The 115,343-nt window shown below is 73.7% G+C and carries 71 protein-coding genes and 1 riboswitch (2 of these 72 running past the window's edge); of the genes, 39 read left to right on the forward strand and 32 right to left on the reverse strand.

The window, feature by feature from the left end; translation table 11 throughout:
* The 5 genes from ACFZCD_RS01850 to ACFZCD_RS01870 form a co-directional block, all read left to right on the forward strand.
* Positions 1–279: the end of a glycosyltransferase family 2 protein gene (locus tag ACFZCD_RS01850; RefSeq protein WP_391827918.1), read on the forward strand. Its footprint begins 1,461 nt before the window's first position; the window shows 279 of its 1,740 coding nt (coding positions 1,462–1,740); its start codon lies beyond the left edge, outside the window; the stop codon is at positions 277–279.
* Between the two features lie 80 nt (positions 280–359).
* Positions 360–1,031, forward strand: a complete 672-nt coding sequence (locus ACFZCD_RS01855; RefSeq protein ID WP_391826806.1) for an NADPH-dependent FMN reductase — start codon at positions 360–362, stop codon at positions 1,029–1,031.
* Positions 1,032–1,241: 210 nt separating this feature from the next.
* Entirely contained in the window at positions 1,242–1,904 is a 663-nt protein-coding gene (locus ACFZCD_RS01860; RefSeq protein WP_391826808.1) for a DUF4360 domain-containing protein, read from the forward strand.
* 95 nt (positions 1,905–1,999) lie between these two features.
* Positions 2,000–3,259: a cytochrome P450 gene (locus tag ACFZCD_RS01865; RefSeq protein WP_391826810.1), complete on the forward strand. Its 1,260-nt coding sequence runs from the start codon at positions 2,000–2,002 to the stop codon at positions 3,257–3,259.
* Between the two features lie 139 nt (positions 3,260–3,398).
* Entirely contained in the window at positions 3,399–4,682 is a 1,284-nt protein-coding gene (locus ACFZCD_RS01870; protein WP_391826812.1) for a hypothetical protein, read from the forward strand.
* Between the two features lie 30 nt (positions 4,683–4,712).
* Here the strand turns inward: ACFZCD_RS01870 and ACFZCD_RS01875 are convergent, their stop codons facing one another.
* From ACFZCD_RS01875 to ACFZCD_RS01885, 3 genes are all read right to left on the reverse strand, one after another.
* Positions 4,713–5,858 carry an amidohydrolase family protein gene (locus tag ACFZCD_RS01875; protein WP_391826814.1) on the reverse strand — a complete coding sequence of 382 codons (1,146 nt, stop codon included), beginning with the start codon at positions 5,856–5,858 and terminating at the stop codon, positions 4,713–4,715.
* 30 nt (positions 5,859–5,888) lie between these two features.
* Positions 5,889–7,292, reverse strand: coding sequence for a glutamine synthetase family protein (locus ACFZCD_RS01880; RefSeq protein WP_391826816.1), 1,404 nt, complete (start codon positions 7,290–7,292; stop codon positions 5,889–5,891).
* A 248-nt stretch (positions 7,293–7,540) separates the two neighbouring features.
* A complete protein-coding gene (locus ACFZCD_RS01885; RefSeq protein WP_391826817.1) occupies positions 7,541–7,696 on the reverse strand; it encodes a DUF5670 family protein in 156 nt (51 codons plus the stop codon).
* Between the two features lie 293 nt (positions 7,697–7,989).
* Between ACFZCD_RS01885 and ctaD the strand changes: the two genes are divergently transcribed.
* Both ctaD and ACFZCD_RS01895 read left to right on the forward strand, forming a co-directional pair.
* Positions 7,990–9,690, forward strand: a complete 1,701-nt coding sequence (ctaD, locus tag ACFZCD_RS01890; protein WP_391826819.1) for a cytochrome c oxidase subunit I — start codon at positions 7,990–7,992, stop codon at positions 9,688–9,690.
* Positions 9,687–10,079 (forward strand): cytochrome c oxidase subunit 4, encoded by a 393-nt coding sequence (locus tag ACFZCD_RS01895; protein WP_391826820.1) that lies wholly within the window; start codon positions 9,687–9,689, stop codon positions 10,077–10,079. Before ctaD ends, ACFZCD_RS01895 begins: the two co-directional genes overlap by 4 nt.
* Positions 10,080–10,092: 13 nt before the next feature.
* Here ACFZCD_RS01895 and ACFZCD_RS01900 read toward each other — a convergent pair whose 3' ends face one another.
* Positions 10,093–11,766 (reverse strand): cytochrome bc complex cytochrome b subunit, encoded by a 1,674-nt coding sequence (locus ACFZCD_RS01900; protein ID WP_391826822.1) that lies wholly within the window; start codon positions 11,764–11,766, stop codon positions 10,093–10,095.
* A 123-nt stretch (positions 11,767–11,889) separates the two neighbouring features.
* Positions 11,890–12,156 carry a hypothetical protein gene (locus ACFZCD_RS01905; RefSeq protein WP_391826824.1) on the reverse strand — a complete coding sequence of 89 codons (267 nt, stop codon included), beginning with the start codon at positions 12,154–12,156 and terminating at the stop codon, positions 11,890–11,892.
* A 106-nt stretch (positions 12,157–12,262) separates the two neighbouring features.
* On the opposite strand from ACFZCD_RS01905, the gene ACFZCD_RS01910 reads away from it, so the two are divergent.
* On the forward strand, positions 12,263–13,036 hold the full coding sequence (locus ACFZCD_RS01910; RefSeq protein WP_391826826.1) for a TetR/AcrR family transcriptional regulator: 774 nt from the start codon (positions 12,263–12,265) through the stop codon (positions 13,034–13,036).
* A gap of 107 nt (positions 13,037–13,143) precedes the next feature.
* On the opposite strand, the gene metE is transcribed toward ACFZCD_RS01910, so the two are convergent.
* Positions 13,144–15,468, reverse strand: a complete 2,325-nt coding sequence (gene metE / locus ACFZCD_RS01915) for a 5-methyltetrahydropteroyltriglutamate--homocysteine S-methyltransferase (protein ID WP_391826828.1) — start codon at positions 15,466–15,468, stop codon at positions 13,144–13,146.
* 175 nt (positions 15,469–15,643) lie between these two features.
* Positions 15,644–15,854, reverse strand: a riboswitch (cobalamin riboswitch).
* Positions 15,855–15,939: 85 nt separating this feature from the next.
* Positions 15,940–16,353, reverse strand: coding sequence for a hypothetical protein (locus tag ACFZCD_RS01920; RefSeq protein ID WP_391826830.1), 414 nt, complete (start codon positions 16,351–16,353; stop codon positions 15,940–15,942).
* A 196-nt stretch (positions 16,354–16,549) separates the two neighbouring features.
* On the opposite strand from ACFZCD_RS01920, the gene ACFZCD_RS01925 reads away from it, so the two are divergent.
* The 5 genes from ACFZCD_RS01925 (at position 16,550) to ACFZCD_RS01945 (ending at position 19,688) form a co-directional block, all read left to right on the forward strand.
* Positions 16,550–16,906: a hypothetical protein gene (locus ACFZCD_RS01925; RefSeq protein WP_391826832.1), complete on the forward strand. Its 357-nt coding sequence runs from the start codon at positions 16,550–16,552 to the stop codon at positions 16,904–16,906.
* Positions 16,907–17,004: 98 nt separating this feature from the next.
* Positions 17,005–17,310 (forward strand): hypothetical protein, encoded by a 306-nt coding sequence (locus ACFZCD_RS01930; protein WP_391826834.1) that lies wholly within the window; start codon positions 17,005–17,007, stop codon positions 17,308–17,310.
* 202 nt (positions 17,311–17,512) lie between these two features.
* Positions 17,513–17,731 carry a hypothetical protein gene (locus ACFZCD_RS01935; protein WP_391826836.1) on the forward strand — a complete coding sequence of 73 codons (219 nt, stop codon included), beginning with the start codon at positions 17,513–17,515 and terminating at the stop codon, positions 17,729–17,731.
* Positions 17,732–17,934: 203 nt separating this feature from the next.
* Complete coding sequence (locus ACFZCD_RS01940) at positions 17,935–19,206, forward strand: sulfite oxidase (protein ID WP_391826838.1); 1,272 nt, start codon at positions 17,935–17,937, stop codon at positions 19,204–19,206.
* Positions 19,207–19,256: 50 nt separating this feature from the next.
* Positions 19,257–19,688 (forward strand): protein-tyrosine phosphatase family protein, encoded by a 432-nt coding sequence (locus ACFZCD_RS01945; RefSeq protein ID WP_391826840.1) that lies wholly within the window; start codon positions 19,257–19,259, stop codon positions 19,686–19,688.
* Between the two features lie 35 nt (positions 19,689–19,723).
* On the opposite strand, the gene ACFZCD_RS01950 is transcribed toward ACFZCD_RS01945, so the two are convergent.
* Entirely contained in the window at positions 19,724–20,524 is an 801-nt protein-coding gene (locus tag ACFZCD_RS01950) for a LysR substrate-binding domain-containing protein (protein ID WP_391826842.1), read from the reverse strand.
* 58 nt (positions 20,525–20,582) lie between these two features.
* Here ACFZCD_RS01950 and ACFZCD_RS01955 point away from each other — a divergent pair, with 58 nt between their 5' ends.
* A complete protein-coding gene (locus tag ACFZCD_RS01955) occupies positions 20,583–20,975 on the forward strand; it encodes a DUF5997 family protein (RefSeq protein WP_391826844.1) in 393 nt (130 codons plus the stop codon).
* Between the two features lie 158 nt (positions 20,976–21,133).
* Positions 21,134–21,412, forward strand: coding sequence for a DUF1540 domain-containing protein (locus ACFZCD_RS01960; RefSeq protein WP_391827920.1), 279 nt, complete (start codon positions 21,134–21,136; stop codon positions 21,410–21,412).
* Positions 21,413–21,425: 13 nt separating this feature from the next.
* Here the strand turns inward: ACFZCD_RS01960 and ACFZCD_RS01965 are convergent, their stop codons facing one another.
* The 3 genes from ACFZCD_RS01965 to ACFZCD_RS01975 all read right to left on the reverse strand — a co-directional run bounded on the left by ACFZCD_RS01965 (position 21,426) and on the right by ACFZCD_RS01975 (position 24,362).
* On the reverse strand, positions 21,426–21,842 hold the full coding sequence (locus tag ACFZCD_RS01965; RefSeq protein WP_391826846.1) for a peptidoglycan-binding protein: 417 nt from the start codon (positions 21,840–21,842) through the stop codon (positions 21,426–21,428).
* Positions 21,843–21,952: 110 nt separating this feature from the next.
* Positions 21,953–23,110, reverse strand: a complete 1,158-nt coding sequence (locus ACFZCD_RS01970) for a PP2C family protein-serine/threonine phosphatase (RefSeq protein WP_391826848.1) — start codon at positions 23,108–23,110, stop codon at positions 21,953–21,955.
* Positions 23,111–23,225: 115 nt separating this feature from the next.
* Positions 23,226–24,362, reverse strand: coding sequence for a polyprenyl synthetase family protein (locus ACFZCD_RS01975; protein ID WP_391826850.1), 1,137 nt, complete (start codon positions 24,360–24,362; stop codon positions 23,226–23,228).
* A gap of 175 nt (positions 24,363–24,537) precedes the next feature.
* On the opposite strand from ACFZCD_RS01975, the gene ACFZCD_RS01980 reads away from it, so the two are divergent.
* Positions 24,538–24,930, forward strand: coding sequence for a hypothetical protein (locus tag ACFZCD_RS01980; RefSeq protein ID WP_391826852.1), 393 nt, complete (start codon positions 24,538–24,540; stop codon positions 24,928–24,930).
* A gap of 15 nt (positions 24,931–24,945) precedes the next feature.
* Here the strand turns inward: ACFZCD_RS01980 and ACFZCD_RS01985 are convergent, their stop codons facing one another.
* The gene (locus tag ACFZCD_RS01985; protein ID WP_391826854.1) at positions 24,946–25,602 is read right to left on the reverse strand and encodes a dienelactone hydrolase family protein; all 657 of its coding nucleotides are present in this window, start codon (positions 25,600–25,602) and stop codon (positions 24,946–24,948) included.
* 259 nt (positions 25,603–25,861) lie between these two features.
* Entirely contained in the window at positions 25,862–26,482 is a 621-nt protein-coding gene (locus ACFZCD_RS01990; RefSeq protein ID WP_391826856.1) for a TetR/AcrR family transcriptional regulator, read from the reverse strand.
* A 132-nt stretch (positions 26,483–26,614) separates the two neighbouring features.
* On the opposite strand from ACFZCD_RS01990, the gene ACFZCD_RS01995 reads away from it, so the two are divergent.
* Positions 26,615–27,652: an aldo/keto reductase gene (locus ACFZCD_RS01995; RefSeq protein ID WP_391826858.1), complete on the forward strand. Its 1,038-nt coding sequence runs from the start codon at positions 26,615–26,617 to the stop codon at positions 27,650–27,652.
* Positions 27,653–27,704: 52 nt separating this feature from the next.
* Here ACFZCD_RS01995 and ACFZCD_RS02000 read toward each other — a convergent pair whose 3' ends face one another.
* From ACFZCD_RS02000 to ACFZCD_RS02015, 4 genes are all read right to left on the reverse strand, one after another.
* Positions 27,705–28,193 carry a glutathione peroxidase gene (locus ACFZCD_RS02000; RefSeq protein ID WP_391826860.1) on the reverse strand — a complete coding sequence of 163 codons (489 nt, stop codon included), beginning with the start codon at positions 28,191–28,193 and terminating at the stop codon, positions 27,705–27,707.
* Positions 28,194–28,312: 119 nt separating this feature from the next.
* Positions 28,313–28,765 (reverse strand): hypothetical protein, encoded by a 453-nt coding sequence (locus tag ACFZCD_RS02005; RefSeq protein ID WP_391826862.1) that lies wholly within the window; start codon positions 28,763–28,765, stop codon positions 28,313–28,315.
* A gap of 138 nt (positions 28,766–28,903) precedes the next feature.
* Positions 28,904–30,556: an SDR family oxidoreductase gene (locus ACFZCD_RS02010; RefSeq protein WP_391826864.1), complete on the reverse strand. Its 1,653-nt coding sequence runs from the start codon at positions 30,554–30,556 to the stop codon at positions 28,904–28,906.
* Positions 30,557–30,636: 80 nt separating this feature from the next.
* Positions 30,637–31,518 carry an SMI1/KNR4 family protein gene (locus ACFZCD_RS02015; RefSeq protein WP_391826866.1) on the reverse strand — a complete coding sequence of 294 codons (882 nt, stop codon included), beginning with the start codon at positions 31,516–31,518 and terminating at the stop codon, positions 30,637–30,639.
* Between the two features lie 356 nt (positions 31,519–31,874).
* On the opposite strand from ACFZCD_RS02015, the gene ACFZCD_RS02020 reads away from it, so the two are divergent.
* From ACFZCD_RS02020 to ACFZCD_RS02030, 3 genes are all read left to right on the forward strand, one after another.
* The gene (locus tag ACFZCD_RS02020; protein ID WP_391826868.1) at positions 31,875–32,561 is read left to right on the forward strand and encodes a transglycosylase SLT domain-containing protein; all 687 of its coding nucleotides are present in this window, start codon (positions 31,875–31,877) and stop codon (positions 32,559–32,561) included.
* Between the two features lie 215 nt (positions 32,562–32,776).
* Complete coding sequence (locus ACFZCD_RS02025; RefSeq protein ID WP_391826870.1) at positions 32,777–33,472, forward strand: sulfotransferase family protein; 696 nt, start codon at positions 32,777–32,779, stop codon at positions 33,470–33,472.
* A gap of 129 nt (positions 33,473–33,601) precedes the next feature.
* Positions 33,602–34,699, forward strand: coding sequence for a mechanosensitive ion channel family protein (locus ACFZCD_RS02030; protein WP_391826872.1), 1,098 nt, complete (start codon positions 33,602–33,604; stop codon positions 34,697–34,699).
* 6 nt (positions 34,700–34,705) lie between these two features.
* Here the strand turns inward: ACFZCD_RS02030 and ACFZCD_RS02035 are convergent, their stop codons facing one another.
* Both ACFZCD_RS02035 and ACFZCD_RS02040 read right to left on the reverse strand, forming a co-directional pair.
* Positions 34,706–35,629: a carbohydrate kinase family protein gene (locus ACFZCD_RS02035; RefSeq protein WP_391826874.1), complete on the reverse strand. Its 924-nt coding sequence runs from the start codon at positions 35,627–35,629 to the stop codon at positions 34,706–34,708.
* Complete coding sequence (locus ACFZCD_RS02040) at positions 35,626–36,582, reverse strand: pseudouridine-5'-phosphate glycosidase (protein WP_391826875.1); 957 nt, start codon at positions 36,580–36,582, stop codon at positions 35,626–35,628. Before ACFZCD_RS02040 ends, ACFZCD_RS02035 begins: the two co-directional genes overlap by 4 nt.
* 216 nt (positions 36,583–36,798) lie before the next feature.
* Between ACFZCD_RS02040 and ACFZCD_RS02045 the strand changes: the two genes are divergently transcribed.
* Complete coding sequence (locus ACFZCD_RS02045; RefSeq protein ID WP_391826877.1) at positions 36,799–38,181, forward strand: hypothetical protein; 1,383 nt, start codon at positions 36,799–36,801, stop codon at positions 38,179–38,181.
* 101 nt (positions 38,182–38,282) lie between these two features.
* Positions 38,283–39,260, forward strand: a complete 978-nt coding sequence (locus ACFZCD_RS02050; protein WP_391826879.1) for an asparaginase — start codon at positions 38,283–38,285, stop codon at positions 39,258–39,260.
* Positions 39,261–39,360: 100 nt separating this feature from the next.
* Here ACFZCD_RS02050 and ACFZCD_RS02055 read toward each other — a convergent pair whose 3' ends face one another.
* Both ACFZCD_RS02055 and ACFZCD_RS02060 read right to left on the reverse strand, forming a co-directional pair.
* Entirely contained in the window at positions 39,361–39,519 is a 159-nt protein-coding gene (locus ACFZCD_RS02055) for a hypothetical protein (protein WP_391826881.1), read from the reverse strand.
* Positions 39,520–39,543: 24 nt separating this feature from the next.
* Positions 39,544–40,416, reverse strand: coding sequence for an alpha/beta fold hydrolase (locus ACFZCD_RS02060; protein ID WP_391826883.1), 873 nt, complete (start codon positions 40,414–40,416; stop codon positions 39,544–39,546).
* A 292-nt stretch (positions 40,417–40,708) separates the two neighbouring features.
* Between ACFZCD_RS02060 and ACFZCD_RS02065 the strand changes: the two genes are divergently transcribed.
* Positions 40,709–41,506 carry a DUF1963 domain-containing protein gene (locus tag ACFZCD_RS02065; protein ID WP_391826885.1) on the forward strand — a complete coding sequence of 266 codons (798 nt, stop codon included), beginning with the start codon at positions 40,709–40,711 and terminating at the stop codon, positions 41,504–41,506.
* On the opposite strand, the gene ACFZCD_RS02070 is transcribed toward ACFZCD_RS02065, so the two are convergent.
* Positions 41,472–42,092 (reverse strand): NUDIX domain-containing protein, encoded by a 621-nt coding sequence (locus ACFZCD_RS02070; protein WP_391826887.1) that lies wholly within the window; start codon positions 42,090–42,092, stop codon positions 41,472–41,474. The genes ACFZCD_RS02065 and ACFZCD_RS02070 overlap by 35 nt on opposite strands.
* Positions 42,093–42,376: 284 nt before the next feature.
* Here ACFZCD_RS02070 and ACFZCD_RS02075 point away from each other — a divergent pair, with 284 nt between their 5' ends.
* Together ACFZCD_RS02075 and ACFZCD_RS02080 are read left to right on the forward strand one after the other, a co-directional pair.
* Entirely contained in the window at positions 42,377–43,225 is an 849-nt protein-coding gene (locus ACFZCD_RS02075) for a hypothetical protein (protein WP_391826889.1), read from the forward strand.
* Between the two features lie 173 nt (positions 43,226–43,398).
* Positions 43,399–43,848 carry a DUF523 domain-containing protein gene (locus ACFZCD_RS02080; protein WP_391826891.1) on the forward strand — a complete coding sequence of 150 codons (450 nt, stop codon included), beginning with the start codon at positions 43,399–43,401 and terminating at the stop codon, positions 43,846–43,848.
* Between the two features lie 141 nt (positions 43,849–43,989).
* Here ACFZCD_RS02080 and ACFZCD_RS02085 read toward each other — a convergent pair whose 3' ends face one another.
* Both ACFZCD_RS02085 and ACFZCD_RS02090 read right to left on the reverse strand, forming a co-directional pair.
* Positions 43,990–46,911, reverse strand: coding sequence for a M48 family metallopeptidase (locus ACFZCD_RS02085; RefSeq protein ID WP_391826893.1), 2,922 nt, complete (start codon positions 46,909–46,911; stop codon positions 43,990–43,992).
* Between the two features lie 5 nt (positions 46,912–46,916).
* A complete protein-coding gene (locus ACFZCD_RS02090; RefSeq protein WP_391826895.1) occupies positions 46,917–47,543 on the reverse strand; it encodes a hypothetical protein in 627 nt (208 codons plus the stop codon).
* A gap of 355 nt (positions 47,544–47,898) precedes the next feature.
* Here ACFZCD_RS02090 and ACFZCD_RS02095 point away from each other — a divergent pair, with 355 nt between their 5' ends.
* Positions 47,899–48,201 carry a hypothetical protein gene (locus ACFZCD_RS02095; protein WP_391826897.1) on the forward strand — a complete coding sequence of 101 codons (303 nt, stop codon included), beginning with the start codon at positions 47,899–47,901 and terminating at the stop codon, positions 48,199–48,201.
* A 71-nt stretch (positions 48,202–48,272) separates the two neighbouring features.
* On the opposite strand, the gene ACFZCD_RS02100 is transcribed toward ACFZCD_RS02095, so the two are convergent.
* The 7 genes from ACFZCD_RS02100 to ACFZCD_RS02130 all read right to left on the reverse strand — a co-directional run bounded on the left by ACFZCD_RS02100 (position 48,273) and on the right by ACFZCD_RS02130 (position 56,052).
* Positions 48,273–48,848, reverse strand: a complete 576-nt coding sequence (locus tag ACFZCD_RS02100) for an HAD family acid phosphatase (protein WP_391826899.1) — start codon at positions 48,846–48,848, stop codon at positions 48,273–48,275.
* Positions 48,849–48,980: 132 nt separating this feature from the next.
* A complete protein-coding gene (locus ACFZCD_RS02105) occupies positions 48,981–50,183 on the reverse strand; it encodes a serine hydrolase domain-containing protein (RefSeq protein ID WP_391826901.1) in 1,203 nt (400 codons plus the stop codon).
* A gap of 227 nt (positions 50,184–50,410) precedes the next feature.
* Positions 50,411–51,334 (reverse strand): DMT family transporter, encoded by a 924-nt coding sequence (locus tag ACFZCD_RS02110; RefSeq protein WP_391826903.1) that lies wholly within the window; start codon positions 51,332–51,334, stop codon positions 50,411–50,413.
* Between the two features lie 365 nt (positions 51,335–51,699).
* Positions 51,700–52,560 (reverse strand): geranyl diphosphate 2-C-methyltransferase, encoded by an 861-nt coding sequence (locus tag ACFZCD_RS02115; protein ID WP_391826905.1) that lies wholly within the window; start codon positions 52,558–52,560, stop codon positions 51,700–51,702.
* A 103-nt stretch (positions 52,561–52,663) separates the two neighbouring features.
* A complete protein-coding gene (locus ACFZCD_RS02120) occupies positions 52,664–53,902 on the reverse strand; it encodes a family 2 encapsulin nanocompartment cargo protein terpene cyclase (RefSeq protein ID WP_391826907.1) in 1,239 nt (412 codons plus the stop codon).
* A gap of 181 nt (positions 53,903–54,083) precedes the next feature.
* Positions 54,084–54,923, reverse strand: a complete 840-nt coding sequence (locus ACFZCD_RS02125; protein WP_391826909.1) for a LuxR C-terminal-related transcriptional regulator — start codon at positions 54,921–54,923, stop codon at positions 54,084–54,086.
* A 100-nt stretch (positions 54,924–55,023) separates the two neighbouring features.
* A complete protein-coding gene (locus ACFZCD_RS02130; protein WP_391826911.1) occupies positions 55,024–56,052 on the reverse strand; it encodes a PP2C family protein-serine/threonine phosphatase in 1,029 nt (342 codons plus the stop codon).
* Between the two features lie 362 nt (positions 56,053–56,414).
* On the opposite strand from ACFZCD_RS02130, the gene ACFZCD_RS02135 reads away from it, so the two are divergent.
* From ACFZCD_RS02135 to ACFZCD_RS02160, 6 genes are all read left to right on the forward strand, one after another.
* The gene (locus ACFZCD_RS02135) at positions 56,415–57,542 is read left to right on the forward strand and encodes an AI-2E family transporter (protein ID WP_391826913.1); all 1,128 of its coding nucleotides are present in this window, start codon (positions 56,415–56,417) and stop codon (positions 57,540–57,542) included.
* 403 nt (positions 57,543–57,945) lie between these two features.
* Positions 57,946–59,511 carry a prenyltransferase/squalene oxidase repeat-containing protein gene (locus ACFZCD_RS02140; RefSeq protein ID WP_391826915.1) on the forward strand — a complete coding sequence of 522 codons (1,566 nt, stop codon included), beginning with the start codon at positions 57,946–57,948 and terminating at the stop codon, positions 59,509–59,511.
* Positions 59,512–59,718: 207 nt separating this feature from the next.
* Positions 59,719–60,720, forward strand: coding sequence for a terpene synthase family protein (locus ACFZCD_RS02145; RefSeq protein WP_391826917.1), 1,002 nt, complete (start codon positions 59,719–59,721; stop codon positions 60,718–60,720).
* Between the two features lie 326 nt (positions 60,721–61,046).
* The gene (locus tag ACFZCD_RS02150; RefSeq protein WP_391826918.1) at positions 61,047–61,703 is read left to right on the forward strand and encodes a hypothetical protein; all 657 of its coding nucleotides are present in this window, start codon (positions 61,047–61,049) and stop codon (positions 61,701–61,703) included.
* A 739-nt stretch (positions 61,704–62,442) separates the two neighbouring features.
* Positions 62,443–62,604, forward strand: coding sequence for a hypothetical protein (locus ACFZCD_RS02155; protein ID WP_391826920.1), 162 nt, complete (start codon positions 62,443–62,445; stop codon positions 62,602–62,604).
* A gap of 307 nt (positions 62,605–62,911) precedes the next feature.
* A complete protein-coding gene (locus tag ACFZCD_RS02160; protein ID WP_391826922.1) occupies positions 62,912–66,271 on the forward strand; it encodes an NACHT domain-containing protein in 3,360 nt (1,119 codons plus the stop codon).
* Between the two features lie 85 nt (positions 66,272–66,356).
* Here the strand turns inward: ACFZCD_RS02160 and ACFZCD_RS02165 are convergent, their stop codons facing one another.
* Positions 66,357–70,073 (reverse strand): BTAD domain-containing putative transcriptional regulator, encoded by a 3,717-nt coding sequence (locus ACFZCD_RS02165; protein WP_391826924.1) that lies wholly within the window; start codon positions 70,071–70,073, stop codon positions 66,357–66,359.
* 282 nt (positions 70,074–70,355) lie between these two features.
* On the opposite strand from ACFZCD_RS02165, the gene fabD (ACFZCD_RS02170) reads away from it, so the two are divergent.
* The 7 genes from fabD (ACFZCD_RS02170) to fabD (ACFZCD_RS02200) all read left to right on the forward strand — a co-directional run.
* Positions 70,356–72,020, forward strand: coding sequence for an ACP S-malonyltransferase (gene fabD / locus ACFZCD_RS02170; protein ID WP_391826926.1), 1,665 nt, complete (start codon positions 70,356–70,358; stop codon positions 72,018–72,020).
* Between the two features lie 87 nt (positions 72,021–72,107).
* Positions 72,108–72,398, forward strand: coding sequence for an acyl carrier protein (locus ACFZCD_RS02175; RefSeq protein ID WP_391826928.1), 291 nt, complete (start codon positions 72,108–72,110; stop codon positions 72,396–72,398).
* A gap of 4 nt (positions 72,399–72,402) precedes the next feature.
* A complete protein-coding gene (gene asnB, locus ACFZCD_RS02180; RefSeq protein WP_391826930.1) occupies positions 72,403–74,373 on the forward strand; it encodes an asparagine synthase (glutamine-hydrolyzing) in 1,971 nt (656 codons plus the stop codon).
* A gap of 15 nt (positions 74,374–74,388) precedes the next feature.
* On the forward strand, positions 74,389–84,240 hold the full coding sequence (locus ACFZCD_RS02185; RefSeq protein ID WP_391826932.1) for an SDR family NAD(P)-dependent oxidoreductase: 9,852 nt from the start codon (positions 74,389–74,391) through the stop codon (positions 84,238–84,240).
* Between the two features lie 119 nt (positions 84,241–84,359).
* The gene (locus ACFZCD_RS02190; RefSeq protein WP_391826934.1) at positions 84,360–108,821 is read left to right on the forward strand and encodes an SDR family NAD(P)-dependent oxidoreductase; all 24,462 of its coding nucleotides are present in this window, start codon (positions 84,360–84,362) and stop codon (positions 108,819–108,821) included.
* Positions 108,818–114,847 (forward strand): SDR family NAD(P)-dependent oxidoreductase, encoded by a 6,030-nt coding sequence (locus ACFZCD_RS02195; RefSeq protein WP_391826936.1) that lies wholly within the window; start codon positions 108,818–108,820, stop codon positions 114,845–114,847. Before ACFZCD_RS02190 ends, ACFZCD_RS02195 begins: the two co-directional genes overlap by 4 nt.
* A gap of 1 nt (position 114,848) precedes the next feature.
* A protein-coding gene (gene fabD / locus ACFZCD_RS02200; protein WP_391826938.1) for an ACP S-malonyltransferase crosses the window boundary here: on the forward strand, positions 114,849–115,343 show its 5' end (the start). The gene runs 1,833 nt beyond the window's last position; the window shows 495 of its 2,328 coding nt (coding positions 1–495); the start codon lies at positions 114,849–114,851; the stop codon falls past the right edge of the window.

Consider the following 115,343-nt stretch of genomic DNA (forward strand, 5'->3'; position numbering starts at 1 on the left):
GTCACCCCGAAGGGCGCGTCGGCGTCCGGGGACTGCGCCGCGACGTTCCGCACGCACCTGTGGTGGGCGGGCGTCTTCGGGCTGTGCCTGGTGACGTCGGCGGTGCTGGGCCACTCCTCGGCGGCGATGCGCGCGTGGGCCGCCATGGCGCTGCTCACCGCCCTGGGGCCGGTCGGGGTGTGGCTGGCGGGCCGGGTGAGGGAGAGCCGGCCGAGCGGACGGGGCACCGGCACCGGCCCGGCCGTCTCCCGCCCCCGCCCCCGGCACAGCACCGCCTGACCCCGCACCGCCGCGCCCCGCACCGCCCTCCGCCGCACCGCCCCGGTCACCAAGCCGCACCCGACAAGGAGACGAGGACCATGAGCACCGAGACCGCATCCGGCTCGCCCGGCCCCCTGCGCGTGCTCGTCCTCGGCGCCTCCCTGCGCACCGATTCGCTCAACGCGCGGCTGGCCTCGCTGGTGGCCCGCCTGGTCCGGGACGAGGCGGGCGCGGAGGCCGACCACGCTCACATGCGCGAGTTCCCCATGCCCCTCTACGACGGGGACGCCGAGGCCGCCGAGGGCCTGCCGCCCGGGGCGCTCGCCCTGCGCGACCGCCTGGCCGCCTGCGACGCGCTGATCATCTCCTCGCCCGAGTACAACGCCTCGGTGCCCGGCGTCCTGAAGAACGCCGTCGACTGGGTCTCGCGCGTCCGCCCCCAGCCGTTCAAGGACAAGCACGCCCTCCTGGTCTCCGCGTCGCCCTCCATGATCGGCGGCAACCGCGGGCTGTGGGCCCTGCGCGTCCCGCTCGAACACCTGGGCACGCGCGTGTACCCCGACATGTTCAGCCTCGCCCGAGCCCACGAAGGGTTCACCGCCGGCGGCGACCTCGCCGACCGCGCGCTCCACGAGCGGCTGGTGGAGGCGGTGACCTCGTTCCTGCGGCTGGCCGAGGCGGACACGCGCTACGTCTGCCTGCGCCGCCGCTGGTACGAGTTCCTCGGCGACTGCACGGACGCCCCGGTCACCCTGCGCGCCCAGGACTGACGGGGCCGCCCCCCCCGCCCGCCGCGGCCGGCCCGCGCGCGTCCGGAATCCCTTTCCCCGGATATCGCCGCTCTTGACTTCTCCGCCGCCCTGTGGAATTGATTCCCCACCCGGACCCGGCCTTTCACATTTCCCGAACTCCTCAGGTTCCCCAGATTTCCCGGATTCCCCGGGAAACCCCCGGATTCCTCGGTCACCCATAGGAGAGCCATGTCCAGATCCAGAGCGCTCGTGCTCTGCGGCACGGCGATAGCGGCGCTGTGCGGCCCCGTGCTGCCCGCCCACGCAGCGGCCCCCGCGATCGCCGTGCCACCCGACAAAATCGTGATCGAGGTCGCCACCGTCAACGGCTCCGGGTGCCCCGCCGGATCCGCCGCGGTCGCCGTCTCGCTCGACAACACGGCCTTCACCGTGACGTACAGCCAGTACCTCGCCCAGGTGGGGCTGGGCACGAAGCCGACGGACTTCCGCAAGAACTGCCAGCTGAATCTGATCGTCCATGTGCCCCACGGATTCACCTATGCCATCGCGAGCGTCGACTACCGCGGATACGGCCATCTCGAACCCGGTGCCACCGGCGAGCAGAAAGCCTCGTACTACTTCCAGGGACAGTCCGAGACCACCATCAAGTCCCACCAGTTCGCGGGCGCGCTCAACGACAACTGGCAGGCGACCGACACCACCGAGATCGCGCAGCGCGTCTGGGCTCCCTGCGGGGAACAGCGCAACTTCAACATCAACACCGAGCTGTCCGTCGCTGCCGGCACCTCCGACCCCACGAAGACCACCAGCTTCATGGCCATGGACTCCACCGACACGGCGATCAACACCCTCTACCACCTGGCCTGGAAGGAGTGCCCCCCGAAGCGGTAGCCGCCGGGGGTTGTGGGAACCGCACAGGTACCCCACCTCAGCACTGGTGCCGGCCCCGCTGTCCCGAAACGGATGGGACGGACGAGGATGAACGGGTGCCCGACACCCTCGACCCCGCGGACCCCGCCTTCGCACGCGACCCCTACCCGTACTACGCACGTCTGCGTGCGACGGGGCCCGCCGCGCGGGTGACCCTGGCCAACGGCACGGACGCCTGGCTCGTCACCGGCCACCGGCAGGCCCGGGAGGTCCTGGCCGACCCGCGCTTCTCCAACGTGCCCCCGCCCGCCGCGGGCCGCCCCAAGCCCGACTCCCCGGCACAGCAGGCCCGCGGCTGCCTCGCCCGCCACATGCTCAACACCGACGCGCCCGACCACACCCGGCTGCGGCGGCTGACCACCGCCGCCTTCACCCCGCGCCGCGTCGATGCCCTGCGCCCCCGCATCGAGCGGCTCACGGCGGACCTGGCGGCGGACGTGGCGGACCGGCTGGCCCGCGGGGAGACGGTCGACCTCGTCGACGCCTTCGCCTTCCCGCTGCCGGTCCTCGTCATCGGCGAAGTGCTCGGCGTGCCCACCGCCGACCGGGCCGACCTGCGCACCTGGACGTACCGGGTCGGATCGCCCGCCGACGCCCTGCCCGCCGGCGCCGTCGACCGGGCGTGGACCAGCCTCCACGCCTACTTCACCGCCCTCATCGCGGACAAGCGGCGATCCCCCGGGGACGACCTCTTCAGCACCCTCGTCCACGACGAGGCCGACGGCGGTCTGGACGACGGCGAGCTGCTGGCGATGGCCTTCCTCCTGCTCTTCGCGGGCTACGAGACGACCATGAACCTGCTCGCCTCCGCGTCGCTCCTCCTGCTCACCCATCCCCGGGAGCTGGCCGCGGCCCGGCAGGGCGGCCCGGCGGGCTGGGCCGCCGTGACCGAGGAGACCCTGCGGCACGCGAGTCCCCTGGAGGGGACGACGTGGCGGCGCACGACGGAGGAGGTCCACCTGGGCGGCGGCGTGGTCGTGCCGGCCGGTGCCTCGGTCCTCGTGGTCCTCGCCGCCGCCAACCGGGACCCCGCGGCCTTCCCGGAACCGGACGCGTTCCGGCCCGGCCGCTACGCGCCCGGCTCCGGCGAACGGGCGGCGCCCCACGCGGCCTTCGGGCACGGCCCGCACTTCTGCCTCGGCTCCCGGCTCGCCCGGCTCGAAGCGGAGACGGCCCTGCCGGCGCTCTTCGGCGAGGACCGCGGGACCCCCGCCTTCGCCCTCGCCGCCGACCCCGCCGAGCTGCCCTACCGCCCCGGCCTCCTGGTCCGCGGCCCGAGGCACCTCCCGGTGGTCCGCGCCACCCCAGCAGGCTGATTCCCGGGGCCCGTTGACGCCCCCGAGGCCGGCTGCGGACCTGCCGGCGGGGTGGCCGGAGCGACGTTCTTCCCCTGGCCGTACTCCAGGGCTCTACAGTGGCCTGTGCCTTTGTGTGCTGCCAGGGAGGAAGTGCGTAGTGGTCGACACGGTCCGGGGATGTGTGCTGTTACTGGACGGTACGCCTGACCGGCGACGAGGCGTCCTGCCGAATCCGACCGCGCACGCCGCCGCGGGCGCCCACCCGCGCCGCTTCCTCGCCGCGGACGCCGTGGACGTGGTGCAACTGCCCGCCGTGGAAGGCCCGCAGAGCGCCCTGGCGTACCTGCAGCACGCCGCGGCGGTGCCCGGCCCGCTCCTGGTCTGGGTCACGGGACGGCTGATGGTCCCGGCCCGCCGCGGCGCGGAGCTGCACCTGGCCCTGCCCGGCAGCACCCCGGCCACCGTCCGCTACACCGGACTGCCCTGGGCGTGGCTGCTGCGCACCCTGCAGGCCCACGCGGGACCGGTGCTGCTGCTGGCCGACCTGGAGGCCGACGAGGCCGCCCGGCCGCACGTCATCAGCGGGGCCGCCTCCGGTGAACTCGCGCAGGGAGTCCCCCTCTTCGGCGTCGTCAACCCCGTCCCGCCGGTGCCCGCGCGCGAGGCGGGCCCGTACACGCGGGCGCTCCTCGACGCCCTGCAGACCGGTGACCCGCACGCCGGGCCCGTGCTCGACGTGCCCACGCTGCACCAACGCGCCCTCCTCGCCGCGGGAGCGGGCCCCGGCACCGTGCCCCTGCAGTGGGGAACGCCCGGCCCGGTCCTGGCCAACGTCGCCGCAGCGGCCCGGCAGCGCCCCCGGCCGGAACCGTGGGGGACGCCCGGCCAGGTGCCGCCGCAGCCGGCGCCCGTCGCCGCCCCGGCGCCCCACCCGGACCCCGGACCCGCCCCCGCCTCCCGGCCCGCTCCCGTTGCCGCCCCGGCCCCGGCACAGGAGGACCTGCTGCCGGTCATCCTGGCCGCCGCCCACGCCGGGCGGCACAACGAGGCCGCGGCCATGGCCGCCGCGGGGGAGCAGCAGGCCCTGCGCCGGCACGGACCGGACAGCTCCGAGGCGGGGCTGTGGGTCGAGGTGCGCGCGGACCTCGCCCGCATGGCCGGCGACCACGCCCGCGCCGCCGGGCTGTGGATGACGGCCGCGGGCCGCCGCCTGGACCGCAGCGGACCCGCCGACGCGGAGGCCCTGGAAGCGGTGAAGCGCGCGCACTACTGCTGGCAGCACAGCGGCGGCGAGGCGCTCGGTCTCGCCCCCGTCCTTCTCGCCCTGTGGGAGCGGATTCCCGGCGGCGAGGAGGCGGCCGGGCACGTCCGCGCGTACCTGCAGGGAGCGGACGGACCGGAGGGGATGCAGGAGGAGGTCCCGCCCACGGCGGTCCACTGACGCTCCGTCAGGCCGTCCGGGCCGGGCGGATCATCCGGAACCCTCCGCCGGCGGCAGCCCGTACAGCCGCCGTGCGTTCCCCGACCCGATCAGCCCGGCGATCCGGGGCGCGTCGGCGGCGGCCCAGGCGCCTTCGCCGACCCACGCCTCCGTCAGCCGGCCGAGGGCCTGCGTGAAGAGCCGGCTGCCGGCCACGTACAGCTCCGGCAGCCCGTAGGCGTCGGTGGAGAACAGGACCTTCCCGAACGGCGCCAGCTCCAGCACCTCGGCGAGGACGGCCGCGGCCCGCGCCCCGGTGTACGACAGCGTCAGCCCCACGTCGGCGTAGACGTGCGGGAACACGTGGGCCAGGTAGGCCGCGTTGCGGTGGTACGGGTAGGCGTGCAGCAGGACCAGCGGGCAGCCCGTCGGGCGCACGGCCTTGACGAAGTCGGTGAGCAGGGCCGGATCGCTGCGGTGCAGGCGCAGGTCCGGGTCGCCGAATCCGGTGTGGATCTGCAGCGGCAGGGCGGTGCCGGCGGCCGTCCACAGCAGGTGGCGCAGGAGCACGGGGTCGTCGACGCGGAGGCCCGCGTCCCGTCCGGCCAGCAGCCGGTCCGCGGCGGCACCGAGCTCCCCCGGGCCCGGCGGGGCGGGGTCGAAGCCGAGGCCGTGGCGGTAGGCGGCCACCGACTTGAAGCCCAGCGCGGTACGGGCGGCTGCGTGCACGGCCTCCTGCAGACCGTCGAGGAACTCCCGGCTCGTGCCCGCCCGCTCCGCCGTCCGCTCGGCGACGGTCTCCAGCCGTACGATCTCGTGGGCGCGCGCGTCGCCCGCCGCGGCCAGCTCGCCGGGCGTGGTGATGTCGTCGGCCAGGCCGGTGTCGACCACGTAGTCGGTGATGCCGGTGGCGCGCAGCAGCCGCCGGGTGGCCTCCTCGGCACCGAGCTCGGCGCGGCGGGCCAGGTAGTCGGCGGGCGGGCAGTGGGCGGGGAGCCCGAGCAGCGGCGGGCACCAGCGGCGCACGGCGAAGCCCAGCTGGCTGTCGAAGAACGTGGTGCCCTCGGCCGCCGGGGCGTCGGACTCCGTCAGGTAGGACAGGAACCGGGCCTCGGTCAGGGGGCCGCGTGCCACGCCGTGGCAGTGGTGGTCCACCAGGCCGCCCCCGGGCGGTTCCGGTCCCGTCCCGTTCGCCATGGCCGCTGCCCCTCCCTGCCGGTGATGCCGTCAGTACTGGTCCCGGAGGCCCGAGACGAGCGCCTCCGGGGTGTGGTGCTCCGTGCGCGCGTGCTCGCCTTCGCGGACGGCGAGGAACGCCTCGTAGAGGGGCTCGCCGAGCGCGTCCCGCAGCAGCGCGGAGCCGCGGAAGTGCTCCAGCGCCTCGGGCAGGCTCGACGGCAGGCGGGGCACCGCGGCGCGGGTGACCGCCGGGTCGCCGCTGACGGGAGCGGGCAGGGTGAGGTCCTGCTCGATGCCGTTCAGCCCCGCGGCGATGACCGCGCCCGCGGTCAGGTACGGATTGGCCGTCGCGTCGATGCACTTGAGCTCGGCGTTGGCGCTGCCCGCCTCCCGTGCCGGGCCGGGGATGAAGCGCAGCGCTGCCTCCCGGTTCTCGGGGCCCCAGCAGTGGAAGGCGCCGGCCCACCGGGACGGGGCGAGCCGGAGGTAGCCGGCGGGGTGCGGGGCGGTGATCGCCACCAGCGCGGGGAGCTCCTGGAGGATGCCCGCGAGGAACGCCTCGCCGGGCCGCGTCATGCCGGACGGCCCGTCGCCGCCGCGGCACAGGTTGCTGCCGTTGCGCCAGAGGCTGAGGTGGAGGTGCGCGCCATTGCCCACGGCCCCGGGCTCGACCACGGGCGCGAACGTCGCGTGCAGGCCGTGGCGCACCGAGACGGCACGGATGGTCTCCCGCACGAGCACGGCGTGGTCGGCGGCGGTGACCGGACCGGCCGGGGCGGTGGACACCTCGAACTGGCCGGGCGAGTACTCCGGGTGGATCTGCAGCACGTCGATGCCCTGGTCGGCGAGCGCCTGCAGGACGTCGCGCACGTAGTCGGACAGGCCGACGATCCGCGTCATGCCGTAGGCGGGGCCGGGACCGGCGTAGCGCGGCGCGCGGCCCGCCGCGGCCCCGCCCTCCTCCGCGTCCGGCTTCCCGCCGGCGGGCGGCGCGGCGTGGGTGACGACCCATTCGGTCTCGTGCCCCATGCGCAGTTCGAGGCCGGCCTGCGCGGCCCGCTCGGCCATGCGCCGGGCGAACCCGCGCTGACAGGCCGCGTACGGCGTGCCGTCCTGTTCGTAACGGTCGGCCGGGGCCCACGCCCAGCCCGGCTGCGCGGCGAGGACGGTCAGCCGGTCCAGGTCGGGGAAGAGGCGCAGGTCTCCGTCGGGGCCGCCGATGTGGCGGCTGGTGACGGCGGAGTCGTCGCTCAGGTACACGTCGAAGACCGGTGACATGCCGACGCCCCACTGCACCGCATGAGCGAGCCGGGCAGTGGGGACGGCCTTGACACGTGCGATGCCCGAGTTGTCGACCCAGGTCATGGCGACGCCGTGGATGTCCATCGCGGCGAGCCGCGCTGCTTCCTGACGCGCGGCCGAGACCGCGGCTTCGTGCGGTGGTGCGTCCACGCTCGCTCCCGGGGGTGCTGGTGCCTCGCCACTCTTATGGGCCATTACACCGTACGAGGGTGAGCCCGGTGGCGTAACGCCGTACCCCTGGCCCGATAAGGCCGTTGTGCGTGCGTGTTGTGCGCGGGGCCGGGCTGCGGCGGCAGAGGTGAAACGTCTCTGCCGCCGCTGCGTTTCCGGCGCGCTTCCCACCCTCCTCCGTCGTGCGTACGGGACGGCGGAGGCCCCGCGTCATCGGCGCCGGCCAGTTACCAGCGATACCAGCGGCCTCCGCCGGAGCGGACGAGGAATCCGAGGAGCCAGAGGACCAGTACGACGATTGCGATCCACCAGAGGAACTTCAGGGCGAAACCGGCGCCGAAGAGGATCAGCGCGAGAAGAAGGACGATGAGCAGTGGAACCATGGGGTTCACCTCCTTAACCACCGTCTGCCCGCGAACGGGCCGAGCATTACCAGTGTGCTCCCGGCCGCCCGGGCGCGCGCTCTCGATCGCCCCCCGGAGCCGGCCGTTCGCGCACCGCGATCAGGCCGTAGTGCGAGGTCAGCGGCTTCGGCGGCGCCGTCCGAATGGCCCATCCCTGGTTTGCGCGGCGACGGCCACGGCTACACACGAGGCGCCCGCCGCAACGGGACGCCGGGCCCGGGAAGGGCCGCACCTGGCGCAGGTCACACGGGCACGGGGCCCACGGAGGGGCGATGCCGCAGCTGGAGCAGGAGAGCCCGGAGAGCCGGGAGAGGACCGCCGGGGCCGAGGAGACCGGCGACGGCCGCCCGGTCCGGCTGGGCAGCCGCATGCTGACGTACGTCACCACCACCGATCACAAAGTGATCGGGAACATGTACCTGGTGACCGCCTTCTGCTTCTTCCTCGGCGGAGGGCTCATGGCCATGGTCATGCGGGCGGAACTCGCCCGGCCGGGCCTGCAGATCGTCAGCACCGCGCAGTACAACCAGCTGGTCACCATGCACGGCACCGTCATGATGCTGCTGTTCGCGACGCCCATGTTCGCCGGCTTCGCCAACGCCGTGATGCCGCTGCAGATCGGCTCCCCGGACGTGGCCTTCCCCCGGCTCAACGCGATGACGTACTGGCTGTTCCTCCTCGGCGGGCTGATCGTCGTCTCCGGCTTCGTCGTCCCCGGCGGCGCCGCGCCCTTCGGCTGGTTCGCCTACGCCCCGCTCAACAGCGCCGTCTACTCACCCGGCGCCGGCGGCGACCTGTGGGCGATGGGCCTGGTCGTCGCGGGACTCAGCACGACCCTGGGGTCGGTGAACTTCATCGCCACCATCGTCTGCCTGCGCGCCCCGGGCATGACGATGTTCCGGATGCCGGTCTTCACCTGGAACATCCTCTTCACCTCCATCCTGGCGCTGCTGGCCTTCCCCGTCCTCACCGCCGCCCTGCTGGCCCTGGAGGCGGACCGGAAGTTCGGCGCGCACGTCTTCGACGCGGCCAACGGCGGCGCCGTCCTGTGGCAGCACCTGTTCTGGTTCTTCGGCCACCCCGAGGTCTACATCGTCGCCCTGCCGTTCTTCGGAGTGATCACCGAGATCATCCCGGTCTTCAGCCGCAAACCGCTCTTCGGCTACGCCGGGATGGTGGGCGCCACCATCGCCATCACCATGCTGTCGGCCTCCGTGTGGGCGCACCACATGTTCGCGACCGGAGCCGTCCTGCTGCCCTTCTTCTCCCTGATGTCCTTCCTGATCGCCGTCCCCACGGGAGTGAAGTTCTTCAACTGGATCGGCACGATGTGGCGCGGCAGCCTCTCCTTCGAGACGCCCATGCTGTGGGCGGCCGGCTTCCTCGTCACCTTCCTGCTCGGCGGCCTCAGCGGGGTCCTCATCGCCTCGCCGCCGCTCGACTTCCACGTCACCGACACGTACTTCATCGTCGCGCACCTGCACTACGTCCTCTTCGGCACCGTCGTCTTCGCCATGTTCGGCGGCTTCTACTTCTGGTGGCCCAAGTGGACGGGCCGGATGCTCGACGAGCGGCTGGGGAGGATCCACTTCTTCACGCTCTTCGCCGGCTTCCAGATCACCTTCCTGGTGCAGCACTGGCTCGGCGAGTCGGGCATGCCCCGGCGCTACGCCGACTACCTCGCCGCCGACGGGTTCACCGTGATGAACACCGTCTCGTCCGTCGGCGCGTTCCTGCTCGGCATCTCGACCCTGCCGTTCCTGTACAACGTGTGGCGCACCGCCCGCCACGCGCCGAAGGTGGCCGTCGACGACCCGTGGGGCTACGGCCGCTCCCTGGAATGGGCCACCAGCTGCCCCCCGCCGCGCCACAACTTCCACGCCCTGCCGCGGGTGCGGTCCGATTCCCCCGCCTTCGACCTGCACCATCCCGAAGCCCTGGAGGGGGCGGAGACGAGGAGCATTGCCCGATGAAGACCGAAGCCGTCCTCTTCGCCGGCGTGGCCGCCTTCTTCCTCGTCACCGGAGCCGTCTACGTCTGGCTCTCCGGCCGCGAGCCCGCGGGCACCGCGGCGCTGACGGTCTCCTTCGTCATGGCGTCGCTGATGTCGTTCTTCTTCACCATGAACTACCGCCGCCGGGGCCCCCGGCCGGAGGACGACGGGAAGGCCGGCATCGCCGACCGCTCGGGCCCCCTGGACTTCTTCCCGCCGCGCAGCGCTTACCCGCCCCTGACCGCGCTGGGCGCCGCCCTCTCCGCCCTCGGCATCGTCTACGGGCTGTGGCTGTTCATCATCGGCTTCGGCGTCCTGGCCGCCGGTGCGGGCGGCATGGCCTTCCAGTACGTCCGGCGCGACGGCTGACGCGCCGGGCCCGTCACGTGGCGCGCCGGGCCGGTTCGCTCCGCCCGGCGGCGGCCCCGGGCTCCTCCGGCTCGGCCGGGGCGGCCGTCCGCTCCTCGATCGCCTGCCGCTGCTCGGGCGTCACCGGGATCTCGACGCGGTCGCGGTAGTACCAGGTGCCCAGGGCCAGCCGCAGCCGCTGCCGGCGCGGCAGCTCGCCCCCGGGCGCCGCCGGCGGCAGCGGCACCTCACGCACCATCAGGCGGTAGCTGTGCCCGGGGGACAGCGCCTCGTGGCCCTCGCCCAGCCCGCCCTGGACGTCCTGCTGCACGTTCCCGCTCTCGTGGCCCTCGGCCAGCAGCTTGCGGTCGTGCGCCTGCAGGGCCAGGCAGAGCCGCTTGGTGACCCAGAACGCCAGCACCGGTCCGGCGACGACCGCCACGCGGAAGATCCACGTCAGCGTGTTGACGGAGACGCGGAAGGAGTACGCGATCACGTCGTTGCCGCCGGCCGCCAGCAGGACGGCGTAGAAGACGATGCCCGCCACGCCCAGGGCCGTCCGGACGGCCTGGTTGCGGGGACGGTCGGCCAGGTGGTGCTCGCTGCGGTCCGCGGCGATCCACTTCTCCAGGAAGGGATACAGGTACAGGGCCGTGAACAGGGCGCCCGGCAGCACGATCGTGGGAATCAGCACGTTCCACATGAAGGTGTGCCCCCACAGCACGGTCTCCCACGGGGGCATCACGCGCAGGGCGCCCTCCAGGAACCCCACGTACCAGTCGGGCTGGGCGTCCGTCGCCACCTGGTCGGTGCGGTAGGGCCCGTAGGCCCAGACGGGGTTGACCTGGGCGAGCCCCCCGAGCGCGGTCAGCAGGCCGAACAGCATCAGGAACAGGCCCGTGGACTTCGTGATGAAATGCGGGAACATGGGCTGCCCGACGGCGTTGCGGTTGGTCCGGCCCCGCTCCGCCCAGTGCGTGTGCTTGAGGTAGACCACCAGCATCAGGTGGACGGTGATCAGCGCGATCAGCACGCCGGGCACGAACAGCACGTGCACGACGTACAGCCGGGGAATGATCACGTGGCCGGGGAACGGCCCGCGCCAGATGAACGAGCTCAGGTACGTCCCCACGACGGGAATCGACATCACGATCGTGTTCGCCGTCCGCATGCCCGTCCCGGACAGCAGGTCGTCGGGCAGCGAATAGCCGGCGAACCCTTCGAGGAGCGCCAGGACGAACAGCGTCAGTCCCACGATCCAGTTGACCTCGCGCGGCCTGCGGAAGGCGCCGGTGAAGAACACCCGCAGCATGTGGACCGCGATCGCCGCGACGAAGATGAGCGCGGCCCAGTGGTGCACCTGCCGGATGAGCAGGCCGCCCCGCACCTCGAAGCTCAGGTCCAGCGTCGACAGGTACGCCTGGGACATCCGCAGGCCCCGCAGCGGTGCGTACGGCCCGCCGTACACGCTCTGCGTCATGCCCGGATCGAAGAAGAGCGTGAGGTAGGAGCCCGTGAGCACGAGGACGACGAAGCTGTAGAGGGCGAGCTCTCCCAGCAGGAACGACCAGTGGTCGGGGAACGCCTTGCGCAGCAGGGCCTTCGCCCCCTCGGCGGCCGGCAGCCGCCGGTCAAGCGCCACGAAGCCCGTCAGGGCAGCCGCCCGGACCCTCGCCTTGGCCCTCTCCTTCCGTCTCCGGAACAGCATGCGCGCCACACTCCCTGTCGGCTCGGGCACCCGCTTCCTCGCGCGGGACCGCGGCTGATGGGTAACCGGCGCGCCCGGAGCTCAACCGCATGATCGCCGGGCGTTAGCCAGAACGCATGAGTGTCACGCGGCGCTGCGGGCGTCGTGCCGCGCCTTCTCGCGGGCCAGCGCCTTCTTGCGGCCGGTGTCGAGGACGGCCAGCACGGCGTACGCGACGACGGACGCCCCGGCCGCGACGACGTAGCACCAGGGGGAGGGGAGGTAGTTCGCGGCCCTGAGCACCGTGCCCCCGTCGTCGCTGACGAGCCGGTAGACGACGGCCAGCGGGCCCTCCCAGAGGCCCACGACGAACACCACGATGGACAGGAGCCGGTACCAGCTCTCGTGCACGATGCACCTTCCGTTCGGAGATCTGTTGCTTGATACGACCGTATCAAGGGGTGGGGGTGGTATATCGGGTTTCGTCACGCATTTTTCCGCGAGGTAGACTGCACTCGTGCGTGATGAAATTCAGGCGGGGTGCCATGTCTGCGGAGCACCGATCGCCGCAGCCGTCCGGGGCCGTCCCCCCGTCTACTGCTCGCGCGGCTGCCAGGCCAAGGCCTACCGGCGGCGGGCCGTGGCGCGCAGCCGTGCGGCGGCGGCCCCGCCCGCGGCCGACGGGCCCGTCGCCCGCGCCGGGGGCGGATCGCGGAAGCGGCAGATCGCGGAGGCCGTGTGGCGGATCGCCGCGGAGCGGGGGCTGGAAGCCGCCAGCATGCGGGAGGTCGCGGCCGCGGCCGGAGTCTCCCTGCGCGTGGTCCAGTACCACTTCGGGAGCAAGCACGGCCTCCTCGTCGAGGCGCTGCACCTGCTGCACGAGGAGAACGAGCGGCGGGCCCGGGCCCGGATGGCCGCGCTCGACGACCCGTCGGACCTGCGGGCCGTGCTGGGCGCCGTCCTCAACGAGTTCCTGCCGCTGGACGAGCAGCGCCGCAGCGCGCTGCGCGTCTTCGTCGCGTACTACGTGCGAAGCCTGAACGACCCCGCGCTGGCCGAGGTCTTCCTGCACGGAGCCCAGCCCGTGGAGCAGCTCGTCGCCGGCCTGATCCGGCAGGCGTGCGCGGCGGCCGGCGGGCCGGCGCCCGGCACCGACCCCGAGCGGGAGGCCGACCTGCTGGTGTCGGGGGTGACGGGGCTGGGCATGGACGTGCTCCACGGCCGGCGCACCCTCGCCGACGTGCGGGTGACGCTGGACTACCACCTCGACCGGATCCTGCCCGTGCGCTGACCGCACGACGGGAGGGGGCGGGCGCCGGACCGCACCGGCGCCCGCCCCCTCCCGTGGGTTCTCAGGAAATCAGGAAGCAGGGAATCAGGCCGTCATCGGAAGCCCCGTCAGGAAGCGCCTCCGGGCAGCTCCGCCCGCACTTCCCGCGCCGCCGCGACCAGGTTCTCCAGCGAGGCCCGCACCTCGGGCCAGCCGCGGGTCTTCAGGCCGCAGTCGGGGTTGACCCACAGGCGCTCGGCGGGGATCGCCTCCAGGCCCTTGCGGAGCAGCGCCGCGACCTCGCCGGCGCCGGGAACGCGCGGCGAGTGGATGTCGTAGACGCCGGGCCCGGCCTCGCGCGGGTAGCCCGCCACGGCCAGTTCGGCGGCGACCTGCATGTGCGAGCGGGCGGCCTCCAGGCTGATGACGTCGGCGTCGAGGTCGTCGATGGCCCGGAGGATGTCGCCGAACTCCGCGTAGCACATGTGCGTGTGGATCTGGGTGTCCGGCCGGACGCCGGCGGTGGTGAGGCGGAACGCCTCGGTCGCCCACGCCAGGTACTCCGCGCGGCCGGCGGCGCGCAGCGGCAGCGTCTCGCGCAGGGCGGGCTCGTCCACCTGGATCACCGCCGTCCCCGCGGCCTCCAGGTCCTGCACCTCGTCGCGCAGGGCCAGGGCGACCTGGCGGGCGGTGTCGGCGAGCGGCTGGTCGTCGCGGACGAACGACCACGCGAGCATGGTGACCGGGCCCGTCAGCATGCCCTTGACCGGCTTACCCGTCACCGACCGGGCGTAGCCGGTCCAGCGGACCGTCATCGGCTCGGGGCGGGAGATGTCGCCGGCGAGGACCGGCGGGCGGACGTAGCGCGTGCCGTACGACTGGACCCAGCCGTGCTGCGTGGCCAGATAGCCCGTCAGCTGCTCGGCGAAGTACTGCACCATGTCGTTGCGCTCGGGCTCGCCGTGCACGAGGACGTCGATGCCGGCCTTCTCCTGGAAGGCCACGACCTCGCGGATCTCGGCCTTGATGCGCTCCTCGTACGCCTCGGTGCCGATCCGCCCCGCGCGCAGGTCGGCGCGGGCGGTGCGCAGCTCCGTCGTCTGCGGGAACGAGCCGATGGTGGTGACCGGCAGCAGCGGCAGGCCCAGGTGGGCCCGCTGGGCGGCCGCCCGCCGGGCGTACGGCTGCGAGCGGCGGCCGTCGGCGCCGGTGACGGCGGCGGTGCGGGCGCGCACCGCCGGGTCGCGGGTGATGGCCGAGCCGGCCCGCGAGGCCAGGTCGGCGCGGTTGGCGGCCAGGGCGGCCGCGATGGTGTCGGTGCCCCGCGCCAGGCCGCGGGCCAGCGTGACGACCTCGGCGGTCTTCTGGCGGGCGAACGCGAGCCAGCGGGCGATCTGCGGGTCGATGTCCCGCTCGGCCGCCGCGTCCAGCGGGACGTGCAGCAGGGAGCAGGACGAGGAGACGTCGACGCGGCCGGCGAGGCCGAGCAGGGTGCCGAGGGTGGACAGCGACTTCTCGAAGTCGTTGATCCACACGTTGCGGCCGTTGACCACGCCGGCGACGAGCCGCTTGCCGGGCAGCCCCCCGGCGGCCGCCAGGTCGTCCAGGTTGGCGGCGGCCGGGCCGGTGAAGTCGAGGGCGAGGCCCTCGACGGGGGCCTTGGCGAGCACGGGGAGCGCCTCGCCCAGCCGGTCGAAGTAGGACGCGACCAGCAGCTTCGGCCGGTCGGCGAGACCGCCCAGCTCGCGGTAGGCGCGGGCGGCGGCGTTCAGTTCGGCCGGGGAGCGGTCCTGCACCAGGGCGGGCTCGTCCAGCTGCACCCAGGCGGCGCCCGCGGCCCGCAGGTCGGCGAGGACCTCGGCGTACACCGGCAGCAGCCGGTCGAGGAGGGTGAGCGGCTCGAAGCCCGGATCGACGCCGGGCGCGGGCTTGGCCAGCAGCAGGTACGTGACGGGGCCGACCAGGACCGGACGCCCCGTCAGACCGAGGGCGAGGGCCTCCTTCAGCTCCGCGACCTGCTTGGCGGGGTCGGCGGTGAAGACCGTGCCGGGACCGAGTTCGGGGACCAGGTAGTGGTAGTTGGTGTCGAACCACTTGGTCATCTCCAGCGGCGCGACATCCTGTGTGCCACGGGCCATGGCGAAGTAGCCGTCGAGGGCACCGGCTTCGACGGCCGCGCGGTGCCGTGCGGGGATCGCACCGACCATCACACTGGTGTCCAGGACGTGGTCGTAGAGCGAGAAGTCGCCCGTGGGCACTTCCCGGATCCCGGCCTCTGCGAGCTGCTGCCAGTTGGTGCGGCGCAGCGCGGCGGCCGTGTCGCGCAGGGCACCGGCCGTGACGCGGCCCTTCCAGTACCCCTCGATCGCCTTCTTCAGTTCACGGTCCCGGCCCTGCCGGGGGTAGCCGTGGACGGTGGCCTGTGCTGCCGCGGCTGCGGACTTGCTGGTCACGGAACTCTCCTTCGCGAGTGTGCGTGCGTCCATGACCCCGGGACGGACGGAAGGCGCGAAGGGACGCCGGACCGGACGGGACACCACAGGGACGCGCAACGCGTGTGCGCCGCCGCCCGTGCCCGCCTGATGCGCGCCGACCCGCCCTCGAGGTCACCGGGATCTCCGTGCGCTCGGCAGCGCACGGGCAGTCGGCAGGTCTTCGGACTCGCGGGCACGCCACATGGCACCTACTGGCCGTCGCTTCCCGGACCCGGACGGGTCCAGTGCGTATGACGGCGGTCGTTCCCGCTCACCGCTGCGGGGCAGTCCCGGATTCCCACCGGGTTCCCTCTTGCGACGCGCCTGCCTGGCGAGCAGGGCGAACCGGCTGCACCGTCACTCTAGGACGCCGGGCACCGCCACGGACAGACCGGTTCGGATACCGGACTGTGGCGTGGGACACGGTGGACGTGCGCGAAGGAGCGTGCCTCAGGAGGCGGTTCGCGTCCCCAGCCGCAGCCGCAGTTCCATCTCGTGCTCGCCCGACACATGGCCGCGGTGCTCGGCGGCGAAGGCCCGTTCCAGCTCCTCCTTGACCTGGCGGACGGGATCGGCGGCGCCGAAGAGGTCGGCCGTGACCGTCCCCGAGAGGGGGACCCCGCCCGGCTGCTCCCCGCCGCCCTGCCGCGTCCGGGTGTCGACGGTCATGCACCAGATCATGGGGCCCGCGCCCGGGGCGCCCGGGCTGGTCTCGCTGCGCGGCGGCCCGGCTTCGGGGAACGCGGCCTCCAGAACGCCGAAGACGGCGCCCGCGTCCTGATGGCCGCAGTCCGTCAGATGCACGCTGACGTGGTCCGCACTCTCCCGGGCGTCCGTCACCTGCTCCTCCTTCATCGCCGTCATGGCCGTGCTCGGGGGCTGCCGCCGTGCGCGGGGAGGCCCTGCTCCGACCGTACGGCGCGCCCGGGTCCTCTGCCGCGGGCTGTGCGACCATACGGGCCAGGTGCCCCGATCTTGCGCGGAGATGCGCCACCGGCTCCGGCGCCCTCACCCGAACGGTGGAATGCGCCCAAAGTAATTGACTGATTACGCTTGGTGCGTGACCCTGTGGAGCCCCGCGCCGCCGCCGCCGCAGTCCGCGATGCGGACTGCGATCGCCGTGCTGGTCTCCGTCCTGCTGCTGTTCTCCGGAGGGACCGGCACGGTGTTCGCCCTGGGCACGGGGCCGGAAGAGAGCCCCGTGTCCGTGGAGTTCGCCACCGCCGACGACTGCGTCGCGGACACCCGGCCGCCCCGCATCCAGGCCTTTCCCGCCCGGCGCACCTGCGTTCCTTCCCCTCAGGACTCCGCGGGCTCAGGGTCCCCGCCGATTCCTCCCCGCCGGCTGTCGCCGCCGGCGGCCGAAGGCCCCGCCGCCGCTGCGGGCCACGCGCACAACGACGTCCTGCGCTGCTGAGAGGACCCGCGCCCGTTCCGCCCCGTACGGGACGGGCCGTCACATCCGGCACGCCCGGAACTTCCTCACACCAGCAGGCACGAGAGCAGAGAGACGTCATGCCCCTCGATCCCGCGCGTGTCCTGAGCGCCTACCTGCGCGCCCAGGCCTACCGCGCCCACGACCCCGAGCACGCCCCCGCCGGAGGAGAGCCCTCCCCGGCCGCCGCCCCGAAGCCGCCCGAGGCGCCGGGCTCTCCGGACTCGCTGCGCACCGTGCGCCCCGCGAGCCCCGCCGGGGAGGAACCGCCCGCCGCTCCCGGCCCCGGCGCCGTCGTCACGGAAGCCGGGCCGGCCGCGCCCCGCGGTGCGCCGCACCGGCCCGGACTGTTCACCCGGCTGCTGCTGTACGTACGGCAGGGGTAGCGGCCGCCGTCGCGCGTCGTCCACGGTGAAGCTGCCCGTCCCCCGGTGAAGGGGACGGGCAGTGGCGCGTCTGCCGCTCCGCCTGCCGGATCGCCTTTCAGGTGAAGCCGGTCCCCTTTCAGGTGAAGGGGGAAGGCCGGTGGGTCCGGGGGCTCCCGGCGCCGGGAAGGGGATGGCCGTCGACGCTGACGAGGGAGAACCCATGCCGACCGACGAAGTCGCGCGATTCCTGGAGGCCCTGAGCCCGGCCCACCGCGAGGAGGTCCGGCAGAAGCCGCGCGAGGAGCAGGAGAAACTGGCCGCCGCCTGGGAGGCCGAGCTCCGGCAGGACACCGACCTCGACACGCTGAGCGAGCTGTCGCCCGCCGCCGCCGAGAGCGAGGCGGCCAGACGGGTCGTCGAGGGCACCGGCGGCGACTGAACCCCTGCTGCGCTCCCCGGCGGTGTCGTTCCCGGGGCGATCCGTCACGGCTGCCAGGGTGCAGCCGTACCGCGGCCCGGCTCGGGTCGCACCCGCCCCCGGCAGCCCCGTGTTGCGGCCGGAATGTGGTGGGGACAGTGCGGTTCCGGGTGGCCTAGCGTGTGGAGGGAGCCTGCGGCCTGCTCTTCGGGGAGGAGTCGGGGATGGGGACCGTCCAGCGTGGAACCGGCGTGTCCGAGCACGCCTACGACCGTGACAGGCTGCGGCAGTTCCTGTCCGGCGAAGCGGCGGGGGAGGGGCTCTCGCGCCGCGGCGTGCTGCGGCTGCTGAGCGCTGCGGCAGGGCTCACCGTGGCCGGGCCCGGCACCGGTACCGCCGCGGCCGCGGCCGCGGAGAAGCCGGGCATCATCAAGCCCCTGCCCGCCGCCCTGCTGACGGTGCGCGGCACCAACGCCGAGACGAACTGGGCGGCCCTGCGGGGCACCGGTTACCACACCCCGGTCGACCGGTTCTTCGTCCGCAACCACACGGCGACCCCCGTCCTCGACCCGGCGCACTGGCGCCTCACGGTGTGGGGCAGCGGGCTCCGCGGCGGGTCCGTGGAGTTCTCCTACGACGACCTGCGGTCCCTGCCCGCCGTGACGTCGAGCGTCTGCCTGGAGTGCGCGGGCAACGGCCGCAGCTACTTCGCCACCCAGCAGGGCGAGCACGTCACCGGTACCCCCTGGACGATGGGCGCGGTCGGCGCGGCACGCTGGCGGGGCGCGCGCCTGTCGGACGTCCTGCGGGCGGCGGGGATGTCGCGGCGGGCGGTGGACGTGATGCCGCGCGGCCTCGACCCGGCGTTCACCGACGGCGGGACGGACTACGGGCGGGTGCGCCGTCCGATGCCCGTGGCCAAGGCCCTCGACGACGTCCTCCTCGCCTACGAGATGAACGGCCTCCCGCTCCTTCCCGACCACGGCCGCCCGGTGCGGCTGGTGGCGCCGTCCTGGGTCGGCGTCGCGTCCGTCAAGTGGGTCGGGGACATCGAGGTGTCCGACCGCCCGCTGTTCTCCCCGTGGAACACCGTCTTCTACCGCCTCTTCGGCCCCGCCTTCCCGCGCGGCGGCAGTGCTCCCCTGGCCCGCCAGCCCGTGCGCAGCGCCTTCGAGCTGGCCCCCGGAGCGGTGCTCCCCGCGGGGCGGGGGCACCGGCTGACGGGCCGGTCGTGGTCCGGGCGAGGGGGAATACGCCGGGTGGAAGTCAGCACGGACGGCGGTGCGTCCTGGCGGGACGCCCGCCTGCACGACGCCCCGCGGCCGGCCGGCTGGGTGCGCTGGAGCACCCGCTGGCAGCCGCAGGAGCCCGGCCCCGCGCACCTCCTGGCCCGGGCGACGGACACGGCCGGGCACACCCAGCCCGCCGTCTCCGCCTTCAACGAGCAGGGCTTCTTCTTCGACGCGGTGGTCCGCCACCCGGTCCGCGTCGTCTGACTTCCGTGCATCACCCGCTGTCTGACGCCCCGGCAGCTACGGTGGAACGCATGACCGAAACGTGGCAGGCCGGCGCCGCCGGGGTCCTGCGGCTGCCTTCCGGGCTCCTCGTCAGAGGCCGCGGCCTGCGGCACCCGGTTCCCGCGGGTCCGGAGCCCGGCTTCGCCGTGTACCTGCTCGCGAAGCAGCCTCCCGAGGTGCCCTGGGAGGCCAGGTGGCTGCGCTGGCCCGACTTCCGGCTGCCCCACGACGCCGCCGAGGCCCGCGCCGTCCTCGGCGAGGCCCGGGTGCGGGCCGCCTCCGAGCGCGTCGAGATCGCGTGCGGCGGCGGCCGGGGCCGGACCGGCACGGCCCTGGCCTGCCTGGCCGTCCTGGACGGAGTCCCCGCCGACCGGGCCGTCGCCTTCGTGCGCCGGCACTACGACCGCCACGCCGTGGAGACCCCCTGGCAGAAACGCTACGTCCGCCGCTTCACGGCTTGACGCGGCCGCGTGACCTCCGTCATGGCCCCGTCACGCTACGAGCGGCGGCGGGGCTTGCCCCGCTGGGCGCCCTTCGTGCCGCCGGAGCCGCCCCGCGTGCCCTTGCCGGCCGCCTTGCCGGCCGCGGGCTTGCGCTGCGCGCCGCCCGCACCGGGACGCTTCCCCTTGGGCTGCGCCTTGGCCTGACCCTTGGACTGCGCCTTGGGGGACTGGGCCTGGGCCTGACTGCGGCCCCGCGAGCTGTTGACCGTCCGCCCGCGGACGATCCCGATGAAGTCCTCGACCATGTCGGTGGTCTTGTCCTCGGGCCACGACAGGGCGACCCGCGACTGAGGAGCGTCCGTGAGCGGCCGGTACGTGAGGTCCTTGCGGTGGTGCAGGCGGGCCAGCGACTGCGGGACGACGAGGACGCCCACACCCGCCGCCACGAGCTCGATCGCGTCCGCCGTCGTGGCGGGCCGCTCGATCGCGGGCCGCCCCGGCAGCTGCTCCCAGCCGACGACGTCGTCGAGGGGATGCAGCACGATGTCGTCGGCGAGGTCCGCCGAGGAGACCTCCTCGACCGCCGCCACGACGTGGTCCTTCGGGACCACGACCACCGTCGTCTCCGTGTACAGGGGGATCGCGCTGAGATCCGCCCGGTCGACGGGCATCCGTACGAAACCGGCGTCCGCACCGCCGCCCCGCAGCACGTCGCACGCTTCGGCGGCGGAGACCGCCACGAGGTGCAGAGGAATGCCGGGCAGCCGCTCGTTCCAGATTCGCACCCATTTGGCGGGTGTCACTCCCGGGACATAGGCGAGCCGGAACGAAGGGGAAACTTCCGAGCCTGTCACCCCGCCAGGCTACCGGCCGTGGTCGAGGTAGCGCACATGCTCGAATACCCTTGACCCCATGACGTCGCACAAGACCACCCAGACCATGAAGCCCGCGACCGCGGCGAAGAAGCTGGGTGTGTACCTCCAGGCCACCCCCGCCGAGTTCCAGGAGGGGGTCGTCACGCGCAACGAGCTGAACGCGCTGCAGGCCGATCCGCCCGAGTGGCTGCAGGAGCTGCGACGCAACGGCCCCCACCCCCGGCCGGTGGTCGCCGCGAAGCTGGGCGTCTCCATCGCCGGTCTCGCCCGGGGCGGCATCACGGACCCGCTCACCACGGAGCAGATCGACGCGCTGAAGAAGGACATGCCCGAGTGGCTGCAGCGCGAGCGCGCCACCCAGGCCGAGGTCCGGAAGGAAGCGGCGCGCATCAAGGAGAAGCAGACGCAGCAGGAGAAGAACGAGAAGTAGCCGGGCCGCCGCGAGCGGGCGCGGCGCGGCACCCGGCCATCAGGCTTCCGGGTGAACACGCGGGGCCGCCGGTGTCACCGCCCGGCGCCCGAGGAAGGCGTCGGGGGACGGACAACCGGGCCGGCCGGGACGTGACGCCGAGGAGAAGCGCCGTGGAAATGCCTCAGGTGAGCGTATGTCAGGTGGACGAGTGCGCTTACAACCAGGACAGCGCCTGCCACGCACTCGCCATCACCGTGGGCGACTCCACTCACGCCCACTGCGACACCTACTTCGTCTTCCCCTCGAAGGGCGGCGACTCCTCCGCCGTCGGCAAGGTCGGGGCCTGCAAGATGGCCGGGTGCCTGCACAACGTGGGGCTCGAGTGCCAGGCCCCCGGCATCACGGTCGCCGCCCTGGGAGCCGCGGCGGACTGCCTGACGTACACGGCGAGGTAGCTGCCCGCCGCGCTCAGCCGTTGCGGAGGCGGAACCACGTGTTCTGGCCGATGATGCCGTCGTCGTGGAGCCCCTTCGCCCGCTGGAAATTGAGCGTGGCCTGGAAGGTGCCGTTGCCGAAGACGCCGTCCACCCCGCCGGGGCCCACGCTGAAGCCGCGGAAGATCAGCAGGCTCTGGGCCTCCCTGACGGCGTCCCCGGTGTCGTTGAAGGACACCGTTCTCGGGGTCTCGTGAGTGTCCCAGCCGCAGAACACCGTGCCCAGCTGGTCCGGCTGGCACACGCCGGGCACCCGGGCCGTGTCCGCAGCCGCGGCCGGAGCCGCGGCCGGAGCCGCGGCCACGGCGCCCGGCGCGAGCCCGAGGGCGCCGGCGGTGAGTGCGGCCGCGGCCAGCAGGGTCCCGGCCGTCTTCATCCGGAAAGGCTTCACGGGAGTGTCCTTCCTGTTGCCGAATCTCTCTTCGGGCTATATGTCACTCCTACGGCGTACGCGCTGTATATACGGGCATAGGTGGATTCACCCGGACGGCGCAGCGGCGGTCAGGCGCCCTCGGTGCCTTCGGGACCCCCGGGGCTCCCGGGACCCTCGGGACTTTCGGGGTCCTCGCCGCGGGTGATCGCGAGCAGGACCAGGTCGTCGCTGATCCGCCCGCCGGTGTGGCGCCGCACGTCGGCGAGGAGGGCGTCGAGCAGGGCGTCCGGCCCGGGGAACTCGTGCCCGGTCAGCCTCGCGCCGGGGTCGTAGAAGACTCCGGCGCGGTCCCGTGCCTCGGTGAGGCCGTCGGTGTACAGCAGGAGCGTCGTCCCCGGTGGGAAGGGCACCGTGTCGGTCCGGTCCCCGCCCGCGCCCAGTTCCGCCAGGCCCAGGGGGAGGGCCGGTTCGGAGGGCTCCGCGTAGTGCACGTGCCCGCCCCGCAGCAGCAGGGGCGCCGGATGGCCGCGGTTGAGCAGCCGCAGCTCGTCGCCGGCGCGCGGGATGTCGGCCAGCACACCGGTGACGAACCCCTCGGTCCGCGCCACCCCCGTGCGCCGCGCCGCCTCCCGCCGCACCCCCCGTTCCAGCCGGGCCGCGACCGCGGTGATCGCCGGCTCCTCCTCGGCGGCTTCCCGGAACACCCCCACCGCGACGTCCACCGCCTTGACCGCGTCCATCCCCTTGCCCCGGACGTCGCCGACCAGGCAGCGCACGCCGTACGGGGTGTCCTGCACGCCGTAGAGGTCACCGCCGATCTGCGCGTCCTGCACGGCCGCCTGGTAGCGCACGGCGATCCGCAGGGGCCCGATCGACGCCGGCGGCTGCGGCAGCACCGCGCGCTGCACGGCGAGGGCGATCCGGCGCGCGGACTGCAGCCGTACGTCGCTGTAGTGCATGAGGCGGTTGACCACGATGGCGAAGGCCGAGACCGTCGCGACGGTCGCGAGCTCGCTCCGCCCGCCGGAATCCCCGAGGTAGCCGAAGTGGAGGAGCAGCGCCGTGTCGGCCGCGCAGGCGCCGACGCCCGCCAGGACCGTCGCCCGCAGGGACAGCAGGGCGGCCGCCGCCATCGGCGCGGCCGTGTAGAAGGCCTCCGCACTGAAGTGCGGAGGAGTGTTGTAGTCGAGGGCGGCGCCGCCGGCGAGCAGGAGCAGGGGCAGCAGCTGCAGGTGGCGCAGGAACCAGCGCTTGACAGTGGTGCGCCCCGTGCCCGGTGCCCTCACGTGCCCGCTCCCGCTCTTCCGTGCCGTACGACACGCTCCAGCATCCTCGGGGCGGATGGTGCCTGCCAGTCATGGGGCGCCCGCGGGGTACGGAGGCGGGCGCCGCACGGGGTGCTCACCGCATGCGCTGCACGTTCCACAGGGGCAGCCCCTCGAAGAAGGACACGGCCTCCTCGCGCCAGCGGGGCCGCCAGGCGGAGGCTTCGGCGGCGGCGTCCTCGGCGTAGCGGCGCATGGCGGAGCTGAGTTCCTCGTCGGCGCCGTGGTCCCGGGCGATGCGGCGGATGCGGTCGATCGTCGCGGCCGTGCAGTGGGGGTCGCCCAGTGCCGACTCCACGACCGTGCGCTCCGCCGCGCCGGCGCGGGCCAGGACGGCGCGGACGGCGTAGCTGCGGCGCCCGGAGCGGATGTCGGAGCCCGGGGACTTCCCGGTGGTGTCCTCGTCGCCGAAGAGGTCGAGGTAGTCGTCGCGCATCTGCCCGCTGATGCCGGCCAGTGTCGCGTAGCGGCGCAGCCGTGCGTCGTGGCCGGCCGGCTGCTCGCCCGCGGCGATCAGTCCCAGCCGCAAGGGGGCGAGGATGGAGTAGCGGGTGGACTTGTACTCGCAGACGGTGTGCAGCAGTTCTTCGGACGGGAGGGCTTCGAAGTCCCGTTCCAGATCGATGATCTGGCCGGTGACCGTCTCCGCGCCCGCGTTCAGCTGCACCTCCAGCAGGGCCTGCTTGAGCTCGGCGGGCACGTCCGCCTCCAGCAGGATCCGCATCGACAGGAAGGCGGCGAGGTCTCCCGCCAGCACGGCGAGGCCCAGTGCGGTCTGCGGGCCTTCCGGGAACTCCCGGCGGTAGGCGTAGTACGTGGACGGGCCGCCGCGGCGTACGGGGGCGTCGTCGATGATGTCGTCGTGGATCAGCCCGTGCGTCTGCAGCAGTTCGATGCTCAGGGCGGCTTCCTCCAGGCCGGGCGGTTTTTCGTCGGTCACCAGCCGGGCCGCCTCGTAGAGGAGTGCGACGCGCAGGCGCTTGCCGCCGCGCAGGGAGAGGTCCCGCAGGAGATCCAGGCAGCGGGGGGTGAAGCGGCTGGGCTGCGGGGTGTCGAGGTTCTTCCCGAGGGAGTCGAAGTAGGCCTCGAAGCGGGTGTCGAAGCGGTGCCGGTATCCGGTGATCCGTTCGCGCGCGGCCGCGGCGGTCGCGTTGCCCGGCTGGTTCGTGCTGCCAGGGTGGTTCGTGCTGCCAGGCCGGTTCGTGTTGCTCATGGGGACCACCCTTCCAGCAGGCCGGGAAGGGCGCGTGAGGGGGCGGGGCGGTGTGCGGCGAGCGCCGTGGTGCGCACCGGAGTTCGACGAGCACCAACACTACACCTTGTCACCGCATGAACACCCTACGTAGCATTGTGGAATCAGTGGTTCCGGGACGTCCGAGGGGGTCACGATGAAACGTCTCGCCGGGCTCGCGTGCGCGGCTGCCGCCGTCCTTGCCTGCGGAGTGGCGACCGCCGCCGCGCACAGTGATCACGAGGAGGCCCAGGGGTTCGCCTCCACTCCCCGCTTGGCGCCGCAGGAGGCCCGTCACGCCGCGAAGATGGGAGGCTTCCTGCACGTGTTCGGTGAGCCGGTCGAAGTCCGGCCCGGGGCGAACGCCCCAGCCGTGGCGGTCTGTCCGGTCGGGCACGTGCCGGTCGGCGGCGGCGGGGAGACCTCCGCGCACCGCATCTACTTCACCGACTCCTTCGCCCAGGGCCCGCAATGGGTGACGCGCGGCACGAACACCAGCGACGGCAGCGAGTCGATGAGGGCGTTCGTGGTGTGCGCCGCCCGGGGATGAGGCCGACCGGCGGGCTTATTCCGCTCCGGGCCGGGCCGGCCGGAGGAACCAGCGGCATGCCACGTCGGCGACTTCTTCGAGCGTGCCCGGTTCTTCGAACAGGTGCGTGGCGGACGGTACGACGTGGATCTCGTGGGGCGCCTGCAGCCGGGCGGCGGCCTCGCGGTTCATCCGCAGCACTTCGTGGTCCTCGCCGCCCACGATGAGCAGGACGGGTGCCCGGACGCGGCCGAGGGCGTCGCCGGCCAGGTCGGGGCGGCCGCCGCGGGAGACCACCGAGCGCACCTGGTCCGGCTGTTGCGCTGCCGCTGTCAGCGCTGCCGCCGCACCCGTGCTGGCTCCGAACAGGTGCACCGGCAGTGCGGCGGTGGCCGGATTCCCGCCGAGCCAGTCGATCGCCGCCGTCAGCCGGCCGCTCAGCAGGGCGATGTCGAAGCGGTGCCCGGCCGTGAACGCGTCCACCTGCTCCTCCTGCTCGGTCAGGAGGTCCATCAGCAAGGTGGCCAGGCCGGCGTGCTGGAGCGCGGTGGCGACCGCGCGATTGCGCGGGCTCAGCCGGGAGCTGCCGCTGCCGTGGGCGAAGAGCACCACGGCCCGGGCGGCCCCGGGAACGACGAGGTCACCGGAGAGGGCCGCTCCGTCGGCGGGAATCCGCACTGCTTCGGAGGTCATCGCCACCATCCCCTCTCGCGCCCCCCCGTGGTGCGTCTCGTGGTCCTTTGCGTGCCTGCGGGTCCGCCTCCGCTCGTACGGGGCCGGTCGTACGGGTCCGCTCGTACGGGGCCGGCTGGGCGTCTCTCTCCAGCCTCTCTCCGCCCGGCCGTCACGACCACACGACCTGCCGGGCGCCCGCGGTGAGCGGGCGGTGCCGGGCGGGCTGCCGGGCTCCCGGGCTGCCGGACATCCGGGCTACCGGGCTTCCGGGCTTTCGTCACGGTGCGGTGCAGACGAAGGCCCCGGCCCGTGCCGCTGCGGCCGCGGCTGCGGCGGCACGGTCGGCCGCAGCCTCGTCGAGCGGTTCGGCGGTGGTCAGCAGGCGGTAGTAGAGGGGAGCGGAGACGGCGCGGACGACCTCCCGGGTATCGGTCCCCTCGGGCAGTTCGCCCCGCTCGACGGCCTGCCGGGCGCAGGGCTCCCATTCGGTGACGCGCGTGTCGTAGAAGCGGTGCAGGGCGGAGGCCGCCTGGTCGTCGGAGGCCGCGGCGGCGATCACGGCTTTGAACAGCGCGCCCTGGCGGGGATCGGCCAGGGTGCGCTGGACGAGGCGGGCGTTGGCGCGCAGGTCTCCCAGGAGCGTGCCCGTCTCGGTGCGCGGGAGCGACTGCTCGGCCATGTCCGCGAGCAGGTCGGCGACGAGGCCGGCCGGCGTTCCCCACCGGCGGTAGACGGTCGTCCTGCCGACTTCCGCGCGGCGGGCCACGTCGGCGAGGTCGAGCCGGTCGAGCCCGCCCTCGGCCAGTGCGTCCCCGGCGGCGCGCAGCACGGCGGCCCGCACGCGTGCCGTGCGGCCGCCCGGGCGCACGGTGCCCGGGTCCGCGCTCCTGGATGCCATAACGGGACTCCTATTCCATTAGGGAGGTGCTCACTGGTAGGGTGAAACCATATTAACGGGATGGAAGTCCCGATAGTGCTGTCGTTCCGCGGCCGGCGGCCGCAGGACGGCACGAGGGGAAGGGGAACCGCTGTGGAATTCCGGCGACTGGGCGACTCGGGGCTGATGGTCCCGGCACTGAGCTTCGGCGCAGGCACCTTCGGGGGGCGCGGAGAGCTCTTCAGCGCCTGGGGCACCACCGACGCCGCGGAAGCGCGCCGTCTCGTCGACATCTGCCTCGAGGCCGGCCTCAACATGTTCGACACGGCCGACGTCTACTCCGGCGGCGCGTCGGAGGAGGTGCTCGGCGCCGCCGTGAAGGGCCGCCGCGACCAGGTGATCATCTCGACCAAGGCCGGACTGCCGCTGGGCGAAGGCCCGGCGGACGCCGGGACCTCCCGCTCACGCCTCGTCAAGGCCGTCGACGACGCCCTGCGCCGCCTCGGCACCGACTACATCGACCTCTTCCAGCTCCACGCCTTCGACGCGGGGACGCCCGTACAGGAAGTCCTCTCCACGCTCGACGACCTCGTACGGGCCGGGAAGCTCCGCTACACCGGCGTCTCCAACTTCGCCGGCTGGCAGCTGATGAAGTCGCTCGACGCCGCCGACCGGCACGGCTACCCGCGCTACGTCGCGCACCAGGTCTACTACTCCCTCATAGGCCGCGACTACGAGTGGGACCTCATGCCCCTCGCCCTCGACCAGGGCGTCGGCGCGGTCGTCTGGAGCCCCCTGGGCTGGGGCCGGCTGACCGGCAGGATCCGCCGGGGCCAACCCCTCCCGGCCGACAGCCGCCTGCACACCACCGCGGACTTCGCGCCTCCCGTGGAGGACGAGCTCCTGTTCCGCGTGGTCGACGCGCTCGACGAGATAGCCGGCGAAACCGGCAGGACCGTGCCCCAGGTCGCCCTCAACTGGCTGCTGCAGCGGCCGACCGTCTCCTCGGTCATCATCGGCGCCCGCAACGAGACACAACTGCGGCAGAACCTCGGCGCGGTGGGCTGGAACCTGACCGCCGACCAGGTGGCACGCCTCGACGCCGCCGGCGCAAGGACCGCCCCCTACCCCCACTTCCCCTACGAGCGCCAGGAAGCCTTCGCCCGCCTCAACCCCCACCCCCTGCGCTAGCAGCCCGCCGCTCCCTCGCCGCCCGGCCGTCCGGGCGGCGAGGGCCCGGCCGTCAGGCGGGCAGCACCGCTTCGACGGCCGAGACGACCTCGGGGGCGTCGGGCTCGGTCCGCGGACCGAAGCGGGCGACGACTTCACCGTCGGGGGCAATGAGGAACTTCTCGAAGTTCCAGCGAATGTCGCCGGTGTGCCCCTCGGCGTCCGGCGTTCCCACGAGGCGGGCGTACAGGGGGTGCCGCCCCTCGCCGTTGACCCCCGTCTTCTCGGTCAGGGGGAAGGTCACGCCGTAGGTGGCCGAGCAGAAGGAGGCGATCTCCTCGGCGCTGCCGGGCTCCTGGCCCATGAACTGGTTGCACGGCACGCCCAGCACCGTGAACCCGCGCGGCGCGTAGGTCGCGTGCAGCTTCTCCAGCGCCGCGTACTGCGGGGTCAGGCCGCACTTCGAGGCGACGTTGACGATCAGGACGGCCTTGCCGCGGTACTGGGCGAGATCCGCGGGGCCGCCCTGGAGGGCGCCGATCTCCACTTCGTGGACGGACATGTGGGGCTCCTTGGCATCTGCACGATCAGGTCGACTCATCCGCGCGCCAGTATGCCCCCAGCCGGCCCTCCGGTTGACGGGGGTGCCCGGTCATGTGACGGGGAGGGCCGGCTGCGGGGTCATTCGCCGCAGGTGACGTCGTACAGCTTCATCGGCATGCCGCCCTTCAGGCCCACGTACGCCGTGAAGTGCTTGTCCTGGCCGGTCTTCGGGCGTGTGGTGACAGGGGCCCAGCCCATGCCTGACGGCTCGGTCGTGACCTTGCCGACGGTGATGCTCTTCGGGGTGCCGCCGGCGCAAGTCAGCGCGTCGTAGCCCTTGGTCGCCGCGGCCTTCTTCCGGAGTTCCGCGGAGACGCTGTGCGTCCGGTCGTACGGGGTCGGGCCGTGGCGGCCGTAGAACTTCGTCAGGAAGCCGTGGACCTGCGCCGCCGTGTACTGCTTCGGCGGCTTCGGCCGGACCGCGGCGGCGGGGGCGGCCGGGGCCGTCGCGGCGGCGCCCGTGGCGCTCAGTGCGAGGGCCAGGGCGCAGCCGGTGGCGATGCCGGCGAAACGCGAACGGTAGGTGGACATGGGAGTGGATCGACCTCCTCTTGCCGATTTGCCCCTATGAGACATGGAGAGACCCCTGAAAGTGGTGATACGGCTCGGACGAACGGTGGTGCGGGACCGTCGCGCGCGCCCCCGGCCCCCACGGGCTCCCGCCCCCGGTCACGTCCTCCGTTCCGCCCCGCCCCCGCCGGCCCGCCCCGCGATGTTGCGCGCCATGCCGCCGAAGACGAGGGCGTGGAAGGGCGCCACGCTCCACCAGTAGGCGTGCCCCGCCAGGCCGTGCGGCCGGAACAGGGCGCGCTGGCGGTAGACGGCACGCGACGGTCCGTCGGAGGTGACCATCAGTTCCAGCCAGGCGCGCCCGGGCAGGCGCATCTCGGCGCGCAGCCGCAGCAGGCGGCCGCGTTCGATCTCCTCGACGCGCCAGAAGTCGAGGGAGTCGCCGATGCGCAGCGAGTGCGGGTCCCGGCGGCCGCGGCGCAGCCCGACCCCGCCGGCCAGCCGGTCGAGGAGCCCGCGCACGGACCACGCCAGCGGGAACGAGTACCAGCCGTTCTCGCCCCCGATGCCCTCGACGACCCGCCACAGGTCCTCGGCCGGTGCCTCCACCCGCAGTTCGCGCCGGTCCTCGTAGAGGCTGCCGCCGGACCACCCCGGATCCGACGGCAAGGGGTCGCTCGGGGCGCCGGGCAGCGAGGCGGAGGACCAGCGGGTGGCCACGTCGGCGTCCCGCACGCGCTTGAGGGCCAGGCGGACCGCCTCGTCGAAGCCCAGCAGCCCCTCGGGCGGGTCGGGGGCGTAGCGCGCGAAGTCGTGCTCGCGGCAGACGACCTCGTGCCGCAGCGACTCGACCAGCGGCCGGGCGATGCCGCCGGGGACCGGCGTCACCAGGCCGACCCAGAGGCTCGACAGCGCGGGCGTGAGCACCGGCACCGGAAGGATGAGGCGCCGCGGGAGCTGCTCGACGGCCGCGTAGCGGTCCATCATCTGCCGGTACGTCAGGACTTCGGGGCCGCCGATGTCGAAGCCGCGGTTCAGCTCCTCCGGCAGCCGGGCCGCGGCCAGCAGGCAGCGCAGCACGTCGCGGACGGCGATCGGCTGGATGCGGGTGTGCACCCAGCGCGGGGTGACCATCACGGGGAGCCGTTCGGTGAGGTGGCGCAGCATCTCGAAGGACGCCGAACCCGAGCCGATGATCACCGCTGCGCGCAGGTGCGCCGTGGGGACGCCGCTGTTGAGCAGGATGCGGCCGACCTCGGCGCGCGAGCGCAGGTGGGGCGAGAGGTCGCGCTCGGGCACCTGCCGGGGCGCGAGCCCGCCGAGGTAGACGATCCGGCGGACCCCGGCCTCCTTCGCCGTCCGGGCGACCGCGAGCGCGGCCCGCCGGTCCGTCTCCTCGAAGTCCGCGCCGGTGCCGAGGGCGTGCACGAGGTAGTAGACGACGTGCACGCCCTCGAACGCCGGGGGGAGGGTGTCCGGGCGGGTGACGTCCGCCTTGACGGTCTCGATCCGGTCGGCCCACGGCTGGTCCCGCAGCCGCCGCGGGTCACGGACCAGGCACCGCACCCGGTACCCGGCGCCGAGCAGCACGGGAACGAGCCGCCCGCCGATGTAGCCCGTCGCGCCGACGACGAGGACGAGCGAGGGCGCTTCGGCGCCGCCGGTGGCGGCCTTGGTGGCGGTGGCGGCGGCGGTGTCGGGGCCCGCGTCGGTGCCGGTGCCGGTCTCGGCGGCGCTGTCAGTGCCGGTGTCGCGGGGCCGGTCGCGGCCGGCGCCGGGGCCGGGCGGGTGCGCGCTGGTGTCCTTGGGCATGGGCACCACGTTTCCGCACCTTTCCCCGCGTCGCGGTGCCGGTGGCGGCGCGCCGGGCCGGGCTGGTCCTTTTGGCCGCATCACCGCCGGGGGCCGGGGTCCTCCGGAAGCTCCCACACGGACTCCCCGGCGATGGTGCGGACGGCGAGTACGGCACAGCCCGTGCGGGCGACCGCGTCCAGGACGGCGGCACGGGCCCGCGCGCTGTCCGCGGGCGGGAAGGCCACGCGGAGCCGGTGCCCATAGGCCGTCTCGTAGGTGAGGTGCCAGTCCGTGTCCGTCGTGGCGAAGTGGTCCTGGCAGCTGCCGTCGTACGGGGAGCGGAACGTGCCGCGGGAGACGGTGGGGGCGAGGGCCTCGCGCAGGACGGCCAGCCGGTGATCGTAGGGCGGCTCGCCGGGGCCGAGGGTCACGTACACGTGGTCGCGCGGTATCGCCGCGTCGAACCAGGGGGACAGGCCGCTGTCGCGGGTCAGGATGCCGGAGGAGAGGCTCCCGTCGGCCCAGCCCGCCAGGAAACCGGCCGCGGTCGTCCCGAAGCGTTCGTAGTCGTCATCCCGGGACCAGATCACCACCGGCCACGTGCCGGGGTCGTCGCCCTCCGTGAGCCAGCACAGGTGGTGGCCCGCGTCGGTCACCGCCCAGGCGAGCAGGCCGCCGGGCTCCGGGAACAGCGGATACGGGTAGCCGCCGGGGTTCGTCTCCCGCAGGGGCCCGTAGTCCTCCAGCAGGTCCGCGGTGAGGGGGACGGGGTTGTCGTCGCCGAACGGCGTCATCAGGCAGACGGTGTCGCAGAACGTGCCGCGTCCGTAGGCGGTGACCAGCGCCTTGAAGTCGGCCGGCAGCCGCCGCACCCCGAGCTGCGCCTCGGCGGCGGTCCAGTCGCCGTGAGCGTCGACGGGCGCGGACGGGGGCGGTACGAGCCGCAGGAGGCCGGCGGGCAGGCCATGAGAGGAGATCACGCCCGCGAAGCCTACGGGCGCGCCGGGGCGGAAGACCGGGCGCCCCGGGCCGGTGACGCTGCGCACGAATCCGCTCGCACCGGGTGATGCACGGCCCCGCTCCGTGTGAGGCCGCCCATGAGGCCCGGATCACTTACGAATGCCTTTAGTGGGAACGCCGGCGCCAATACGGCGGGAAAGCTCTTCTTTTCCGCCGCGCCGATGAAAGGGCGTAGTAGGTCACAGTGCTTGTCACGGTTTTCGGCCGCCGCTAACAATTACGGGGTCGCTGGGCGCCGTCGACCGAGAAACGGCGCTTCGTTATTGCGCCGATTCAGGGCCAGGCGACATCCGCGATTGGAAGGTTCAGCTCAGACATGCGCTCCACCGTCTCCGCTTATACCCGTCTGCCCAAGATCCACAAGTTCTCCGTCGCCGGCATTGCCGCGACCGGTGCCGCCGTCGTCGCGGTCGCCGTCGCCCCGCACGCCTTCGCCGCCGACAGCGGTTCCGCTCACACCGCTGCCGCCTCGGTGAAGCCGGTGGCCTGGAACGCCAAGGCCTTCGGTGAGACGCAGCAGGACGCGCTGGACCAGCACACCACCGCTGCTGTGGCCGCGGCGAAGGCTGATGCCGGTAAGGCGAAGGCGGACAAGGAGCGGGCCGAGAAGCAGGCCGCCAACCGTTCCACCGAGCGCAAGGCCCTGGAGGCCAAGCCCGCCGCCCCGGCGAAGAAGTCCTACGGCAACAACGTCGACGGCTGGATCAGCGAGGCGATGGACATTCTCCGCGCCAAGGGCATCCCGGCCTCCTACGACGGCATCAAGCGCAATGTGATGCGTGAGTCGACCGGTAACCCGCGTGCCATCAACGACTGGGACATCAACGCCGTCAACGGTGTGCCGTCGAAGGGTCTGCTGCAGATGATCGACCCGACGTTCAAGGCGTACCACGTCGAGGGCACGTCCTGGGACATCTACGACCCGGTCGCCAACATCACCGCCGCCTGTAACTACGCGGCCGACAAGTACGGCTCCATGGACAACGTGAACTCCGCGTACTGATCCGCAGCAGCCGGAAGATCAAACACCGCGAGGGCGGTGGCACCCCTGACCAAGGGGCGCCACCGCCCTTTGCCGTTCCCGCCCCCGTCCCGCCCCGCCCTGTCTTATCCCGTTCCGTGCCGGCGACGCGGTGACCGGTTTCCCGTCCCCGGTCCCCGGCGATCAGGCATCGTGGGGGCTCCGTGCGTCCTTCCGCTGCGCCAGGAGGCCGACCCGTGACAGCCGACCGCCCCGCCCCGCCGGCCCTGCGGGCCCCGCCGCCGCGCCACCCGCGCCCCTCCCGCCCAGCCCGCCCCAAGGTCTTCGGCATCGGCCTGTCGCGCACCGGCACGCTCTCCCTGACCGAAGCCCTGCACACCCTGGGCCACGACGTCGCCCACTACCCGGCCGATCCCGCCACCTACGCGACGCTGCTGGCCGGAACCGCGCGGTTTCCCCTCCTCGACCGGTACGACGGGATCACCGACATCACCGTCGTGCCGTACTACCAGGACCTCGATCTGCTGTGGCCGGGCGCCAAGTTCGTGCTCACCGTCCGCGAGGAGGAGGGCTGGCTGCGCTCCTGCGAGGAGCACTGGAAGCGCCCCGTCGCGAGCAAGGCCGGTCACGGGCCGCACTATCCGGACCTCCAGCGCTTCCTGCGGTCCGCGGTGTACGGCTGTCACGCGTTCTGCCGGGAGCGGTTCCGCGGTGTGGCGCGGCGGCACGTCGCCGGGGTGCTCCGTCACTTCGCCGGCCGGGACGACGACCTGCTCGTCCTCGACGTCGCCGCGGGCGAGGGATACGAACGGCTGGCCCCGTTCCTCGGCGCCCCCGTTCCCGCGGAACCCTTTCCCCGCCGCAACGGTGCCGCAGGCACCCGGGCGTGCGGGGGCGAAACGGGCGTGGTGCAGGATGACTTCGCGCGTTGATCCACTTCTGTGGTCCGCGCGATCACGATCCCTCGGGACAGACAGGTACAAGGTGACGAAACATTACTCCCGGCTTCCGGCAGCCCACGACGCCGTCGCTCCGTTTCCCGCCCCGGCAGGGGGAGACCGGTGAACCGTGACCTCACCCTGCACGACGTCATCGTCGCCGGCATCGCGCTGGCCGCGGGCCTGGCCGTCGCGCTCCTGCTGCGGGTGCTCCTGCGCTGGCTCGGCAAGCAGGCCGCCCGGACCGCGTGGGAGGGCGACGACATCATCGTCGACGTGCTGCGCACCGTCGCCCCGTGGGCCGCGGTGGCGGGCGGCGTGGCGTCCGCGGCGGCGGCCCTCCCGCTGACCGGCCAGGTCGGACACGTCATCGACCAGGCGCTCATCGCCTTCGTCATGGTGACCGCGACGTTCACCGCGGCGCGGGTGCTCAGCGGCCTGGTGCGGTCCGTGGCACAGTCCAGGTCCGGCGTCGCCGCCTCGGCCACGATATTCGTCAACATCACCCGCATCGCGATCCTGGCGATGGGCTTCCTCATCATCCTGGAGACCCTCGGCATATCCATCGCACCGCTGCTCACCGCCCTCGGCGTGGGCGGTCTCGCGATCGCCCTGGCGCTGAAGGACACGCTGGCCAACCTCTTCGCGGGCGTGCACATCCTCGTCTCGAAGACCGTCCAGCCCGGTGACTACATACGGCTCAGCAGCGGCGAGGAAGGCTACGTCCGCGACATCAACTGGCGCATCACGGTGGTCGAGCAGCTCAACAACAACCTCGTCATCATCCCGAACGCCAAGCTCGCCGGCACGAACATGACCAACTTCAGCCGGCCCGAGCAGAAGCTGTCGGTCACGGTGCAGGTGGGCGTCGCCTACGACAGCGACCTGGAGCACGTCGAGCGGGTCACCAACGAGGTCGTCGAGAGCGTGATGCAGGACATCGCCGGCGCCGTGCCCGACCACGAGCCCGCCGTCCGCTTCCACACGTTCGGCGACTCCCGGATCGGCTTCACGGTGATCCTCGGGGTCGGCGAGTACAGCGACAAGTACCGCATCAAGCACGAGTTCGTGAAGAGGCTGCACCGGCGGTACCGCGAGGAGGGGATCCGTATCCCCGCCCCGGCGCGCACCGTCTCCCTCCAGCCGGGCGCGGAAGTGGTGATCCCGCACCCGCGCGAGTCCTTCGACGCCGTGCAGGACCGTCTGGGCTCCAAGGGCTGAGAGCCCTCACCCGGCCGGGTGTTCGGGCCGGTCCACCGGTCGGGCCCCGACGTGGGCGACCGCCGCGGCGCCCGCCCGGCAGCCCTGCCGCGCGGCCGCCGCAGGGTCGTGGCCTGCCAGACGGGCGGCCAGAAACGCCCCGGTGAAGGCGTCGCCCGCGCCCGTCGTGTCCACAGCGGTGGCGGGCTCTGCCGGAACCCGGGCGGTGATCGCGCCGGACGCGGCCACCAGGGCGCCCCGCGGGCCCTGGGTGGAGACCACGAGCGGAAAGTGCCGGCTCAGTTCGGCCGCCGCGTCGGCCGGCCCGGGCAGACCGGTGAGGAGAGCGGCCTCGTCGTGGCTGGGGAGGAGGACGTCCGCTCCGGCGACGGCGTCGAGGAACCGGCCGGCTCCCCAGCCGGCGATGAAGCCCGCCGAGGCCGGGTCGACGCTCACCGGCACGGAGCGGGCGCGGGCCGCCTCCATCGCCAGCAGCGCGGCCCTCCGGCTCGTCCCGCCGAAGAAGAGGTAGCCGGAGAGGTGCAGGTGCCCGGCTCCGGCGAGCAGGCCGTCACTCCAGTCGGCGGCCGACAGGCGCAGCACGGCTCCGCTGTCGGTGAGGAACGTCCGCTCGCCGTCCGCCCCGACCAGGCACACCACCGTGCCGGTCGGGGCCTCGGCGTCGACGACCAGGTGCGGCCGGACACCGGCGGAGCGGAGCGCACGCTCGTGCAGGTCCGCCGCCTCCGCGCCCACCCGGGCCAGGAGGCGCACGTCCCGCACGCCGGAGCGGGCGGCCCAGCAGGCCACGTTGGCGCCCGCGCCGCCCGGGAGGGTGGCGATACGGGCCTCCGTGTCGGTCGCCGGCGCGAGCGGCGTGCGGTGGCGTGCGACCACGTCGGTCACCACGTCACCGACCACGAGCAGCGCCCCGCCCCGGACGGCGGTCACGAGGCGTACGCCACGGCGATCTCGGCCGCCAGCCGCACATTGCCCCGCACCGCGGCCACATTGGCCTCCAGGGAGGCACCACCGGTGCGGCGGACGAGGTAGTCGAGGAGGAAGGGGGTGACCGCCTGGCCGGTGACGCCGTCCCGGGCGCACGCCGCCAGCGCCTCGGCCAGCACCCGGTCGTGCAGGGCCGGGTCCAGTTGCCGCGCCGCGGGCACGGGGTTCGCGACGATCAGGGCCGAGGGCGGGCCGCCCAGTGCGTCCTGGGCGCGCAGCACGCCGGCCACTTCCGCCGCGGACCCGGCCGTCCAGTCCACCGGTTCGCCGGAACTGCTCAGGTAGAAGCCCGGAAACTCCGCCGTCCGGTACCCCAGCACGCCGATGCCCAGTGTCTCCAGGCGCTGCAGGGTCGCCGGCACGTCCAGCACCGACTTCACGCCCGCGCAGACCACCGCGATCCGCACCTTCGCCAGCAGATGCAGGTCCGCCGACTCGTCCTGGGTCTGCGCCCACTCGCGGTGGACGCCGCCCAGGCCGCCCGTGGCGAAGACGCGGATCCCGGCCCGTGCCGCCAGGAAGGCGGTCGCGGACACCGTCGTCGCCCCGCAGGCCCCCGCCGCCACCGCCGGGGCCAGGTCCCGGTGTCCCAGCTTGCGCATGCCGTCCTCACCCGCCACCCGCGCCAACTGGGCCTTGTCCAGCCCGACGCGGGGCCGCCCGTCCAGCACCGCGACGGTCGCGGGGACGGCGCCGCCGGCCCGTACGAGCTCCTCCAGCTCCTCCGCCACCTCCAGGTTCCGCGGCCGGGGCAGCCCGTGCGCGATGATCGTCGACTCGAGGGCGACCACCGGCCGGCCGTGGTCCAGCGCCTCCCGCACCTCGTCCGACACGACCGGCAGCCGCCGACCGCCCGGCGCCTCCGGCACCGCTGCCGCCTCTGCCCCTTCAGACACCTCTGGCATCGCAGGTCCCTCCCGTCGCGCCGAGCACGGCGCTGCTCACTGGATCCCTGACGCCAGAGCAGTTCCCCGCCCCACGACGCCGCAAGCGCGTCAACTGCCGTATCCGGGACGGAGGCCGCACCTCCCCGTTGACCGGGCGCGGTCAAAGCGGCTTGGCTTCCCCTGACCTTTTCGCGTTCGGTTTCGTGATCCTCCCAGGAGGGAACCATGCGCTGTCTCGCACGGGCCGCCATGCTGGTCGCTGCGCTGGGCACCTGCGCAGCCGTCACCGCGCCGGTGGCGACCGGCGCCGGGCACCAGCGGCCGCGTACGGAACGGGTGAGCGTGGCCGCCGACGGCACGCAGGGCAACAGCGACTCGTACACCGCCGGCATCAGCGCCGACGGCCGGTACGCGACCTTCAGATCCATGGCCACCAATCTGACACCCAGGGTCGGCGGCGGCCTCGGCCTCTTCATCAAGGACTTACGGACCGGCGCCGTCGAGCAGGCGAACGTGGCGAGCGACGGCACGCCGGCCGACGACTCGTCCTTCGACATCGCGCTGAGCGCCGACGGACGGTACGCCGTCTTCGACTCGCGGGCCGGCAACCTGTCGCCGGACAAGACCCCCGGGGAAACCGACCTCTTCGTCCGCGACCGCAGGACGGGGCGGACGGAACTCCTCCTGGAGAACAAGCAGCATCAAGCGGGCACGTCGTTCGAGCCGTCCGTCAGTGCCGACGGCCGGTACGTCGCCTTCACCTCCTTCCGCACCGATCTCGTGCCCGGCCCGAGCAAGGACCCGGTGGCGGTGTACGTACGGGACCGCTGGAAGGGCACCACGAAGCGGGTGAGCGTCCGCTCGGACGGCAGCCAGGCCGGCACCCGCTCGGCGCTGCCGGTCATCAGCGCCGACGGCAGCAAGGTCGGGTTCCTGTCCCTGGGCGGCCTGGGGGAGGGGGAGCCCGGCATCGGTGACTCCGGTCCGGGGCTGGCCCGTCCCCGGCTGAACACCTTCTACGTCCACGACCTGCGCACCGGCCGGACCGAACTCGCCTCCCGGGACCGCGACGGCAGCAACTCGGGCGCGTCCGACATCGGCTTCAGCCCGGACGGGCACTACGCGCTCTTCTCGACCCGCAGCCCCGGCGTCGTACCGGGCAAGACCACGCAGACCACCGACATCTACGCCCGGGACCTGAAGACCGGTGTCACCCGGCGCCTGAGCCTCGCCCACGACGGGTCCGAGGCCCAGGGCGACTCCCGCGGGCCCGTCATGAGCGCCGACAACCGGAAGGTGTTCTTCACTTCCACTGCCCCCAACCTGATCCCCGGAGGGAGCGGAGGGAGCGGCGGAAGCGGGGGAACGAGTGGAACCGGCGGAAGCACCGGAAGCCGCAGCCGTACGGCCGTCTACGCGCGGGACCTGCTGACCGGCGCCGTGCAACGGCTCGACGTCGCGGACGACGGGACCCCCGCCGACGGCGATTCGAGCGGGGTCGCCGTCGACCGGTCGGGCCGCACGGCCGTCTTCACCAGCGCGGCAGACAACCTCGTCCCCGGTGATACGAACAAGGCGGACGACGTGTTCCTGCGCCGCGTGCGGTGACCTGACCGGGAGCCGGAACCGCACACGGCAGGGCAGCGCGGGGCTCGTGGCGCGTAACCTGACGCCCTGTACGGCGAGGACGTCAGACGTCAGGGGGAAACGTGAGTATCGCGCTGTTCGCGCTCGGAGGCACGATATCGGTGTCGGGCCGCGCCGGGGGAGCACGGCTGACCGGTGCCGAGATCACCGCTGCCGTGCCCGGGCTCGACGGGCTCGGCATGCCGCTGGACGTACGGGACGTCCACGCCGTGCCGAGCGGCAGCCTGACCTTCGCGCAGGTGCTCGGCGTGGTCGAGGCCGCCTCCCACGCCGTCGCGGAGGGCGCTGCCGGTGTCGTCGTCACGCAGGGCACCGACACGCTGGAGGAGACCGCCTTCCTGGCCGATCTCGTGTGGCCGCACGAGGCGCCGTTCGTCCTGACGGGCGCGATGCGGCAGCCGGGCATGGCCGGGGCCGACGGACCGGCCAACGTGCTCGCGGCCGCGCGCGTCGCCGCCTCGCGCGCGGCGCGCGGGCTCGGCGCACTGGTCGTCATCAACGACGAGGTGCACGCGGCGCGCTGGGTCCGCAAGTCCCACAGCACGAGCACGGCGGCCTTCGTGTCGCCGAATGCCGGCCCGGCGGGTCGTGTCATCGAGGGCGAGGTGCGGGTGCTGGCCCCGCCGCCGCGCCGCACCGTCCTGCCGTCCGGCGCCGTCCCGGCCCGGCTCGACGCCGCCCGTGTCGCCCTGCACTGCGTCACGCTCGACGACGACGGCGACCGGCTCGCGGGGCTGGACGAGACGCACCAGGGGCTGGTGGTCGCGGGTTTCGGGGCCGGGCACGTCCCCGCTTCCCTCGCGCCCGTGCTGGGCGCGCTGGCCGAGCGCATCCCCGTCGTGCTGACCTCCCGCACGGGCAGCGGTCCGGTGCTGCGGCACACCTACAGCGCACCCGGCTCGGAGACCGACCTGCAAAGGCGCGGCCTGATCAACGGCGGGCTGCTCGACCCGTACAAGGCCAGAGTCCTGCTGCGGCTGCTGCTGGCGGCGGGAGCCGGCCACGACGAGGTCGCCGCGGCGTTCGCCGAACACGGCTAGCCGCGCGCATCTGTGCCGTCCCCGGTGCGGGGCGTCAGCCCGCCCTCGAGAACGTAGAAGCACTCGTCGTGTCCCTCGCACACGTACGACTTGACACGGATCACCCCGGCACCGAGGCCCGCGAAGGCGTACGGATGAACGGCCGGTCGCGGAGGGCGACGTCGTCCGCCGGTCCGGCGGCGCGCAGGATCACGTCGAGGGCCCGGCTCGGAGAAGCGGTGCAGAGACCGCTGGCCCACGCCGCGTTGGCCTCGACCACCGCACGGCCACGTCACCAACGCGGTCACGCCGTAAGGAACTTCAGGATGCGGGCGTTCACCTCCTCCGGCGCCTCCAGGAGGGGGAAGTGCCCGACGCCCTCCAGGAGGATGCCGTCGGAGCCCTCGGGGAGGACGGCGATGATGTCGGCCAAGGTCTCCGCGTCGACGACCGGGTCTTCGCTGCCGTGTACGTAGAAGGTCGGCTGGGTGGGCAGACCGGCCAGGACCTTGCCCATTTCCCACTGGTCGGTGCCGAAGGTGGCGGGGTGGAAGTTGTCCCGGTAGAGCCCCAGGCCCGAGCGCAGGTTGGCGCTCTCGCGCAGGGCGTCCTTGCCCGCCCTGCGGTCCTCGGTGGAGTCGAAGCCGGGGACGGAGCCGCTCCAGTGCTGCCACAGCCAGTCCAGGTAGGCGAAGTCGTCGACCGGAACGATCTGGTCGGCGATGGCCATCTGGAAGAAGTAGAAGTGGCTGTTCTTATGGATCTGCACCGGGTCCGTGGCCTTGCGGTCGTAGAACCGCACCGGTGGGACGGCGGACACCACGGCCTTCGACCAACGCTCGGGCGCGTGCGCTGCCGCGCCCCATGCCACGAAGCCACCCCAGTCGTGGCCTATGAGGACCGCGTTCTCATCGCCGCCCAGCGCTTCGTGCAGGGCGTTGGCGTCGTCGATCAGGTCGGCGATGCGCATGCTGCCGGACGGCGGTACCTGCGTGGGGGCGAAGCCGCGCAGCGCGGGTGCCACGGCCCGGTAGCCCGCGTCGGCAAGACGGGGCATCAGGTGCCGCCACATGTGCGGCGCCTCCGGAAAACCGTGCAGCAGCAGGGCCAGTGGCCCCTCGCCCTCTTCGGTGTACGCGAAGTCGATCCCGTTGGCGGTGATGCGCTTGAAGTCCATGTTCGTTGCTCCTTGTTGGCGTTCCGGAGGAGATGATGTGGTGCTCGGCGGCCTTGCCTGCCGACCGTCTGTAACGATCGTTCTATCCAAAACCTAGCATGATCTAGAGCGATCGCTCTAGTTGTTTGGGTGGGGGTGAGCTGCGGGTGAAGGTCAAGGGCAGCCACGAGGCGGCGAGCAGTGCCAGGGCGATGCCGGTGATCCGCCCGGAGAGCCCACGGTCGTTCAGGCGGCCCGCCACGAACCCCAAGCGTTTCGGCTGGCGTGGGACTCGTGGTGCGAAGATCCCGGCATGCAATTCGATGATCCCGCCGGCATGCACCGAGTGTGCGCAGAACGGCTCGGCGAGAAGGCCGGCCGGCAGTTCGCGGCGATGGCCCGCCTCGGCTTCCGGCTGACCCAACCGACGGATGACGCCCCGGCCGCCGGTCGGTCCCGGCTCGGTGGCACCGCCCTGCTCGAACCGGGCACCCCTTGGCCCGAACTCGACGGCGTCCCACTGTCCCTGCACGCCGTACTCGACACCGATGCCCTCGCCGCCCGGCTCGGCGACGAACTGCCGACGCGGCCGGGCCTGCTCAACTTCTTCTACCTCGATCCGGACGTGCCGTACGACGAATACCGCAAGCTCGACGCGTCGAGGCCCGAGGCCTGCCGTGTGCTTCCCGCAGATGCCGCCCGGGCCATCGAGGCAGTCGCCCCCGAGCCGGCGCGGAGCTATCCGGCCCGACCCGTCCACGCGGCTGAGGCGATCATGCTCCCGGACTGCTGGGACGTCCACGACGGTGACATCGAGTTCGACACGGACGAGCACTGGGGCGCGCCGTCGCTCATCCTCAGCAAGATGAGCGACCTCGACGGGAACACCGCCGGCAGCCACTGCGCCTTCGGCTGGCCCGACACCTCCTACGGGTCCGGGGTCTCCTGCCGTGACGCCGACGGCCCCGCCGTCCATCTGCTCCAGCTCGCGGAGGACGAGGACCTCGGATGGGGCTGGGGCGACGCCGGAACGATGTACTTCACGATCCCCGCGAAGGCATTCGCGGCGGGGGACTTCAGCAAGGCCGAGGCGCACGGGCGCTGCTGCTGAGCCCGTAGTCGACCGGAGGCGCCACCTGCTGTGGCGAGTGCTCCGCCCCGGTGAGCCCTCGCCGCAGCGCCGCAGCGCCAAGGTGCCTTCGGTCGGTAGCGCAGCTGTTGCCGGCTTCCGGACCGTACTGCCGCCCACCCGGCTCCGATGTCTCGGGCGTCGTAGCACGGCGACGCAGGGGACAGGCACGGCCCGGCCTGCGCCGCGCGGAACACGTTGCCTTGCGGATCCTGCATGAGCCACCAGTGCCCCGCAGGCCTCTTGTTGATCTCGCGGATGCGGTGTCGCCCCCAGGCCTTCCAACCGGACCACCAGCTCTTCGAGGCCACCGGGCTCGCTGTGGATGTCCAGGCGCAGACGGGTCTTGCCCCGACTTGCCGGGCCCGTTCCGGATGCACCAGCGGTGTCCACTCCTCGACGGTGAGCATGCGCCAGGCATCGTGTTCGTCGGAGAGCTCCACCTCGGCCGTGCTCGGCCGGTTTCCTCGTAGGTCTCGCGTACAGCCGTCTGCCACAGGTCCTCGCCTTCGTCGTGGCCGCCACCAGGCGGCTGCCACTGGTCGCTCCAAGAGGTGTGCAGCAGCATTTCCCGCACGCCCGGTCCGGACCCCGCCGCCCGGCATCGGTGCCAGGACACACATCGGGCCTTCCCGCTGGTCAACCTGTGTTTGGATACCGGAGCCTGCCTTTGTGAGGGGAACGTTGACACGTACGACGCCGCCGCGCCCGCTGGACGTGGCCACGCAGCTTCCGGAGCTGGCCGGCCTGGCCAGGACAGCCACTCGCCTGCATCCACGGCGCGGTGCGCCCACTGTCCATGACAGTTCGGTGGGCGGGCCGCTGCTGTGGCCGGTGGGGGAGCCCTGGCCGATGTACGAGCCGGTGCTCGGGCTCCTCGGGCCGTTGACCACGCCGGCGGACATCCGCACGCTGCGGGAGACGTTCAGACAAGCGGAGTCACGGCCGAGGAGCCCCGGTGAGGACCTGCTGACCGAGCAGGAGACGGAAGACGTCAACCGGATCAGAGCCGGGTACGCGCCGGAGCTCCTGCCGGAGGGGCCGCTGCCGCTGATTCCGCTCGTGCAGCTCTACGCCCGGGACGTCCCCGGCCTTCCGTGCCCTGAGGGGACGGACATGCTTCAAGTGTTGTGGACCCCGTTCGACGAGATCGAAGGGTGCTCCGGCGCCGTGCAACTGCGGTGGCGTTTGTCCTCGGAGGTGCGGGAGGTGCTGGCCGCGCCGCCCGAGCCCGCCTATGTCGACATGAGTGACCACGTACCGACGCCCTGTGTGCTGCATCCGGAACAGGTACGGGAGTTCCCGCCGGTGCACCTTCTCACGGAGGAGCAGGCACATCGCCTGGACGCCTGGACGAAGGAGCGCCCGGCTGCCTACCAGCAGGTCGATTACGAGGGAGACCTGTCCGTCGCTCCCGGCTGGAAGCTGGGCGGCTGGCCTGCACACTTCACCTACCGCAAGCCGGCAGGCTCCAAAGAGCTCCAGTGCGGCGAATGCGGCGGCCCCGTGGACGCGCTGCTGACCGTCGACAGCGCCGAGTGGGACGGAAGGAGCCGCAGCTGGTGTCCGGTCGAGGACGTGGACGGAGATCCGTGCCCCACCAAAACACCCACCGTCGTGACGGTCGGGCGCGGCTTCGCCCTGCAGATTTACACGTGCGTCAGCACGTCGTCCCACCTGCCGCGGACAATCATGCATTAGCGCAGGGGCGGGGGAAGGGGTGGAACCGTCGCCGGTCCGGCGCACCCGCCCGGTGGCGGTTCGAGGCCGCGCAGAGCCTCCGGACTGCTGTGCCGGACGCTCAGCGGTCACCTAACCTGTCGCGCTCGCGCCCCGCCGAAGGCGGGTCCAGGAACTCCAGCTAGCCTGACGGGATGGGAACGATCCTGGTCAGCGCATGTCTGCGCGGAGTGCCGTGCCGTTTCGACGGGCGGCACAAGGCGGCGTCGGAGGTTGACGAGGCACTGGACGGCCACGACGTCGTGTCGTTCTGCCCGGAGGTAGCGGGCGGACTCGCGACCCCACGGCGGCCCGCGGAACTCGTGGGCGGCGACGGGCACGACGTCCTCGACGGGACCGCGCGGGTCGTCGAGGACACCGGGCGTGACGTGACAGCGGAGTTCATGGACGGAGCGCGGCGCGCACTCGCCGCGGCGGAGCACGCGGGCTGCACGGAGGCGTTGTTGATGCCGCGCAGCCCGTCGTGCGGGAGTGGCGCAGTGTACGACGGGTCCTTCACCGGGGAACTGGTGCCGGGCGACGGGGTGACGGCGGCACTGCTCAGGCGGCACGGGATCGCGGTACGGCCCGCGCCCGGGACGTGACGGCGGCAGCCCGGGTAGCGGCGCGGCATCCGGCTGCCCGAGATCAACCCGTTGAGCTGTGGCCCCGCTGGCCGTCGAGCTGTGTCACCAGGGCCCCGGAGGGACCCGCGCGGGCGGGCCCTCCCGACCGCACCCCGCGCCCTACCGGCCGTCGCCGCGCCGCACTTCGGTGATCCGGGAGGCGACCGCCGCGACCGCGCCGCCCGCCCGGCTGAATTCGTTCATGGACGCGATGAAGAGTTTGCCTTCCTCCTGGTCCAGGCCCTGACGGCAGTCGCGGCCGGCTCGGTCCGCCCAGGTGATGAACGACTGCCAGGACGCCTGGGCGCCGGGGTCGGGGACCGGGAAGTAGCGGCCGGCGTCCTGGGCGATCCGTCCGATGCCGTCGCACAGCGGGCGGAAGACGGACGGATCGATGTCCCCGTGTCCTTTGCGGGCGGCATCCATCAGGCTCGCGCTGAGCCGCCCGGTGGCGGTGGAGAACCGCTGGGCCAGCTCCCATCCGCCGTGCCCCCACCAGGCGTCGACCTGCAGCTGCTTGATCCGGGCGGACACGGCCGTGCGACCGGCGGCCGGCACCACGCGCGACACGTCGGCCGTGGCCTGCTGCCCCGGCGAGCCCTGCTCCCGGGCCGCTGCCGCGGTCGCCGCCACCGCCACGGCACACACCACCGCGACGCAGATGCGGCGGCCGGCGAGCCCGCCCCGTACGGGCCCGGGCGGCGGCTCGGAGGCCGGCCCTCGCGCCGGAGCGCCTCCCGCCTCCCGGCTCGCTCCGGCCCTCCTCGCCTCACGGAACCGCCGCACCCTCCCGGCCGCCGACACGGCCGCGGCCGCCATGACGGCGGCGAACGCGGCGAGCACGAGGACGTAGCCCAGGAACATCCGCGTGAGCGTCCAGGCCGGGTCCGGACGCCAATGGCAGGTCGTCGCCATCGTGTTGAGGGACGGCAAGCACCCGTCCGTGGCAGCGAGGACGAAGCGGCCAGCGAGCCCGCCCAGGGCCACGGTCTCGGCGGCGATCAGCGCGACGAGCAGCCGGAAGCGGGTGGCCGGAACGCTCGCGGCGACGGCGGCCGCCGCGGACACCGCCACCAGGGCCACCAGCGACCACACCTCGTCGATCAGGGCGAAGAGGCCCCCGCGCTGCCCGGGCGGCGGCTGCCACGTGTGCATGTACGCCATCACGGCAGCGACGGCGGCCCAGCACGCCGGCACGCCCAGCAGCACGACGGGAAGCAAGCGCCGCAGCGGTGGCAACTGCGGTGGCAACTCCCGCCCCGGGGCCGCCGCCTCACCTGCGGCCAGCCCCAGGGCGTCGCGCGCCCAGCGCGGCGGCATGCCGGCTGGGCGGAGCGTCCAGGCCAGGAGCGGTAGCGCCCACAGCGCCACGACCGCGGACAGGACGAGCGGCCGGTCCAGGCCGCTCAGCACCGGCCACACGCGGGCGATCGCGGTCTGCATGGCCGGATGGTCCGAGGGCGAGGCGGCGAAATCCTCCGCCAGCACCTGGCGCAGCCCGGCGGTGTCGTACGGCCACCCGCTCACCATCAGGACGCCGTGGGCCTGCCACCACACGAACCACGACGACAGCACCAGCCCCGCGGCCGCCAGGCCCAGCAGCATGGCGGGCCGGATCGTGCGCCCCGGCCACGCCCTCACCCACAACTGGGCGCTCTGCGCGGTCCACCAGGCGAACGCCGCCCCGGCGCACAGGACCAGCACCAGGACCTCCGGGTTGGCCGGAAACCACACCAGCAGCGCCGCCCGGTTCATGATCAGCTCACCGGCCGCCGCGCCCGCTCCCAGCCACAGCCCCGCCCGCACCCCGGAGGGCACCCGGCGCCCGGTGAGCACGGCGTGGGCCACGGCCCGCCACAGCGCGATCCCGGCCACACCCGTGGCCAGCCCCGCCGCGGCCACGGCCACCGCCCGGTGGGACCAGTAGCCGCCCGCGCCGGACGAGCCGGGACCGCTCCACGCCTGGGCGTCGATCAGCAGGGCCGCGACCCCGGTCAGGAACATCGGCAGCGCCTGCACGCCGAACAGCGCCGCCGGATCGTCCAGCGCCTCCCGGCGCAGGTCCCACCGCGGGTGGGTGCGCCACAGCTCGGCGAAGGCGCCCCACACCCGCCGGAGCGTGCCCCCGGCCGGGCCCGCCGCCGCGACCGCCCAGCCCCGGGGGTCCGCGCCCCAGCGCACCGCGGCCAGATCGGCGTAGAGCTCCCGGCTGCGCAGCACGTCCGACCGGGCGAGGTGGACCAGCACGATCATGATGAGGGGCAGCAGCAGGCCGCGCGTCACGAAGGGCGCCTCACCGCGCCAGAACGGCGACCGCACGGCGGCGGGGAGCGCGACGAGGTACCACGTGACGTACGGCAGGATCACCAGGGCGACGAACACCCGCCACACGGCGACGGTCGCGTAGGTGAGCGTGACGTCGCCGTTGCGGATGTGGGCGAACTCGTGCAGGAGCACCGCCCTGAAGCCCTCGGGATCGGTGGTCCGGCGGACGAGCAGACCGCCGTGCAGGCGCACGGTCGGGCGCCGGTTGCTGCCGAACACCACCGCACCGGTGGACGCGGCCGCGGGGTCGACGACGATGCGCGGGATCCGCGTCAGACCGGCCACCGCCGCGAGTTCCGCCACCCTGCGCCCGATCCCGCCGTCGTGGTCGATCGTCTCCAGCGGGACGGTCCGGCCGCGCCGCGCCTTCCACGCGGGCAGGCACCGGAACAGCACGACGGCCACCGCCACCACCAGCACCGGCCAGACGAGATTCAGCCACCACGGCGCCGCGGGCTCGTAGCGGTCCACGCAGGCCTGGTAGGCATCGTGGTGCGCGGCCCGCACGGCGGTGGCATGGTCGCCGCCCTCGTTGGGGTCCCCTCCGGCGGCGAGCAGGCACGCGTAGCCGGGCTTGACGGAGAGCCGGTCGGCGGCGAACTGCATCATCGAACCGCTGCTCACCAGCAGCAGCACCAGCAGCAGGACGAAGCGCACCGTCGTGCCCGCGCCCAGCGCCCGCTCGTCGACCCGCGGCGGAGCCGCAGGGACGGCCACGGCCATCACCGGGCCCGGGCCGCAGCGCCACCGCCATCGTGGCCGTCCGGGCCGGTCGGATCATCCGGGCCGCCTGGATCGCCAGGGCCACCAGGGCCACCAGGGCCGCCCGGTTCGCCCGTACCGCTCTCCGGCGCGGCCAGTGCGAGCCTGGCCACCACGGCGTCGGCGATGAGCAGCGCGCGCTCTTCGCCCAGCCCCCGCTGCACGGCCGTCTCGATCACCCGCCGGTGTACTTCGGTGAGCTGATCACGTGTCAGCTCCGGGAGGGGCACGGCGGCGGGCGGCCTGCGGAGGACCTTGCGCAGGACGGCCCTCGCCCCCTGGGCCGCGCCTTCCACGGCGGCGCCCCCGATCCGCCGCGCGGCCTCGTCGAGCGCCAGCCACACCACGGGAGTCACCAGTGCCGCGACTTCGCCCAGCCCGAACCCCAGTGGCTCGCGCCGCCCGTTCCGGCGCCCCAGCCGGCGCAGTGCCGCCTCGTCGTCGAGCCCGGCCAGCCCGTCCACGAGCAGCAGCTCTTCCGGTGCGACCAGGGCCACGACGTCGCGGACCACGTCGGACACTCTGGTCCCGCCCGCCACGTGCGTCGCGTCACCGCCGCTGTCGGGTTCGGCCGCCTCAGGGCTCATGGGATCCCCCGGTCCGTCGTTTTTCACAATTTTCACGATGGTGTGGTGCTGCACGATGCGGGCTGCACGGTGTGGTGCTGCGAAGGGCAACCATCGTGACGGGAGCAACCCGCTGAGGCAACACTCGCGCGGCCGCTACGGCGAGCCGGTCATGGCGGCCGCCGGCGCCGGACCGGCGCCCGGGGCTTCCCGGCCAATTCCGCTTCCGGGCCTACCGGGTGTCCGGTCGGCTGAGTAGCGTCGCGTGGTGCAGTGAGCGGTTACACCATGGAGCACACCAACGATTGGGGGGCACATGAACATCCGCAACCGTGTCGCGGCAGTCAGCGTATCCCTCGCCCTTGCAGGTGGAGGAATGGTGGGCCTCGCGGCGCCCGCCTCCGCATCCGGCGCCACCACGGCCTCCGCTTCCGCCTCCGCCTCCGTCTCCGCCCTCTCCTGCGAGACATGGCGGTACGAGCGGGGCACCAGGGGCCACGGTGCGTCGATCACGTGCTACGGCAGCTCGTTCACCGGTTACGCCGTCTGTCATCAGCCCGACGGCCACAAGTACATCCGCTTCGGCAACCGCGCCCGCTCGGGCGGCACTTCGTACGCGTGGTGCGGGCTCAACGGCGAGGTCGTGGACGCGGGGGCGTTCCCCGGCTTCCCCGGCTGATCGCTTCCCACCGTCTTCCGCCGTCGAAGGGCGGGGTGCCGTGCGGCCGTCGCCGCACGGCACCCTCGGGTTCAGGAGAGCCGGCCGCCGTAGTCGGGCAGCTTGAAGCCCTTCTCGTAGTAGCCGCCCTCGAAGTCCGTCGGCCGGTTGCCGATGTTGGCGGTGATCGTGTAACCGTCCTCGGTGAGCTCTTCCCGGCAGCGCGCCTTGCCCTCGTCCTTGCTCTCGCCGTGCTCACGCGTGCACACGGCGTCCACCGGGTAGCCGGCGTCCTTCATTTGCTTCCGGGCGGACGACGAGGACGTGCGGGCAGTGACGAACAGGACCGACATGTGGTGCTCGTGCGCCCACTCGGCCACCTCGAGCACCGGCTGGTTGGCCCGTCCCGGGTGGTAGTGCGTCTCCAGCGCGGTGTTGTCGATGTCCAGGACGACGGCCGGCTTCCCGCCGTGCCGGGCGGAGCGGTCGCGGAGCCACGGGATCGCGGGGCCGACGGCTTCCCGCACGTCGGCCTGCCACATCCGGTAGCCGGGCAGGCCCCCTCCGGAGGCGGCCTCGGCCGAGGCGGCCGTGGTCAGCAGCGTGACGGGCAGCGCGACTGCCGTCAGCGTGGCGAGGGCGGCTGTGCGGAACGTTCCGAGGGACATCGGCCTGTGCCTTCCGGGGATCTGGGTGATCAACCTGCTGACCGGAAGATCAGCAGCTCGGAAGGACGCCCGGGCGAAGGGAAGATGTCGCCCGGATGAACGGTGTGACGCCCGGTGCGGCGCCGCGACCGGCTACTTCGCGCACAGGGCGGTGCCGAACGCCTTCGCCGCCGCCTCATCGGCCTTCTCCGGCATGGTGAGGCTGGTATTGACGGCCAGGGTGATCTGCCGCTTGCCATCGGCCGACGTGAAGCTGAAGGTGCCGTAGCCGGGAACGCTGCCGGTGTGGCCCCACACCGGCTTCTCGCCGGGGCAGTAGGCGGCCCTGCTCTCCAGGCCCAGGCCGTACGACCGCTCCGGCCCGCGGTCCGTCGCGCCGAACGCCTGCATCTCCGCCCACAGGTGGGACGGCAGCAGCTTGCCGCCGGAGAGAGCACGGTAGAAGCGGTTGAGGTCGGCGGTGGTGGAGACGATGTTGCCGGGACCCCAGAACGCCGTGGGGCTGAAGTCCGTGAAGTCCGCCGGCGCGGTCTCGCCGGGCAGCCGCTCGTAACCGTTGAGGTGCCGGCCCGTCAGACGCGGGGAGGTGGGGACGGAGGTCCCGGTGAGGTGGAGCGGGCGCACGATGCGGCCGTCGATCTCGCGGTCGAGCGTGCGGCCGGTGGTCTTCTCGATCAGCATCGCGAGGACGACGTAGTTGGTGTTGGAGTACGCCCACTTGCCGGGCTGGCCGGGGTTGAACTGGCGGGGCTCCTTCAGGGCGAGTTCGACCAGCTCGCGCGGGGTGTACCGGGAGTGCTGGAGCTTGCGTATCGGGTCGTCGCCGCGCCGCAGCACGTCGGTGTAGTTCGGCAGCCCGCTGGTGTGGCCGAGCAACTGGCGTACGGTGACGGGCTTGCCGTCGTCGCCGTCGGGGACGAGGCCGGGCAGGTGGCGCCCGATGGGATCGTCCAGGCCGATCCGCCCCTCGCCGACCAGCTGCAGCACGACCGTGGCGACGAAGGACTTGGTCACGCTCCCGGCCCGGAACCGGTCCCCGGGCTTCGCCTGCCGCCCGTCCTGGAGGTCGGCGGCACCGCTGCTCACCCGCCAGACGCGGTCGCCCTCCCGCACCTCGGCGATCGCGCCGGGCGCGCCTGCGGCGACAATGCCGTCCAGATCCCGCTGCAGCGCGGCGCCCTTGCCGGCCGCGCGAGCGGCGTCCTGGTCCGCGCCCCGGGTGCCGGCGGGCGCACCGGCCGGTGCGGCGGTAGTCGCGGCGGCGGCCGGGACCGCGGCGGGCACGAGGGCGGCCGCGGCAAGGAGGGCGGAGGCGGCTGCGGTTCGGCGGCGCATGAGGGGGTTCCTCTCGTGGTGCGTTGGTGTGTCTTCACCGTAGGGTTTCCGCCCCCTGTTCCTGATCATGAACAGGGATGATCAAGGAAGCCCTGCCCCCTACGGGTACCCCGGCGCCGGATCCGGGTCCGTCCCTCCGGGGTGGGGGGCGAGCAAGCCGCCCGGCTCGTACGCCATGCACAACCGCTGGGATTGCGCCGACGCACCGGCCCTCGCCCCCCTCGGTCTCAGCTCCTGGGCCGGGTGAGACGGGATTCGGCCACGGCGAGGCCGGCGACGGCGGCCAGGAGCAGGAGCGTGCCCGCGACGGTCGCGGCCGTGAGGTGTTCACCGAGCAGTGCCACGGCCAGGATCGCCGCGCTCACCGGCTCGATCAGCATGACCACGGCCGCCGTCGCCGCGCGGACGGCCGCGACGCCGGCGAAGTACAGCGGGTAGGCGAGCGCTGTCGTGACGGCGGCGACGTAGGCCATCAGCAACAGGACGCGGCCCGGGTGGGCGGTGTGCGGCAGCAGCCCTTCCGCCCCGGCGAGCGGCAGCAGCACCGCCGCACCGATGCCGAAGGACCACATCGTCAGGCTGTAGGCGTCCTCACCCCCGCCACGGCGCCCCGTCCAGCGGGCCAGGAGCGTGGCCACCGCGTACCCGGCCGCGGACAGCAGCGCCAGCCCCGCCCCCAGGGGGTCGGCCGAGCCGGTCCGGTCCCCCAGGACGAGGACGGCCAGGCCGGCCAGGGCCCCGCACACCGCGAGGACGCCGCCGCGTCCGATCCGCTCGTCGAGCAGCAACCGGCCGCCCACGGCGGTGAACACCGGCCCCGCCCCCAGCGTGACGATGGTGCCCACGGCCAGCCCCGTCTGCTGAACGGCCCCGAAATAGGCCGTCTGGAAGACGGCAAGGCCGATCCCCGTGCCACCCAGCAGAAGCAGCCGCTGCCCCCGCAGCGGTCGCCGCGGTACGCGGGGAGAGGGCGTGGTGCGGGAGGGCAGCAGCGCGCGGGCGGCGAGCAGCAGCGCCAGGCCGCTGACGTAGCGCCAGAAGGAAACCGCCATCGGCCCCAGGTCGCTGGACCGGTAGACGATGTCCACCGCGGCCCCGGTCGTCCCCCAGGTGACACCGGCGACGGCGAGGAAGACGAGCCCGCGCGCCACGGACGACGGCTTGGACGACGATCCTGACGACGACTCTGACGACGGTTCCAGGGAAGCGGCGGAAGAGCCGGCAGGCTCAAGGGACTTTTCGGATACGGAACGTGACACAGTGCGTTCTCCACACGGAGCAGATGGTCATGGCCTCCTGTGTGCGGGCACGACCGGGCAGCGCGCGGGCCCTCAAGACCTCACGCGCGCTGGTCACTCATGGCGGCCCGCCTCAGACGGCAGGAGGCGCAAGCACTGTCGAACGCATGACAGGCACCCTACCCGGGGCCGGTCGCCCGGCGGAGGGCGGGACGGCAGCAAGCCGCAGCCGGCCCCGGCTGCGGCTTGCAAGGTTGTTCCTGGTGTCCTGCCGCGGGTCAGACCCGGTCGGCGGCGATGAGCAGGTACTGGAAGCTGCCGTCCTTGTACGCGGTCAGGAAGGCCTTCTCGATGCCGGTGGCCAGCGGCGACTGGGCGCGCAGCTCCCAGTAGGGGATCGTGGCCTCGGTGAGGTCCACCACGGCGGCCGGGACGAGGCGGTTCTTCGCCATCTCCTTGAAGTAGCTGCTGCGCGGGTGGATGTCACAGATGTAGTGGGCGTTGATCTCGCTGACAGCCCGGGACGGCAGGCCGTAGCTGTCGTTGTAGCAGCCGGTGATGGTCACGTACCGGCCGCCGTGCCTCAGCATCCGTGCGTACTCGGGGAACAGCTGGGAGAGGTCCACGTACATGGTGCTCTCGTTGTTCCAGATGGCCCGGAAGCGGCCCGTCTCGAAGCCGGTGTCCAGCATGTTCCTGAGGTGGAAGCGCACCTTGTCGGCCACGCCGCGCTTCTCGGCCTGCTCGTTGGCGAACGCCACCTGCGTCTCGGAGATGGAGACGCCGTCGACGTGGCAGCCGAACCGCTGGTTCGCGACGAGGCTGCCGCCGCCCCGCCCCGATCCGGAGTCGAGCAGCCGGTCGTCGGGGGTGATGGGCCCGAGGTGGTTCAGCAGCAGGTCCGCCTGGGCGCACTCCAGGCGGTGCAGTTCGGCGGTGATCCGCTCGTCGCGGGTCTCCTCGGGCCCCTCCAGCACCGACCAGTCGGCGTCACCGATCCCGTAGTGGTGGTGGTAGATGCCGTCAACCTCCCCGAGGCGGAGGTTGACGGGGTTCTTCTCGTGGTTCCAGTACTCGGCGACGGATCGCTGGTAAGCACTGGCGAGGACCGAGGCGGGGGCGGTCTCCTGAATCGTCACAGGGTCTCCTCTTTCGATAGCGGGTAAGCCGGGCAAACGAAGGGATCGGGCTCGGGCGAGGTCAGCTTCCGGCGCGGTCAGGCTCCGGCGCGGCGGGGCGCGTTCACGGGGCCGTGGCGCCGTGGTAGCGGGGGCTCGTGGCGTGCCACTCCTTGCTGCCGCCCATCCACGCCCACAGCCCGGTCAGGTAGCGCCGCAGGGCGGGGGAGCCGGCCGCGCTCAGGGCGGCGCACTCGGCCTCCACCGTGTGCATCAGCTCGTCGTGGATGACCGCCGCACGGTTGACGGCCTCCTGCAGCGAGCAGTTGTCCTCGGCGGCGATGAGGTTGGGCAGGTTGGTGTCCGTGGGATCTTCCTTGCTCATCGAATACAGGTCGTTGAGCAGGACGTTCGCCATGCCGGCGTACAGATAGGTGCGGCGCACGCGCGCGTCGGCGAACTCGGCCGCGGGGAGCTCGTAGCCGCCGACCGGGTCGATCAGGACCATGCACGGGTAGAAGGCGTTCTCGTACCGGTGGAGCAGGTACTCCCACACGGCTGGCCGGCGCCCGGAACTGCGCCACTCCGCTTCCTGGTTGTAGCCCACGAACATCACGGCCAGCTCGTGGCGCAGCCGCGCCACCTGCGTGGGGCTGGCGATCAGCGCCAGGTGGTCGAGGCAGGAGCGGAAGGCGCGCAGGACGGGTTCCTTGCGGACGAGATCCTCGAACTGCGCCAGGTAGCGGCCCGGGAGCCGGACGGGGTCGACCACGGCATGGGCCATGGCCAGGCGCGAGCCGATCAGCTCGGGGGAGGTGTCCTCGCCCTCGTCGACCCAGTGGTCGTCGACCGCCCACTCGGCCAGCCCGCACCGGGCGGCGGTCAGGAGGCGCTCCGGGTCGTCGGTGTCGGGGTGGGCGAGCATGAACAGCCGCCCGAAGTTGTGCGACCGCAGCCGTTCGAGACGGCCCTGGAAGATCCCCGTCTCCTCGGCCCACTCGACCAGCCGGTTGTTCACCTCTTCGCCGAGGGCCGGGTCGTCGCGCTCGGCGTCCGGGCAGTAGAGCGGCGGCACGCGCACGGAAGCGCCCGGAGCACTTCCGGAGGCCGCGTCCCCGGCCCGCTCGGAGGCCGGCTCGGCGGAGGCCGCAGGGGCGGGGGCGGCCGGCGCCGCGACGCTCGCCGCCGGTGCGGCAGCGGTACGGAAGAGACGAGCCGCCGACGTGCCCAGCCCCGAGGGCCCGGCGAGGAGACCGCGCAGCGCGTCCCCCACGGCGGGGGCAGGGCCGCCGGAAGGGCCGTCCGGGCGGGAGGCGCTGCGTGCGCCCGCACCGGGCAGAGAAACGCCGTTCAGCTGGGCCATCCGCGGTCCCCTTCGCTACGCATACGGGCTACAACCAGCAGCGTGTGGGCCCGCGGGCGTCAGAACAGCGGAAACGGCGCCATGTTCATCCGTACGTAGTTGAGTACGTTTATACGGTCGAGCTGCGGCGTAGATACGACGGAAGAGCGCAGATCGGTAGATCGGCCAGATCGGCGGATCGTCAGAGCCAGCCGCGCCGCGCCGCCTGGACCCCAGCCTGGAAGCGGGTGGTGGCGCCCAGTCCGGTCAGCAGGGCCGAGACGCGGCGCACGACGGTGCGGCGGCCCACGCCCAGGTGCCTGGCGATCGCGTCGTCGGTGGCACCGGCGGCCATGAGCGTGAGGATCTCCCGGTCCCGGGCGTCGAGCTGCGTGCCGATCCCCGCTGCCGACACGGGGACGGCCAGCTTCCACAGGGTCTCGAAGACGTTGGCCAGCGCCTCGAACAGGCCGGAAGGGCGGATCAGGAGGGAGACGACCCCGGGGCGGTCCCCGGGGCGGTCCCCGGCGGCGTGGGTGACCACGGCCAGGTCATCGTCGCCGATGGCCAGTTTCATCGGCGGATCGTCCAGGCTCCGCGCCTGTTCCCCGGCCTTGATCATGCGTGTCATGTTGGGCCACGCGACGGGGTCTTCGAACGCGGAGCCGTGGTAGATGGTGCGGTACACGACGCCGGCGGCCATGCGTTCGCGCTGCAGCACTTCTTGTTCGAGGTAGTGGCCGGACGTCCCCGAGTACGGCGGCACGTCGATGACCCGGACCTGACGGCGCGCGGCCTGCTGGAGCTGCCGGCTGACCGCCAGGATGCGCTCGGGGTCCTCGACGACCTCCAGCGCACCGTAGTGACCGGCGTCGCCCCGCCCGGCGGAACGGTAGAGCCGCTCCAGCTCCGCACCCGTCCGGTGCAGGGCCGTCCGCAGGGCGGCATCGCGCCGCAGAAGTCTCTCGACGGACTGCGCGGGCGGTAACGCCTCCCAGGACTCCTCCCCGCCCCAGGCGGCCGGGTCCAGCACGTCGTGCACGGCACTCCCTCCCCCCACTGAACCGCATTCTGAACCGCATTCCGAACGGAATTCCGAACCGCATTCGTGAACCGGATCGTAGCCCCGGGTCCTGCCCGCCTCACTTGCCGGGCGTGTGCAAGCGCACGGCGAGTGCGGCGATGTCGTCGTCGAGCCCTTCGGTGCTGTAGCGCAGCAGGTCGCGGTGCAGCGCGTCGAGCAGCTCGCGGGGCCGCTTCGGGGACTGCCGCTGCATCCACTCGACCAGGGGGAAGAACACGCCCTCCCGGTTGCGGGCCTCGGTGACGCCGTCGGTGTAGAGCAGCAGGTGGTCACCGGGGGCGAAGTCGAAGGTGTCGGTGCTGTAGCAGTCGCCGAACAGTTCCGCGAGGTTGAGCAGCGGCGAGGGAGCGGAGGGCTCCAGGACGCGGAGCCCTTCCCCGCCGAGGAGCAGCGGCGGGGGGTGGCCGCAGCTGAGGATCCGGAGATGGCCGCCTTCGCGCGGGATCTCGACGAGGAGGGCGGTGACGAACCGCTCCATCAGGTCCTCGAAGGAGAACGCGGCGAGGTACCGGGAGCTGCTGGCCTCCAGGCGGCGCGCGATGCTGCGCAGATCCGGTTCGTCGTAGGCCGCCTCGCGGAAGGAGTTGACCACCGCTGCCGCCGATCCCACCGCCGGCAGTCCCTTGCCCCGGACGTCCCCGATGACCAGCCGGAGCCCGAACCGCGTGTCGGCCACCTCGTAGAAGTCGCCACCGATGCGGGCCTCGGCCGCGGCCGCGAGGTACAGCGATTCGATCTCGACGCCCCCGAAACGGCGCGGCATGGGGCTCAGGACCACCTGCTGCGCCGCGTCGGCGACGAGCCGGACCTGGAAGAGCGTGCGCTCCCGCTGGAGCCGGACGTGGCTTCCGTACGCGGCGGCGACGGTGACCGCGACGATCCCCGCCGCGGTGTACCCCGTCCCCAGGTCGGGGAAGACGATGCCGAGGCCGATCATGAGGAACAGGCAGACCGTGCCCAGGAGGACCGTCGGGAGCACGGGCCACATGGAGGCGGCGAGGGCGGGCGCGGCGGGCAGGAGACGGCTGAAGGCCATGCTCCTGGGCGTGGTGTACGCCAGGCTTGCGATGACAACGGTGAGGATCACCGGGGACAGCGGAGTAAGCGGCCACCGGCCGTGACGACGACGGAGCCCCAGCCGGCCAGGCTTGATCACACTGCACAGTGTATCTACACAAAGTAGACATAGCGCCCCGTGTGGGCCTCGACCGCTGGGCCGTCCGGGGGAGGGGCGCGCGTGCGCGGCCGCGCGCCGCTGCGGTTCGCCGTGACGCCTGCCATAACGCTCGCCGTGACTCCCGCCGTGACGGCCGGGGGCGGAGCCGGCTGCCGTTCGCTCGTCCCAGTAGGTGGACTTGCCGGTCGTACGGTACGGACGCCGCGGCCGCGGGGTATCCACAGACCGAATCCCCGTCCGGCGTCCGGGCCGGCCCGCGGGGCGGCGGAAGGGTGTGCGTACTGGCCGGAAACGGTCCCCCAGATGGCAGCGAGGCGTCCGGCGGTGCCGGGGACGGCCCGCGGTGGCCGCGCGGGGAGCGCGGCATCCGGATCAGGCCGTCGCGCTCCTGGTTCACCGCCGGGTTCAGCGTCGGACTGGGGCTGACGCTGGCCTACACGGTGCTGGAGACGCTGCTGCGGATCAGCAGTGTCCTCACGCTGCTGCTGCTCGCCCTGTTCGTGGCCGTCAGCCTGGAGCCGGTGGTGGCGTGGCTGGCGCGGCGCCGCCTGGGCCGGGGCCGGGCGGTGGTCGTCGTGGTCCTCGGCATGCTGGCGGTGCTGGCGGGATTCCTCGCCCTGGTCATTCCGCCCGTCTCCGCGGAGATCTCCGCGCTCGTCGACGCCGTGCCGAAGTGGCTTGAACAGCTGCACGACCACCACTCCGCCCTCGGCCGCCTGGAGGACCGCTTCCACCTGATCGCCAAGGCCCGCCGGCAACTCGGCGGGGGCAGCGGTTCCGCGGTGCTCGGAGGGCTGCTCGGCGTCGGACACGCCGTCCTCGACGCCGTCTACGGCACCGTGCTGGTGGTCGTCGTGACCGTCTACCTCATGGTGGGCATGGAGCAGCTGAAGGGCTTCGCCTACCGCTTCGTACCGCTCAGCCGCCGGACGGCCGTGATCGACCTGACCGAGATCATCCTGGCCCGGGTGGGTCGGTACATGCTGGGGAACGTGGTCACGTCGGCCATCGCCGGCCTGGCGACGTTCCTGTGGTGCGTGGGCCTGGACGTGCCGTACGCGGCCGCGCTCGGCGTCTTCGTCGGCCTGATGGACATGGTCCCCGTGGTCGGCTCCACCATCGGCGGCGTGGTGGTCAGCCTGGTCGCGCTGTCGGTGTCCTTCCCCATCGCCCTCGCCACCGCGGCCTTCTACATCGGCTTCAGGCTGGCCGAGGACTACCTGATCATGCCGAAGGCCATGCGGTACGCCGTCGACGTGCACCCCATCGTCACGGTCGTCGCCGTGGTGATCGGCGGCGCCCTGCTCGGCGTGGTCGGCGCGCTCATCGCCATTCCCGTCGCGGTCGCCCTGGGCATCGTGCTCGACGAGTCCGTGTTCCCCCGGATCGACATGGTGTGACGACGACGGCGACGGTGACGACGGCGGAGGCGACGGCGGCGGTACGACGAGGAGCCTGACTTCACGGGGGTCGCGCATCCCGCGCCAAACGGGCGTGCCGGAGGTCGTCGACCGTACACTCCCGCGCATTCGTCATATATGCGCCGCGGCCTCCCCGCGCCTCCCCCCGGGAGCTTGTCAACGCCGCTGTCCGGGAGTGAAGTGAAAGGCCTCGGCCGGGAATCCAAGGGGCCGGTCGGCCCGGGGTTCCGCCGTTCGATCTCCGGTGCTTCCGGTCCGCGGGGTGCTGTACCCGCATACCGGTCGTTGTGTGGCCCGCCCGGCGGCCGTGGTGTCGTGCCACCGGAGCGGTGTCCTTCCTGTTCGCGGGCACGAAGGTACGTTCGTACACACGGAGGCAAGGGTGACAGCTCGTGTTCTGCGTGATCCGCCGCTGCCGGTCGTGGCCGGCGAATGCCGCCGCAAGCTGACGCGGTATCTGGCCTCACGGGTCGATGCCCGCGGGGCCTTCACCGACCGGTGCGGCAGCAGGCCGCTGGAGTCGGCGCTCTTCCTGGCCCTGCTGCGCAGGGCGGCCCCGGACCCGGAGCGTGCCGGGGCGCGCACCCGGGTGACCGGCTACCTGAGGCGGTCCTCGGCGGGGGAGGACTGGCAGGCGCTGCTCGCCCGCGCGGCGCTGGGAGAGGCCGGGGAGCCGGACCGGTTACGCGCGGCGTCCTACCTGAGCGGCTTCGACCACTTCACCGGCGCCCGCAAGAAGGCGCTGCTCGCCACGGTGTTCGCCGTCTGCGGGCTGCTCCCCTACGACCGGTGCCCGCCCGTGCCGGCCCCGCCGGACCCCGGTGAGACCGCGACCTGGACCCGGCTCGTCCTCCTCGCCGTACGGGTGCTGCACGGCCACGGAACCGGGCTGCCCGCCTCCGCCACGGCCGGGGACGCCGCCGAACTGGTGGAACTCCTGCGCCGGGGCAGCGTCCGTGAGGTCTGGGAGGGCAATCTCCTGGCGCACCTGCTCGCCCTCCACGCCGTGCACGCCGTGGAACCGGCCTCGCCCGTGCTCTCCCCGGGCATCGCCGTACTGGCGGCGCGGCAGAACCCGGACGGCGGGATCCCGTTTGTGGAGAGCCACGACCTCTTCCTCACCGCCAAGGCCGGCCTCGCCCTCCTCCAGGCCGGCGGCCGGAGCCGCCTGACCCTGCGCATCGGCGACTACATCGCCTCCGGGCAGGACCCCGAGGGAGGCTGGCCCTACGCCTCGCGCGTCCGGCAGCCCGACGTCGACAGCATCGCCGTCTGCGTGCAGTTCCTGCGCGCCCTCGACCCCGCCCGTTACCGCGTCCCGACCGGGCGTGCCGAGCGGCTCCTCCGTTCCCTCGCCGCCCCCGGCGGGGGGCTGCCGACCTACCGGCCGGGGGCGCCGGCCGAGGCGGAGATGACCGCGGCGGGCCTGATCGCGCTGGCCCCCGGATACCCGCAGCCCGACCCGGTCCTGCACGACGCGGCGGTCTTCCTGCTCGACCAGCAGTCTCCCGACGGCACCTGGCCCCGGAGCTGGACGATGAGCGAGTCCAGCGTCATCGGGCGTGCGGTGCACGCGCTGACATGCTTGCCGCACTCCGTCGCACAAGGTCTGGCGAAACGTATCGGCGACGCCCTCGGGCACGCGGCCGCCCGGCTGCGGGACACCTGCAACCCGGACGGCGGCTGGGCCCAGCGCGCGGGTGGTGAGAGCGATCCCGTCAGCACCGCCCACGCCGTCGCCGCGGCGCAGCGCATGCACGACGTCGACCTGGCGGAGGCAGGTATCCGCTGGCTCGTCGGAGCCCAGCAGCCGGACGGCGGCTTCCACGGGCCGGCCGACCAGGTGGGCCCGCGCCCGATCCCGTACGACTTCCCGTCACTCGCCGGCATCCACGCCCTCATGGCCCTCACGACCCGGCGCTACGCCGGTGCGCCGGCCGGGAACTGAGGGCGGCTCATGCCCGCTCCGAACGACAGCTCTGTCCCGACGGTCCCCATGGTCCTGACGAACCCCATGGTCCCGACGGTCCCGACGACGAGAGGCAGGACGACGCCCATGCAGGTGAAAACGGGCATCCCGCAGAGGAAGAGGGACGAGCAGCGGGGCCCCGGGCCGGGGGGTGCCGTTCCGGCGCCCCGGATGCCCTCGCCCCAGATGCCCTTTCCGCCCGCCGCCCCGAACCCCGGTGCCCCCCGGGCCGACGCCGCCGTGCGGTCCTGGCTCGCCCGCTTCGCCATCTGCCAGTCCCCGGCCTCCCAGCAGAATCTGCGCCGGGCCAGGATCACCGACACCACCGCCCTGGCCTACCCCGACGCCGCCCCGGCGGACCTCGTCCGGCTCACCCAGTGGCTGTACTGGACGTTCATCATGGACGACGACTTCGACGACGGCCCGGACGGCCGGGACCCCGCCCGGTGCGAAGGGGCGCTCGCCTCGCTGGTGCGCGTCCTGGACGGCGACCCCGGCCGGACGCCGGCCACCCGTGCCTTCGCGGACATCTGGCAGCGCATGTCGGCGGGCAGGTCACGGGGCTGGAACAAGGAGTTCCGCAGGGACACCGAGGACTGGTTCTGGACGTACTACGAGGACACCGTCGACCGCGCCACGGACCGGTACCCCTCCCTCGACGCATACTGCTACCGGCGCGCGCGGGGCGTGGGCGCCCACATGTTCCTCACCCTCGCCGAACTCGGCGCGGGCCTGGACCTGCCCGAAACGCTGCGCCACCTGCCCGGCCTCCAGGACCTCAAGCGGGCCGCCGCGGAGTACACCGGGCTCAACAACGACCTGTGGTCGGTGGCCAAGGACCGTTCTGTGGGGGTTTTCCACAACGCGGTGGTGCTCGTGGAACGCCACGAAGGGCTGTCCCCCGAGGCCGCCGCGGACCGCGTCGCGGGCATGCTGGACCGCTGCGCGGACCAGATGCTCACCGCTGCCCGGGAGCTTCCCGCCCAGCTCGACGCGGCCGGCATCGCCGGTCCGGCGCGCGCCGGCGTCCTCGCCTGCGCCGCCGCCTACCGGAAGTTCGTCCGGGGCTGCTTCGACTACTACTACCGTGCCGACCGCTACACCCGGCCCGAACCACCCCGCCAGGGCGCCCTCACGCCGGTCCACGACCTCTTCGTATCCGTACCGGAAGCGAACGGGCCGGGGTGACGACGGCACCGGGGGCCCGCTCCGGCTGCCGCCCGTCGCACCGTCAGCCCGCCGCACTGTCTCCCGCCGCAGTGTCTCCCGCCGCGCGCAAGGCGCGGTGGGCGGTGGCGCGGAGCGGTACGCCCTCTGGAACGTGGGTCGGCACGACCCCAGCCGCGGTAGGAGCGTGCCAGGGAACACGCATGTGCGCCCCCTGATGCGCCCGCGCATGCGCTCCCGCGCTTCTGCGGGGTACGCCCCAGCGGTTGCCTCCCCGGATCCCGCCCGGTGCAATCACAGCGACGGAACGCTCCACGCCGACCACCGCGAGAGGTGTGAGTCACCACGTGATCCACATGACCGAGACGCTGGCCGTGCACACCATCGAGGGCTTCCTCACCCACGACGAGACCTCCCACGTCATCAAGGCACTGGACGAGTACCTCGACACGACGGGCTGGAGTCCCGCACGCCCCAGTGACGGCATGACACCGCCCGGCGAAGTGCAAGACATCCTCAACGACGCCGTCGAACGGGCCCTGCCGGCCATCCGGCGGGTCTTCCCCTCCATCGCCGGGGTCACGCCGTGGGACTACCACGACCTCAAGCCCGGAGACGAGATAGCACCGCACCTGCACGGCGTGGACGATCCCCACGCGCGGCCGCAGCGGGTCGCGCGGGTGGCCTTCCACCTCCAGGAGGCGGAGCGCGGCGGGGAGTTCTTCATCGACACCTCCTCGTCCGAAGCCCTGTGGACCGACCGCACCGCCGAACCCGGCAGCGGCTTCCTGCCGGGTACCCGGTTGGCTCGCGAGATCTCGCACCATGCCCCGCCCGAGGCCCTGGCCGCTCTACGACGAATCCCCCGGACCCGCTGGACGAGCGCGCCGCCCGCCGGGACCGCCATCGTCTACGGCGCGCAGCTCGTACACGGCGTACAGCCGGTGGTCGAGGGGCGGCTGCGCAAGCTCATCACCAACCTTCTGGACGCTCCGCCCCGCTAGGGACGACGTCAGTCGAACACACGGTTCAGTCGGCCTGGGCGAGTGGCCATCCGGCCGAGAACAAGCTGGAAGCCATCGGCGGTCCCGCGCTGTGCACGCTGCGTCCGGAACTCGTGGAGTTCCAGACCAAGAGAGGCATCGACATCCGGTGAGATCGAGCGCACCGTGAACCCCCTCAAGGGCTTCGTGCTGCAGCGACACGCTTCGGCAAGCGGGCCCATAGCCCGGATCACCCACCACGTGTCCAACCCCGTCACCCCGCCCCTCGGACGGGCCCTAGCGGCCCGGACGTGACCCTGCGGGTCTGCCGCGTCGAGGCACCACCGCGGCGGGCCCGTGACCCCACCGAACACCTATGGAGATCGACAGGTTGACCAGCACTGTCCTCCCCGGCCGCCGTCCGCTGAGCGCCGAGGAGATCATGCGATGGCCGTTCCGCCAGGACACCCTCGTGCCCGACCTTCACCCGTCCTCGGGCATGGGCAACAGCTCGGCCAAGCTGAACGAGGACACGGTCCGCGCGATCCGGTCGGCCGACCGCAGCCGGCGCGCACCTGACCACCTTGGGCCACGCCTTCGGCATCTCCGAGCGGGCCACCCGCCACGTCGTGGACGGCACGAGCTGGCGGCACGTCCAGTAGTGGCCAACGTGCACAAGGCCAAAGTCACGGCCTGGAATCGGCCCTGCGGGACTACCCCAACGGGGGACTGACCCACCGGAAAGCCCAGGTACGCCACAATGCGCAGACGGTCTCGGAGCGCGCGGGCGGCGGCCGCCGGGGATGCAATCCGCGACTACGTGGCCGAGCGGTTCGGACTTGCCGCCCAGCAGGCCCAGGCCCTGGAACTGGGTGCGTGGCAGCCGGCGGCGGAGTGCCCGGAGGTCGTCTCCGGCACCTGACGCCCGCCGGCCGCCGTCACCGCCGGTCGGCCGGCTCCTAGTCCCGGTCGAGGACATGAATGAACACCCAGGCGATGACGGCGCGGGCGGCACCCGAGCAGAACCCCGAGACGGCGGCGAGGACGACGGCGAGGGGACGGCGGTCGTGGTCGGTCATGGTGGGGCTCCTGGAGAAGTGGTGGGGCGCCCCGGGTCCGGGGCACAACTCGACCATCTCCCTGCGCCGCGGCGCGGGGAACGGGTTGGATGTTGTCGGGGAGACAACACCGGGTTGTCCCGGGACAAAGGCAGGGGAGGTGGGCCTGTCGTGCCCGATGCACCGGAAGGGCGCCGCGCCGGGCGTCCGTGGGGTCCGCTGCGGGGGGCCAGCCGAGAGGCGAACGAGGTCGCCGAGGCCCTGCGCACATGGCTGGACGAGGCCGGCATCAGCGTGGGAGGCCTCCACGCCCGTCTGAGCCCCGAGCACTTTCCCGACCACGCCGTCCCGGTCCGGCGCAAGCTGTACGACCTCTGTGCGGGGAAGGGGCTGACCTGGCCCTTCGTCGAGGCGGTCGCCGACGTCTGCACCCCGGGCGACGCAGACGCCCAGCAGCGCAAGCTGGCGGACGTCAGGGAGCTGTGGGAGGCGGCCCGCGACAACCCCACGCCCTGGGACGAACCCGGGCCGGCCCACCGGGAGCTCGTGGCGGCCAAGGACCGGATCATCGCCGCCTACGAGCGGATCGACCGTCTCCAGCAGGCACGGGCGGACAGCGAGTTCGCCCGGATGCGGACCAACCAGCTGGTCATGGTGCTGCTGACGATGCTGGGGCGGCTGCAGGCGACGATCAGCGACCTCCGGCAGGACCGCAACCGGCTGCTCGCCGAGCGCACGCCCGACCCCCGCGCCCTCACCGTCGTGGAAGGCCACCTGCGGGAGGCCGAGGACCAGCGAGAGGGCACCGAGGAAGCCGTCCGGCGCGCAGAACGGGAGCGCGACGAAGCCTTGCGGCTGGCCGACGGTGCCCAGCGGCTGGTCCAGCGGCTCCAGGAGGAGGTCGGCGCGCTGCGGAGGCGGTACGGCGGCCTGGAGGACACGGGCGGGGCCGATGGGGACTTCCCTCACTTCTTCCGCGGTGGCGAATCGAGGAGGGTCAAGCACGGGATTTCCGGCACCAACGCCACCGACGGCATCCCGGTGCCTCCCGACCCGGACGCCGCGTTCCTCCGCGACTACGCCGAGGCCCTCAGCAAGGCCCGCTCCGTCCTGGACACCGGCAGCGACGCGCTCCGGGCCGCCGAGGAGGAGATCGCCCAGGCTTCCGCCGCCCTGCCCCCGGACACCGGGGGCGGCGAGAGCGGCGCACCGGCCGGCGGGTTGTCCCGTACAACCCCGCACAACCCGGTGACCAGGGCGGATGCGGCCTTCGAGGAGCGCTACCGCGAGTACGTCGTCGAGCGGTACGGACATGTGGAGATCTTCGGTGCGGCCCTGGGCCAGGGCGGCCACGAGCCATGGCCCTTGGACCTCGCCTACCTGAGCCTGGAGCTCGCCGGCACATCCGCCATGGCGTCGGAGCGGGTCGAGCATGCCCTGGCCGGGCGGCAGCGGACGGTCGTGATGGGGCCCGCCGGCTCGGGCAAGACCATGCTGCTCCAGTGGCTGGCGGTCAACGCCGCACGGCGGACCCTGCCGGACAGGCTGCGCTACCTGAACGGCTGCGTCCCGTTCGTCGTGTCCCTGCGCTCCCTGGACCTGGCGCCCGGTGATCCGCTCCCGCCTCCCGGAGAGTTGCTGGCCGCGGTCGCCTGCCCGCTCGATCTCGTCGGACGCCGGCCGCACGGATGGGCGGACCGGATCCTCGAGCAGGGGCGCGCGCTGGTACTGGTCGACGGTGTGGACGAAGTGCCCCCGGAGCGGCGCGCGCGGACCCGGGAATGGCTGCAGCGCATGCTGGAGGCCCACCCGCGCGGCTGCTACGTGGTCACGACGCGCGCCACCGCCGTCCCCGAGAGCTGGCTGGACGACGTGGGCTTCCGCCACCTCATGCTGCGGCCGATGAACAGTGCCGACGTACGGGCGTTCATCGCCGCCTGGCACGAGGCCGCACGCGCAGGTGAGGGCGACAGGGAGCGCCGGCTCCTCGGCGAGCTGGAGAGCACCCTCCAGGCCGAAATGCTGCGGCGGCCGGACCTGTCCGCCCTCGCCGCCACGCCGCTCCTCTGTGCGCTCGTCTGTGCTCTGCACCGGGACCGCCGCGGCGTGCTGCCGATCGGGCGCATGGACATGTACGAAGCCGCCCTCGACATGCTTCTCGTGCGGCGGGACGCCGAACGCCGCATCACGGGCGTGGAGGGCGTCCGGCTCAGCCGCGAGGAGAGCATGCGACTGCTCCAGGCCCTCGCTTCCTGGCTGATCCGTAACGGCCGCTTCCGGATCGATCGGGACATCGCCGTACGGGTCCTCGAACGGGTCGTCTGCGATATGCCGGACCTCGTCGTCAGCGGGACCACCCCCGCACAGGTCCTGCACCATCTCCTCGTGCGCAGCGGCGTGCTCCGCGAACCCCTCCCCGGCAGCGTGGAGTTCATTCACCGCACCTTCCAGGACTACCTCGCCGCCCGGGACTTCGTCGAGGAGGCGAGCTTCGGCGAGCTGGAGGTCAAGGCCCACCACGAACGGTGGGAGAACGTGATCCGCATGGCCACCGCCCACGCACGGCCGAGCGAGCGCACCGGCATCCTCTTCGGCCTCCTCAGGCGCGGTGACCTGGAGGAAACGCACCGCGCAGTACTGCACCGGCTGGCCGGATCCTGCCTTGAGTACGCCCCTCAGCTTGACCCCATCGTGCGCGAAGAGGTCAGGCAGCGCATCGCGGCGCTGGAGGACACCCGGGCCCGGGAGCAGCGGTGCGTCTTCGGCGACGACGCCGAGCAGTACGACGCGGCCCGCCCCGGCTACCCGGAGGAACTGGTCGACGACGTGCTGGAGTTCGCCCGCCTGGACCGCGGCGTCCCGGCCCTGGAGGTCGGCGCCGGCACCGGAAAGGCGACGCTCGCCTTCGCGAGCCGCGGCATCCCGGTGACCTGCGTCGAGCCGGACGAACGGATGGCGCGGGCACTCCGGGAGCGCTGTGCCGGGTCGCATCGCGACGTCACCGTGCACGTCGCGGACTTCGAGACCTGGCGCGCGAGCGCGGATTACGGGCTGCTGTACTGCGCCCAGGCCTGGCACTGGGTCGACCCGGACGTGCGCTGGGCCCGGGCGAAGGCCGCCCTGCTGCCGGGCGCGGCCGCGGCCCTCTTCTGGAACCACTGGATCCTGGAGTACGACGGGCTCGTCGCCTCCCTCACGGCCGCCCACGCCCGGCACGACGTCGACGTCCCCCCGCACACCCTCCTCGACCCCCGCCCCCGCCCCGCGCACCACGGCCCGGCGGCCCGCCACTGGCGCGAGATGGACGGCGAGGGCTTGGTGGACCTGCGCCACCGCCTGTACGAGTCCGCCCACGAACGCGCGACGTCCGGCCTGATGGGGCTGCTCGCCTCGTACGCCGGTTACCGGGTCCTCCCGCCGGAGAGGCGCGAGCCGCTGTTCGGGGAACTTGCCCGCATCGTGGAGGACCAGGGCGGACGGGCACGCGTCAAGGTGAGGACGAGCCTCTTCCTGGGCCGCCTCCCGGCCTGACGCCGCACCCTGCCGGCGGCCCTCGGCTCCGGTGCCGGAGCCCGCCGCCCGTGCCGGTGCCCGGTGACGTTCCCGCCGCGTCACCTCACATGGCCACCGCGTCCGCCTCCGCCCCGCCGCTGCCCAGGTGTTCGCGCAGCAGGTGCGTGGCGGGCAGGGCCTCGTGGAGGTAGACGTGTTCCCCGCGCTGCTCGACGGCCGAGAGCAGGGCCCGGAACGTCGCCGTCGCTTCCTCCGGGCGCCCGGCGTGGTGCTGGGCCTGGCCGAGGAGGCCCAGGTGGAGCGGGTGGCGCAGGCGGGTGTTGGAGCGGCGCAGTTCGGCCAGCGACGCCTGCATCAGGGTCAGGCCCTCGTCCTCCCACCCCGAGTGCGCCAGGCCCCACCCCTCGACGACCCCCAGCATCCCCTTCCAGTAGAGCAGCCCGTGTTCGCCCGCCAGGCGGACGCCCTCGGCGCCGGACGTGCGCGCCGTGCGGGCGTCGCCCTCCCACGCCGCCACGACCGCGTCCACGTAGAGGGCGAAGGAGCGGTCGGAGGGCCTGCTGTCGTACTCGGTCAGGTGCAGGAGCTGGCGCCGGCGCGCCCTGGCGGTCTGCCGGTCGCCGAGGAGCCAGTGGGTGAACGTGTTGTACGAGCGGCACGAGACGCGCGGGTCGTGCTGGAAGGTGCGCGCCAGCGAGTGGCCCTCGCCGGCGTAGCGGTCCGCCATCTCGACGCCGTACTCCAGTTCGGTGAGCGCCTGCGACAGCCGTCCGCGCACGTGCAGCACGATGCCCTCGCCGTACGCCGCGCCCAGCACCGCCACCGGCTCGTGGTGCCGCGCCGCGAGGTCGCGCAGCAGCCCGGAGAAGCGCCGGGAGGCGTCGTAACGGCCGGTGACCAGGTACGCCGCGCACAACGCCCAGAGCACTGACGGGTCCTCGGGCGCCTGGGCGGCCGCGCTGAGGGCACGGCCGTGCGCGAGCGCGCTCTCGGCCTCGGGATGGCCGTACCCGCGGGTCGTGGCCAGCACCTGGCCCAGCTGGACGTGCAGCCGCTGCTCCAGCGGTACGGCCGAGGGGTCGTCCTGCGGCAGGAGGTCGATGAGCTGCACCGCCCGCCGCAGCCAGGTCTCCACCTGCTCGTAAGCCAGTTGCTGCTCGGCCTGCTCGGCGGCGCGCAGCAGCCGGGGGAGCGCCTCCGCCGGGGGCAGGGCGCTCCTCGCGTGCCAGGTGTGGTGGGCCACCTGCTCGACGGCCGCGTCCCCCGCGTGACCGTGTCTGCGGGCGCACAGCGCCTCCGCGACCCGGGCGTGCAACCGCTGCCGGTCCTCGCGCCCGAGCTCGTCGATGAGCGTCTCCTGGACCAGGGCGTGGGCGAAGTGGAGCCGCCCCGGGTGGTGCGGGTCCTCGCCGAGCAGCCCGGCCCGGATGGCCGCGTCCATCGCCTCGGCGACCGGTTCGTCCTCCGTGGCCGTGCGGTGCAGCAGGTCGGTGTCGACCTCGGAGCCGATGACCGCGCACAGCCGCAGCACCTGCAGGACCGGCTCGGGCAGCGCGGCGAACCGCTGGTGCAGCACCTCCCGCACACCGGTCGGCACGCGGGTCAGCAGCACCTCCACCGCGTCCGGCCGGCGCAGGCTCCGGGCGTCCCCGAGAAGGGAGAGGAGCTGCATGACGAAGTACGGGTTGCCCTCGCTGCGCCGGTGCAGCACCTCCACGACCTTCGCGTCCACGCCCGGGCCCGCCTGCGCCACGACCAGGTCGGCGACGGCCTGCCGGGAGAGGCCGCCGAGGCGCAGGGTCTCGGTCCTGGGGCCGCGCAGGACCTCGGAGAGCATCCGGCGCAGCGTGGCGTCGGACTCGACCTCGAACTCGCGGGCGGTGAGCACGATGGCGAGCGGGCAGCCCTGGCTGCGCGTGCTCAGCAGCCGGAGCAGATCGAGGGAGGCGGCGTCGGCCCAGTGCAGGTCTTCCAGGAACAGGACGAGCGGCCGCCGGCCGGCCAGGGCGAGCAGGACCTCGCAGACCGCGTCGTGGGTGAGGAACCGGGCCTGCCCCCAGTCGGAGTCGGGGCCCGGACCGCCGCCGGGGCCCGCCGACCGCTCGGGCATGAGCGGGGCCAGCAGAGCGCCGAAAGGCGCCGTCGCGTCCCGGAAGTCGTCCGGGCGGGTGACGGCCAGCCGCCGGAGGACCTGCGTCCACAGCCAGTAGGGCGGCACGCCCTCGCTACGGAAGCAGTGGCTCCAGATGACCTCCAGGCCCGCGTCCTCCCGGCTGCCGCCGGTGTCCTCCAGCCGGAGGGTGAGTTCGAAGAGGAGCCGGGTCTTGCCGACTCCGGCGGGGCCGAGGACCCCGGCCACGTGTCCGTGGCCCGCGAGGGCGCTCGACGCCGCGGTCGTCAGCCGCTCCAGCTCCTCGCTGCGGCCCGTGAACGGTGACTGGCAGGCCGACCGCCCGGCCCCGGCCGTTCCCGTCGCCCCAGCGGACGCCGCGGCGGAAGCCCCTGCCGTTGCCTCGGTCGTTCCGGCCTGCTCGGTTGCCGCGTTCTCCGCGACGCCCGTCGTGGCGGTCGGTTCGCCCGGCTCACCCGGATCGTCCGGGCCGTCCCACCGCACCGCTTCACCGGCAGCGGCCGCCGCCTCGGCGGCCCCGGTTCCGATAGGTTCCCCGGCACCGGCTGCACCCCCGATGTCCCCGGCAGCAGCCGGCAGCCGCCTCGGGGCCTCAACCTGTGCCTCACCGGCCCGGGCAGTGCTTGCCGCGCCTTCCGGCGTCCCGAGTGCGGGGCCGTGCTGCTCTCCCGGGCCCGCGCCGACCCCGCGCAGCGGCCGGCGCTCCCGGTCCGCGAGGGCCGGCGCCCGCCCGTCGGCCCTCGCCTCGGCTATCACCTCGGCCCGTACGTCCGCTGCCCGCACGTCCGCCGCCTGTACGCCCGTTGCCCTTGCATCCGCCCGTCCGTCGGCGCCGGGCCCCCGCCGTTCCCCGGGCTCCCCCGTCCCCGGCTCCTGGCGGAGGATCGCCGTCCGCACGCGGCGGAGTGCGGCGGCCGTGCCGACGCCGAACTCCTCGGCCAGGTGGCTGCGCGTCCGTTCGTACACCTCCAGCGCCTCGGCCTGCCGCCCGAGCCGGGACAGGGCGGTCATGAGGTGGCCGACGAGGCGTTCGCGCGCCGGGTTGTTGCGCGCCTCGCGGTCGAGGTCCGCGGCGACCTCCTCGGCCGCGCCGAGGGTCAGCCGGGCCTCGGCGCAGGATTCCACGGCCGTGAGACGGACGTGTTCCAGCCGCGTGCTCTCGTCGCTGAGCGGCGGGTGGCCGTCGAACTCCCCGTAGGGCGCGCCCCGCCACAGCGCCAGCGCCTCCGTGAACCGGTCCCGCGCGGCGAGCGGATCGCGCTGCTCCATCAGTCGCCGCCCTTCGGTGACCAGGAGCTCGAAACGGCAGGCGTCGATCTGCCCGGGGCTGAGTTCCAGGACGTAGCCGCCCGCCCGGTGGCGCAGCACCGACGCACCGTCCGGACCGGCCGCCGGCTGGAGGGCGCGGCGCAGGTGGGAGACGTGGCTCTGGAGCGTGGCGACGGCCTGGCGCGGCGGTTCTTCGCCCCACAGCTCCTCGACGAGCAGCTCCGTCGGCACGACCCGGCCCAGGCGTATGAGGAGCAACGCGAGCAGGGCACGGCGGCGCGGCGGGCCCAGCGGGAGGTCCTGCCCGCCGTGACACGCCGCCATGGGGCCGAGAACGCTCAGCAGGGGCTCGATCGGGACGGGGGCGGGCGCCGTCGCCGCGGTCTTCGGGGACGGGTCCGGCGTCGGGGGTACGGGCATGGAGGTCCCAATCGTTCTGGCGCGCGACGGGTGCTGACGGGGCTTCCGGAACTGCACGGCGGCACTCCGTACCGGCAGTGCACACCGGAACTGCACAACCGGTGCCTTCCCTATCGGATCCTGGCATAGGGAACAGGACAATCCAAGATCATGTCCGGCCAACGGCAAGTGAACGGCAAGGAGTCGGCAAGGTCTTCGCCGGGATGGCCGGAAACGGCTGCAGGCGTCGGCAAGGAAACGTCAGCGACATGACCAGGCTGCCCGCAAGGGCGGTGGCGCACGATGCACGCCATCGGAGACCACCGCACACGGGGGGCACATGAACATGACGCACCAGCACACGGCCGCGGGGGCGGTGTGAGGACTTCCGTCACGGGGTCGTGCGCCGTGCTGTTCCCCGGCCAGGGCTCGCAGGCCAGGGGCATGGGAGCAGGGCTTTTCGACCGCTTTCCCGAGCTGACCGCCGTTGCCAACGACGTCCTCGGCTACGACCTCCCCCGGTTGTGCCTGGAGGACCCGGACGGACGGCTCGACGACACGCGCTGGACCCAGCCCGCGCTCTACGTCGTCAACGCCCTGTCCTACCGGGACGCGCTGGAGAAGGGCGAGCCGGAGGGCACGTACTTCCTCGGGCACAGCCTGGGTGAGTACAACGCGCTGCACGCCGCGGGCGCCTTCGACTTCGAGACGGGCCTGAAGCTCGTCGTCAAGCGGGGCGAGCTCATGGCCCGGGCCACGGGCGGGGGGATGCTCGCCGTCGTGGGGAAGAGCGAGGGCGAACTGCGGTCCTTCCTCGTGGCGGAGGGCCTGTCCCGGCTCGACGTCGCCAACGTCAACACCCCCTCCCAGACCGTGCTGTCCGGGGACCGCGACGAGATCGAGCGCGCCGAGCGGGTCCTCGGCGAGCGCGGGACGAGGACCGCCCGGCTCAAGGTCTCGGCCGCCTTCCACTCACGGTTCATGGCACCGGCCCGCGACGAGTTCGCCGCCTTCCTCAAGGGATTCCGGTTCTCGCCCCTGCGCGCCACCGTGATCGCCAACCTCACGGCGCGCCCGTACGCCGACGGGGACGTCGCCCGGACGCTGAGCGACCAGATCTCCGGGTCCGTGAGGTGGCTGGAAAGCATCCGTTATCTGCTGGAGCACACCTCCGCCGGCAACTGCCGCGAAACCGGCGGGAGCGGAGTCCTGACGCGCATGACCGCACAGATCGCACAGACGCCCGCCCCCGAGACGTCACCACGGGCGCGGCAGGCACGCCCCCGGCTGTTCTGCATCGCCTACGCGGGCGGCGACGAGCGCGCCTACGCCGGCCTGGCCGCGCACTGCCCGGACGCCGACGTGGTGACGCTGGAACGCCCCGGACGGGGCCGGCGGGCCGCCGAGCCGCTGCTCCGGGAGCCCGCCGCGATCGTCGGCGACCTGCTGGAGCAGATGCGGGACCGGCTGGACGCCCCGTTCGCCCTGTACGGGCACAGCCTCGGGGCCCGGCTGGCGTTCCTGCTCTGCCGGCGGCTGCGCGAGGAGGGCCTGCCCGCGCCCGTCCACCTCTTCGTCTCCGGGGAGTCCGGGCCGTCGGTCCCGAGCCGCGAGCGCCACACCTGGGAACTGCCCACCGACGCCTTCTGGGACCACCTCAAGCAGCTGGGCGGCATCCCGTCGGAGCTGTGGGACCACGCGGACCTGATGGCGTTCTTCGAGCCCGTCCTCCGGGCGGACTTCGCCGCGCTGGGCGCCTACGTGCACGAGGAAGCCCCGCCGCTCGACGTCCCCGTCACCGCCATGACCGGCGAGGACGAGTGGTTCACCCCGGCCGACGTCGAGGCCTGGCAGCGGGAGAGCACCCGGCCCCTGACCTCGCACCGGTTCCCCGGTGACCACTTCTTCATCCGGGACCACTGGCCCGCACTGGCCCGGATCGTCGCGTCCGGGCTCGCGGCGGCATAGCCGCGACCGGGCAGCGACCACGTCCGTGCGCACCGGGTGCCGGCGCGCATCGCATCCAGAACGACAAGCCGAGGGTGACGCAGAGCCATGAAGCAGCAACCGGAGCAGGCCCAGATGCAGGAACTGACGCAGGAACTCAAGAAGTACATGGAAGAGCAGTTCATGTTCGAGTTCGACGGGGAGGTCACCGAGGACACCGACCTGTTCAAGGCCGGCATCCTCGACTCGTACGGCTACATCTCGCTGATGGCGCACATCGAGCAGCACTACGACGTGCGCTTCGGCGAGGACGAGATGCTCGGCAGCGTCATGGTCTCGCTGTCCGGCATCACCGCCACCGTCGGCGCCGCCCGCAGCCGGGCCCTCGGGAACCGGTGACCGCATGTGCGGCATAGCCGGCTTCTACGGGAGCCCCCTGCACCCGCAGCAGTACCAGGACCTCATCCACGGCATGCTCGCCCAGATCGAGCACCGCGGCCCGGACGAGGCGGGCTGCCTCCTCGACGACCGGCTGGCCATGGGCACGGTCCGGCTGAGCGTCATCGACCTGGCCACCGGCTCGCAGCCCGTCGGCAGCGCCGACGGCCGCTACTGGCTCTGCTACAACGGCGAGCTGTACAACTACCGTGAGCTGCGCGACCGGCTGACCGCCTCCGGCTTCGCCTTCCGCACCTCCTCCGACACCGAGGTCGTCCTCAACGCCTGGGCCGCCTGGGGCCACGACTGCCTGCCCCGCTTCAACGGCGCCTTCGCGTTCGCCCTCTACGACACCCTCACGGGCGAGCTGCACCTGGCGCGCGACCGGTTCGGCAAGCGGCCGCTGTTCGTGGCCCGCCACGAGGGCGCGTGGCTGTTCGCCTCCGAGATGAAGGCCTTCCTGGCCTACCCGGGCTTCCGGTTCGCCTTCGACGCGCCGCAGCTGTCGTCCGTCTTCGCCACCTGGGCCCCGCTGCCCGGGCAGAGCGGGTACCGCGGCATCGAGCAGATCCCCATGGGGGAGTACCTGTCCCTGCGCGGCGACGAGGCCCGGCGCGGCCGCTGGGCGACGCTCGACCTCACCGCCGGCCCGGCCCCCGGCACCGAGGAGGAGGCCGTCGAGCTGGTCCGCGCCGAACTGGAGGCCGCGGTCGACGTGCGGCTGCGCAGCGACGTCGAAGTCGGCGTCTACGCCTCCGGCGGGCTCGACTCCTCCGTCATCGCGCACCTCGCCGCCCGGCGCACCGGCCGGCCGCTGCGGACGTTCTCCATCGAGTTCGAGGACGCCGAGTTCGACGAGTCCGCCGAACAGGCCGAGCTGGCCGCCCACCTGGGCACCCGGCACTCGACCGTGCGGGTCACGGACAAGGACGTCGTCGAGACCTTCCCCGAAGCGGTCCGGCACGCCGAAGTGCCCGTCTTCCGCACCGCCTTCGTGCCCATGTACCTGCTGGCCGGCCACGTCCGCAGCGAAGGCGTCAAGGTCGTGCTCAGCGGCGAGGGCGCCGACGAGGCGTTCCTGGGCTACGGCATCTTCAAGGACACCCAGCTGCTCTCGTCCTGGCACGAGCTGGACGACGACACCCGCCTGCGCCGGATGGCACAGCTCTACCCGTACCTGAGCCACTTCAGCGGCGAGGACGGGCACCGCCGGATGCTGGGGCTCTACGGGCAGTTCACCGAGGAGACGCTGCCCGGCCTGTTCTCCCACCAGATGCGGTTCCAGAACGGCCGCTTCGCCGTCCGCCTCCTCAAGGACCCCGGCGACCCCTTCGCCGCCCTCCAGGAGCTCGTGGCACAGGAGCCCGGCTACGCGCAGCTGACCGCCGTGCAGAAGGCGCAGTGGCTGGAGTTCCGGACGCTGCTGAGCGGCTACCTGCTCTCGACCCAGGGCGAGAGGATGGCCCTGGCGCACGGCGTGGAGAACCGCTGCCCCTTCCTCGACCCCGCGGTGGTGCGCCGGGCGGCCTCTCTCAACCTGCGCTTCGGCGACCCCTACGACGAGAAGTACCTCCTCAAGCGCGCCTACGCCGATGTGCTCCCCGAGCGCATCGTCAAGAAGGGCAAGTTCCCCTACCGGGCGCCGGACAGCGCCGCGTTCGTCCGCTCGCGCCCCGACTACCGCGAGCTGCTCACCGACTCCGACACCCTCGAAGAGACGGGCGTGCTCGACCCGCGCTTCGTCCGGCGGTTCACCGACCGCATCTTCGACACCCCTCCCGAGCGCATCGGCACCAAGGAGAACCAGGCGTTCGTCCTCCTGGCCTCCACGGTCTGGCTGCACCACTGGTACGTACGCGGCCACGCCCGCCGCCGGACCCCGCTCGGCATCCCCCTGAACGTCGTCGACCGGCGCGGCAGCGCCCTGTCGGCCTAGGACGGAGAACGCGCCATGCAGAAGGAAACCGCGCCCCTCGCCGACCGGGGCACCGCCGCGGCCGACCAGGACATCGCCGTCGTCGGCCTGTCCCTGCGGCTGCCCGGCTCGCGCACCCCCGACGAGTTCTGGGACCACCTGGCCGCGGGCCGCTCCCTGATCAGCGAGGTGCCGGAGCGCCGCTGGCGCAAGGAGGACCACCTCGGCAACCCGCGCCGCGAGTTCAACAAGACCAACAGCGTGTGGGGCGGTTTCGTCGACGAGGTCGACTGTTTCGACGCGGACTTCTTCCAGATCTCCCCGCGCGAGGCGCAGTCCATGGACCCGCAGCAGCGGATGGCCCTGGAACTGAGCTGGCACGCCCTGGAGGACGCCGGCTACCGGGCCGACCGGATGACGGGCTCGCGCACCGGCGTCTTCATGGGCGTCTGCCACTGGGACTACGCCGAGCTGATCGAGCGCGAGGTCGAGGAGATCGACGCGTACTACCCGACCGGCGCGGCCTACGCCATCATCGCCAACCGGGTCTCCCACCACTTCGACTTCCGCGGCCCCAGCGTCGTCAACGACACCGCGTGCGCCAGCTCCCTGGTGGCGGTCGAGCAGGCCGTGCAGGCCCTGCGCAGCGGCGACTGCGACCACGCCCTCGCCGGCGGCGTCAACCTCACCTGGTCGCCCCGGCACTTCATCGCCTTCGCCAAGGCGGGCATGCTCTCGCCCGACGGGCAGTGCCGGGCGTTCGACGCGCGGGCCAACGGCTACGTGCGCGGCGAGGGCGGCGGCGTCCTGCTGCTCAAGCGCGCCGCGGACGCCCGCCGCGACGGCGACGCCGTCCACGCCCTGATCAAGGGGATCGGCAGCAATCACGGCGGCCGCACCAGCTCCCTGACGGTCACCAACCCGGCGGCCCAGGCCGAACTGATCGCCGGGGTCTACCGGCGGGCGGGGATCGCGCCCGAGACCGTCACCTACGTCGAGACGCACGGCCCCGGCACCCCCGTCGGCGACCCCATCGAGATCCGCGGCCTCAAGCAGGCCTTCACCGACCTGCACGGGAACCGTCCGCAGACCCGCGGGAGCCGGCCGGAGCGCCGCAAGGGCCGGGCCGGGGCCGCCGAGGGACACCGCTGCGGCGTCGGCTCGGTGAAGACCAACATCGGTCACCTGGAAGGGGCCGCCGGCGTGGCGGGCATGCTCAAGGTGATCCTCGCCATGCGCCACCGCAAGCTGCCCGCGACCGTCGGCTTCGAGAAGCTCAACCCGCTCATCAAGCTGGACGGCAGCCCGCTGTACATCGTGGACCGGCTCGCCGACTGGACCGCCGGCACTGCAGAAGCCGCAGGGACCGCGGAGGCCGGCGCGGAGACCGGCGCGGACGCGGCGGCACCGCTGCGTGCGGGCGTCAGCTCCTTCGGCTTCGGCGGCACCAACGCCCACGTGCTGCTGGAATCCGGCGACCCGGCCGCGCCGGCCGGGGACGGCCCGGCCGGCGCGGACACCGGCGAGCAGTGGCTTCCGGTGTCCGCCAAGGACGAGGACCGGCTCCGCGAGACGTGCGCCGGTCTCGCCCGCTGGGCCCGCACCCGCATCGAGCACGGCGACGCCCCGCGACTGGCCGACGTCGCCCGCACCCTGCGCGAGGGCCGCGTGCCGATGCGCGAGCGGGTGGTGTTCCGCGCGAGCGGCCTCGCCGAGTGGGCGGACCAGCTGGAGAGCGTCGCCGCGGGGGAGGAACCGCCCGCCGGCTGCCCGCACGGATCGGCCGGCACCGGCCCCTCCGACGGGCTGGACGCGGACGACCTGGCCGCACTCGCCTCCCGCTGGCTGGAGCAGGACCGGCCGGAGAAGTTCGCCGCGGCCTGGGCCCAGGGCCTGCCCGTCGACTGGGCACAGTGGCCCGAGCACGGCCGCCGCGTCCACCTCCCCGGCTACGCCTTCGCCCGCACCCCGCACTGGTTCACGCCGACCGTACGACCCGTGGCGGACACGGCGGCCGGAGAACTCCGGCCGGGCACCGAGGCCACGCCGCTGGGCGAAGGACGCCAGGACGGCGACGGCTGGACGTTCCCCCTCCGCTTCGACACCGCCCAGGGCTTCGTACGCGACCACCTCGTCAACGGCGCCCGCATCGTCCCCGGCGTGGTCGCCCTCGAACTCGTCACGGCCGCGGCCCGGCAGGAGCCCGTCGCCGGAACGCACGCCGGACGGACGCCCCGCATCCGCAACGCCGTGTGGATCCGGCCGCTGCTCGTCGGCGACGCGGGCCTGACGCCCCGCCTCCGGCTCACCGCCGCGGGCGACGGCTACGACTACGCCGTCACCGACGACCAGGGCACCCCCTACACCAGCGGCCGCATCGAGTACACCGACGCCCCGGCCGGGACGACCGACCCCGCAACGCTGCGCGACCGGTTCCCCGAGCGCCTCGACGTCGCCGAGGGCTACGCCGCCCTGCGGGCGAGCGGTATCGAACACGGCCCCATGCTGCGCGCCCTGCACACGCTGCACCGCGGACCGGACGGCGTACTGGCCGGACTCAGGCTGCCCGACGGTGCCCCGGACGGCATGGCCCTGCAGCCCGCGATCCTCGACAGCGCCCTGCTCGCGGCCCTCGCCCTCGGCGACGGCAAGACGAATGGCGAGGGAGAAGGCAAGGGGAGCGGCAGCGGCGGCTGGCGCAGCCCCGGCGCACCCTCCGTTCCCTTCGCCCTCAGCGACCTCGAAGCGCACGCCGCGACGACCCCGGCGATGTGGGCCTGGCTGCGGCCCGCCGCAGGCGGCCGGGCCGGCGGGGCCGGCAGCGGTGGGGTCGACATCGACCTGCTCGACGAGAACGGCCGGCTGTGCGTGCGGTTCACCGGCTACACCTCCCGCGAACTGCCCGCCGCCCCCGCGGACGGGCCCGCCCCGGACCCCCGCGGGGAGCTCCTGGAGGTCACCGGCGTCTGGACGGAGGCGCCCGCCCCGGCCCCCGCCCCGGCCGGCGGGACCGGAGCGGTGACGGTGCTCAACGCCGTACTGGACCAGGACCTCGTCGCGGCGAGCGCCGCACGGCTCGGCACGGACGTCCTGCACCTGGCCGTGCCCGCCGACGTCCCCGACGCCGTCGCCATGAAGGCCGCGTTCGCCGCCTGCTACCCCCACGTACAGCGGCTGACGGGCCAGGGCAGGCACGTCCTCGTCGTCGCGCCCGGCGCACCGGACTCCCCGGTCTACGCCCCGCTCGCGGCGCTCCTGAAGACCGCGCACCAGGAGAACCCCTCCTTCACCGGCAAGCTGGTCCTCCTCGACGGCTACGACCCCCGCGACACCGCCGGCTTCGAACGCGTCGTCCGGGCGGAAGCAGTCCCCGGCGACGGCGACGGGGTCGAGGAGATCGCCTACGACCGCGCCGGCCGCCGGCTGCGCCACGGCACCGCCGAACTCCGGCCCGGCGACGGCGGGGAGAGCCTGCTGCGCGACGGCGGCGTCTACTGGATCACCGGTGGCGCGGGCGGCCTCGGCCTGCTCCTGGCCGAGCGGCTGTGCGAGAAGCACCGCGCCACGGTCGTCCTCGGCGGCCGGTCCGCGCACAGCCCGGCCGTTGACGCCCTGCAGGCACGCCTGCCGCACGGGGAAGTGACCTACCGCCGCACGGACGTCACCGACGCCGACGCCGTGCGGGCCGCCGTGACGGACATCCGCATGCAGTACGGCCGGCTCGACGGCGTGTTCCACGCGGCCGGCGTGCTCGACGACGGCTACCTCGCGAACAAGCCGCTCGCGAGCACCGCCGCCGTCCTCGCCCCCAAGGTGGACGGCGCCGCGCACATCGACGCCGCGACCCGCGGCCACGGCCTGGACTTCCTCCTCCTCTTCGGCTCCGTGGCGGGCGCCTTCGGCAACGCCGCACAGGCCGGCTACGCCGCGGCCAACGCCTTCCTCGACGCCTTCGCCGCCCGGCGGCAGGCCGCCGGGAGCGTGACCCGCGCCGTCGACTGGCCGCTGTGGGCGGACGGCGGCATGCGCGTGGACGACGCCACCCTCGCCTACCTCCGCAAGCGGACCGGCACCGTGCCGCTGCCCAGCGAAGCGGGGCTGGACGCGCTGGAACGCGCCCTGCGCACCGACGCGCCCGTCCGCCGCGTGGTGCTCTTCGGCGACAAGGCCGGGCTGCGCGTGTACGCGGGCCTGGAGCGCGCCGCGCGGCCCGCGCCGCGGCGCAACGCGACCGCACCGGCCGCCGCCCTCGGCGACCGCGAACTCCTCACCAGGACGCAGGATCTCCTGCGGACGCTGTTCGCCGAGGTGACCGGGCAGGACGCCGGGCACATCCTCGTCGAGGAGAAGCTGGAGACGTACGGCATCGACTCCATCGCCATCGTCGACCTGACCAGCAAACTGGAGGACACCTTCGGGTCGCTGCCCAAGACCCTGTTCTTCGAACACGTCGACCTGCAGGGCGTGGCGGGCTACTTCGTGGCCGAGCACCGCGACCGGCTGCTCGCACTCTTCGCCCCGCAGGAGGCCGCTGAAGAGGAGGCTGCCGAAGAGGAGGAGACCACGGCACCCGCGGAGCGGACCCCCGCCGAGCCGGCCGCCGCGGAACCGGCCCCGGCCCCTCCGGCCGTGCAGCCGGCCCCCGCCCGCCCCCGTACCCCCGCCGCGTGGGCCGACCCCGAGCGCCACGACATCGCCGTGATCGGCATGGCCGGGCGCTACCCGGGCGCCGACACCCTGGAGGAGTTCTGGGAGCTCCTCAGCGAGGGCCGGCACAGCTTCGAACCCGTCCCCGCGTCTCGCTGGCGGCACGGCGACATCTACTTCGACGAGCGCGACGTCCACGGCAAGACCGTCGTCCGCACCGGCACGTTCCTCAAGGACGTCGAGGCGTTCGACCCGCGCTACTTCAACATCTCCCAGCGCGACGCCGAACTGCTCTCCCCCGAGGTCCGGCTGTTCCTGCAGGCGGGCGTGACGGCGATGGAGGACGCCGGCTACTCGCGGGAGACGCTGCGACGCCGCTACGACGGCGACGTCGGCGTGCTCGTCGGCTCGATGAACAACAGCTACTCGCTCTACGGCTTCGAGAACATGCTGGTGCGCGGCACCGAGACCAGCGGCAGCGAGCTCGGCGTCATGGCCAACATGCTGTCGTACCACTACGGCTTCACCGGGCCGTCGGTGTTCCTCGACACCATGTGCTCCTCCGCGTCGGCGTGCGTCCACCAGGCGGTGCGGATGCTGCGCGGCGGCGAGTGCCGCATGGCCGTCGTCGGCGGCATCAACCTGATGCTGCACCCCTTCGACCTGATCGCCACCTCGCAGGCGCACTTCACCACCAAGTCCGCCGACGTCGTGCGCAGCTACGGCCTCGGTGCCGACGGCACGATCCTGGGCGAGGGCGTCGGCACGCTCGTGCTCAAGCCCCTGGCCGAGGCGGTCGCCGACGGGGACCACGTCTACGGCGTGATCAAGGGCAGCGGCATGACCAACGCCGGGGTCCGCAACGGCTTCACCGTGCCGAGCCCGCAGCAGCAGGCGCGCGCCATCGAAAAGGCCCTCGACGACGCCGCCGTCGACGCCCGCACGATCAGCTACCTGGAGGGCCACGGCTCGGCCACCTCCCTCGGCGACCCGATCGAGATCAAGGGCGCCGCCCTCGCCTTCGGCCGCGACACCTCCGACCTCGGGTTCTGCGCGCTCGGCTCGGTCAAGTCCAACGTGGCGCACCTGCTGTCCGGCTCGGGCATGGCGGGCCTGACCAAGGTCCTGCTGCAGCTCAAACACCGCACCCTGGCCCCGTCGCTGCACGCCGAGACGCTCAGCCCCGCGATCGACTTCGCGAAGACGCCGTTCGTGGTGCAGCGCGACCGCGCCGAGTGGCGCCGCCCCGTCCTCGGCGGCGAACAGGTGCCGCGCCGGGCCGGCGTCACGTCCATCGGCGCCGGCGGCATCAACGTGCACATCGTCGTCGAGGAGTACGACGGCCCCGTCGCCGCGGCGCCCGACAGCGGCCGCCCGCAGCTGCTCGTGTTCTCCGCCATGACGCCGCAGGCCCTGCGCCGCGTGCTGCACGACGCCCACGCGTACGTCCGGGACACCGCACCCGGCCTGGACGCCCTCGCGTACACCCTGCAGACCGGCAAGAACGAGCTCCCGTGCCGGCTGGCCTTCGTCGCCCGCGACACCGCCGACGCCCGGACCCGGCTGGCCGGGCTCGCGGAGGTCGACTGGACGGCGGAGACGCCGGGCGTCCCCGAAGGCGTGCACTTCACCGCCAGCACGCTGCGGCAACGCCGCACCACCGGTGCCGAGGCCGTCGAGCAGGCCCTGCGCGCCGCGCAGCTGCCCGAACTCGCCGGCTACTGGACGGCCGGGGCGAGCGTGCACTGGGACCTGCTGTGGCCCGCCGGAAGCCGCCCGGCCAAGCTGTCCCTGCCCGCCTACCCCTTCGACAAGGTGCGCTGCTGGTACCCCGCCCACGACGACGCACCCAGCGTGCTGCGGCCGCTCGCCTTCACCCGGCGGGCACACCCCTGGGTCGCCACCAACCGCTCGGACCTCGGCGGCGTGCGCTACGCCCTGACGCTGCGCGGGGACGAACTGCTCGACTACGTCTACACCGTGGGCCGCAAGCGCCACTACGCCACCGTGGCGCTGCTGGACGCGGCACTGGCCTTCGCGCGGCTCGCCGGACTGGAAGGGCCGCTGCGGCTGCAGGACGCGCAGTGGGCCGCACTGCCGTCGCCCGCGGACGCCCCCGAGACGTTCACCTGGCGGCTCGGCTCCTCCGCACCCGGCGTCCACCGCGCCGAACTGCGGCACGACGACGGCACGCTGCGCTTCGCCGCCGGCATCGTGGCGGGGGAGCCCTCCGGGGCCGTACCGGTGCCGGCCCTGCCCGCCGGGCCCCCGGCCCTCGGCCGGGAGGACTTCTACGCCCGGCTCGCGGAACGGGGCGTCGACGCCCGGCCGTACGCGCGCAGCGTCGAGGGCGTCACCGAGCTGGACGGGCACCGGCTGCTCGTACGGGTCGCCGAGCCCGCCATGTGCCAGGACCCGCACAAGCAGCAGGTCCGCATCCCCGCCTGGGTGCTCGCCGGGCTGGTCCAGGGCGTCCAGCACGCACTGGGCGCGGCCGGGGCGACCGTCGTACGCGTCGGATCCGCGCACGGAGAGCAGCTGGAGCACACCCGGGCGATCCTGCTCGAACGGGCCGCGTCCGGCGCCGTCTTCCACGCGACGCTCCTCGACGGGCACGGGCGGGTGCTGGGCCGGATCGCGGACGCCGCGTTCACGGACGGCGACCTTCCCGCGGCGCTGCGGGGCGAGACCGGGCAGGCGCCCGCGGCCCTGCCGTCCGCCGCACGACCGGCGACGCCGGAGCAGCCGGCGGCCCGCACGGAGCCGTTGGCCGCACCGGCAGTCCCTGCCGCACCGGTGGTTCCGGCGGCACCGGTGGTTCCGGCGGCACCGGTGGTTCCGGCGGCTCCGGTGGGCCCGGTGGCTCCGGTGGTCCCGGGAGGCGAGGATGTGCTCGTCGCGACCCTGCGCGAGACCGTCGCCGACCTGCTCAAGTTCGACCTGGCCGAGATCGACGCCGACACGCACTTCCACGCGTACGGCTTCGAATCCATCGCCCTGGCCAGGCTGGCCGCCGAGCTCAACGGCATCCTCGGCGTGGACCTCACCCCGGCCGTCTTCTTCGAGTGCCCCGACATCCGCAGCCTCGTCGGCTACCTGCTCGACCGCTACGGCCCCGAACTGGCCTCCCTGCAGGACCGGCAGGCACAGGAACAGGCAAAGGCACCGGAACAGGCACAGGCACAGGCACCGGTGCAGGCGCGGATTCCCCTAACCGCGCAGGCGCCGGACCCGGTACCCGCCGCCTTCGTGCAGGATCCGGCGGAGGACGACGGCGCCGTGGCGATCGTCGGCGCGGCCGGGCGGTTCCCCGGCGCGGACGACCTGGACGCCTTCTGGCAGCACCTGCGCGCGGGCACCGACCTGATCGGCGCCTACCCCGGCGACGACCGGTTCGACGGACGCTACGCCGGCGTCGTGGCGCGGGCGGACTTCCCCAAGTACGCCGGCCTCATCGACGGCGTGGACCGCTTCGACGCGGACTTCTTCAACCTGTCCCGCCTGGAAGCCGAACTCATGGACCCCCAGCACCGCCTGGCGCTGGAGACCGTCTGGGCCGCACTGGAGAACGGCGGCTACGCCCCCGCCCGGCTGCCGGAGAACACCGGTGTCTTCTTCGGGGTCTCCGGCAGCGACTACCACCACCTGCTCAACGCCAGCGGCGTCGCACCCGACGGCTTCACCGCCACGGGCAACGCCCACTCGATGCTCGCCAACCGGATCTCGTTCGTCCTGGACGTGCACGGCCCCAGCGAGCCCGTCGACACGGCGTGCTCCAGCTCGCTCGTCGCCCTGCACCGCGCCGTGGAGAGCATCCGGGCGGGCCGCTGCGACATGGCCCTCGCGGGCGGCGTCAACCTCCTGCTGAGCGTCGACACGTTCGCCGCGACGCACATGTCCGGCATGCTCAGCCCCGACGGCCGCTGCAAGACGTTCTCCGCCGGCGCGGACGGCTACGTACGCTCCGAAGGCGTCGCCGTGGTGCTGCTCAAGCCGCTGGCCCTGGCGCGCCGGGACGGCGACGCCGTGTGGGGCGTCGTCCGCGGCAGCGCCGAGAACCACGGCGGGCGCGCCGGCTCGCTGACCGCTCCCAACGGCAGGGCGCAGGCCGCGCTGATCCAGGAGGCCATGCGCGGGACCGACCCCGACAGCATCGGCTACGTCGAGGCGCACGGCACGGGCACGCAGCTGGGCGACCCGGTCGAGGTCAACGCCCTCGACAGCGCCTACCGCGCCCTGCGGGCCGCCGCCGGGAAGCCGCCCCGGCCGGCCCGGCCGGTCGCCCTCGGCTCGGTGAAGACGAACATCGGCCACCCGGAGGCGGCCGCCGGCCTGGCCGGGGTGCTGAAGGTGCTGCTCGCCATGCGCCACGGCGAACTGCCGCCGACCCTGCACTGCGACCGGCTCAACCCCCAGCTGCCGCTCGCCGGCGGCGGCTTCGAGGTGGTGCGCGAGCTGCGCCGCTGGGAACCGCGCACCGACCCGGCCGGCCGCGCCCTGCCCCTGCGGGCCGGGGTGAGCAGCTTCGGCTTCGGCGGGGCGAACGCCCACGTCGTCCTCGAAGCGGCCCCCGCACCGCACGCCCCGGCGCCCACCGCCGCACCCCAGGCCGTCGTCTTGTCCGCCCGGGACGACGACCGGCTGCACGCCGCGGCCCGGCAGCTGCGCGACTTCCTCGAACAGGCGCAGCGCGACGGGAACACGCCCCGCCTGGCGGACCTGGCGTTCACCCTCCAGGTCGGCCGCGAGGCCATGGAGCGGCGGCTGGGCGTCGTCGCCGGGGACATCGGCGACGTGCTCGGCGCGCTGGACCGGTTCCTCACCGGCCGGCTGCCCTCCGGCCTGCACAGCGGAGGCACCCGGCGCTCGCGCGGAGCGGGGGTGCGGCGCGAGCCGGACCAGGCCCCCGAGGTCACCCGGGCCCTGCAGGAGGGACAGCTCGGCGACGTGGTGGCCCTGTGGTGCGAGGGAGCCGAGGTCGACTGGCGCGCGATGCACCCCGCCGGCGAACGGCGCGTCGTACGGCTCCCCGCCTACCCCTTCGCCCGCGACCGCTACTGGGTTCCCGCGAGTGACGCGCCTCCCGCCTCTCGGTCCGAAGCCGGGGCCGATCCGGGGAACGGGACCGAGCCCGGGGCCCGGGCCGGGAGCGGCTTCGACACCGACGCCCGTGCGGCCCTGCTCGACGCGGTCCTCGACGGCCGTGCCGGCGCGGACGCCCTGACCGCGCTCCGGCCGTGAGCCCGCTCCCCGGGCGCGACCCGCGTGACCCGACGCTTTCCCCTGCCTTCCCTGGAACGGGCGGCCCGGCCGCCCCGCGATCCGGAACGGAACTGAACGTGAGTCAAAACATCCTTCGGGTGCCGAGGTGGCGCGACGAACCGGCGCGAGGGCAGGCCGCGCCGGCAGGAGCCCGGCGGCTGGTCGTGCTGTGCGACGCCGCCGAGGCGGACGTCGCCGCCCTGCGCCGGCACCTGCCCGGCGTGTCCCTCGCGCAGGCCGACAGCCGCGACGACGGGCCCGCCGCGGCCTACGAGCACGCGGCGACCCTGCTCCTCGGCGAGCTCCAGCGGCTGCTGAACCAGCCGGCGGACAGCCCCTGCCACGTCCAGGTCGTCTGCCGGGAAGGCCCCGCCGGCCACGCCGGCCTGCTCGGCATGCTGCGCACCGCCGCGCTGGAGGACCCCGCCCTGCACGGCCAGCTGATCGAGTTCGCGCAGTGGCCGCCGGCCGGGGAACTCGCCGAGGTGCTGCGCACGGAGGCCGGGCAGCCGCAGGACCACCTGCGCTACACCGGCGGGCGACGCCAGGTCCGCGTCTGGGACGCCGTCCCGCCGCCGGCGCAGGCCGCGCCGGTGTGGAAGGACGACGGCGTCTACCTGATCAGCGGGGGAGCGGGCGGCACCGGACGCCTGATCGCCGCGGACATCGCACGGCACGCCCCCGGTGCCCGGGTGGTGCTGTGCGGGCGCTCCGCGGAGGCCGGGACCGTTCCGGGAAGCTCGTACCGGCAAGTGGACGTCACCGACCGCGCGGCGGTGGCCGGGCTGGTCGGCGACATCGTGCGCACCCACGGCCGGCTGGACGGCGTCGTCCACGCGGCCGGCCTGATCAGCGACGACTACGTGATCCGCAAGTTCCACCAGGACGCCCAGCGGGTCCTGGCGCCGAAGGCCGCCGGGCTGGTCAACCTCGACGAGGCCACGCGCGACCTGCCGCTGGACTTCCTCGTCGCGTTCTCCTCCGGCGCCGGCACGCTGGGCAACGCCGGGCAGGCCGACTACGCCGCCGCCAACGGCTTCCTCGACGCCTACCTGACCCGCCGCGCCGCCCTGGCCGCCGCGGGGGAGCGCCACGGCCGGAGCGTGTCGATCGGATGGCCGCTGTGGCGGGACGGCGGGATGAGCGTCCCCGCGGAGGAACTGCCCGCCCTCACCGCCCGGTTCGGCCGCCCCCTGGAGACCGCCACCGCGCTGCGCGCGCTGCACGGTGCGCTCGCGCTCGGCACACCGCACCTGATGGTCATGGACGGAGAGAACGACGCGAACGGACAGAACGATACGGGCGGACAGAACGACGCTGACCGGCAGAGCGACGTGGAGGGGGAGCACTACGTGGAAGAGGAGCGCCGCGGGGAGGACGAGCACCGCGGGCAAGAGGACGCGGCGCACACGGCGGAGCTGCGCGCACGAGTGCTGCCCCTGCTGAAGGAACTGGTCGCGGAAACCCTGCGGCTGGACGTCGCCCGGCTGGACGCCGCCGCGCCGCTCGACAGCTTCGGCATCGACTCGCTGGCCGTCACCCGGCTCAACCGCCGCTTCGCCCAGTGGTTCGGCGCCCTGCCCAAGACCGTGCTCTACCAGTACCCGACGCTGCAGGAGCTGGCCGGCCACCTGGCCGACCGGCACCCGGACGGCTGCCTCCGCTGGCTCGGCGACACCCCGGCCCCCGCCCGGGACCGGGCGCCGGCCGCATCCCCGGCACCCGCCCTCCCCGCCGCCCGGACGACGCCCCGGCCGCGCCCGGCCGGCGTCGGCGAGCCCATCGCCGTCATCGGCCTGAGCGGCCGCTACCCCGACGCGCCGACCCCGGAAGCGTTCTGGGCCAACCTGCGCGCAGGCCGCGAGAGTGTCCGCGAGGTCCCTGCCGAGCGCTGGTCGATGGACGGCTTCTACGAGCCGGACCCGCAGCGCGCCGTGCAGCAGGGCGCCAGCTACAGCAAGTGGGGCGCGTTCCTGGACGACTTCGCCCGCTTCGACGCCGCGTTCTTCGGAATCGCCCCGCGCGACGCCGCCGACATGGACCCCCAGGAACGGCTCTTCGTCGAGAGCGCGTGGTCGGTGCTGGAGGACGCCGGTTACACGCGGCAGCGCCTCGCCGAGCAGCACGGCTCCCGCGTCGGCGTCTTCGCCGGGATCACCAAGACCGGCTTCGACCGGCACCGGCCGCCGGCGGCGTACGGCATGCCTCCCGCCCCGCGCACCTCCTTCGCCTCCCTGGCCAACCGGGTGTCCTACCTGCTGGACCTGCGCGGCCCGAGCATGCCCATCGACACCATGTGCTCGGCGTCGCTCACCGCGATCCACGAGGCCTGCGAGCACCTGCGCCACGGTGCCTGCGAACTGGCCATCGCCGGTGGTGTGAACCTCTACCTGCACCCCTCGTCCTACGTCGAGCTGTGCCGCTCCCGGATGCTCGCCACCGACGGTCACTGCCGCAGCTTCGGCGCGGGCGGCGACGGCTTCCTGCCCGGTGAGGGCGTCGGCACGGTGCTCCTCAAGCCGCTGTCGAAGGCCGAGGCCGACGGCGACCCGATCCACGCGGTGATCCTCGGCTCCGCCATCAACCACGGCGGGCGCACCAACGGCTACACGGTGCCCAACCCCCGTGCGCAGGCGGCCCTGATCCGCGAGGCGCTCGACCGGGCCGGGCTCACCCCGGGCGACATCGGCTACATCGAGGCCCACGGCACCGGCACCCGGCTCGGCGACCCCGTCGAGATCGACGGCCTCACCGAGGCCTTCGCCCCCGGCACGGGCACCCGCACGGAGGCCGGGACAGCGGCCGGAGCGGACGGCGTCCCCGCGTCCGGTCCGTGCGCCCTCGGCTCGGTCAAGTCGAACATCGGGCACCTCGAAGCGGCCGCCGGCATCGCCGGCCTGACCAAGGTGATCCTGCAGCTGCGCCACGGCGAGCTCGCCCCCACCCTGCACGCCGAACGGCCCAACCCCGACATCGACTTCGGCGCCACCCCGTTCGCCCTGCAGACCTCCGCGGCCCCCTGGCCGCGGCCCGCGAACGGCGGACCCCGTACGGCCGGGATCTCCTCGTTCGGCGCGGGCGGCTCCAACGCCCACGTGATCGTCGCCGAATACCGGGGCGCCCGTACCGCACAGGCTGCCCCCGCCGCCCCCGCCCGGCCCGTCCTGCTGCCCCTGTCCGCCCGCACCGCCGAGGACCTCCGCGCACGGGCCGCGCAACTGGCCGCCCACCTCGGCACCGGCGTCCCCGTCGACCTGCCGGCCGTCGCCGCCACCCTGCAGACCGGCCGCGAGGCCATGGACGAGCGCGTCTGCTTCGTCGCGAGCACGCCCGGCGAATGGCTGGACCAGCTCCGCCGCTTCCTCGCCGACCCCGAGGGCGAGGGCCCGTGGCGCCGCGGCCGCGTCAAGGCCACCCGGGAGACGCTGGCCGCGCTGGCGGAGAAGGCCGAGCTGCGCGAACTCGTCGCCCAGTGGATCGCGGGCGGCGACCGCAGCGCACTGGCCGCGTTCTGGGTCAAGGGCATGCCCGTGGACTGGTCCCACCTGCACTCCGGCGCGGCGACGCCCGCCCGCGTGCACCTGCCCGCCTACCCCTTCGCGGGCCCGCGCTACTGGTTCGGCCCCGCGGGGACCGAGCAGCCCCCGCTGCCGGCCGCCGCGCCGCAGCCCGAGCCCGCCGCGGCCGGAGCGCAGGACGTCGAGCGCGTCCTGCTCGACGCCCTCGGCGAGGCCCTGCAGATGCCGGTCGCGGAGATCGAGCGCCGCCGCCCGTTCGCGGACTACGGCCTGGACTCCATCCTCGGCGTGAACCTCGTCCACACCCTCAACACCGCGCTCGGCACCCGGTTGGAGACCACCGACCTCTTCGACCACGGCACCGTCGAGCGCCTGCACACCTTCATCACCGGTACGTACGGCGACACCCTGCGCGCCCCGGCACCTCCCGCCTCTCCTGCACCTCCGGCAGCAGCGGCCTTCCCGGCACCCTCCGCACCGGCAGCGCCCCCGGAGGACGACGCGGTCGCCGTGGTCGGCCTGGCCGCGCGCTACGCCGGAGCCGAGGACCCGCAGGCCCTGTGGGACCACCTGATGGCCGGCGACGACCTGGTCGAGCCGGTGACGCGCTGGGAGCTCGGCCCGGACGTCACCTGCCGGTCCGGCAGCTTCGTCCGCGGCATCGACCGCTTCGACCCGGTGTTCTTCGCCATCTCCGGCGTCGAGGCCACGTACATGGACCCGCAGCAGCGCATCTTCCTGGAGCAGTGCTGGAACGCCCTGGAGGACGCCGGCTACACCGGCGAGCGGCTGCGCAACCGCAACTGCGGCGTGTACGTCGGCTGCTACGCCGGGGACTACTACGACCGGCTGGACGCGCAGCCCCCGGCGCAGGCGCTGTGGGGAACCATGGGCTCGGTCGTGGCCTCCCGCATCGCCTACCACCTCGACCTCACGGGCCCGGCCCTGACCACGGACACCTCCTGCTCCAGTTCGCTGGTCTCCCTGCACCTGGCCTGCCGCGACCTGCGCTCCGGTGCCGCGGACATGGCCATCGCGGGCGGCGTGTTCATCCAGACCACCCCGCGGCTGTACGAGGCCGCCGGCCGCGCGGGCATGCTCTCCGCCACCGGCCGCTGCCACAGCTTCGACTCCCGCGCCGACGGCTTCGTGCCGGGCGAGGGCGCGGGCGCCGTCGTCCTCAAGCGGCTCGCCGACGCCCGCCGCGACGGCGACCACATCTACGGCGTCGTCCGCGGCTCGGGCATCAACCAGGACGGCACCACCAACGGCATCACCGCCCCCAGCGCCGCCTCGCAGGAACGGCTCCTGCGCGACGTCCACACCCGGAGCGGCATCGCACCGGGCGGCATCCAGCTCGTCGAGGCCCACGGCACGGGCACGCAGCTGGGCGACCCGATCGAGTTCCGTGCCCTCACCCGTGCGTTCGACGGCGCCCCGGCCGGCAGCGCGGTCCTGGGATCGGTCAAGACCAACCTGGGGCACACGCAGTTCGCCGCGGGCATCGCGGGCGTCATCAAGGCGCTGCTGGCCCTGGAACACCGGCAGATCCCGCCGTCCCTGCACTTCCGCGAGGCCAACCGGGCCGTCGCGCTCGACGGCAGCCCCTTCACCGTCACCACCGCGCCGCAGCCCTGGGCCGAGCCCGCGCACGGCCCGCGCCGGGCCGCCGTCAGCTCCTTCGGGGCCAGCGGCACCAACGCGCACGTGGTGCTGGAGGAGCACCCGGCGCCCCCGGCCGCCGACCCGGGCGGGGAGTACGCGTTCCTGCTGTCGGCCCGCACGCCGGCCGCGCTCCGCGCCGTAGCCGAACGGCTCCTCGCCCGCATCGACCGCGCACCCGGCCTCCCCGCGGGCGCCGTCGCCTACAGCCTGGCCGCGGGCCGCAGCCACTTCGCCCACCGGCTGGCCGTCGTCGCCACCGACCTGCGGACCCTCGCCGCCCGCCTGCGCGCCTGGCTCGCCGGCACCGCCGGCGACACCGTGCTCCAGGGCGAGACGGCCGGGGAGCCGCGGCCCGCGGGCGGCGACCGCGCATGGACGCCGGCCGCACTCGCCGAGGCCTACGTGCGCGGCGACGCCGACCGGTTCACGGAGAGCTTCGCGCCCGCCGTACGCCGCCAGGTGCCGCTGCCGACGTACCCGTTCGAGCGGCAGCGCTACTGGATCGACGCGGCGGACACCACGGACACCACGGACGCCGCGGACACCTCCGCCCAGGCGGCCGCCGCGGACCGGTCCGCGTACCGGATCCGGTTCGACGGCGAGGAGTTCTTCCTGGCCGACCACCACGTCAACGGCCGGGCCGTGCTCCCCGGCGTGTTCTCGCTGGAGGCCGCGCACCGCGCCGTGACCGGCACGTCCTTCGCCCCCGCCGGCCTGCGCGACATCGTCTGGCCCGAGCCCTTCCCCGTCGGGAGCGCCGGAGCCGAGCTGCGCGTCGACCTCGACGGCGACGCCTTCCGCGTCCTGCGCGACGGCACCGCCGTCCACGCCCGGGGCCGCGTCGCCGAACCCGCGCCGGCCGCGCCCGCACCGCTCGACGCCCTGCGCGCCCGCATGGGGCGGCGCACCCTGTCGCGGCAGCAGTGCCGGGCCGCCCTCGACGCCGTCGGCATCCGCCACGGCGACCGCCTGCGCGCCATCGACTCCCTGGCCGTCGGCGACGGCGAGGTCCTGGCACGGCTCGTCCTGCCCGCCGGCGCCCCCGCCGGCGGATACGCCCTGCACCCGGCGATGCTCGACAGCGCCGTCCAGGCCGTCGTCGGCCTCTACGGCGACGCCACCGGCACGCTCACCGAGCAACCGGGCGCCCCCGCCCTGCCCTTCGCCCTGGACGCCGCCGACGTCCTCGCCCCCACCACCACCCGCATGTGGGCCCACCTGCGCCACACCGAGGGCTACGCCCCCTCGCCCGACCGGGACGTGACCAAAGTGGACATCGACCTCTACGACGACGACGGACGCCCCAGCGTGAGCCTGCGCGGCTACGCCTTCCGCCGCATGACCGCCGCGGCCGGCGCGACTGGTGAGACCTCCCATGAGGCTCCCCGGGCGACGCTCCTGGCACCCGTCTGGGACGCCCTCCCCGCCGCGGACACCCCGCGTCCGCCCGTACCGCAGGGCCGTGTCGTCCTCGTGGGCGGCAGCGCCGAGGAGCAGGCCGGGCTGCGCCGCCACCACCCCGACGCCATCGTTCTGGACGCCACCGTCCTGGACCCGGCCGTGCCCGGCGACCCGGCCGGCTCGCTCGCCGCGCAACTGGCCGGCGCCGGACACGTCGTCTGGCTCGCCCCGGCCGGTCACGGCGACCCGGACGACACCCGGTCCCACGGCGCGTACGCCGTCTTCCGCCTGGTCAAGGCGCTCCTGGCCGGCGGCGCGGACTCCCGCGAGCAGGCCCTGACCCTCGTCACCCGGCAGGCGCGCCTGCTGCCCGGTGACACCACCGCCGACCCGGCCCACGCCGGAGTCCACGGCCTCGCCGGCACGCTGGCCAAGGAGTACCCGCACTGGCGCATCCGCGTCGCCGACATCGAGGCGGACGCCCCCGTGCCGTGGACGGAGCTCTTCGCGCTCCCCGCCGACCCCCGCGGCGAGACCCTGGCCCGCCGGCACGGCGAGTGGTACCGCCAGCGCCTGCTGGAGGTGCCCGAGCCGGGCACCGCGGCCGCCCCGCCCGCACCGGGCGGCGTGATCGTGGCCATCGGCGGCGCCGGCGGCATCGGCACCGTGTGGACGGAGCACATGATGCGCCGTCACGGAGCCCGGGTCGTGTGGATCGGCCGCCGCCCGCTGGACGCCGCCATCACCGCACGACAGGACGCCCTCGCGGCCCACGGCCCGAGGCCCGGCTACGTCCGGGCCGACGCCACCGACCGCGACGCCCTGCGCCGCGCCCGCGACGAGATCGTCCGCGAGTACGGACCCGTGCGCGGCGTCGTCCACACCGCGATCGTGCTCGGCGACCGGACCCTCGCCCGCATGGACGAGGACGCCTTCCGCACCACCTACGCCGCCAAGGCCGACGTGGCCGTGAACCTCGCCGACGCCTTCGCCGGCCAGCCGCTGGACTTCGTCGCCTTCTTCTCCTCCATGCAGGCCTTCTTCAAGGCCCCCGGCCAGGCCAACTACGCCGCCGGCTGCACCTTCGCCGACGCCTACGCCGAGCACCTGTCCACCCGGCTCGGCTGCCCCGTGAAGGTCATGAACTGGGGCTACTGGGCCGGCGTCGGCATCGTCACCGCCGACGACTACCGGCAGCGCATGGCCCGGCTGGGCCTGGGCTCGATCGAACCGGCCGAGGGAATGGCGGCGTTCGACGCGCTGCTGGCCTCCCCCCACCCCCAGCTCGCCCTGCTCAAGGCCACCGACACCCGGAGCATCGACGGCCTCTACGGCGACGACGCCCTCACCCGCCTGCCCGCCGCCGCCCCGTCGCTGATCAGCGCACTGCGCGACGCCCGGCCCGACCGGAGCGCCGCGACCCGGCGGCTGCGCGAGCAGGCCGGCGGTCACGCCGGCTCCATGCAGGACGCCCTCGTCCGCATCACCTGGGCACTGCTGCAGTCCCTCGGGCTGTTCCGCGACGACCGCGCCGCCACCGCCGCCGAGTGGCGGGCCGCCGGCGGCATCGAGGACCGCTACGAGCGCTGGACGGAGCACACCCTCACCGTCCTGGCCGAGGCCGGCCACCTGCGCCGCGAGGGCGAGGACCGGTACGCGGCCCGCGACACCCGGGTCGTCCCCCTCGCCGACGCCTGGGTGGACTGGGACCGGGCCCGGCAACCCTGGTCGGCCGACCCGGCGAAGCGCCCCCAGGCGAACCTCGTCGACACGACCCTGCGCTCCCTGCCCGCCATCCTCACCGGCCGCCGCCCGGCCACCGACGTGATGTTCCCGAACGCCTCGCTCGAACTGGTCGAGGGCGTCTACAAGAACAACCCGGTCGCCGACTGGTTCAACGAGGTCCTCGCCGACCACCTCGTCGCCTACGTCGAACGCCGCCTGGCGCACGACCCGTCCGCGAAGCTGCGCATCCTGGAGATCGGCGCGGGCACCGGCGGCACCAGCGCCGGCCTCTTCCGCCGCCTGCAGCCGTGGGCCGCGCACATCGAGCAGTACAGCTACACCGACATCTCCAAGGCGTTCCTGCTGCACGCCCGCCGCGAGTACGGCGCCGTCGCGCCGTACCTCGACCCCCGGCTGTTCAACGCCGAGAAGCCGCTCGCCGGCCAGCAGGTGGAACCCGGCTCGTACGACGTCGTGATCGCCACCAACGTGCTGCACGCCACCCGCAACATCCGCACCACCCTCCGCAACGCCAAGGCCGCGGCGCGGGCGAACGGCCTGCTCCTGCTCAACGAGCTCAGCGACAACATCCTCTTCAGCCACCTCACCTTCGGCCTGCTGGACGGCTGGTGGCTCTACGACGACCCGGCGCCGCGCATCGCGGGCTCGCCCGGCCTGGCGCCGGACAGCTGGCGGCGGGTCCTCGCCGAGGTCGGCTTCCGCGGCGCGTTCGTCGCCGCCGAGGGCGCCGACGACCTCGGCCAGCAGGTGATCGTCGCCGAGAGCGACGGCGAGGTCCGCCAGCCGCGCCCGGACGGCGCCTCCGCCTTCCGCGGAACCCTTCCGGAGGCCTCTTCCGGCGACCTTCCCGAGGACTCTGCCGAGGCGCGGTCCGCGGCCCGGTCCGGGGCCCGGTCCGCGGACGCGACGCCGGAGCCGCCCGCCCGGGGCACCGGCGGCGGCGACCGCGAGGAGCGCCTGCGCCAGCTGGCCCGCGACCACTTCCGCGCCCTGGTCGCGGACACCCTCCAGCTGCCGGTGCACGACATCAAGCCCGACGTGACGTTCGACCGCTACGGCATCGACTCCATCCTCGTCGTCCAGCTGACGGAAGCGGTCCGCAAGGGGCTGGACAACGTCGGCAGCACGCTCTTCTTCGAGGTGCGGACGATCGACGGCCTGGTCGGACACTTCCTCCGCACCCAGCCCGACGCCCTCGCGGCCCTCGTCGGCCTGAACGACGAGACGGACGAGACGGACGAGGCGAACGATGCTGAGGAGATGAAGGGGGCTGAGGAGACGGACGCTCCCGCGTCCGTCGCAGCACACCACGCCCGCCGTACCGAGGGGACGGACGGGGGAATGGCCATCGCCGTCGTCGGCATGGCGGGCCGCTACCCCGGCGCACCCGACCTGGACACCTTCTGGGACAACCTGCTCGCCGGCCGGGACAGCATCACCGAGATCCCGGGTGAGCGCTGGGACCACAGCCGCTACTTCGACCCGCGCCGCGGCGTGCCCGGCCGGACCTACAGCAAGTGGGGCGGCTTCCTCGACGGGATCGACGAGTTCGACCCGCTGTTCTTCGGCATCTCGCCGAAGGCGGCGTCCACCATGGACCCGCAGGAGCGGCTGTTCCTGCAGTGCGCCCACGCCACGCTCGAGGACGCCGGTTACACGCGGGACGCCCTGCGCGCCGCGGCCCGCGCCCGGGCCGGCGAGGACGCCGGTGACATCGGGGTGTTCGTGGGGGCGATGTACTCCGAGTACCAGCTCCACGGCGCCGAGTACAGCGTGCGCGGCGAGCCGGTCGTCGTGCCCGGCAGCCTGGCCTCCATCGCCAACCGCGTCTCGTACTGGTTCGACGCGAGCGGCCCCAGCGTCACCGTCGACACGATGTGCGCCTCGGCGCTGTCCGCGATCCACCTCGCCTGCGCCGCCATCGAGCGCGGGGAGTGCGGCGCGGCCGTGGCCGGCGGAGTCAACCTGTCGGTGCACCCCGGCAAGTACTTGATGATCGGCGAGGGGCAGTTCGCCTCCAGCGACGGCCGCTGCCGCAGCTTCGGCGAGGGCGGCGACGGCTACGTGCCCGGCGAGGGCGTCGGCGCGGTGCTGCTGCGGCCACTCGCGGACGCCGTCGCCGACGGCGACCGCGTCCTCGGCGTGATCCGCGGCAGCGCCGTCAACCACGGCGGCCGCACTCACGGCTTCACCGTGCCGAACCCGCTCGCGCAGGCGGCCGTCATCCGCAGCGCCTGGCGCCGGTCCGGCGTGGACCCGCGGGACATCGGCTGCATCGAGGCGCACGGCACCGGCACCGCCCTGGGCGACCCCATCGAGATCGCCGGGCTGAAGGCGGCCTTCGCCGAGTTCACCGATGCGCGGAACTTCTGCGCCATCGGCTCGGCCAAGTCCAACATCGGCCACCTGGAGTCGGCCGCCGGCATCGCGGGCCTCGCCAAGCTGCTGCTGCAGATGCGGCACGGCACGCTCGCGCCGACCCTCCACGCCGAACGCACCAACCCCGAGATCGACTTCGCCGACAGCCCGTTCGTCCTGCAGCGCGAGGCCGCGCCCTGGCCGCGGACCGGGGGCCGGCCCCGCCTCGGCGGCGTCTCCTCGTTCGGCGCCGGCGGCACCAACGCCCACCTCCTGGTCGAGGAATACGCCGAGGAGTACGCCGAGGAGCGCGCGGAAGGGCACGGCACCCGCCGGGCGGCCGCGCACCGCGGCGAGCCCGTGGTCGTGGTGCTGTCCGCCTTCGACGAGGAGCGCCTGCGCGAGTCCGCGGGACGGCTGCGCGACGCGCTGCGCTCCGGCGGGTGGAGCGGCGAGGACCTGGGCGACATCGCCTACACGCTGCAGGTCGGCCGCGAGGCGATGGCCGCGCGGTTCGCAGTCGTGGTGAGCGGCCTGCCCGCCCTGCTCGACGCGCTCGACGCCTGTGCGCGCGGCGCCGCGCTGCCCGGCGGCGCGTACCTGAACGCCGGCGGCGCCCGGGGCGGCGCCGTCAACGGCTTCGTCGCGGACGAGGACTTCCAGGAGACCGTCGTGCGCTGGGTCCGGAACGGGAAGCAGGCGCTGCTGGCCGAGGCCTGGACCAGTGGCCTTCCCGTGGACTGGGCCCGCGTCCACGCCGACGGGCCGAAGCCGCGCAAGGTCGGCCTGCCCACCTATCCGTTCGCCCGGGAGCGGTACTGGTTCACCGACGGGCTCCCCGAGCTCCCCGGGCTCCCCGGGCCGGCTGCGGGGCCGGGGCCGCTGGGCGCGCCGCGGCCCGCGGAGCCCGAGACCGCCGCACCACGCCCCGCCGAGGAGCCTGCTTCCGCAATGACCACCACTGCCCAGGCCGTACCTGCGGGCACGGCCGCGCTTGAGCAAACCGCCCCCGCAGAGGCCGTACCCGCGGAACCCGCGTCCGTACAGGCCCAGCCCGTACAGGCCCAGCCCGTACAGCCCGAGTCCGTACCCGCCGGGCCCGTGCAGACCGCGCCCCCGCGGCAGCCGAGCCCGCACGAGCTCCCCGCCGGTGACCTCACCCTGCACCCCGTCTGGGAGCCGGCGCGGCTGCTGCGCGGCAGCCCCTACCCGTCCGAGACGTCCCGCGTGGTGGCGATCGGCCTGGAGCCCGGCGACTTCGCGGCGCTCAGCGCCCGCTATCCGCACGCCGTGGAGCTGACGACCGACGCGTCGTCCGCCGAAGAGGCACGCGAGGCACTCGCCGCGGCGGGCCCGTTCGACCACCTGGTCATGTACTTCCCGACCGCCACGGCCGGCGATGCCGGCGCCCGGCAGCGGATCGCCGCGCAGCGCACGGCCGTCCGCCGGATGTTCCGCGTCCTCAAGGCCCTGCCCGCACTCGGCCTGGACGAGCAGCGGCTGGGGCTCACCCTCCTGACGCGCGGCGCGTTCGCCCCCGGCGGCGGCGCGTGCGCCGACCCGGCCCAGGCGAGCCTGCACGGCCTGATCGGGGGCCTGGCCAAGGAACAGCCGCACTGGCGCATCAGGGCGGTCGACCTGGCGGACGGCGAACCGTTCGTCGCCGAAGAGGTCTTCGCCCTCCCCGCCGACCGCCGCGCCCACCCCCTCGCGCGCCGCGGCGGCCAGTGGCTGCGCCGGCAGCTCCTGCCCGTGGACCCCGGCCCGCTGCCGGACCGGCCCGTCCTGCGTCGCGGAGGCGTGTACGTCCTCATCGGCGGCGCGGGCGACCTCGGCGTGCTGCTCAGCGAGTACCTCGTGCGCGAGTACGACGCGCACGTGGTCTGGGTCGGACGCCGCCCCGAGGACACGGCCGTACGGGACCGGGCGGCGCGGGCCGCCGCCGGGGGCGGACGCGCCCCGGTGTACGTGTCCGCCGACGCCTCGGACCCGGCCGCACTCGCCCGGATGCGGGACGAGGTCCTCGCCCGGTACGGCCGCATCGACGGCCTGGTGCACCTGGCGATGGTGTTCAGCCACACCCCGCTGGCCCGCATGAGCGAGGGCGAGCTGGAGGCCACGCTGGCGGCCAAGACCGATCCGTGCGTGCACTTCGCCGACGTCTTCGGCGGTGACTCCGCCGGCCGGGCCCCGGGCTTCGTCCTGCTCATATCCTCCCTGGTGAGCTTCATCCGCAACCCCTACCAGGCCCACTACTCGGCCGCCTGCGCCTTCGAGGACGCCCAGGCCCCCGCCCTGAGCAGGGCGCTGAACCGCCCCGTCAAGGTCGTCAACTGGGGCTACTGGGGCAACGTCCCCGACGAACTGCTGCGCGAGGTCACCGCGATGGGGCTCGCCCCGATCGAGCCCGCCACGGCGATGGGCGCCCTGGAGCGCCTCCTGGCGGGCCCCCTCGACCAGATCGGCTTCATGCGGCTCGGACGGCCCCTGCCCGTCGAGGGGGTGCTGACCGGCGAGACCCTCACCGCGCACCCGCACGGCCCGGCGGCCCGCGACGGCGCCGCGGCCGTGGCCCTGCCCGCCGCCCTGGCCGACCACCACGCGGGCCCCGTGCCCGCCGAGATCGACGCGGCCCTGCTCCGCAGGCTCGCCGCGGAGCTGCGCCGCACGGGCCTGGCCGAACCGCGCCACGGCCTCGGCGACTGGAAGGCGGGCCACGGCGTCGACGCCCGGTTCGACGGCTGGCTCGCCGCCACCCTGCGCGCCCTCACCGACCACGGCCTGATCGACGGCCAGGGGCGGTGGAGCAGCCACAGCCCGGCCGCCGAGGACGCCGATGCCTGCCGCGCCGCGTGGGAGCGGGACGCGGCGCGCTGGGCCGCCGCCAACCCCGACCTGCGCGCACCGCTGCAGCTCCTGGACCGCACCCTGCCCGCGTGGCCCGGCATCCTGCGCGGCCAAGTCCCCGCCACCGACGTGCTCTTCCCCCAGGGATCCTTCTCCCTCGTGGAAGGCGTGTACCGCGACAACCGCGTCGCCGCGCACTTCAACGCGGTGCTCGCCGAACACGTCGCCGCCTTCCTGCGCGCCCGCAAGGACGCCGACCCGGGCGCCCGGCTGCGGGTGCTGGAGATCGGCGCGGGGACCGGCGGAACCACCGGCCCCGTCCTCGACCGTCTGGCCCGCGCCGGCCTGGACCTGGCCGAGTACTGCTACACGGACCTGTCACAGGCCTTCCTGCAGCACGCCCAGGACACGTTCGGGCCGCGCCGCGACCACCTCACGTACCGGATCTTCGACGCGGCCCGGCCCCCGCACCTCCAAGGGCTCGACACCGGCGCGTTCGACGTCGTCATCGCGGCCAACGTCCTGCACGCCACCGACAACATCCGCCCCGCCCTGCGGCATGCCAAGGCACTGCTGCGCGGCAACGGCCTGCTGGCCCTCAACGAGATCAGCGGCTTCTACCTGATTAACCACCTCACGTTCGGCCTCCTCGACGGCTGGTGGCTCTACGACGACGCCGAGCTGCGCGCACCGGGCAGCCCCGCGCTCTCACCGGAGAGCTGGCAGCGCGTCCTGGAGCAGGAGGGCTTCACCGGCGTCGGCCACCCGGCCGCGGACGCCCTGGCGCTCGGCCAGCAGGTCGTGGTGGCCCACAGCGACGGCCTCGCCCGCAGCCCGCGCACGCTGCCCGGGGCTCCGGCAGCCGGCGCACCCGCCCCGGCCACGACCCCTGCCCCTGCCTCCGCCCCTGCCCCTGTTAAGGCCCCTGCCCCGGCTCCGGCGCCCGCTCCCGTCGCGGCCGCGACCGTGGCGGACATCGTGCTCGCAGCGCTCTCCGAAGCCCTGCGCATGCCCGCCGAACGGATCCGCCCGGACCAGGCGTTCGCCGACTACGGCCTCGACTCCATCGTCGGCGCCCGCTTCGTCCAGCGGCTCAACGAAGAGCTGCAGCTCGACCTGCTCACGACCGTCATCTTCGACTACCGCAGCGTCGAGCAGCTCGCCGCGCACATCAGCGACGGCCACCGGCCCGTACTGCCCGCTCCCGAGGCACCGGCCGCACCGGCCGCACCGGCCCCCCTGGCCGCACCCGCGCCCGCCCCCGTGGCAGCAGCCGCAGCGGCGAGCGCTCCGCACGCGGGAGAGCGCGAGCCGATCGCCATCGTCGGCATCAGCGGCCGGTTCGCCGGCTCGGACGACGTCGACGCCCTGTGGGAGCACCTCGCCGCGGGCGACGACCTGGTCGGCCCCGTCGAGCGGTGGGACCTGTCCGGCTACGGCGAGGACGAACTCTCCTGCCGCGCGGGCAGCTTCATCGACGGCATCGACCGGTTCGACGCCCGCTTCTTCAACCTCACGGGCCTCGAAGCGACCTACACCGACCCGCAGCAGCGACTGTTCCTCGAACAGGCCTGGACCGCCATCGAGGACGCCGGCTACTCGGGCGCCTCGCTGGGCGGCCGCCGCTGCGGCGTCTACGTCGGCTGCACCGGCGGGGACTACCCGCAGTGGTTCGACGGCGCACCGCCCGCCCAGGCGGCCTGGGGCAACGCTCCCTCCGTCGTACCGGCGCGCATCGCCTACCACCTCAACCTCCAGGGACCGGCCGTCGCGGTGGACACGGCCTGCTCCAGCTCGCTGGTCGCCGTCCACCTCGCCTGCCAGAGCCTCTGGAGCGGCGAGACCGAACTGGCCCTCGCGGGCGGCGTCAGCATCCAGACCACGCCGGACACCTACCTGGCGGCCGACCGGGGCGGAATGCTGTCCCCCACGGGCCGCTGCCACACCTTCGACGCCGCGGCCGACGGCTTCGTCCCGGGCGAAGGCCTGGGCGTGGTGGTGCTCCGCCGCCTCTCCGACGCGCTCGCCGACGGCGACCACATCCACGCGGTCATCCGCGGCTCGGCCGTCAACCAGGACGGGGCGACCAACGGCATCACCGCCCCCAGCGCCCTGTCCCAGGAGCGGCTCATCCGCCGGGTCCACGAGGAGTTCGGCATCGACCCCGCCGAGATCGGCATGGTCGAGGCGCACGGTACCGGCACCCAGCTCGGCGACCCCATCGAGTGCCAGGCGCTGACCGCCGCGTTCGCCGGCGCCGGCCCCGAGGGCTCCTGCGCGCTCGGTTCGATCAAGACGAACCTCGGGCACACCACCTCCGCCGCGGGCGTGGCCGGCCTCCTCAAGACCGTGCTCTCCCTGCGCCACGGGCAGATCCCGCCGTCGCTGCACCACCACCGCACCAACCCCGCCGTCCGCCTCGCCGGCAGCCCGTTCCATGTGAACACGCAGCTGCGGCCGTGGCAGCCCAACAGCGACGGCAGGAGGGTCGCGGCCGTGAGCGCCTTCGGCTTCAGCGGCACCAACGGCCACGTGGTCGTGGCCGACGCTCCGGCCCGTCCCGAGCGCCGCCCCGGCGCCGGTGCCCGCCTGTTCGTCCTGTCCGCCCAGCAGCCGCAGGCGCTGCGCCGGCGCGCCGAGGACCTGCTGGCGTACCTGCGCCGGACGCCCGGCGCCGTCCTCGGCGACGTCAGCTACACGCTGGCGGCCGGCCGCGACCACTTCGCCCACCGCGCCGCCTTCGCCGCCGACGACCACGTCACGCTCATGCGCCGCATCGAGAGCTGGCTGGCGGACGGGACGAGCGACACCGGCGTCCCGAGCGGTGACACCGCGCTGGACGACGCCGCGACCCGGTACCTCGACGGCGCCGCCGTGGACTTCGCGCCGCTGTTCTCCGGCCTCGACGTGCGCCGGACACCGCTGCCGACGTACCCCTTCCAGCGCAAGAGCTACTGGGCCGGCGCAGAGGCCCCCGTCCGGCAGCACCGCCCCGCCCCGGCGGCCGGACCGGTGCCGGTCACCGAGCCCCGCCGCGCGCCGCACGCCCCGGCCCCGGCTCCGGCTCCCTCCCCGGCTCCGGACCCGTCGGCCCTGCGCTTCCTCGTCGGCGACCGCCTGCTCGCCGAGCTGTCCCGCGTCCTGATGATGGAGCCCGGCGAGATCGACCCCCAGGCGTCGTTCTCCGACTTCGGCGTGGACTCCATCCTCAGCGTGAAGCTCGTCGACGCGGTCAACAGCACCCTGGGCGTCGGTCTGTCGAGCACCGCCCTCTTCGAACACAGCTCGCTCGACCGCCTGACGGACCACCTGGTCGCCCAGTACGGCACGCAGCTGCAGGAGTCCGGCGCCCTGGGCGAACCGCACCAGGAGCAGGAGCAGGAGCAGGAGCAGGTACCGCACCGGGAAACCGCTCCCGCCCCGGCCCCGCAAGAAGCCCCGGCGCGCCCCTCGGCCCCCGCGGCACCGGCCGGCGAACCGGCCGACGACGGCATCGCGGTGATCGGCATCGCCGCCCGCTTCGCGCAGTCGCCCGACGCCGCGGCCCTGTGGCAGCACCTCGCCGCCGGCGACGACCTGGTCGGCGACGTGACCCGCTGGGACATGGCCGAGGAGCTGGGGGCCGGCGCCCCGCGCCAGTACGGCAGCTTCGTCGACGACATCGAGCGCTTCGACGCCTGGTTCTTCCGCATGTCCGGCAAGGAAGCCACCGTCACCGACCCCCAGCAGCGCATCTTCCTGGAGGAGTGCTGGCACGCCCTGGAGGACGCCGGCTACGTCGGCGAACGCCTCGACGGCCGCGGCTGCGGCGTCTACGTCGGCGGCTCGCCCAGCGACTACCAGCAGCTGATCGGCGACGACGCCCCGCCGCAGACCCTGTGGGGCAACATCTCCTCGGTCATCGCCTCGCGGATCTCCTACTTCCTCGACCTGCAGGGCCCCGCCCTGTCGGTGGACTCCGCCTGCTCCAGCTCGCTGGTGGCCATCCACCAGGCCTGCCAGGACCTCCGCCAGGGCAACACCTCGATGGCGCTGGCGGGCGGCGTGTTCATCCAGTCCACGCCGATCTTCTACCGGTCCGCCCTGCGCGCGAACATGCTCTCCGAGCGCGGCCGCTGCCACACCTTCGACTCCCGCGCCGACGGCTTCGTGCCCGGCGAGGGCGCCGGCGTCGTCGTCCTCAAGAGGCTGGCCGACGCCCTGCGCGACGGCGACCAGGTCTACGGCGTGATCCGCGCCTCGGGCATGAACCAGGACGGCACCACCAACGGCCTCACCGCCCCCAGCGCCGGATCGCAGGAACGCCTGCTGCGCAGCGTCCACGAACGCGCCGGCGTCGACCCGGCGGACATCCAGCTGATCGAGGCGCACGGCACCGGCACCCCGCTGGGCGACCCCATCGAGTTCGAGGCGCTGCGCGCCGCGTTCGACGGCGCGCCCGAGGGCGGCTGCGCCCTCGGATCGGTCAAGACCAACCTGGGCCACACCCAGTACGCCGCGGGCGTGGCCGGCGTCCTCAAGGTGCTCCTCGCACTCCGGCACGCACAGCTCCCGCCGTCGCTGCACTTCAGCCGCAGCAATCCGGCCATCACCCTGGAGGGCAGTCCGTTCTACGTCAACACCGAACTGCGCCCGTGGCCCGCACCCGCCACCGGCCCGCGCCGCGCCGGCGTCAGCTCCTTCGGCGCCTCCGGCACCAACGCCCACGCCCTGATCGAAGAAGCCCCCGCCCGGGACGACGACGGGCACACGGCCCGTACGAGCCGGCTCGTCGTCCTCTCCGGACAGGACGACGCCACCCGCCGCGCCCAGGCCGAGCGCCTGCTGGACCACGCCCTCGCCCACGAGGACCTGGACCTCGGCAACGTGGCCTACACCCTGGCCACCGGCCGCCGGCACTGCAGCCACCGCTGGGCCTGCGTGGTCCGCGACCGCGAGGAGCTCATCGCCACCCTGCGGACGTGGCTGCGCGACGGCAGCGCCGCGAACGCGGCCACCGGCGAGGCGACGGAAGGACACCGCCGCCACGACCCCGCCGTGCGCACGCGCATCGACCGGCTGATGGCCGGACCGGGCAGCCACGACGCCCTCACCGAGCTGGCCGGGCTCTACGCACAGGGCCACGACCTGCGCTTCGCCCCGCTGTTCGCCGGCGGCCGCTTCCGGATCGTCTCCCTCCCGCCCTACCCCTTCACCGGCGAGCGCTACTGGATCGGATCGCGCGCACCCCGCACGCCCCTCCCGGCCCCGGCCCCGCTTCCGTCCCCGGTGCGTTCGCCGCTGGAAGGCCGCAGGAACGGCGGGGAACCCGGAACGGTGCGCTTCGCCGTCGAGCTGACGGGCGACGAGTTCTTCCTCGACGACCACCGCGTGCGGAACGTGCCGGTGCTCCCCGGCGTGGCCTACCTTGAACTGGCCTGCGAGGCCGCCCGGGCCGAAGGCATCGCCCCCACCGGCCTCCGGCTGCGCAACGTCGTCTGGTCCCGCCCCGCCCGGATCACCGGCCCGACCACCGTCGGGACCCTCCTGACACCGCGCCAGGGCGGCGGCTTCACTTACGAGATCACCACGGCCGGCGAAGACGGCCGGCCCGTGATGCACGGCCAGGGACGCATCGAGCCGTGCGAGAGCCCCGCGCCCGCGCGCCTGGACGTCACCGCCCTGCGCGCCCGGTGCGACGTCCGCACCCTCGGCCACGAGGACTGCTACCGGCTCTTCACCCGCATGGGCATCGGCTACGGCCCCGCCCTGCGGGGCGTGCAGCAGCTCGCCGTCGGCACCGGCCTCGCCGTCGCCCGCCTGAGCCTGCCCCCGGCCGCAGCGGACGGCAGCCCCTGGACCCTGCACCCGTCGATGCTGGACGCCGCCGTCCAGGCCACCCTGGGCCTGTCCCTGGCCGACGGCACCGGCTCCGTCGCGGCCGCGCTCCCGTTCGTCGTCGAAGAGGTGCAGATCCTCGCCCCGAGCCCCGCGAGCGGATGGGCCGTCGTACGGCCCTCGGCGGACGACCGCGGCGGCGCCGTACGCCGCACGGACATCGAACTCTGCGACGACGACGGCGGCGTGTGCGTACGCCTCCTCGGGTTCAGCGCCCGCGTGCTGTCCCCGGACGACACCCCGTCGCAGGAGCCGCCGTCCCTGACCCTCATGCACGCCGGCCGGCGCCCCGCCGGACCCGTCCGGCAGCCGCGGCCGCTGGTGCGGCACGAGGTCCTGCTCGGCGGACTCGACGGCATCGACCCCGGAAAGGTCCGGGCGGAGCTCGGCGTGCCCTGCACCGCCCTGCCCGCCGGGGACGACGACCCGGCCCTGCGCTACACCCGCCACACCGAGGCGGTCCTGGAGCGGCTGCGCACGGCCGTGCCCGAGACCTCCCGCGGCCCCGTCCTGGTGCAGGTGGTCGTCCCCGGTGACGGCGAGGGCAGGCTCCTCACCGGCCTGAGCGGCCTGCTGCGCACGGCCCGCATGGAACACCCCAGGCTGCTGACCCAGCTCATCGAGGTGGCGGCGCCCGTCGACGCCGTGACCCTGTCAGACCGGCTGCGGGACGAGGCGCAGAGCCTCGACGACGTGGTCGTGCAGTACGCCGGCGGGCAACGCCGCGTGCCGCAGTGGACCGCCGTCGAGGACGCCCCCCGGGTGAGCCCCTGGAAGGCCGGCGGCGTGTACCTCCTCACCGGGGGAGCCGGCGGTCTCGGCGCGCTCTTCGCCCGCGACATCGCACGCCAGGCACCCGGCGCCGCCCTCGTCCTGTGCGGACGCTCGCCGGAAGGCCCCGCCCAGCGCGAACTGCTGCGCGCCCTGGGCGACTCCGGGGCCCGCGCGACGTACCGCCAGGTGGACGTCGGCAGGCGCGACGCCGTCGTCGCGTGCGTCGACGCCGTCGTCGCCGGGCACGGCCGCCTGGACGGCGTCGTCCACGCGGCGGGCGTGGCACGCGACGGCTACCTGGCCACCAAGAGCGCCGGCGACGTGCGCGACGTGCTCGCCGCCAAGGTCGCCGGCCTCGTCCACCTCGACGAGGCCACCGCCGGCCTCGCCCTGGACTGCTTCATCGGCTTCTCCTCGCTGTCGGCCTTCGGCAACCAGGGCCAGGGCGACTACGCGGCGGCCAACGCCTTCATGGACGCCTACGCCCTCCGGCGCCACGAGCTGGCGGCCCGCGGCGAGCGCCACGGCCGGACGCTCGTGATCGGCTGGCCGCTGTGGGCCGAAGGCGGCATGAAGGTCGACGCCGCGACCGAAGCCCGCCTCCACGACGAGGTCGGCATGGTCCCGATGCGCGCCCCGCACGGCATCGAGGCCCTGGAGCGCGCTTACGGCAGCGGCCTGCCCCACGTGCTCGCCGTCTACGGCGACCGGGCCCGCGTCGACGCCACCCTCCTGGCCGCCCCGACTGCTGCTGCCTCGGCCCTGCCTGCCGCTGACCCCGCCCCGGTGACCGCGTCCGACCGGGCCGGCCTGCACGCCGCGGTCCTGCACCGTGTGATCGCGCACGCCGCGGCCGTGCTGGAGGTGCCGGAGGACGCGCTCGACGGCGCGGTGGAGCTGGGAGAGTACGGCTTCGACGCGGTCTCCCTCGCCGGACTCGCCGCCAGGCTCGACACGGAGTACGGGCTCTCCCTGGCGCCGAAGCAACTCCTCGAACACCTCACCCTCGGAGAGCTCGTGAACCGTCTCCTCGACGACCACCCCGACCGCTTCCGGACGGCCGCACCGGCCGCCCTCGCCCCCGCCCCGGCCCCGGAGCCCGCCCCCGCCCGCACCGCGGGGCCGGACGCGCGGCGCAAGACGCTGCTCAAGCACCTGATCGCCCGCGTGGCGGTCCTGCTCGACGTGCCTGCCGAGAGGATCGAGGGCGCCGCGGAGATGACCCGCTACGGCTTCGACTCCCTCTCCTTCATCGGCTTCGCGAACGAGCTCAACGCGGAGTTCGGGCTGTCCCTCGCACCGACGCTGTTCTTCGAGAACCCCACCCTGGACGGGGTCGTCGACCACCTCCTCGCGCACCACGCCGACAGCGTCACCGCTGCCGTCCGCGCCGGGCAGGAGGAGCACGCGCAGCAGGAAGAGCACACGCAGCACGGGGAGCCCAAGCAACAGGAGCAGCGGCAGGAAGCGCCCCTGGCGGGCACACCCGGGAACGAGCCGGTCGCCGTCATCGGCATGAGCGGCCGCTTCCCGATGGCCGACACCCTCGACGCGTACTGGGAGAACCTCAGCGAAGGCCGCGACTGCACCCAGGAGGTCCCCGCGGACCGCTGGGACTGGCGCGCCCACTACGGCGACCCCGTCAAGGAGCCCAACACCTCCAACGTCACCTCCGGCGGCTTCATGAACGGCGTGGGCGACTTCGACCCGCTGTTCTTCGACATCTCGCCGAAGGAAGCCGAGCTGATGGACCCGCAGCAGCGGCTCCTCATGCTCCACGTGTGGAAGGCCCTGGAGGACGCCGGGTACTCGTCGGAAGCGATCGCGGGCACCGACACCGCCCTCATCGCCGGCACCACCAGCACCGGCTACAGCACCCTGGTCACCCGCTACTCGCCGGTCATCGAGGGCTACGACATCACCGGCGCGGCGCCCTCGATGGGCCCCAACCGCATGAGCTACTTCCTGGACCTGCACGGCCCCAGCGAACCGGTCGACACGGCCTGTTCGAGCGCGCTGGTCGCCGTCCACCGGGCCGTCCAGGCCCTTCGCGACGGCCAGTCCGAGATGGCCATCGCAGGCGGCGTCAACACCATGGTCAGCGTCGACGGGCACATCAGCATCTCCAAGGCGGGCATGCTCAGCCCCGAAGGCCGCTGCAAGACCTTCTCCGACCGGGCCGACGGCTACGCGCGGGGCGAGGGCGTGGGCATGCTGGTCCTCAAGCCGCTGTCCGCGGCCGAGCGCGACGGAGACCACATCTACGGCCTCATCCGCTCGACCGCCGAGAACCACGGCGGCCGGGGGAGCTCCCTGACCGCACCCAACCCCAAGGCCCAGGCCGCGCTGCTCCGCGAGGCGTACACGAAGGCCGGCATCGACCCTCGCACCGTCGGCTACATCGAGGCCCACGGCACCGGTACGAGGCTCGGCGACCCCGTCGAGATCAACGGCCTCAAGGCGGCGTTCCGCGAGCTGTACGAGGAGCGGGGCGCGACGGTGGAGGAGGCGCACTGCGGCATCGGTTCGGTGAAGACCAACATCGGTCACCTCGAACTCGCCGCCGGCGCCGCCGGGATCATCAAGGTGCTGCTGCAGATGCGGCACCGGACGCTGGTCAAGAGCCTGCACTGCGACACCGTCAACCCGTACATCGACCTGTCCGGCAGCCCCTTCCACCTGGTCCGGGAGCGGCAGCCCTGGCCCGCTCCGCGCGATGAGGAGGGCCGCGAGCTGCCGCGCCGGGCGGGAGTGAGCTCCTTCGGCTTCGGAGGCGTCAACGCTCACGTCGTCCTGGAGGAGTACGTACCGCCCACCGCCCCCGCGCCGCAGCCCGCACCCGCCGCCGGTGTCCCGGTCGTCCTGTCGGCGACCCACACCGACGTCCTGCGCGAGCTCGCCGCGCAGTGGGCCGACGCGCTGCGCGGCGGCGCCTACGGCGACGCCGACCTGACGTCGATCGCCTACACCTCGCAGACGGGACGCACGGGCATGACCGAGCGCCTCGCCTGCCTCGCCCGCACCGTCGGCGAGCTGACGGAGCAACTGGAGGCGTGGCTGCGCGACGAGCCGGCCGACGGCGTCTTCCGCGGCCGGGTCCCGCGCGGCGTCGACCTCCCCGGCGTACCGGCCGGGTTCGAGGACCGCACCAACCTCGCGGACGTGTCCCGGCAGGACTGGGCGCGCCTGCTCGACGCGTGGGTGCAGGGCGCGCCCGTCGCGTGGGACCGGTTCCACGCCGGGCGCCGGCCCCGCCGGATCCCGCTGCCCACCTACCCGTTCCGGCTGCGGCGCTACTGGGTCGACACCACGCGCCCCCAGGCCGGCGCCCCCGCCGCGGCGCTGCACCCGCTCGTCCACGCGAACACCTCCGACCTCAACGAGCACCGCTACACCTCGCACTTCACCGGCCGGGAGTTCTTCCTGACCGACCACCGCGTGGAGAGCCGGGTGATGGACGTGGTGGCGGGCTGGCGGCCGGGCCGCGCACCCGACGCCCCCGAGGGCCGCACGCACGCCGTGCCGGTGATGCCCGCCGTGGCCTACCTCGAGATGGCGCGGGCCGCGGCGGTCCAGGCGGCCGGAGGCGACGACAGCACCTGGTCGCTGAAGCTGGCGTCCTGGATGCGCCCCCTGACGGCCGACGCGCCGACCGACGTCCACGTCGCGGTCTCCGCCCGGGCGGGCGACGGACTGGGCTACGAGATCTACACGGTCGGCGAAGACGGCGAACGCCTCGCGTTCGGCCGCGGGCAGCTGCGACGCCGGGCCGGTACGCCGGGCGAGCGGCTCGACCTCGCCGCACTGCGCGCGCAGTGCGACGGCCCCGTGTTCGACGCCGAGGCCTGCTACAGCCGCTTCGCCGACATCGGCATGGCCTACGGGCCCGCACTGCGCGCGATCGAGCGGCTGCACACCGGCTCGCGGCAGGCGGTGGCGCGGCTGACGCTGCCGGCGGGCGCGGCTCGCGCCGGCGGATTCGTCCTCAACCCGAGCATGCTCGACGCCGCCTTGCAGGCCACGGCCGGCCTGTTCTCCGGCGAGAACGGCACCCCCCGCACGGCGCTGCCGTTCGCCCTGGGCGAGCTGGAGGTGCTGCGCGCGACCCCGGACAGCGGCTGGGTCGTCGCCCGCTTCGCCGCCGACGACCACCCCGGAGCGGTCCGCCGCCTCGACCTCGACCTCTGCGACGACGACGGCGACGTCTGCGTACGCCTCCGCGGCTTCAGCGCCCGCACCCTCGGCGGCAGCGCCCCCGCCGGGCCGGCCCCGGCCCTGCCGGCCGGGCCCGACGACGCGCAGCTGCTGCACCTGATCGAAGCCATCGGCCGCAGCGAACTCAGCGCGGACGATTTCAAGAGGAGCCTGATATGAGCACCCCCACCCGCATCGAATCACTGGACGAACTGCACCGGCTCATACGGGAGGGACGGGTGGGACAGGACGAAGCGCTCCGCCTGATCCGTGCGTGGAAGCAGGACCAGGCCGCCCGGCCCGTGGCCCCTCCGGCCGCCGATGCCGAGGCCCTCGTGGAGCGGATCTGCACCGTCGTGGTGGAGAAGGTCTGCGAGCTCCTCAAGGTGGACCCGGCGGACCTGGACGTGGACGTCGACCTGAGCGAGTACGGCCTGGACTCCATCGTCATCACCCAGCTGGTGAACATGGTGAACGAGTCCCTGGGCCTGGAACTCGCCCCCACCGTGCTCTTCGAGCACGCGACCATCCGGGCCTTCGGCACGCACCTGAGCGGTGAGTACGGCCCGGCACTGGCCGAGCGGCTGGGGCTCGGCTCGCCCGTGGCCGTAGCCGTGGCAACGACCGTGCCCGCAGCCGCCCCGGTCGCCGCGGAGACCGCACGCGAGGCCGGCCCCGCACCTGCTGCACCCGTAACCGCCGCGCCCGCACCCGTCACGCCCGTGCCCGTACCGCCCGTGGCACCCACGCCCGCCTCCCCGTACGCGGAGCGGCCGCAGGGCGATCCCATCGCCGTGGTCGGCATCAGCGGCCGTTTCCCGCAGGCCGCGGACATCGACGCGTACTGGCAGAACCTCCGGGAAGGCCGCGACTGCATCGGCGAGGTCCCCGCCGACCGCTGGGACTGGCGCGCCCACTTCGGCGACCCCCTGCGGGAGCCCGGCCGCACCGACGTCAAATGGGGCGGCTTCATGGACGGCGTCGCCGACTTCGATCCGCTGTTCTTCGGCATCGCACCGAAGGACGCCGTCCACATGGACCCGCAGCAGCGCCTGCTGATGCTGTACGTGTGGAAGGCGCTGGAGGACGCCGGTTACGCCGCCGACGGCCTGGCGGGGGAGGACCTCGGCCTGTTCGTCGGCACGAGCGACACCGGCTACGGCCTGCTGGCCGAGCGGAGCCGCGGCACGGGCGAGAGCGTGACGCCCACCGGCAGCGTGCCGTCGGTCGGACCGAACCGCATGAGCTGGTTCCTCGACGTGCACGGCCCCAGCGAACCGGTCGAGACCGCCTGTTCCAGCTCCCTGGTCGCCATCCACCGCGCCGTCGCCGCCCTGGAACGCGGCGAGTGCGGCGCGGCCGTCGTCGGCGGCGTCAACACCATGGTGATCCCCGACGGGCACATCAGCTTCAGCAAGTCCGGCATGCTCAGCCCCGGGGGCCGCTGCAAGACCTTCTCCGACCGGGCCGACGGCTATGCGCGCGGTGAGGGCGTGGGGATGCTGGTCCTCAAGCCGCTGTCGGCGGCCGAGCGCGACGGCGACCACATCTACGGCCTCATCCGTTCGACCGCCGAGAACCACGGCGGCCGCTCCAACTCGCTCACCTCGCCCAACCCCAAGGCCCAGGCCGCCCTCATCCGGCACGCCTACGCCAAGGCCGGCATCGACCCGCGCACCGTCGGCTACATCGAGGCCCACGGCACCGGCACCAAGCTCGGCGACCCGATCGAGATCAACGGTCTCAAGGCGGCTTTTCGCGAGCTGTACGAGGAGCGGGGCGCGACGGTGGAGGAGGTGCACTGCGGCATCGGTTCGGTGAAGACCAATATCGGTCACCTCGAACTGGCCGCAGGCATCGCCGGCGTCATCAAGGTGCTGCTGCAGATGCGGCACCGGACGCTGGTCAAGAGCCTGCACTGCGACACGGTCAACCCGTACATCGACCTGTCCGGCAGCCCCTTCCACCTGGTGCGCGAGCAGCAGCCGTGGCCGGCGCCGCGCGATGCGGAGGGCCGTGAGCTGCCGCGCCGGGCAGGCGTGAGCTCCTTCGGCTTCGGCGGCGTCAACGCCCACGTCGTCCTGGAGGAGTACGTACCGCCCGCCGGCTCCCCGGGCCCCACCGCCGGACAGCCGGTGAGCACTTCGGAGCCGGTGGCCGTCGTCCTGTCGGCGGCGGAGCCCGAGACCCTCCGCGCACGGGCCCGCCAGCTGGCCGGCTGGCTCGACGAGGGCAGGATCGGCGAGGCCGACCTCCCGCGCCTCGCCTACACCCTGCAGGTCGGCCGCGTCGCCATGGAGGAGCGCCTCGCCTTCCTCACCCCCTCCCTCGCGGACCTGCGCGAGCGGCTCCGGGCCTTCCTCGACGGCAGCACCGCCCAGGGCGTCCACGTCGGGCAGGCCCAGCGGCAGGCCCCGTGGAGCGAGCTCGTCGGGGACGAGGACATCGCCCTCGCCGTCGACAGCTGGATCGCCAAGGGCAAGCTCGGACGCCTCCTCAAACTCTGGGTCACGGGCTTCGACTTCGACTGGCGACGGCTCTACGCGGACCGGCCGATGCAGCGCCTGCCCCTGCCCACCTACCCGTTCAAGCTGCAGCGCTACTGGATAGCCGACAAGAAGGCCGACAGGAAGGCCGACAAGAAGGCCGTGAAGGCGGCAACGGTGGCAACGGCGGACAGGCCGGACCAGGCCGGGACCGGCCGGCCGGCCACCCGCCGCCACGACCTGGACGGGCACGAGTTCTACCTTCGCGACCACCTCGTCCAGGAGACCCCCGTGCTGCCCGGCGCCGCCTACCTCTCCTTCGTACGGGAGGCCCTCGCCCCCGCCGCGGGCGTGCGCCTGCACGACGTGGCCTGGCTGCGCCCCCTGGAGGTCACGGCACCGCGCACCCTCCACATCGAGACGGACGAGGCGGACGAGACGAACAAGACGGGCGGGACGGGCGGGACGACCCGGGCGTTCGAGGCGTACGTGATGCACGACGGCGAGCGCGTCGTCCACGCCAAGGGCACCGTGCGGTCCGGCCCCGCGCCGCTCCCCGCCGTCCCCGCGCACGACATTGGCGCCCTCCTCGCCGCATGCCCCTCCCTGCGCACCGGCGACGAGGTCTACGCACTGTTCGCCCGCATGGGCCTCGGCTACGGCTCCGCCTTCCGGGCCGTCGAGACGCTGCACTACGGCGAGGACACGGCTCTGGCCCGGCTGCGCCTGCCCGCCGCGGCGGCCTCGCCGCTCGCCCTCAACCCGGGCATGCTCGACGCCGCCCTGCAGGCCACCCTGGGCCTGGCGCTCGGCGAGGCGGGCGAGGCGCCGGCCGGGACGGCGCTGCCGTTCACCGTTCGCGAAGTCCAGGTGCTGTCGGCCACCCCGGCCGAGGGCTGGGCGGTCGTGCGCCGCGCCGAGGACGACCGCCGCGACGCCGGCGTCCGCCGCCTGGACATCGACCTCTGCGACACCGACGGCAACGTCCGCGTGCGCCTGCTCGGCTTCGGCACCCGCATCAAGCAGGCACCGGCGGCGGCCGCTGCCGGGGAGACCGGGACCCCGGCCGCCCCCGCGCTGCTCGTCCGGCCCGACTGGCGCGACCAGCCGGCCCCCGGCCACCGCGGCACCGACGTCGCCCGGCACGTCGTCCTGTGCGAGCTGCCCGGCGTGGACGCCACCGCACTGGCCGACGCGGCAGGAGGCACCTGCGAGAGCTGGCAGGCGGACGGCGAGATCGAGACCCGCTACACCGGTTACGCCGAGCGCCTCCTGGAACTGCTGCGCACCAAGGCGCAGGAGCCGGCCCGCCCGCCGCGCCTCCTTCAGATCGTCACCCCGGCCGGCGCGCCCTGGCTGGGCGGGCTGAGCGGCATGCTGCGGACGGCACGCATGGAGCACCCCAAGCTGCTGACGCAGTGGATCGAGACCGACGAGGCGCTGCCGGCGGCCGAGCTGGCTGCACGGCTGCAGCACGACGCCGCCGATGCGGACGAGCAGACCGTGCGCTACCGCGCAGGACGCCGCCAGGTGTCCCAGTGGCGCGAGATCCCGGCCCCCGCGCCACAGGTCCCGTGGCGTGACGGCGGTGTCTACCTGCTGACCGGAGGTGCCGGAGGACTCGGCGCCCTGTTCGCCGAGGACATCGCCCGCCGGGTCCAGGCGCCCGTCCTGGTCCTCTGCGGCCGCAGCCCGGCCGGACCGGCCCAGGAGGAACTGCTCGCCTCCCTGCGCGCGTCCGGGGCCAGGGCCGAGTACCGCGTGCTCGACGTCGCCGACCGCGCCGAGGTGTTCCGGAGCGTACGCGCCGTCGAGGCCGAGCACGGCGGCCTGCACGGCATCGTCCACGCGGCGGGAGTGCTGCGGGACGGCTTCGTGGCCAGGAAGAGCGCGGCCGACCTGCGCGCGGTGTTCGCCGCCAAGGTCGACGGCCTGCGCCACCTCGACGAGGCGTCCGCCGGGGCGGCACTCGACTGCTTCGTCGGCTTCTCCTCCATGGCCGCCTTCGGCAACGTCGGACAGGCCGACTACGCCGCCGCCAACGCCTTCCTGGACGGCTACGCCGCCCACCGCGAGTCCCTCGCCGGCCGGGGCCTCCGCTCCGGACGCACCCTCATGGTGAACTGGCCGCTGTGGGAGAAGGGCGGCATGGGCGCCGACGCGTCCACCGTCAGCCTCCTGGAGTCCGTGGGCATGCGGCCGATGCGGGCCTCCGTGGGCATCGACGCGCTGTACCGCGCCTGGGCGACCGGCCTGCCGAACGTCATCGCGCTCGACGGCGACCACACGCGCATGCGGGAGCAGTTCCTGCCGGCCCCGGTCGCCGAGCCGGAGGCCCCCGAGGCGGAGCCGGACGCCGGCCGGACCGAATCCGCCGGACACGCCGACAACGTGGCGGACGTGGTCACGGACCTCATGGCGACCCTGCTCGACGTCGACGCCGCGACCCTGCGCCGCGACAAGCCCCTCGGCGACTACGGCTTCGACTCCATCTTCATGATGCAGTTCCTCACCCAGGCGCAGACGCACATCGACGCGGCCCTCACGCTGGACGTCATCGCCGGCTGCGACACGCTGCAGGAGGTCGTCGACGCCATCACCGGCACGACGTCGCCGGAACCGGCCCCCGCGGAGGAGACCCAGGAGATCCAGCAGGCCCAGGAGAGCCGGCAGATCCAGGAAGGCCGGGAGGAGGCCCGGACGACGGAACCCCCGGCACGTCCGCAGCCGGAGCCCGTGGAGCCGGCGTCGCCGAACGACTTCCCCGAACTGGTCCGCATGAACGGCGTCACCGAGGGCAGGCCCGTCTTCTGGGTCCACCACGGCAACGGCGGAGTGGAGTCCTACGCCCCGCTCGCCGCCCGCTGCGCACGCCCCTTCTACGGCATCCAGCCCAAGGGCTGGATCGACTCCACCGACATCCTCACCGGCCAGACCGCCATGGCCGAGTACTACGCCACCGTGATCCTCGCCGTGCAGCCTGACGGCCCGTACGACATCGGCGGCTTCTCCCTGGGCGGGCTGTTCGCCTACGAGGTCGTGCGGCAGCTGCAGCTGCGCGGCGCCGACGTGAACTCGCTGGTCATGCTGGACACCCTCGACGGCGAGTCCACCAACAAGGCCAACGCCCTGATCGTCGGCGGGGACTTCGCCCCGGACACGGTCGCCAAGGTCAGCGCGTTCCGCGCCGTCAACCTGATCCTCGGCAACAACCGCTTCGACTCGCACGGCGGCGCGACCCCCATCCTCCGCCGCGACGAGGTCGACACCACCCTGGACGCCCCCGAGTTCCTCGACTCCCTCATCGAGGCCGCCCTCGCTCGCGGGATCAAGAAGACCGAAGCGCAGCTGCGCGCCCGCGTCGGGCAGCTGGCCCGCTACTTCGAGGCCACGCAGGGCGAGACGTACACGGTGCGCCCGCTGCCGCGGCGCGACGGACTGCGCTGCTACTACCTGCGCAACCGGGGCGGCAAGTTCTTCGGCGCGTTCGAGGAGCACATGGTGCTCTTCCCGAACCCGGAGCTGCCGGCGGTGGACGACATCGCCTACTGGCAGGAATGGGCGGACGAGATCGACGACTTCTTCGCGATCGACGTGGACACCACCATGCACGCCGAGGTCATGACCGCACCGCAGTCCCTCGACAAGCTCATGCGCCTGTGCGACCGGCTCTACGCCGCCGAGACCGCCCGGGTGCCCTCCGCGAAGGGGGAGCGCTGACATGGCCGGCCTCAAGGCGGTCGTCTTCCCCGGGCAGGGCGCCCAGCGGCGCGGCATGGGACGCGAGCTGTTCGACGCGTACCCCGCACTCACCGAAGAGGCCTCGGACGTCCTCGGCTACTCGATCCGTACCCTCTGCCTGGACGACCCGCAGCAGCAACTGGGCAACACCGCGTACACCCAGCCCGCGCTGTTCGTCGTCGGCGCGCTCGCCCACCGCCGCTGGCGGGAGGAGAACGGCGACGAGGCGGCCTTCTTCGCCGGGCACAGCCTGGGGGAGTACTGCGCCCTGCACGCCGCCGGGGCCTTCGGCTTCGCGACCGGGCTGCGGCTCGTCCAGCGGCGCGGCGCGCTGATGGCCCGGGCGCGCGGCGGCGGCATGGCCGCGGTCGTCGGGATCGACCGGGAACGGCTGGGCCTGCACCTGGAAGAAGGCGGCTTCTCCGGCCTGACCGTCGCCAACGACAACGCACCGGCCCAGCAGGTCGTCTCCGGT

This window comes from Streptomyces sp. NPDC008001, assembly GCF_042958085.1.
Taxonomy (GTDB): domain Bacteria; phylum Actinomycetota; class Actinomycetes; order Streptomycetales; family Streptomycetaceae; genus Streptomyces.

Excerpts from the sequence above, each read along its gene's own strand:
- ACFZCD_RS01855 (WP_391826806.1), top strand. The coding sequence starts at position 360 with ATGAGCACCGAGACCGCATCCGGCTCGCCCGGCCCCCTGCGCGTGCTC.
- ACFZCD_RS01860 (WP_391826808.1), top strand. The coding sequence starts at position 1,242 with ATGTCCAGATCCAGAGCGCTCGTGCTCTGCGGCACGGCGATAGCGGCG.
- ACFZCD_RS01875 (WP_391826814.1), bottom strand. The coding sequence starts at position 5,858 with ATGGCGAACGGGACGGGACCGGAACCGCCCGGGGGCGGCCTGGTGGAC.
- ACFZCD_RS01885 (WP_391826817.1), bottom strand. The coding sequence starts at position 7,696 with ATGGTTCCACTGCTCATCGTCCTTCTTCTCGCGCTGATCCTCTTCGGC.
- ctaD (WP_391826819.1), top strand. The coding sequence starts at position 7,990 with ATGCCGCAGCTGGAGCAGGAGAGCCCGGAGAGCCGGGAGAGGACCGCC.
- ACFZCD_RS01895 (WP_391826820.1), top strand. The coding sequence starts at position 9,687 with ATGAAGACCGAAGCCGTCCTCTTCGCCGGCGTGGCCGCCTTCTTCCTC.
- ACFZCD_RS01900 (WP_391826822.1), bottom strand. The coding sequence starts at position 11,766 with ATGCTGTTCCGGAGACGGAAGGAGAGGGCCAAGGCGAGGGTCCGGGCG.
- ACFZCD_RS01920 (WP_391826830.1), bottom strand. The coding sequence starts at position 16,353 with ATGACGGCGATGAAGGAGGAGCAGGTGACGGACGCCCGGGAGAGTGCG.
- ACFZCD_RS01930 (WP_391826834.1), top strand. The coding sequence starts at position 17,005 with ATGCCCCTCGATCCCGCGCGTGTCCTGAGCGCCTACCTGCGCGCCCAG.
- ACFZCD_RS01935 (WP_391826836.1), top strand. The coding sequence starts at position 17,513 with ATGCCGACCGACGAAGTCGCGCGATTCCTGGAGGCCCTGAGCCCGGCC.
- ACFZCD_RS01940 (WP_391826838.1), top strand. The coding sequence starts at position 17,935 with ATGGGGACCGTCCAGCGTGGAACCGGCGTGTCCGAGCACGCCTACGAC.
- ACFZCD_RS01945 (WP_391826840.1), top strand. The coding sequence starts at position 19,257 with ATGACCGAAACGTGGCAGGCCGGCGCCGCCGGGGTCCTGCGGCTGCCT.
- ACFZCD_RS01955 (WP_391826844.1), top strand. The coding sequence starts at position 20,583 with ATGACGTCGCACAAGACCACCCAGACCATGAAGCCCGCGACCGCGGCG.
- ACFZCD_RS01960 (WP_391827920.1), top strand. The coding sequence starts at position 21,134 with ATGCCTCAGGTGAGCGTATGTCAGGTGGACGAGTGCGCTTACAACCAG.
- ACFZCD_RS01975 (WP_391826850.1), bottom strand. The coding sequence starts at position 24,362 with ATGAGCAACACGAACCGGCCTGGCAGCACGAACCACCCTGGCAGCACG.
- ACFZCD_RS01980 (WP_391826852.1), top strand. The coding sequence starts at position 24,538 with ATGAAACGTCTCGCCGGGCTCGCGTGCGCGGCTGCCGCCGTCCTTGCC.
- ACFZCD_RS01985 (WP_391826854.1), bottom strand. The coding sequence starts at position 25,602 with ATGACCTCCGAAGCAGTGCGGATTCCCGCCGACGGAGCGGCCCTCTCC.
- ACFZCD_RS01990 (WP_391826856.1), bottom strand. The coding sequence starts at position 26,482 with ATGGCATCCAGGAGCGCGGACCCGGGCACCGTGCGCCCGGGCGGCCGC.
- ACFZCD_RS02000 (WP_391826860.1), bottom strand. The coding sequence starts at position 28,193 with ATGTCCGTCCACGAAGTGGAGATCGGCGCCCTCCAGGGCGGCCCCGCG.
- ACFZCD_RS02005 (WP_391826862.1), bottom strand. The coding sequence starts at position 28,765 with ATGTCCACCTACCGTTCGCGTTTCGCCGGCATCGCCACCGGCTGCGCC.
- ACFZCD_RS02010 (WP_391826864.1), bottom strand. The coding sequence starts at position 30,556 with ATGCCCAAGGACACCAGCGCGCACCCGCCCGGCCCCGGCGCCGGCCGC.
- ACFZCD_RS02020 (WP_391826868.1), top strand. The coding sequence starts at position 31,875 with ATGCGCTCCACCGTCTCCGCTTATACCCGTCTGCCCAAGATCCACAAG.
- ACFZCD_RS02045 (WP_391826877.1), top strand. The coding sequence starts at position 36,799 with ATGCGCTGTCTCGCACGGGCCGCCATGCTGGTCGCTGCGCTGGGCACC.
- ACFZCD_RS02060 (WP_391826883.1), bottom strand. The coding sequence starts at position 40,416 with ATGGACTTCAAGCGCATCACCGCCAACGGGATCGACTTCGCGTACACC.
- ACFZCD_RS02065 (WP_391826885.1), top strand. The coding sequence starts at position 40,709 with ATGCAATTCGATGATCCCGCCGGCATGCACCGAGTGTGCGCAGAACGG.
- ACFZCD_RS02070 (WP_391826887.1), bottom strand. The coding sequence starts at position 42,092 with ATGCTGCTGCACACCTCTTGGAGCGACCAGTGGCAGCCGCCTGGTGGC.
- ACFZCD_RS02075 (WP_391826889.1), top strand. The coding sequence starts at position 42,377 with ATGTACGAGCCGGTGCTCGGGCTCCTCGGGCCGTTGACCACGCCGGCG.
- ACFZCD_RS02080 (WP_391826891.1), top strand. The coding sequence starts at position 43,399 with ATGGGAACGATCCTGGTCAGCGCATGTCTGCGCGGAGTGCCGTGCCGT.
- ACFZCD_RS02090 (WP_391826895.1), bottom strand. The coding sequence starts at position 47,543 with ATGAGCCCTGAGGCGGCCGAACCCGACAGCGGCGGTGACGCGACGCAC.
- ACFZCD_RS02095 (WP_391826897.1), top strand. The coding sequence starts at position 47,899 with ATGGTGGGCCTCGCGGCGCCCGCCTCCGCATCCGGCGCCACCACGGCC.
- ACFZCD_RS02100 (WP_391826899.1), bottom strand. The coding sequence starts at position 48,848 with ATGTCCCTCGGAACGTTCCGCACAGCCGCCCTCGCCACGCTGACGGCA.
- ACFZCD_RS02105 (WP_391826901.1), bottom strand. The coding sequence starts at position 50,183 with ATGCGCCGCCGAACCGCAGCCGCCTCCGCCCTCCTTGCCGCGGCCGCC.
- ACFZCD_RS02120 (WP_391826907.1), bottom strand. The coding sequence starts at position 53,902 with ATGGCCCAGCTGAACGGCGTTTCTCTGCCCGGTGCGGGCGCACGCAGC.
- ACFZCD_RS02145 (WP_391826917.1), top strand. The coding sequence starts at position 59,719 with ATGCCCTTTCCGCCCGCCGCCCCGAACCCCGGTGCCCCCCGGGCCGAC.
- ACFZCD_RS02155 (WP_391826920.1), top strand. The coding sequence starts at position 62,443 with ATGCGCAGACGGTCTCGGAGCGCGCGGGCGGCGGCCGCCGGGGATGCA.
- ACFZCD_RS02165 (WP_391826924.1), bottom strand. The coding sequence starts at position 70,073 with ATGCCCGTACCCCCGACGCCGGACCCGTCCCCGAAGACCGCGGCGACG.
- fabD (WP_391826926.1), top strand. The coding sequence starts at position 70,356 with ATGCACGCCATCGGAGACCACCGCACACGGGGGGCACATGAACATGAC.
- ACFZCD_RS02175 (WP_391826928.1), top strand. The coding sequence starts at position 72,108 with ATGAAGCAGCAACCGGAGCAGGCCCAGATGCAGGAACTGACGCAGGAA.
- asnB (WP_391826930.1), top strand. The coding sequence starts at position 72,403 with ATGTGCGGCATAGCCGGCTTCTACGGGAGCCCCCTGCACCCGCAGCAG.
- ACFZCD_RS02185 (WP_391826932.1), top strand. The coding sequence starts at position 74,389 with ATGCAGAAGGAAACCGCGCCCCTCGCCGACCGGGGCACCGCCGCGGCC.
- ACFZCD_RS02195 (WP_391826936.1), top strand. The coding sequence starts at position 108,818 with ATGAGCACCCCCACCCGCATCGAATCACTGGACGAACTGCACCGGCTC.